We start from the raw sequence: 87,978 nt of genomic DNA on the forward strand, positions 1-87,978 counted from the left end.
TCCTCGGTGAACGGCGCAAGCTGATCGCGGTAAACGATCAGCGCGCCGATCGCTTTGCCCTCGCACCGCAACGGTGACCCGGACATCGAGCGCGTACCGGCCTCGCGAACATATGGCAATCCCGGCCAATCGGCGATTTCAGGGTCGACATTGTCGACATCGGGAACGTGAACCTGGCGGTTCTCGCCCACGATGGTTCCGGGCATATTGCGGCCGCCGATCTTGAGCTGCGTTTCCGGAACGCCGGCGCCGACGCGCTTCGAGCTTTCCCCGAATCGGATGATGTTGGCCCAGCCGTCGCCCTCGGCAATATGGATGGTGGCGCTGGGCGCATCGAACAGGCGGGCGCAGGTTTCGGCGATCTGGTGCAGCGCGTGTTCGGCATCGCCCGATACGCTGGCAATGGTTCGCAGGATATCGGCGCTGGCGTTCTGGCGCTCGCGGGCGATGCTCAGTTCATGGATCAGCCGGCCGTTTTCCGCGTCCGTCGCTGCCTGACGGGCGATATCAGCGTCGTGGGCGGCGAAGCTGGATTCGAGCCTCTGCTCGAGCTCGGCAACCAGTCTGTAGAGATCGGCCACGGCGTCCGGGGGGAGCGCGGTCATTCACTCAATCCATTTCACGGCAAGCCATTTCAGAGCAAGCCATTTCAGAGCAAGCCATTTCAGAGCAAGCCATTTCAGAGCAAGCCTTGCAGGCCGATGGCGCCAAGCCATCAGCGCTCGCACCAATGTGGCAGATAATTTCATTCCAGGCGTGGCCAGGCCAGCGCCATCCCGGCCTTTTCTTAAGGCCGGGGTGGCAAAATGTGAAGCAGGCTAATCGGTTATCGGCCGAGTCTGTGATCAGGTTCCGGGCCGGGAGACCTCGGTCTCCTTGCTGGTGATGAATTCCAGCAGCACCGGGGTGCCTTCCTTGGTCTTGGCGATGCCGCGCTGGATCGCGGGAATGATGTCTTCCGGCTTGGTCACCCGTTCGCCATAGCCCCCGAAGGCGCGCGCCATCGCGGCGTAGTCGCCGGAAATGTCAGTCGAGCGGTATTTCTCGGTCGAGATCGGCATCACCTTCAGCTCGATCGCCATGGAAAAATTGTTCAACAGGATCGACATGATCGGAATCCGCTCGCGCACGGCGGTCTCGAAATCCATGCCGGTGAAGCCGATCGCGGCATCGCCCCAGACATTGATGCAGAGCTTGTCGGGCTTTGCGAGTTTGGCGCCCATGGCGAGCCCAAGCCCGTAGCCGAGCTGGGTGGTCTTGCCCCAGCCGATATAGGACAACGGCTCCACCGATTTCCAGAACGGCGAGAGCTGGTCGCGCGGACTGCCGGCATCATGGGTGATGATGGTGTTCTTGATGTCGACGGTGTGCTGCAGGTCCCACAAGACGCGGTAGGGACTGAGCGGCGCCTCGTTGTGGGTGAGCTTTGGCATCCATTTCGCCAGCCATTCCTTGTGCGAGGCCGCGATCTCGGCGGCGACAGAGGATGCGTCACGATCGCTGGTGACACTCTTGCCGATTTCCTCCAGCAACGCATCGAGCACCAGGCCGGCATCGCCGACCAGGCCGATCCTGGCCTCGACATCCTTGTTGAGATGGTTGGGGTCCAGCGTCGAATGAATGATGGTCTTGCCCTTCGGCATCGCGATGCCGAACGAGGTTTCGGTGAACGAGCAGCCGATGCCGAAGATCACGTCGGCCTCGCCGAGGAATTTTGGCACCGCGCGGGGCACGGCAAGGCCGCCCGAGCCCAGCGACAGCGGATGCGTCTCCGGAAACGACGATTTTCCGCCAAGGCTCGTGGTGACGGGGATCGCGAGGCGCTCGGCCAGCCGCTTCAGTTGCGGCCAGGCCCTGGCGTAGTGCACGCCCTGGCCGGCGTAGATCACCGGCCGCTTGGCGCCGACCAATAGTGCGGCCGCTTCCTTGATGTGGACGGGGTCGGCGCCGTAACGCGTACGCAGCACCGGCGTGTAGTTCAGCGGCTCCGGCACGTCTTCGTTCCACATGTCGGCCGGGATTTCGACGATGACAGGCCCACCGCGGCCGTTCTTCAGCTTGGTAAAGGCGCGGCGAAAGATGTTGCAGACTTCAGCCGCGATATTGATCGGCTCGGAGGATTTTGAGAACGCCCGCATCGCCTGGCTGGAGTTGAAGTTTGGGTCGATATTGGCGAGCCGCCGCGCATAACCCATCGGCAGCACCAGCACCGGGACGGATTCGCCGTAACACTGCGCCACACCGCCCATGGCGTTTTCGGCGCCGGGGCCGTGCTGCATGCAGAACGCGCCGATCGAATGGCCCGAGGTGACCCGGGATATCGCATCCGCCATATGGACTCCGATGCGCTCCTGGCGCACCATCACGGGGCGGATATCGGCATTGGCGGCATATTCGATGAGATGATTGACGGGATAGCCGCAGAGGATCTCGATCCCCTCGCGCTTCATGATTTCTGCAATCGCGGCGCCGAGCTTCATGACGGTCTCCCCCTTGTGTGCAGGCCGGTTCGTTCGGCCGATTTCTCACAGTTGGAACAGGAATTTTCCTCACGGTAAAGCGCGGGCGGCGCCTGCTACGGGAAGTGCTGATATGCGTTTGCCGCCGGACCGCTTGCTACAGACCAATACCGGCGTCAAACCGATGAGTCCGAGGTCCAGCGGTTCCCACTCGATCAGAAACGTGTCGGGCGCTCTTCGCCGCGGCGGCCTCGAAGCCGGCCGCGCCTACGGGCGAGAGGAGGGCGACTATCTCGCCTCGTTGCGGCGATGGTTGAACATCGCCGCCATCAGGCCGAGGACATACGCGGTCAGACGGCGATCGTTGCCGGATCGCACCTCGGCGGTGCGCTGCTCTTCCAACTCATCGTTCAAGAGGCCGATGTAGTTTTTTCCTGGTTCACGCTTCTGCGTGGACATGTGCGCTCGCTCCGGAAGACGCCGATCCGCCGACCATGGCCGGCGCGGCACAATTCAGAGTAAATTTTTGGTACCGTAGGAATACCGGTGCAGTCAGGGCTCCGGCTTAATCAGTCGTTCATCCTGTTCGTCAAAACGCCGTCAATCATTCCAATCTAGGGTTCCATTTGGAGCGTGGCGCGGGAAGAATTCCGGCGGCGTCGACAGGAGTTTTTTATGCGTCGATTGTTGAAGAATTTTTTCCAGGATCAGTCCGGCGCGACCGCGATCGAGTATTGCCTCATTGCGATGGGCATCAGCATCGTGATCGTCGGTGCCGTCAACGGCGTCGGCACTGCGCTCAGCACCAAGTTCGGCACCGTCAGCACATCGCTCAAATAGAACGGGCCGGCAGCGCGCACCATGCAAGAGCTGCTGTTCGGGACCTGGGGTCCACCGATCGCCAGCTTCGGCTGGCAGGTCATCGCCTACAGTCTGCAACATCCGTGGCGCGTATTCGCCGCCATACTGGTTGTGCTCCTGCTCACGGATATCATGTTCCGGAGCAGGCCGTCCGGCGACGGCATTGACGGCTTTGATTTTGGCGGAGGAGATGGCGACGGCGGGGACTAGCGCCGTATGGCGGCGTTACCGGTCGTTTTCATCCGCATATAGCGCCCGCATCATGGCGATCCGCGCGAACATCAGCCAGCCCCCGCCGGTCTCTGCGGCATTGATCAAATGCTCGACCGCGGTTTGCCAGCGCACTTCCTGCTGTTCGGCTTTTGGCAGTTTCATGACGTAGTCGGCGGCGTGCTGCAGCGTCGTGAGCGTGCGGCCGCCGCGCAGCACGATCGGCTTATCGAACGGCGCCGACCACGGCATCGCGCGTTACCGGCCGAATGCCTGCGCGATCAACTGGCCTTCTTGGTGCGGGCGGAAGTGCGAACCGGCTTCTCGGCCTTCTTCGGCGCTTCCTTGACCGTCTCCTTGGCGGCGCGCTTGCCGCTGCCTGAGATCGGCAGCAGCATTTCGCGCTGGCCAGCGGCCGCCTTGCGCGGCTTCTTGCCTTTGGCTTTGCCGTTTTCCTTGCCGCTTTCCTTGGCTGCGGCAGGAGCGGCCTGTTTCTCGTTGGCGAGGCTGCGTTTCAGCGCGTCCATCAGATTGATGACGTTGCCGCCGGTCTTCGGTGCTGCCTTCGGCGATGTCTTCAGGCCGTTGCGCTTCTGGTTGATCAGGTCGATCAGCGCCTGCTCGTAGCGATCCTCGAACTGCTCGGGTTCGAACGATCCGGATTTTTGCTCGACGATGTGCTTGGCCAGATCCAGCATATCCTTGGTGATCTTCACGTCCTGGATGTCGTCGAAATATTCCTTCTCGCTGCGGACCTCATAGGGGTAGCGCAGCAGGGTTCCCATCAGGCCGTTGTCGAGCGGCTCCAGTGCGATGATGTGTTCACGGTTGGTCAGCACCACGCGGCCGATCGCGACTTTGTCCATGCTGCGGATGGTTTCGCGGATCACCGCGAACGCGTCGTGGCCGACCTTGCCGTCCGGCACGAGATAATAGGGACGGATCACGTAGCGGCTGTCGATATCCGCTCGCGGTACGAACTCATCAATCTCGATGGTGCGGGTCGATTCCAGCGCGAGATCGTCAAGCTCGTCCTTCGACACCTCGATATAGGTGTCGGTGTCGATCTTGTAGCCCTTCATGATGTCTTCGTTGGCGACTTCCTCGCCGGTGTCGGCATCGACCTTGGCATATTTGATGCGATGGCCGGTCTTGCGGTTGATCTGGTTGAACGAGACCTTCTCGGTATCCGAGGTCGCCGGATACAGGGCGACCGGGCAGGTCACGAGGGAAAGGCGCAAGAAGCCCTTCCAGTTGGCGCGGGGGGCCATGGGAAACTCCGAACAGACGCAACAGACGACCGTGAAGAATACCATCGGTAGACCCGGTTTCAAACACGGCGGGGGAGGGAATCTGCCAACGGCGTTAACCGAGACCGAGCGATATGTTCCGGCGTTCGACTGCGACCTGTTACGACCTGACTGCAAAATGCCCTCTGAGAAGCCCCGGAACATCATTTGTCATCATGCGTTGCTTTTGACAGGTGGTGTCGAAGCAATAGCTGGCATTACAGGCACTTAGGCAAATGAGGTCCCCCATGGCAACGCGTCGACATGGCCAGATTATCGAAACTCCGACCGAGGCACGTCAGGCCGAACCCGGCCCATCGGTGCTGGCGCTCCTGACCGTCTCGACTGGACTGGCGATCCTGATCCTGGGCGTGGTCTGGTTCGTGTTCTTCCGGACGTAAGGGACGGAGCAAAATACAGTCGCCGGCAGCCCGGCCGGACAATGCAAGCCGGTTGCCGGTGGCGTGCGGTTGGAATAGCACCGTGGAGTCCCCTAGCCGGAAATGCGTACGCGGATGAGCTTCACCTACGTCATTCCGGATATACATGGTCGCGATGATCTTCTGAGCCGCGCGCTTTTGGAGATCGACGCGCATGCGTCCGGCAAAGCCGGCGTCATCGTCACCATCGGCGACTACGTCAACAAGGGCCCGCAGAGCAGGCAGGTGATCGACCGGCTGCTGCCAGGTATCGGCGGCGGCTGGCGCTTTGTTGCGTTGAAGGGCAATCACGACGCGATGATGGTCGAAGGGCTGCGCGATCCGGCGAAACAGGCTTTTTGGCTGGAGCGGGGCGGCGATGCGGCGCTGGCGTCCTATGGCGGCGATCCCGCCGCGGTGCCGCAGGCCCATATCGCGTGGCTCGATCAATTGCGGCTGCTGTATGTCGATGCGCACCGCCTCTATGTGCACGCGGGCGTCGAGGCAGGGACGCCGCTGGAGAAGCAGAGCGAAAAGACCCTGTTATGGAAACGCTACCCGAAGGACGATTCGAGCGGGTTCGGCGAGCTCCACGTCGTGCACGGCCATGACAATGATCCCGACGGCCCGCTGTTGTACGAGGGCCGCACCAATCTCGATACCGCCGCCTGGAAAACCGGGCGGCTGACGGTTGGCGTGTTCGACGATGGCCGGCCGGGCGGCCCGGTCAATTTGATCGTGGTCCGCGGGGCAGACGGCCGTTAGCCGCGCTTTTTGGGCGCTTTGGGCCTCCGATTCGGCAGGCTAGAGCGTTTTCAAGCGAAGTGGACACCGGTTCGCGTGAAGAAGACGCGTCAAAACGAAGATCTAGAGCCCCGTTTCGATTCCATCGGAACGGGGTTTTAGGTGGTGCCTGCGACTGAGGGCCGCGCCGTTGCGGGCCGTCATGACGAAAAAGTAACATGGCGCCGAGTGCCTGTTCATTGGCCGTTCACGCCGATGAGCCTCATCTTGTGGCAGGTTTCGTGAAGCACACCATTGGAGGCCAGCGTGCGCCTGCTTGTCGTCGAGGATGACCCCGATCTCAACCGTCAGCTGACGACGGCGCTGACGGATGCCGGTTATGTGGTCGATCGCGCGTTCGACGGCGAGGAGGGGCACTACCTCGGTGACAGTGAACCCTATGACGCCGTCGTTCTCGACATCGGCCTGCCGAAGATGGACGGCATCTCGGTGCTGGAGTCCTGGCGCCGCAACGGACGGGCGATGCCGGTGTTGATCCTCACCGCCCGCGACCGCTGGAGCGACAAGGTGCAGGGCTTCGACGCCGGCGCCGACGACTATGTCGCAAAGCCGTTTCACCTCGAAGAAGTGCTGGCGCGGATCCGCGCACTGCTCCGCCGTTCGACCGGTCACGCCCAGTCGGAACTGACCTGCGGCCCGGTTTCGCTGGACACCCGCACCGGCCGGGTCAGCGTGTCAGGCAATCCGATCAAGATGACGTCGCACGAATACCGCCTGCTCGCCTATCTCATGCATCATACCGGACGCGTGGTGTCGCGCACCGAACTGGTCGAACATCTCTATGACCAGGATTTTGACCGCGATTCCAACACCATCGAAGTGTTCGTCGGCCGGATCCGCAAGAAGCTCGACGTCGATATCATCCAGACCGTGCGCGGGCTCGGCTATCTCCTGACGCCGCCGGCCCCGGGTACGTGACCAGAGCGTTTTCCAGCGAAGTGGCGCCCGGTTCGCATAGCAATCAAGTTTACGCAGATTGCGTAGACTTATCTGCGGTAGAAAACGCGTCAAAACAAGAATCTAGAGCCCCGTTCCGATGCAATCGGAACGGAAAGGTCTCTGCCGGTCCCTGATTAAAGGCGTTGACGAAGCAACTCGCTTACTTCTTTGTTTGAGCATGTTTTTGTCTGAAAACCGGCCGCCACTTTTCCGGATCGCGTCCTGATGCGCGGCTCGTCGCTCGCCACACGGTTGTTCCTGTCGGCGACCGCGTGGGTGGTGGTGATCCTTGTCATCACCGGGTTCGTGCTGTCGTCGGTCTATCGCGATGCCACCGAGCGCGCTTTCGATCGCCGCCTCAATCTTTATCTGCGCACCCTGATCGCCGAGGTCGCAACCCCGGACGAGCCGCCCGACCACCCGTTCCAGTCGCTTGGCGAGCCGTTGTTCGAGCTGCCGCTGTCGGGGTGGTACTGGCAGGTCGTGCGCACCGACGGCGACAAGCCCGAAGCGCGGGTGTCGCGTTCGCTGTGGGACAAGAAGCTGCCGAAACTCGAGGAGCACGGCGCTGAATTGACCGCGGCGGGCATCCGTCTCGGCTATGTCGACGGTCCCGAGGGGCAAACTTTGCGGATGGTGGAGCGGCCGGTCGACCTCGGCGCGGACGGCAAATTCCTGATCGGCGTCGCCGGCGATGCCGCCGAGATCTTCGACGAGACGCGCAGCTTCGACTATTACCTCGGCGGCACTTTTGCGGCGCTCGGCATCGTGCTGCTGCTGACCACGATCTTCCAGGTCCGCTTCGGACTTGCGCCGCTCAAGCGCATCTCGGAATCGATCGCCGATATCCGTTCCGGCCGTGCCGAACGGCTGGAGGGCGAGTTCCCGGTCGAGATCGCTCCGCTGGCGCGCGAGACCAATGCGCTGATCGACGCCAACCGAGAAATCGTCGAGCGCGCCCGCACCCATGTCGGCAATCTCGCCCACGCCATCAAGACGCCGCTCTCCGTGATCGTCAACGAGGCCGCCGCGCACCCCGTCGATGCCTTTGCCAGCAAGGTGCTGGAGCAGGCCGACGTGATGCGCGATCAGGTGGCCCACCACCTGGAGCGCGCGCGCATCGCCGCGCGCGTCACCGTGGTCGGCACCGTCACCGAGGTCGCGCCCGCGATGGAGGCATTGCGGCGGACCATGGAAAAGATCCACCGGGATCGGGCCATCGCGATCAATCTGAAAGCCGATCCTCGCGCGAAGTTTCGCGGCGAACGCCAGGACCTCGAGGAGATGGCGGGCAACCTGGTCGACAACGCCTGCAAATGGACCGCCACCCAGGTCCTGATCGAGGTGCTGGTCGAGCCGGCGGCGGAGTCAAGCGCCGGGCCGCGGCTGCGGATCATCGTCGATGATGACGGCCGCGGGCTGTCGGCCGACGAGCGCGCGCAGGTCTCGCGGCGCGGACAGCGGCTGGACGAATCCAAGCCGGGCTCTGGTCTCGGGCTCTCGATCGTGGTCGATCTTGCGGCCCTCTATGGCGGCAGCCTTGCGCTCGGTGATGCCCCGATCGGCGGGTTGCGGGCTGAGCTGGTGCTGCCGGGGGTTTGAGCGGAAAGCGATTGAATCCGGTCCGGGACCCGGCCATGCCGCCCTTGATTTCATCATTCCTAAACGACTTCTTAACGCGCGCACTTTTATGATGGCGGTTGGACGCGCTTTGCCGTCCGGACGACACACGCATATCCACACCGGGCGCATGAGCCAGACATCGACCGAGCGGCTGAGGGACTATCTCGCCCAGCTCCCGCCTCAGGCGCAGGCGCTGCTGATGCGCTCGTTCGAGCGCGCGATCGAGCGCGGCGAGGAAGTCGCGGTCGCCACCCTCGTGCTCGAACAATTGCGCAAGGTGGTGCGCGGAACCGAGGAAGACGACGAAGTGCGGCCGCGGACCGATGATCCGGCGCGCCTGCTGTTTCGCCCGATCGAGCCGTTTCTGGTCGAAAGCAATTTCCCGATGCGGCAGGGCCAGATCCGCCGCACCTCGCTGCTGCCGGTCTGGCAATGGCTGGCCCGGGACGGCGCGCCGGAGCAGGCGCGGGCCTTCGAAGCCGCGCTGGCCGAGATCAGGCAGAGCGGTTCGACCGCTGGCCTCGAATCCGAGACGCGCAAGTTCCAGCTCGCCGCCGCGGAAGCGATCGCCAAGGTCGCGGCGCCGGTGCAGGGCGACGACAGGCAGCGTTCGCTCGCGCGTATCGGCCCGCCCAACGTCGTCGAGGACTTCCTGTCGATCGGGTCGGTCTTGCGCGCGCGCGAGGCGATGGACACGCTGGGCAGCCGGCTTGCCAGCCAGTTGCGGGCGTTGTCGGAATCCCAGATCGCGTCGGTGACCTCGGCGCTCAATGTTCCCTCGCTGCAGACGCCGCAACTCCTGCCGTTCGCGCTGTCGCTGATCATGCAGCGGCTGGCGGCGCCGTGGCAGATCATCCGCCTCGCGATCAAGATGGCGGCTTCCGACGATGAAATTCGTGTCGCCGCGACGCCGTACGGCATCGCCGTCACGCTCGCGCTGCACGATCTGTCCTTTCTCGCGGCCTGCCTGCGCACCGACATCAGGCGCGGCCAGTTCGACAATGTCAGCGAGCAGCTGAAGACGCTGCATGACGGCGTGCGCGGCCTGCGCACGGAGCTCGACCTGCGCAACGATTCCACGTGGGGCAAGCAGCTGACCTCGATCCGCGCCGACATTTCCAATTCGCTGCAGTCGGAAATCGACAGCGTGCCCGGCCGGGTCCGGCGCATCCTGCGCCAGCGCGCCGACAAGGACATTTCGTCGGCTCCCAAAATCGACGCCACGGACGTCGAGGAAACCGCGGCCCTGATCGATTTCGTCGCGGTTTGCCGCACCTATGCCAGCGAACTTGCGATCAACGAGGTCACGTTGCGGACCTATTCCGACCTGCAGCATTATGTCGAGCACTCGACCGAGGCGCTGGTGCAGGCGCTGCGCGGCGGCGACACCAAGGCGCGCGCCTACCGGCAAATGCAGGCCAAGGCGGCGATCCGCTTCTGCGAAGTCCTGTTCGGCCATGATTATGCGTCGCTGATGAGCAGGGCGGCCGAAAATGCCGTCACGGGCGAGCGCAAATCCGCCGAGCGCAAGTCCACCCGCAACGGATAGGACGGCCGGGTCGCCGGTTTTTGAGCCCCAAAGCGGACATCCGCACCTCCTCAAATGCTATCGTCCGATTTCAGCGGATATTCACGATTGCTGGTCCTAGGTTTAGGAATGTTGCTCCGACAGCACGGTGGACTTAGTTGGTGTGATTAGAAGGAATGGATGAATGATGCTCCGAAGCGTCCTGATCGTTCTAGTCATCACTGTCGCGCACAGTGCCTGCACGGCGGCTGATGAGTATGACCCCCAACCCGATGGGCGCGAGCCAAAACCAGTCTATTCGGTCTCCAGTTGGCCGCAGGACCTGGCATCGGTGCCGTGTTCGGCCTGGAAGAAAGACAATCTGGGAGCTTGGGCGCTGAAAGGGACGTTAAATTGGGAAAGCGGTGACTTGCGCATTTGGAGCCCGACCTATCAATCGACCACTGCAGAAGGCGTAATCGTCGAACAGAAGTGCGCACCAACAAAGTAGCGCCAACAAAGTAAGCCCGCTTCTGCACCCTCACACCTTGCGGCGATCCTTGTTGGCGCGCAAGAATTCGGCGAACGCCTTCAGCGTCACATCCGACACGTGATGTTCGATGCCCTCGGCATCGCCCTCGGCCGCCTCCTGGGGAACGCCCAGCGCCAGCAGGACATCCACGACAAGGCGGTGACGCGTGCGGACGCGCTTGGCGAGCGTCTCGCCCTTCTCGGTCAGGAAAACCCCGCGATAGGGCCGGGCGGTAACGAGGTCTTCCCGCTTTAGTCGCGCGATGGTGTCGATGGCCGTCGGGTGCGACACGCCCAGCCGGCGCGCGATGTCGGTCGGGCGCGCCTCGCCGGTCGTGCCTAACAGGTCGGAGATCAGTTCGACATAATCTTCCAGGACCGCGGTCGAGCGCGCCGAGCGCGCTTTTACAAAGCGGCGCGCCTGCGTTTGCTCCGTGGGGAGCGGCTGCATCGATTTGGCCCGGTCTGTCGAGGGCTTGCGCAACACGGCACCTTTCCAGGCGAATCCATCGAGAGGAGGCCGACCATGGCGTGCTGCCGAGCACATTGCAAGTTGGCGGCATGTCGCGAATCCGCAACAGGCCGGCGCACGCTTGCGACGACCGGGCGCAGCGTCTTGACAGTTAATGGGGCAACATTAACATGTAGCCTTACCTACGTTTTAAGGTCGCAGCTTATCCGGACCGGTTCCTGTAGCGCGATGAAGGTTGGGGACGAGATGCGCGCGACACGAATGGCCCTTCTGGGCACGTCTGCATTTGCAATGGTATGTTTGAGCCAGGCTGCGGCGCTCTCGCAGACGGCCACGCCTGCGCCATCGGCGTCGCCGGCCGCACCTCAGGCGCCTGCCGAACCATCGGCGCCGGCAGCCCCGGCAACGGGGCAAGCCCCGGCGGATGCCGGTCAATCGCAGACGGCACCGCCGCAACCGGCAACTGCGGCCGGAGCACAAGACAAGCCCGCCGACCCGGCGGAAATCGACATGCCGCAGGTGACCGTGGAGGGCCGCCAGCCCAAGCCGGCCCGGCGGGCAGGGCGCTCCGAGCCCGGCCGGCCTTCACGGACCGTCGCGGCGCTGCCTGGTCCCGCCCCGGCGGCCGCGCCTGCCTCGCCCTTCAATCCGCCGTTTGCGCCGTTGTCGACGATCGGCAGCAATCAAATCCAGACCGGCAGCAGCAATGGCGGGTTCGGCAGCCTGTTCTCCAACATGCCCGGCGCGACTTCCGCGGGCCTCGCCACCGAATCCGCCCGCCCCATTCTGCGTGGCTTGTCGGACGCCAAGGTCCGGATTCAGGAGAACGGTGTCGGTGCGGTCGACGTGTCGGATATCGCGCAGGACCACGCCGTACCGATCGATCCTCTCGCGATCCAGCGGGTCGATGTGGTTCGCGGACCGGGTGCGCTCCGGATCGGCTCGCAGGCCGTCGGCGGCGTGGTCGACGTCAACAACAACCGGATTCCGACGGCCGCTCCAGTGGGTGGGGTGGCCGCGGAACTGAGATCGGGCGTGACGAGCGTCAACAAGGGATGGGAAAGCGGTCTGTTGCTGGATGCCGGCGGTCGCAACGCCGCCGTTCACGCCGACATCTACGGGCGCTCCTCCAGCGATTACAGCATCCCGAGTTATCCCTACCTCGTTCCGCCAAATCCCGCGCCGGTCGGCAACGGCAGACAACCGAATTCAGCCTCGCAAAGTGCGGGAGCGGCGGTCGGCGGTTCTTATTTGTTCGACGGCGGCTATGCCGGCATCGCCGTCTCTCGCTTCACCAGCGACTATTTTGTTCCGGGTATCGCGACCGCGGCCGCGCGCCAGCACAACGATCTCGAGCAGACCAAGATTACCAGCAAGGGCGAGTATCGGCCGGACGCGGCCGCGCTTGCCGCCGTCAGGTACTGGACCGGATATTCGGAGTACCGGCACGACGAGACGGTGCTCGCCGGTCCCGGATACGAGGGGATTGCAGCCACATTCAAGAACAGGCAGACCGAGGGCAAGATCGAGCTTGAATCTGCGGCATTCGCCACGCCCATAGGTGCGCTGACCAGCATTGTCGGTGCGCAGGGCGCCTACCAGCAACTGGATACGGAAGGCCAGGCGATCCTGCTTCCCGCCAAGACCAGAACCGCGGCGGCGTATTTCCTCAATGAAGTAAAACACACCGACACGCTGCGCACGCAATTGGCGGGGCGCATCGAGGGCGTCGATGTCGAGGGAACGGCGTTCACTTTTCCGCCGACATTTCTGCCGCCGCCCAATGAACCGAGCAGGGCCGCGGCCAGGCTCGACTTCATGCCGAAGAGCGTCAGTTTCGGCATCATCAAGGATCTTCCGTCCTACCTGGTCGCGAGCCTGACGCTGCAGCGGATCGAACGCGCGCCGCGCGCGCTCGAATTGTTCGCGCAAGGTCCTGACGGTTCGGAGAAGACCTTCAAGATCGGCAACCCGAACCTGGGAATCGAGACCGCGCAGACGGCGGAGATCGGCCTGAAGCGCATCGCCGGCGATTTCAGGTTCGCCGCCAATGCCTACTACACGTCGTACGACAAGTTCATCTTTTCGCGCGCCACCGGCATCCTTTGCCAGGAAACGTTTGCCACATGCGGCGCCGGCACCGATTACATCCAGGTCAATTACGATCAGCGCGACGCGACGTTTCGCGGCGGCGAACTGGCTTGGCAATGGGACGTCGCACCGCTCGCCAACGGCACATTTGGTGTGGACGGACAATTCGATGTCGTGCGCGCGACGTTCACCGACGGCAGCAATGTTCCGCGCATCCCGCCGATGCGGCTCGGCGGCGGCGCCTATTGGCGGAACGACAGCTGGTTCGCCCGTGTCGGCCTGCTGCACGCCTTCGCACAGAACGACGTTTCGCAGTTCGATACGACGACCGGCGGATACGATTTGCTCAAGGTGCAGCTGGAGAATCGGCAGTTCTGGAAGGATTCGCCGTGGGGAGCGGTCGAGGTCGCCACCGGCATCGTTGGCGACAATCTGCTCAACGCCAACATTCGCAACGCCGTTCAATTCCACAAGGACGAGATCCTGCAGCCCGGACGCGGTTTCAAGCTCTTCCTCAACGTCAAATACGGTGTCGACCGGCCGAGCGGAGCGCCGGGTTCGTCCTTCGGGATGGCGCGGGGGCCGGGCGGCGACATGCACTACAAATCGCCGCGAATGCTCGACGCGGCCTGGAACTGGGCGGGCATCTATGCTGGCGGCAATGTCGGGTATGTCGGCGGCAGGGCTGTTACCAGTGCGGTATTCAGCGAGGATGCGACCGGCCTGCCGTTTGACGGCGGCCGCCTGTTCTCCACGCGCGGCACTGCGAGTATTGGCGGGCAGGCCGGTTACAACTGGATATCCGGCCGATTGGTAGCCGGCATCGAAGGCGATTTCGAATACCGCAATCAGCGCGGACGCAACACCACGACATGTCCCGGCAATATCTGCAACGCGGCGCTGGCTCCGCTCGACGCACCCGTGACGGCAAGCCTGGATTACCATCTGGGATGGGTCGCCTCAGTTCGCGGGCGCGTCGGAATGCTCGTTACACCGGGCCTGATTGCCTACGCCACCGCAGGCGTTCCGTTCGGCAAGATAACGACCTCGACGTCTACCTCAGGCTTCGACAATGCCGGTGCCGCGACGACGGCAGCCTTGAATACCGACATCTACCGGTTTGGCTGGGCCGTCGGCGGCGGTCTGGAGACCCGCCTCGCGGGCAACTGGACCGGCAAGCTTGAATATCTTCACATGGATTTCGGTTCGGTGCGTTCCACGCCGGCCACCGCCGCCAACACAGCGGCCGCGTTCGACTCCAACACCAGGGTGACCAGTGATGGCGTCAGGGTCGGCGTGAACTACAAGTTCGGCGCCGGCGGCGCCATCGTTGCCGATTGATCCCGATATTATCGCGCAAGCCCGCGCGGAAATGGCGGTTGACAGAGGCTGCATGGTTGGCGGCCTCTGTCATAAGACCTTCAAATACGTCTGCTCATACTCTGTTCAGCTGGCTATGGCCTCTGCCGTGGGGCAGGACAATTGATATGGTCGGCGGGGCCGCCTGAATTTTAGAGCAAGGCAGGCGGCCCACTCGGCTTCACCGACGCCTGGTTCCTGACGCCGCCGTCGCGGACGTCTGGTATCTGCAACCCTGCAGCCCGTTCTTGTCCGCGCTATTTCACGGTGAAGCGGATCGGCAGCCTCACGACGACAGAATCGCCCGGAAAATTTGCGGGCGGCGCCGGAAAAGGCTCCGCGCGCTTGAGCAGCGCGACCGCTTCCTCGTCGAGCGCGCTGGAGCCCGAACTTTCGATCACGCGCGCGTTGGCCACCATTCCCTTGCGATCGAGCGCAAACGACACGCGTGCCGTCCCTTGCCGCGGCCGCGCGGCCTCCGGATAGCGCTTGTTCTTTTCGATCAAGGCGAGGACTTTGGTTCGCCATGTCACCGCGGCTTCCGAATCTTTCACATTCGGCGCGCCCTGGGTCGGCGCCACCGCGACCGGCGCGATGCGATCAGGGACCGCCGCGGGTGCCGATGTTGTGGCGGCCGCCGCCTGCTGCTGCGGCGTCACCTCCGGCTGCGGCTTACTTTGCAGCGCCACGGCTGCATCCGGATTGGGAGCGGGAGGCAGCTCGGGCGTTTCATCTGGTGGAGTGACCTCGGGCTTTGCCACCGGCTGCGCCTCCGACATCACCTGTTCCGGGCCGGGCGCGACATCGGATGGTGTGGTCGAAGGCGCTGCTGGCAACGGTGCAAGGTCGACCACAATCGCGCCGGAAGGCTCGGCCGCCGCGGTGTCGTCCGGATAGCGCCAGGTCGCCAGCGTGGCCGTCACACCGGCGTAGACGCACAACACCGCAAGGCCGCTCAACATCCAGCGTTGCAGGTCGGAACGATCTTCGGCCGCAAGCTGCATCATGGCGATGAGGCTTGCTCCAGGCCGACCAGGGCGACTTTCAGATAGCCGGCGGCACGCAGCATGTTCATCACCTGCATCACCTCGCCATATGGGACGAGCTTGTCGGCGCGCAGGAAAATTCGGCTGTCCTTATGACCGTTGGTGCTCGCATCGAGCACGCCAGGCAGGGCGGCCCGGCCGACGGTCTCGTTGCCGACGGACAAAGAGAGGTCCGGTTTGACCGTCAGATAGACCGGCTTGTCGGGCCGCGGCTGCGGCTGCGCATTCGAGGCCGGAAGGTCGACCGCGATATCGACGGTTGCGAGGGGGGCGGCGACCATGAAAATGATGAGCAGGACCAAAATGACATCGATGAACGGTGTCACGTTGATCTCATGGACTTCCGCAAGATCGCCATTGCTCTGATTAACGCTGACAGCCATCGCCGCTACTCCGCCGCTGCGAGATGCCGCCGGACGAGTATGGCGCCGCCGTCGAGGTCACGGCCAACGAGGCGGGTGATCTCCGATGACCCGTCCCCGAGCAGCGCCCGATATGAGCTGATCTGGCGGGCGAACAGATTGTAGATCATGACGGCGGGTATCGCCGCGACCAGCCCGAGCGCCGTCGCCAGCAGCGCCTCGGCGATCCCCGGCGCGACCACCGCGAGGTTGGTGGTTTGCGACTTCGAGATTCCGATAAAGCTGTTCATGATTCCCCACACCGTTCCGAACAGTCCGACGAAGGGGCCGGTCGATCCGATGGTTGCCAGCACGCCGGTGCCGAACCCGATGCGCCGGCTGGCCGCCGCCTCGATCTGCTGAAGCCGGGACGCAACCCTGGTCTTGATCCCTTCCTTGTCCATTCGATCGGTGCTCAGTTTCAATTCCGCCATGGCGCCCTCGAGCAATTGCGCAACCGCCCCCTCGGGCACCTGCCGCACGGCGTCTTCCACGTTCCTGGCGCTCGCGAGTTCGCGCAAGGCGTTCTTCGCGTTACGGCGCGCCTTGATCAGTTCGATCGTCTTCGAGAGCCATACCGTCCAGGTCACCAGCGTCGCAAAAGCCAGACCGATCATCACGGCTTTGACGACGATGTCGGCCTGCATGAACATGCCCCAGGGGCTGAGATCCCGCGGCAGCAGCGCGGCCGCGATCGCGGTTCTGTCCACTCCATCCTGTGCGGAGGCCGGAAGCGACAGGAACAAGAACGGGAGCGCAAGCAACGCGGCGCCGCGGCGAACCTTCGGGCCATCCAGAATTCCAACAAGGCCAAGGGGAAGGGCGTCGCGTCGAAGAGTTTTCCAGGATCGCATCGGTTTTGCCTCTAAGGGGCTGGGAATTAACGTATTCACCCCATTGTGTAGCATCGCCTACGTATTGGTGCAAATGCTATAGCTTGCTGCCGCAGCCTGCGGCGGCTGCGGAACGTTTTGACGGACCTGCCAGATTTTTCGTTCGCCAGGAACAAAAGGCAGGCACCTGCGTGGCCGGATGTGTTGTTATAGATATTCAATTTATGATTGAAATAATGCGACGAATCCGGCGCTCGGGGTGGGTGGCGTGACTCACGCGTCGCTCTTCGGGTTTTGCAGGAGCTGCGCGAAGTTTCTCGCTGGTTCGTGCGTCGCGCCGGCTAACCCGGCGGCGCCCACGCGATCGAGGCTGCGATCGGTCCGGTTTCCCCGGTTTTTCTGCCGCAATTGTCAATTGCCGGGCTTGCCGCCGGTGGTGTAAAGCGGCGCATCGGTGCCTGCTTCGTGGGCGCCGTTTCCGCCCGGGAACCGCTTGATGACGCTGTGGTTTGTGTTCGCGCTGATGACGGTCGCGGCGATCTTTGCCGTGCTCTGGCCGTTGAGCCGCGGTTCGGCGGCGCCTGCTGGTGGCAGCGAGGCTGCCGTCTACAGGGACCAGCTTGCCGAGATCGATCGCGATGTCGCCGCCGGCCTGATTGGGCCCTCGGAAGCCGAAGCCGCGCGCGTCGAGATCAGCCGCCGCCTGCTGGCGGCCGCGGATGGCAGGGATGACCTGCCGGCACAGGCGAACCTCAGACTGCGCCGGTCCTCGACCGTTCTGGCGCTGGTGGGGCTGCCGGTCGCGGCGGTCGCGTTCTACCTTTCCCTGGGATCGCCGCAGCTTGGTGATTTTCCGCTGGCTAGCCGCAGCCGTGTCCCCGACGCCAACCAGCCGATCGACAATCTGATCGCGCAGGTCGAGGCGCATCTGGAAAAAAATCCGACCGACGGCCGCGGCTGGAGCGTGCTGGCCCCGGCATTGGTGCGGCTCGGCCGCTACGACGATGCGATCCGCGCGCTGCGCAATTCGATCACTTACAATGGCGATAGCGCCGAGCGCCGGTCCGATCTCGGCGAAGCCCTGACCGGTTCGGCGGGCGGCGTCGTGACCTCGCAGGCCAAGGCCGAATTCGAACGCGCGGCGGCGCTGAACGCCGACGAGCCCAAAGCCGGCTATTTCCTCGGGCTTGCCGCCGAGCAGGATGGCCGTCGTACCGACGCCGCCGCGATCTGGCGCGCGATGCTGGCCAAGGCGCCGGCCGATGCGCCGTGGCGACCGCTGGTTCAGGCCGCACTGGTGCGGGTCGGCGGTCCGGCTGCTCCGACGCTGTCGAATGAAGCGATGGCGGCGGCCAAGGACATGAACGAGGCCGACCGCGGCGCGATGATCCGCGGCATGGTCGACCGCCTCGCCACCAGGCTGAAAGAGAACGGCGACGATGTCGAGGGGTGGTTGCGGCTGGTGCGGGCCTATATGGTGATGGGCGAGCGCGACAAGGCGGTGAGCGCGCTGGGCGATGCACGTCAGGCGGTTGCCAACGATGCCGAACGCTTGCGCCAGCTCAATGAAGGCCTGAAGACTCTCGGGCTTGACGGATGATGGAACCCATCATGCAGGGAACCAAAGGATTATCATGACGCGCAAGCAGCGGCGTTTGACCATGATCGGCGGTTCGCTCGCGGTGCTCGCGGTGGCGGCGGCGCTGGTGCTGAACGCGATGCGCGATTCCATCGTGTTCTTTTCCACCCCTTCGATGGCGGCCGAGAAACAGATTCCGGCCGGCAAGCGCTTCCGCCTCGGCGGCCTGGTGCAGCCGGGATCGCTGGTGCGCGGCGACAATCTGGCGGTGAATTTCAGCGTCGCCGACGGCAGTGCCGTGCTGCCGGTTGCTTATAAGGGAATCCTGCCCGACCTGTTCCGTGAAGGGCAGGGCGTCGTCGCCGAGGGCGCGATCGACGCATCGGGCGTGTTCAGGGCCGACACCGTGCTCGCCAAGCATGACGAGACCTACATGCCCAAGGATGTCGCCGACGCGCTGAAGAAGCAGGGGCACTGGAAGGACGATTATGGCGCCAAGCCGAGCGCTTCGGCGGCGCCGACGCAGGGGGCGCCTAAGTGATCGCGGAAGCCGGACATTACGCGCTGGTGCTGGCGCTGGCGCTGTCGCTGATCCAGTCGACGGTGCCGGTCGCCGGCGCGCGCTGGGGCGATGTCGCCTTGATGAACGTCGCGCGCTCCACGGCGCTGGCGCAGTTGCTGTTCGTGGCGGTGTCGTTCACGGCGCTGGTGATGCTCCATGTCTCATCGGATTTCTCCGTCGCCAACGTGTTCGAGAATTCGCACTCGACCAAACCGCTGCTCTACAAGATCACCGGCGTCTGGGGCAATCACGAAGGCTCGATGCTGCTGTGGGTGGCGATCCTGGCGCTGTTCGGCGGTCTCGTCGCGGCGTTCGGCAACAATCTTCCGCTGTCGCTGCGCGCCCATGTGCTGGCGGTGCAGGGCTGGGTCGCGGCCGCGTTCTATCTGTTCATCCTGATGACCTCGAACCCGTTCCTGCGCATCGCCACGCCGCCGATCGAGGGCCGCGATCTCAATCCGGTGCTGCAGGACATCGGCCTCGCCGTGCATCCGCCGATGCTCTATCTCGGCTATGTCGGCTTCTCGATTTCGTTCTCGTTTGCGGTCGCGGCCCTGATGGAGGGGCGGATCGATGCGGCCTGGGCGCGCTGGGTGCGGCCCTGGACGCTGGTGGCATGGATATTCCTGACGCTCGGCATCGCGATGGGCTCGTACTGGGCCTATTACGAACTCGGCTGGGGCGGCTGGTGGTTCTGGGATCCGGTCGAGAATGCCTCGCTGATGCCGTGGCTCGCCGGCACCGCGCTGCTGCATTCCGCTGTCGTGATGGAGAAGCGCAACGCGCTGAAGGTCTGGACCATACTTCTGTCGATCCTGACCTTCTCGCTGTCGCTGCTCGGCACCTTCCTGGTGCGATCGGGCGTGCTGACGTCGGTGCATGCGTTCGCGACCGATCCGACGCGCGGCGTTTTCATCCTGCTGATCCTCTGTTTTTTCATCGGCGGCAGCCTGACGCTGTATGCCTGGCGCGCATCGACGCTGAAGCAGGGCGGGTTGTTCGCGCCGATCTCGCGCGAAGGCGCGCTGGTGCTCAACAATCTGTTCCTGACCACGGCTTGCGCGACGGTGTTCGTCGGAACACTGTATCCGCTGGCGCTGGAGGTTCTGACCGGCGACAAGATTTCGGTCGGCGCGCCGTTCTTCAATCTGACCTTCGGGCCGCTGTTCGTGCCGCTGATGATGGCGATGTCGTTCGGGCCGCTGCTGGCGTGGAAGCGCGGCGACCTGCTCGGCGCGGCGCAGCGGCTGACGGCGGCGGGCATCGCGGCGCTGATCGCGATTGCGGTGGCGTATGCGTGGACCTATGGCGGCAGCACCTTCGCGCCGCTCGCGATCGGCCTTGCGGTCTTCGTCATCGCCGGTGCGATGTGCGATCTCGCCGAGCGCACGGCCTTGTTTCGCGCCCCCTTTGCGACCGCGATGCAACGCGCGCGCGGCCTGCCACGGGCGACCTGGGGCACCGCGTTCGCGCATGCCGGCGTCGGCGTGGCCCTGATCGGGATCGTCTGCGAGACCACCTGGAACAGCGAATATATCGGCACCTTGAAGCCGAACGAGGTCGCCCGGGTTGCCGGTTACGAATTGAAGCTCGACGGCGTCACGCAGCGGCAGGGACCGAATTATCGCGAGATGATCGCGCAGTTCACCATCAGCCTCGACGGCGAGAAGCTCAGTGTGATGTCGCCGTCGAAGCGCAATTTCACCACGCGGGGATCGTCGACTACCGAGGCCGCGCTGCTGACGCGCGGCGCCAGCCAGCTCTACATCTCGCTCGGCGAGAGCACGAACGAAGGCGCGGTCGCGGTTCGCATTTATCACAAGCCGCTGGTGCTCTTGATCTGGTGGGGCCCTATGCTGATGGCGTTTGGCGGCCTGCTGTCGCTGTCGGATCGGCGCTTGCGCGTCGGCGCGCCGAAGCCCGCGAAGGCTTCGCGAGCGTTGCAGGCCGCGGAGTGATCCATTGAAAGCGCTCCTGGCCTGCACATTTGCCGCGTTTCTCTTGATCGGATGCCCGGCGGCCTACGCGGTGCAGCCCGACGAGATCATGGCGGACCCGGGCAAGGAAGCCCGCGCGCGCGACCTGTCGCGCGAGCTGCGCTGCATGGTATGTCAGAATCAGTCGATCGACGATTCCGAAGCGCCGCTGGCGCGTGACCTGCGGCTGCTGGTACGCGAGCGGATTGCGGCCGGCGACAGCAATTCGCAGGTGATCGATTTCCTGGTAGCGCGCTACGGCGAATTCGTGCTGCTGCGGCCGCGGTTCAACCCGCATACGCTGGTGCTGTGGCTGTTGCCGCCGCTGGCGCTCGGGGGTGGCGGACTGGCGCTATGGATCTACAGCCGGCGCCGTTCGAGATTCCCGGGCAGGGAAGATCAAGGCTTGCTCAAGCTGACGGCCGAGGAAGAGGCCCGCCTGGAGCGGCTGATCGCTGCGAACTCCTCACCGGACAAGCCGATTTAGTTGCGGCGAGAGGTGCCTCTGCTGGTCTCGAGCCCGAACGCAGGGGACCTCGGCAACCATTCCCGGGTGTCCTCTGTCCGATAGCCGACACATCACACCAACATTTTCGTGGTGACCGGCCTGCGCGCCCGATGGGTGAGGCGGGAGGTCGCACTTCGACGGCAAAGAAGTCCGACTGGTAAAATTGCAATCCGACCATGTTCAATTAGTGGTAGAAATACCGTGTCGAGGTTCGAATGATTGTGCTATCCTGATACCTGTTAGAATAGTTGCAGAGGAATTTAAGATTGAGCCAGTTCGAGGGCGACCTCGGGGCGACTGACACTTTTCGGTTTCTTGAAGAGAAGCTTGGTGCGGGGATCTGGCGCTATGACGTTTTAACGAGGCAGATGCTTTGGTCGCGCGGCTTCCATGAATTGCTGGGACTGAATCCCGGCGTGATTAGTCCGTCGCTTGAGGAATTCAATCAGAGAATTCACCCCGACGATCGCTCCTTGAGGCGTGACGTCGGCGACATGCTGCTCGACGGTCTGCCGCTCGATCGCGACCTTCGTATCATCAGGCCGAATGGCCGGCTGCGCTGGGTTCACGACCAGGCCGAGATGTTGCTCAACGAGGCCGGTGAGCCCGCCAGGATAATCGGCGTTACGCTCGACATTACCAAGCACTACGAAACGTTGCAGCCACTCCGGGCGGGCATCGAACGCCACGATGCGTTGATCAAGGCGATAGAAGGTCTGGTGTGGACCGCGAGTTCCGACGGCCGCATCACCTCGCTGCCGAACTGGAAAGCAGCGGGGCAAGACGGGCCGCGGCTGGTTCACGGGAATGGCTGGGTCGACCTGTTGCATGAAGAAGAGCGCGATGCCGCGCTGAAAAGCTGGTCGGTCGCGGTCGAGACCGGGCGGCCTTACAAGGTTGAGCATCGTTTGCTGCAACCCGGCGGTTCTTACCGGTGGTTCAGATTCAGCGCCGTGCCGATCCTGAATCCGGAGGGCGGCATTCAGGAGTGGATGGGCGTGTCCACCGATGTGCATGACCAGAAAGTGTTGGGTCTCACCGCCCCGCCGTCCCGACTCACCGGCGCTCAAATGCGCGCAGCGAGGGGAATTCTGAACTGGTCCGTGAGGCGGCTTGCCGAGCAGGCGGGCGTGTCGCCCGGCGTGGTGCGGCGGCTGGAAGAATATGACGGCGCTTTGCCGGTATCCGACGAATCGCTGGAAGTGTTCCGCAAAGCACTATCGGATGCGGGGGTGGAACTGCTGTTTCCGCAAGTCGGCAAGCCCGGCGTCCGGCCGCGATAATTGCAGAAGGTCCGCATGTGCACGTTCGCATTGCGGCGCGCGCCGCCTGGCGCGCGGACGTTCGGAACCGCTGTTCCGATCCTGGGTTCGAGTGTTCAAGTTCGTCGCCGCACTGCGACGCCTTCTTCCTATATCGCCAGGGTGGAAAAAATTTGTAGTTGCATGGCGTAAATCACTCGCCAAACTGCAATTTTTGCATTTTGTTTCGCAGCGCGTGCGCATTTTTTGTAACGCGCCCACCGCATTGGTGAAATTTTGCTTAACGGCATTCCAATTATTTTCGTTAACGATACGCCTTGCGCTTCGATGCACCCGGGAAAGGACATGCAGAGGACGACGGAATTCGTCGCGAACGGGCAGGTCTGATTTCAAACCGCACGGCGTCGGATTTGAGCATAAATTTGGAGATATCCATTAATGCCATTCATTTCAGGACTTCGCATCCGCGGTCGCCTTATCGCTGGCTTTGCAGCCGTTTGCGCGATCATCGCCACGGCTGTTGGATACACGGTATTTGCCGTCGGCGGGGTCTCCACGATCGTCGATCGCATGGTGAACCTGCGCACCCCGGTGGCACTCGAAAGCACCGAGATGGTTGGCAATCTTTATTCCACATTGGCAACGTTGCGCGGCTACCTGTTGACGGGCAACCCGCAGGGCAAGCTCGATCGCATGGCGATGTGGAAGGAACTGGACAGCACCGTCGCCGCCTTCGACAACAAGGCTGTGCATTTCACCAACCCCGAGAACCAGCGCAAATGGTCCGAGGCCAAGGCATTGCTCGCGGAGTTTCGCGCGGCCCAGGACAAGGCCGAAGCGATCGCCTTCACCACCGACGCGCTGCCGGCGACCAAGGTCCTGCTGACCGAAGCGGGTCCTCGTGCCGAGACCATATTCTCGGAGATCACCAGGATGATCAACGAGGAGGACACCCTGGAGGCGACGCCCGAACGGAAGAAATTGCTCAAGGCGATGGCCGATACGCGCGGCAATTTCGCGGCCGCCACGGCCCAGCTTCGCACCTATCTGTTGTCGGGCGACAAAAGTGACAAGGAGAAATTCGTCAAGCCTTGGGAACTGTTCGAAAAGGGCTTTGCCGCCGTCAGTGCCCAGAAAGGCCTCTTGAGCGCCGGTCAGCTGGCTTCGTTCGACAAGATCAGCAAGGCGCGAGCGGAATTTGCACCGCTTTACGAGAAGATCTTCGGGATCCGGGAGTCCGCGCATTGGAACGTGCCCGTCGCAATTCTCGTCACGGAGGCGGCGCCTCGCGCGCTCAAGATTCTCGATTTGCTTGACGGACCCAAGGGGGCTGACGGTACCCGCTCAGGCGGCATCAAGACCAACCAGAAGAAGATGCTCGCCGAAGAGGCGTCCGCGGTACAGGCGAGCATAGCGTTCCTGACGGCGACGCTGTGGGGGCTGCTTGCAGTGGGCCTCGCGGCCGGCGCGATCATTGCGCTTTTCACGGCGCGCTCGATCGCCACGCCGATCCAGGTGATCACGGGAACGATGGGAAAGCTCGCAACCGGCGACACATCGGTGAGCGTGGCGGGGGTCGAACGCACCGACGAGATTGGCCAAATGGCGGGCGCGGTGCAGGTCTTCAAGGACAACATGATCGAGGCCGACCGGCTGCGCTCCGAGCAGGCGGACGCGGAGAGGCGAGCCGTCGAGCAGCGCAAGGCCGACATGTACAAGCTCGCCGACCAGTTCGAGAACGCAGTCGGCGAGATCATCGAGACGGTGTCGTCGTCGTCGACCGAACTGGAAGCTGCGGCCAATACGCTGACCAGGACCGCGGAGCATACCCAGGAGCTTTCGACCATGGTTGCGGCTGCTTCGGAGGAAGCATCGGCGAACGTTCAATCGGTGGCGTCCGCCAGCGAGGAAATGGCCTCTTCGGTCAATGAGATCAGCCGCCAGGTGCAGGAAGCCGCCAGGATTGCCGGCGACGCCGTGGAGCAGGCACAAACGACCAATGATCGCGTCCATGCGCTGTCCCAGGCCGCTACCCGGATCGGCGATGTCGTCGAACTGATCAATACCATTGCCGGACAGACCAATTTGCTGGCTCTGAACGCCACCATCGAAGCGGCGCGGGCCGGAGAGGCGGGACGCGGCTTTGCGGTGGTCGCATCCGAGGTCAAGGCGCTCGCCGAGCAAACGGCGAAAGCGACCGGCGAGATCAGTCACCAGATTGCCGGCATTCAGACCGCGACGCAGGACTCGGTGGCGGCGATCCAGGAGATCAGCGGAACGATTGGCCGGATCTCGGAGATATCGGCGACCATTGCGTCCGCTGTCGAAGAGCAGGGCGCGGCGACCCAGGAGATCTCCCGCAACGTTCAGCAGGCAGCGCAGGGCACCACGCAGGTGGCTTCGAACGTGACCGACGTGCAACGCGGCGCCCACGAAACCGGGTCTGCCTCGTCGCAGGTGCTTGCGTCGGCGCAATCGCTTTCCCTCGAAAGCAACCGCCTCAGGCTCGAGGTAGGTAATTTCCTCAGCACGGTGCGGGCGGCGTGATGACCCGTTCGACCCCGAGGGCGGACAATCAGAATATTGTCCGCTTGGAAATGAAGGCAAGGGTGGTGCCATCTGCAACTCAACCGTTGGATAACTCAGCCAACATTGCTGAGACATCTGCCGATGCCAATGGGGCCGACGCCGACCCTTTCAAGGAAGCAAAAGCTGAAATTGCCCGGACCGAGCGTACGTGCGAAACGCTGCGTCAGGGCATCGATACAATGCAGCGAGGACTGGAGACACTTGCGGGCGTCGTTGGAGGCCTCAAGGATTGCGAGGCGCGTGAGAGGCTTCAGCATCAGTTGGACTTGATGAACAAGTTGCTGTTGCTGCGACTGGACCAGCTCAGCAGCGTAGATCGTTTGCTGCAGGTCGCACTTGATCGCGCCCGCCGTCCAGGATAGCGCGGGAAGCCTCAGTCCCGTCTCGATGACATGGGTATCGACGGCACACGCTGACGTCCGATAAAGACGCCTGCCGGAGCGCCTGATTGCGGCGGAAACCTCGCCGGAAAGCCGGCCTTGGGCATCCTCGATTGCAAGCGGAGCAGTTTCCGCTAAAACCTCTGGGTAACAAAAAACGCCCCGGGGAAACGGACATGGTTCTTTCGCTCTACGACGCCAGCGTGGCGAACTATCTGCAAACCCTCGGCGCGGTCAGCGGCTTCCTCGACCGCGCGCTGAGCCATTTTGAAGAGAACAACATCGATCCGGAAGCGATCGTCGAGACGCGGCTGGCGGCGGACATGCTGCCGTTCCGCTTCCAGATCATTTCCGTGGTCCAGCATTCCCGCGGCGCCATCGAGGGCGTGCAGCAGGGCCTCTTCAATCCGCCGTCGTTCAAAACCCCGTTCAACTTCGCCGGATTGCAGGCGCATGTGACGCAGGCCCGCGACGCCTTGTCGGCGCTGACGCCGGAAGCGGTCAATGCGCTCGCTGGCCGCGACGTCATCTTCGCGCTCGCCGATCGCAAATTGCCGTTCACGGCCGAAGGCTTCCTGATGTCGTTCTCGTTGCCGAACTTCTATTTCCACGCCACCACGGCTTACGACATCCTGCGCACCAACGGCGTTCCGCTCGGCAAACGCGATTTCATGGGCCGCTTGAAGCTGAAGACCTGAGGGCCCAGCAGGAGCGAGAAACGCATTCATTTGTGCGGTGCGCAGGTAGCGATTTACTTAGAGTTCCGAGATGCGGAACGGGGTTCGGTTTTTTCCGGACCGGGCAGGGGCTGTCACCTTCCAAAAACGCCACATTCCGCCCCGCTAAGCCCTTGGATTGCTGCGCTAAACTGCCGCAGCCATAACCGCCTCCATTACAAAAGTTTAATTCCCTCGCCAGCGCGCGGTAAGGCGCCAGACCCCATCTTCCGTCCTGTCAGGTGCTCGCCCCCGCACCGTCGAATTCTGGATCTGGAGATTTCTGAAAATGACTGAACGTCCCGTCGATCTTTCCTCGCTTCCGTCCTACGGCGCTCCGCGCCGCTCCCTGTTCTCGGCGCGCAAATTCGCGCTGATGGCGTCCGTCGTCGCCGGCTTCGGCGCCGCGGTTTATGGTTTCAGCCCTTCGTCGGGCCCGGTCGATGTGTTCACCAGCGCGGCGCACGCGCAGGTCAACAACGAAGTCCGCAAGGTTGAGCGGCCGATCGGCTTTGCCGACATCGTCGAGCGCGTTAAGCCGTCGGTGATTTCGGTCAAGATCAACATCGCCGAGAAGGTTGCCAGCAAGGACAAGGACGACAGCGCCAACCGGGACGACGACACGCCGTTCCAGCCGGGCTCGCCGATGGAGCGCTTCTTCCGCCGCTTCGGTGGACCGGATGGTTTGCCGCCCGGCCTGCGTGGTAACCCGCGTGGCGGCCGTGGCCCGGTGACCGGCCAGGGCTCCGGCTTCTTCATCTCGCCTGACGGTTATGCCGTGACCAACAATCACGTCGTCGACGGTGCCGACAAGGTCGAAGTCACGATGGACGACGGCAAGAGCTACACCGCCAAGGTGATCGGCACCGATCCGCGCACCGACCTCGCGCTGATCAAGGTCGCCGGCCGCACCGACTTCCCGTTCGCTAAACTGTCCGACTCCAAGCCGCGGATCGGCGATTGGGTGCTCGCGGTCGGTAATCCGTTCGGCCTCGGCGGCACCGTGACCGCCGGCATCGTCTCGGCTTCCGGCCGCGACATCGGCAACGGTCCGTATGACGATTTCATCCAGATCGACGCGCCCGTGAACAAGGGCAACTCGGGTGGACCGGCATTCGATACCGCCGGCGAGGTAATGGGCGTCAACACCGCGATCTATTCGCCGTCCGGCGGCAGCGTCGGCATCGCGTTCTCGATTCCCGCCTCCACGGTAAAAAGCGTGGTCGCCCAGCTCAAGGACAAGGGCTCCGTCGCGCGCGGCTGGATCGGCGTCCAGATCCAGCCGGTGACCGCTGATATCGCCGACAGCCTCGGCCTGAAAAAGGCGGAAGGCGCGCTGGTGGCGGAACCGCAGGCCAACGGTCCGGCGGCCAAGGCCGGCATCGAATCCGGCGACGTCATCACCGCGGTCAACGGCGAGACGGTCAAGGATGCGCGCGAACTCGCCCGCACCATCGGCGGATTGGCGCCGGGTGCCGCGGTTAAGCTCAACGTGCTGCATAAGGGCCAGGACAAGGTCGTCAACCTCACGCTCGGCCAGTTGCCGAACACCGTTGAGGCCAAGGCCAGCATCGACGATGGCGACAAGGCCAAGCCTAACAAGGGAACTGACGTGCCGAAGCTCGGCATGACGGTTGCCCCCGCCAACAGCGTGGCAGGCGCCGGCAAGGAAGGCGTCGTGGTCACCGAGGTCGACCCGAAGAGTGCGGCGGCCGAGCGCGGCTTCAAGGAAGGCGATGTGATCCTCGAAGTGGCCGGCAAGAGCGTCGCTACCGCTGGCGAAGTGCGTGATGCGATCAACGCCGCGCGCACCGACAACAAGAGCAGCGTTCTCATGCGCGTGAAGAGCGGCGGTTCGTCGCGGTTCGTGGCAGTGCCCGTAGCGAAGGGTTAAATACGAGATGGAGGGTTTCGCCGGCAACAGTCGCCCCCGCCGACGGCTCCTTCCGGGGAGCGGGTGCAAAACTCGCTCCCTCCAGCTACCTTTCGATGGAATACGCCCCCCTCTGTCGGAAGGGAAAAGGGCGGCGGGGTCCCCCAGCCTCGCCGCCCGCTTTTTTGGCTTTCAAACACAAATAATTGCGCGGGTTCCCCGTTGCCTTGCATCGGCATGCGCCACGCGCCATGGTGAGAAAAGGCCCACAACGTGAGCACAACCGCTTCTCAGACCGCAACCGCCTCCCAAATGCGCCTGTTGATCATCGAAGACGACCGCGAGTCCGCCGACTATCTGGTGAAGGCGTTCCGTGAAGTCGGATATATCGCCGATCTCGCCAGTGACGGCGAGGAGGGGCTGTCGCTCGCCGACAGCGGCGATTACGACGTGCTGGTGGTCGACCGCATGCTGCCGAAGCGCGACGGCCTGTCGTTGATCGGCAGCTTGCGCGAAAAGGGCAACCGCACGCCGGTCCTGATCCTCTCCGCGCTCGGCCAGGTCGATGACCGCATCAAGGGCCTGCGCGCCGGCGGCGACGATTACCTGCCAAAACCCTATTCATTCGCCGAGCTGCTGGCGCGTGTCGAAGTGCTGTCGCGCCGCCATGGCGGTCCAGCGGAAGAGACCACCTACAAGGTCGGCGATCTCGAACTCGACCGCCTGTCGCACCGCGTCGCCCGCGGCAAGGACGAGCTGACGCTGCAGCCGCGCGAATTTCGCCTGCTCGAATATCTGATGAAGCATGCGGGGCAGGTGGTGACGCGCACCATGCTCCTGGAAAACGTCTGGGATTATCATTTCGATCCGCAGACCAACGTGATCGACGTGCATATCTCGCGGCTGCGCTCCAAGATCGACAAGGGTTTTGAGCGGCCCTTGCTGCACACGATCCGCGGCGCCGGATACATGATCCGTGACGGCATTCGGTAAACTGATCCGCACGACGGCGTTTCGCCTGACGCTGGTCTATCTGTTTCTGTTTGCGCTGTTTGCCGCCTCGCTCTTGGGCTACTTCGCCTGGAATACGCGGCGGATGATCAACGAGCAGATCACCGCGACCGTCAATGCCGAGATCGCCGAGATCGAGACCATCTACGAACGCCGCGGTCTGCAGGGCCTTGCCCTTACGCTCGGTCGCCGCACGCTGCGGCCGGGCGCCAACCTCTATCTCGTCACCACGCCGGCGGGAACGGCGTTCGGCGGCAATGTCGAATCGCTCTCTCCGGGCGTGATGGCTTCCTCAGGCTGGTCCGAGACGGCGTACCGCCGGCTCGACGAGCAGGACACCGCCCACCATCGCGCGCTGGTTCGCGTCACCCAACTCAACAACGGTTTTCGGCTGCTGGTCGGCCGCGATCTCGATGAGCGAAGGCGGCTGTTCGGCATCGTCGCCAAGGCCGCGCAATGGTCGCTGCTGGTCGTCATCGTGCTCGGCCTCGGCGGCGGCATCTTCGTGGCGCGGCGGGTGTTGCGCCGCATCGACGCCATGACCGGCACAACCCGGCGCATCATGGCCGGCGATCTTTCCGGCCGGCTGCCGGTCGGGCGCAGCGGCGACGAACTCGATCGTCTGGCGGAAAACCTCAACGCCATGCTGGAGCGGATCGAGGCCCTGATGATGGGCCTGAAGGAAGTCTCCGACAACATCGCTCATGACCTGAAGACGCCGCTGACGCGGCTTCGCAACCGCGCCGAGGAGGCGTTGGCGAGCTCCGGCAGCGAGGCCGAATACCGCGCCGCGCTGGAACGCACCATCGAGGAATCCGACGGCCTGATCCGCACCTTCAACGCGTTGTTGATGATCGCGCGCGCCGAGTCCGGGCAGGCGCGCGGCAACATGGACGATTTCGACGCCGCCGACGTCGCCAAAGGCATCCACGAACTCTATGAGCCCTTGGCCGAAGACGACGGCCTGACCCTGCGCGTCAAGGCGGCACCCTCAGCCCTGCACGGCAACCGCGAGCTGATCAGCCAGGCGCTGGCCAATCTCGTCGAGAACGCGATCAAATACGGCAAGCCGGACCCTGCGGTGCAGCCGCTGGACGCCGCCGTGGCGGCACGTTCCAAAGAAATCCTGATCGAGGCGCGGCGCGAGGGCGATTCCGTGCTGCTCAGCGTTACCGATCACGGCCCCGGCATTCTCGAGGGCGACCGCAAGCATGCGGTGGAGCGCTTCGTGCGGCTGGAAGCCAGCCGGACGCTGCCCGGTTCCGGCCTCGGCCTCAGCCTGGCCTCGGCGGTGGCAACCCTGCATGGCGGCGAACTCCGGCTCGGCGATGCGCATCCGGGCCTGGTCGCGACGCTGGCCATTCCGGCGCGCGCGGCCTCCGGTGACAGGCTTGCGGCTCAAACGCCGGATGTGCCACAGAAGGTGGCATGAACTCATCCGCGCCGGGCAACGCGGAAGGACAGGGCCTCGCCGCACGCTTCGTGGACGGGCCGCATGTCTCCGCTTCCAGCAATGCCGAACAGATCGTTTCAGCCTGGCTCTCCGAACTGGAGCCGGCGCAGTCGGCTGCGCTCGAGGCCGTGCTGACGCAGCCGTTCGCCCGGCGCATCCTGCTCGGGACTGCGGAATTCTCGCCCTATCTGTTCGACCTGATCCGCGCCGACGCCGCGCGGCTGATCCGCCTCTTGGCGTGCGACCCGGAGTCGCACCTTACCTCGCTGATCGCGAAAACCACCGACGACGTATTCAATGCGGCCAGCGAAGCCGACGTGATGCATCTGCTGCGCCGCATGAAGGCGGAAGCCGCACTGATGACCGCGCTGTGCGACATCGGCGGGGTCTGGCCGGTGATGCGGGTGACGGCTGCGCTGACCGATCTCGCGGTCGCTTCAGTGCAGGCGGCGTTGCGGTTCCTGCTCCGCCAGGAAGTCGTGCGCGGCCGGATGAATGCGGCCAACCCTGACAAGCCCGAGGAAGGCTGCGGCCTGATCGTGCTGGCGATGGGCAAGATGGGCGCAGGCGAATTGAACTATTCCAGCGACATCGACCTGATCGTGTTCTTCGATCCGGCAGCGACCTCGCTCGTCGGCGACATCGAACCGGCGCCGTTCTTCGTGCGCGTCACGCAGGCGCTCGCACGAATTCTGCAGCAGCGCAGCGGCGACGGCTATGTGTTCCGCGTCGATCTGCGGCTGCGGCCCGATCCCGCCTCGACGCAGGTCGCGATGTCGACCGACGCGGCGCTGCATTATTACGAGCGGGAAGGGCGCACCTGGGAACGCGCCGCGATGATCAAGGCGCGGCCCTGCGCCGGCGATCCCAAGGCCGGCGAGGCGCTGATTGCCGAACTGGCCCCGTTTGTCTGGCGCAAGCATCTCGACTTCGCCGCGCTTGCCGACGTCCACGACATGAAACGGCAGATGCAGACCTATCGCGGCCAGAGCGAGATCTCGGTCGAGGGCCATAACGTCAAGGTCGGCCGCGGCGGCATCCGCGAGATCGAATTTTTCGCCCAGACCCAGCAATTGATTGCCGGTGGCCGGCATCCGCATTTGCGGGTGCGGCCCACCCTGCAGGCGTTGCAGGTGCTGGCGACCAGCAACTGGATCACGTTTCAGGCGCTGGAAGAACTTACCATCGCCTACGAATATCTGCGCCGCGTCGAACACCGCTTGCAGATGATATCCGACGAGCAGACCCATGCGCTGCCGGACGATTCCGATGCCGTGGCGCGTTTTGCAAACTTCTTCGGCTATGAAAGCCGCGCCGCCTTCGCGAAAGATCTGCTCGGGCACCTCAACATCGTGCAGGGGCACTACAGCAAGCTGTTCGAGGGCGACCCGACCGGCACCGTGAAACTGCCCGACGTCAATTACGGCGCGGGTCCGGAAGACAAGCGGCTGCTCGACCATCTCGGCTCGCTCGGTTTCAAGAAGCCGGTCATGGTCGCCGGCACGCTGCAGCAATGGATAGCCGGCGATTATCGCGGGCTGCGTAACGAGGCCACCAAGAGCGCGTTCATCGAATTCATCCCCGGCCTGATCGACGGCCTCGCGCATGCCGAGGACCCCGACGATGCCGTGGCGGCATTCGACCGCTTCCTGGGCGCCTTGCAGCGCGGCGGGCGGTTCATCTCGCTCTTGAGCCAGAATCGCGATCTCGTTGCACTGGTGGCGCTGATCCTCGGCGCGGCGCCGCGGCTCGGCGACATGTTGGCGCGCCAGCCGCAGATCATGGACGGGCTGATCGACCCGCGCTTCTTCGGCGCGATGCCGGACCAGAAGGAATTGTCCGCACGCCTCGCGACGACATTGAAGGACGCGGATTCCTACGAGGACTTCCTCGACCGTCTCAGGTTGTTCGGCCAGGAAAGCCTGTTCCTGATCGGCACGCGCATTCTTTCAGGTACCGTGTCGGCGCAGCAGGCCAGCGTCGCCTTTGCTGATGTGGCCGAAGGCATCGTGCACACCGTGCATGGCCTCGTCACCGACCAGTTCGCGACCCAATATGGCAGGATCAAAGGGCAGGAGACCGCGATCCTCGCGATGGGCCGGCTCGGCAGCCGCGAGATGACGGCGTCCTCCGATCTCGATCTGATCCTGCTCTATGATTTCGACGAGGAGCATCCGGATTCCGACGGCGAACGGTCGCTGCACGGCGCGCAGTATTTTGCGCGGCTGACCCAGCGCCTGATCTCGGCCTTCACGACGCGGACCAATTACGGCGTGCTCTATGACGTCGACATGCGGCTGCGCCCCTCGGGCCGCGCCGGCCCGGTGGCGTCGCGGATCGATTCATTCGCCGACTATCAGGAACGCGAAGCCTGGACCTGGGAGCACATGGCGCTGACACGCGCGAGGGTGATCTCGGCATCGCCCGCGTTCCGCAAGAAGATCGAGGACATCATCCGCGGCGTCCTGGTCCGCTCCCGCGATCCCGCCAGCACGGCGACCGACGTCGCCGACATGCGCCGCGCGATCGCGCTGGAAAAGGGCGAGGACGACATCTGGGACCTGAAACTCGCCGCCGGCGGTCTCGTCGATATCGACTTCATCGCGCAATATCTGCAGCTGGCTTATGCGGCCGAGAAACCCGAAATCCTCAGCGTCTCGACGCTGCAGGTGCTCGACAACGCCGCGCGCTCAGGCGTGCTGCCGCAAGCCGAAGCCGAAGTGCTGCGCTCCGCGACGCGGCTCTATCACGACCTGACCCAGATTTTGCGGCTCTGCGTGAACGGCAAGTTCAACCCGGAAACCGCAGGTGAAAACCTGCAGCGCGTGATGGCGCGCGCCGGCGACACCCCGGATTTCTCGACGCTGCAGGCGAGGGTAAGGGAGACGGAGGCCGAGGTGAGGCGGGTGTTTCTGGCGCTGGTGGGCGGGGGGTAGGGGGCGGCGAGGGCGTATTCCTACACGAACTCGAGGGTTACTTACGGGGTGAGTGCTTATTCTGTATCGGCTACTTCAGCGGCTCTGGCCCAATGATGGGACGGGTTTGAGGGTAGACCGTCGGAGCTTTGCCGTAGCTTTCCGACCAGATTCTTTGCCCACGCAAAAAAAACAGACTACCGTTGAAAAACTTGAAGCTCGATCCGCCCGCAACCGAGGTAAAGCATCGGTCGCTTTAGCAAAAGTAACGCCCGTGCTTGCATTTCAACATACTTTCTTGCGAAGATTGTCGCTAAGCATTAGCTTACAGCGTGACGGAAAGAGCAGAAACAAGAATGACGATCAGCGTACTATTGCTCAAATGCTACCGCCAACATTACGGCGACGTTGATGTGAAGGACGTGCCGCTAGCCGCAGAGCCACTTGTTGAAGCAAAGCAAATTGCTCGGCGTTCGTTGCTCGGTTGGTTTAAGGCCAGCCGTTTCCGCTCGGGCCAGCAACCTCATACAGCGGACTTGGTTGCTAGCGATGGGAGAGTAGTTGCCACTTTTCATGTTCGCCCTGGCGCTAACGGCGATGAGTGCGTCGAAATTCCCCATGCTAGGCGGCCCTAAAGCCGAAAAGCGGCAGGCCTGACGCGATCCGCGATGCCGCGATGGTGCCAAGATCACCGCCGGGCAACCCGCCACCGATGACGGCGAAACTCCCCGTTGTGGGAATGTAAGTGCGGATGACCGGCCAGTTCGAAGGGCGGAATAGCGCCTTTGCAATCTGGCAATGGGACCGGAATAGCGGACCGTATTCCGCCGCTTTTGCTAAGCTTTATCAAATACTTGGATGGGGCACAGGATGGCTGTCCGGGCTCCTTGTGTCTCTAGGCACGCCGGGGCTGCAGACTTGTGGATCTTGTATCGAATCGACCAACAATAGCTAATATGAGTTGTCGATCCTGTTTCTCGCAACCGGGGCTTAAGTTGGCAAGGCAGCTTCGATCAACGACGTTTCGTACCCTTTCTCTTTCTGATCCATTCTTCGACAGCCTGAAGGCCGGTTATAAGGGTTTCGAAGCTTGGTTCAAAAGTAAGGCGCACGAGGAACTTTACGTAGTCGATGACAAACATCGACTAAGTGGAATGATTTATCTAAAGCAGGAAGACGGCTCGGTTTCGGATGTTGAGCCTGCTCTTCCCCCAAGACGTTGGCTAAAGGTTGGTACCCTAAAAATTGAGGGACGTGGAACGAAGTTGGGGGAGCGCGTCCTCAAGAAGATATTGGACACGGCAATTGAGGAGGATCGGAACGGGGTCTATATCACAGTCTTCGAACTTCACTCTGACCTCATTCGTCTTTTCGAGCGCTATGGCTTCAAGCGTTACGCAGTAAAACGCACAGCGGATGGCACAGAGCTAGTGCTGGCGAGAGAGTTGACCGCCTTAAGCGGCGACATAGTCCAAGATTATCCGTTTTTCAGAACACGCGGTCGAAAAGTATGGCTGCTTGCCGTCTATCCTGAGTATCATTCGCAGCTACTCCCAGACTCAATTTTGAACAATGAGCCGCGCGAAATTGTTCGGGATGTATCTCATACAAACACAATTCATAAGATGTACATCGGTCGGCTTTCACTTACTCGAATGACGAGGGGTGACATCGTTGTGATATATCGGACGACTGATGGCATTGGTCCCGCATTTTATCGATCAGTGGCGACGTCGATATGTATTGTTGAAGAAACAAAGACTAAGAAAGATTTCGCTGACGAGGAGGCATTCCTCAAATATGCGAGTCCACACAGTGTTTTCTCGAGGGACGAACTGAGAGAAAAATACTCTACTGAGAATAGGCTCTACGTAGCTAAGATGACATACAACTCGGCGTTCAATAAGCGCATTACCCGGGGGCGTCTTTTAGAAGAAGCAGGAATCAGTGAGCATCCGCGATGGGACCTTCGTGAATTATCTAGCGCACAGTTGGAGCGCATATTGGAGATGGGAAGCGTAAATGCTCGTCTTGTTGTCGATTAGACCGCCTCACGTGGAGAATATTTTCGCGGGCCTGAAGACCTTTGAATATCGAAGAAGGGTATTTTCGCGAACTGATGTTCGAACAGTTTTGGTCTATTGCACGAAACCGATCGGAAAAATCGTCGGCGAATTCGATATCGATGGTGTACTCCAAGACAACCCGGAGCGCTTATGGCGGAAGACCCGTGAAGGGTCCGGCATTTCGAAGCGGTACTTTTTGGACTATTTCGCTGGCCGTGACCTTGGTTTTGCGCTCAAGATCGGAAAGGTGCGCCTTTTTTCGGAGCAGCTGGATCCCAACGATCTAATTGCCAATTTCTTCCCGCCGCAGTCTTATATGTATATGGCAGAAAATCGCTACGTCCAAAATCTTCCGATTCGAAAGATGACAACCTGAAGAGTGTGATCGGTGACGAGTGCAATTCTCGTTTTTGGTGTTCCGGGCGTCGGTAAGACGACGGCATGTAAGTCCTATGTTCGGCGTCATCCGTCGTTTGCCTACATCAGCGCTAGCGAGGTGCTTCGGGAGGAGAGTGATTCTTCAATCGAAGCTCTGAGGAAATCAGGCGTTCAGGATATCTTGCGGAATCAAGGTATTCTCGCTCACGCGCTGGCCAGTCGAATGAGATACAGCCAGAAAAACTACTTCTTGATCGATTCGCAGAACGTAATTGACAACGATGTCGAGCTTATCGACGTTCCGATCGACGTTGTTCGTTCGCTAAGCCCGAGCGGCATAATTCTTTTAGAGTCAAGCGCTGCGGATATCTATCTCAGACGATCAAACGATATCCGGAGTCGACCAGTCCGAAAAATTGACCAAATAGATCTGCATATTCAAAGAACTCGAAGAGTTACGGTTGACTATGCAACAAACCTTGGCGTGCCAATGTTGATTGGATTAGTTACGAATGGCTTTGAAATTGACGAGCTTGTGGACAAATTACTTGCGGGGGATTGAGCTAACAAACTTGCCTCATTGTAGGAAATTTCAGTCTTACCGGGAATGTACCTTCCGACAAGAGATGAGCTGTATCGAAATCGATACCGCTCAAAAATGCGATCGAAGGCCGGAAGTTTCGCTTGGCTTACAGTGAGGTGTGGCTGGTCTGTGCCTACCCAGTGGAGTAGAGCGTCGAACAAGCGCAAGCCAATACCTCGACCGAAATATGACGGGCAAACGCGGACGGTGCAGATCTTTTTCTCGCTGAGGTCGTTCTTGCCGATTCCGACTCCAACGATTCCACCATTCCGCTCGACGCATATCAACGTTCGCGTGCCCTCTCTTAAGCCAGGAACAACCGTCTGCTCGAACCAATTTTCAATATTGGGATAGTCGTCCGATAGCGGTAGAAGAAATTTCAGAGCTTGGCTTTCGACTGGTCTGAGCGGCAATCTGTTGGATATGCTGGCGCGAAGGAGTGAGTGATTGATCATCTGCGTTTCTCTCCAGAAGGAGCGGATGTCTTCGCATCTTGAGGGCCGTTCGAGCTGCTCGCAATACCCGCATCAATTCGCGATGCGGTGAGATTGCCAAGTACACCAAAAGCGAATGCGATAAGTAAGTATGTTAACAAGATGCGCAGGCTGCTACGCCGAATTCGTAACTTCACGAAGGCGAAAAAATCTTCCACGGGCGTTTTTTCGCTGCGCCAATGATAGACCATCATCCCGGCAGGTAGGCCGTCGGCAACATATGAATTCCAGATATTGTGTTCCAGAACGCGATTCTTGTGTGTCGCAATACTCGTGCCTGTGAGTTCTGCTGTCACGGGAATCGCAGTCAGAAACGCAACTTTTTTCAGTTCCGCTGGCTGTAGGGCAGCGTCGGTACGCATCAGAGTTTCGATTTTGGGCGGTAAGGTCCGAGCCTCATTTAGCCGGAAGTCGACACATTCGATTTCTTCAAATCCGCTCTGAAACCATCGGTCGTGTGGGGATGTCACTGAAATGAAAGGGTTGGGGTCACCACTTGGAAGGAGCGTGCGAATCCGAAAATAGGCCGGGTATATGTTCGTCATTCCGTAGCCAACTTCGTCGAGGGCGTGCCGAGTGATCGTTACGAGTGTCCCGCCGTCTTCGTCGCTTAACGTAAGTTGGCCTTCGTCTAAATGCTCACCGGACAGTGCAAATTGGTGGACTCTGCAGAACGAAATACCGTTCTTCATAAGGTCTACTCGAGAAGGTCCCGGGGGCCCACTCAAATGGCTAGTCAATGGTTCGTTAAAAATACCTTGGGCAATCTCGACTGACCTAAAATATGGACCGCAATCTTTGATCTCCTTTGCCGAAATGCGGTACGGAACAAAAATCCGTATTCTTTCGATCTTTTTCGGATCGGCGATCAGAACTCCAATCTCGGCAAAATCGTTTTCTGGCTTTCTCTTTCTGAAAAAACCTGGTTTTTGAGCCACCCGCCAATAGTTAAAGTGTACGTCCGCGGATGCACCGCTTTCTCCTAGCCTATGGGCGCACCATACGGCCATACTTCCGACCGAACCCATAGCTGGAAAGTCCCCCTAACCGAATCAAATTTGAGCGTAGTCTCCTAATTTGTACCCCAACTTGTCGATGACAACCAGCGGTGGAAAGCCAAGCCGGATGGCACGGGAGGTCCGTAAGGCGGATTAGCGTAGCGTAATCCGCCGCTTTTGCTGGTCGGGGGTTGCGCCTTCGGCTTAAGTCCGCCCTGTACGGGCTGTAAAGATAACGTGGACACAGAACCTTTGCACGTTTGGCGGCGCCCGAATACGAAGGAATGCGTATGCCTCCACCGGGAGGGCGAAAAGTTCGAATTAGAGCCATGGCTAAGCGCTTGGAGGAGGCATGGCAAATTGGACTGCACGTATCATAGCAATCTTGCTGGCGGGCGTTTCTGGCGTTGCGAACGCACAGGCGAACTGCGAAGCGATGCCGCGCGGACCGGCGCGCACGGATTGTTACCTTAGCCTGAGTGAGTTCTACCGTAGACAATCGGATTTTGCCGCCGCCAAAGCGCACGCGCAGTCAGACGCCGCGTGGTATCGGGCAATGACCGGAACAGACCTTCCGAAACACAAGCACCGTCGGCGACGATAGGAAGAAAGCCGCTAGCGGGTTTCTTACGAGAGTTCGTAGGGCGGAATAGCGTAGCGTATTCTGCCGCCTTTGCCCTTTTGCTCTTCGACGGATTGCGCCTTCGGCTTAAATCTGCCCTCCGTGTTACGCGCTGACGGCTCCAAACGCTACAACGCCCGCGCCGCATTGCCCTTGAACAGGATCGGCCCCGTCGGCCGGCCGATCGGAGAGCCGCCTTCCGGCTCCAGCGTGATCTCGAACAGCTGGTCCGGCACGGTTTCCGGCAGCGATCCCAGGTCGAGCTGCAGCGTGCGCGATTGACCGGTGAGGCCGATCGATTTCGGGCCGATCGTACGATCCCACAAGGTCCAGACCTGCAGCGTGCGGCCGGCGGGAACATCGATCGGGCGGAGCGGAATGAGCTCGACGCGGCCATTGGCAAAAGTGTTGACGATAGCGCCGGCTTCCTTCGTCGCGTCATTCACCAGCACGGCGACGTAGATCGGCTTGCGCTGCGCCAGCGCGATCATGTCGTTGCGGAGCTGGCGCGACGTGATCAATGCGCCGACCATGATCGCGGCGAACAGCAGTGCGGCGAAGACGCCGCCGATGCCGGCCCCGCGCCAGAACCGGATGTTGTTCCAGAGCGTGGCGCCGCGCAGTGCCGCGCGCGCGGAGGGCGGTGAGTAGATCGGTTCGGCCTTTGTCGCGTCCGCGATCCGCTGCCACAGGGCGGGGCTCGGCGGAGTTTCGTCGGCGGTGGCATCGAGATCGGCCAGCCGTTCGCGCCACGCGCTGACGGCCCGGGCAAAGGCGTCGTCGGTTGCGATGCGCCGCTCGGCCGCGGCGTGCTCCGCGCCCTCCAGCAGGCCCATCACATAATCGGCGGCCATTGCGTCATCGGCATTGGGCTCGGTCATCCCATGCACTCCTGCAACGCGAACAGGCTGCGCCGCACCCAGCTTTTGACCGTCCCGAGCGGAACCCGCAGCTTTCCCGCCAACTCGCCGTGACTCATGCCGTGGACATAGGCCAGAACCACCACGTCGCGCCGCGGGCGGTCGATCCGCTCGAGGCAGCGGCGCAGTGCGCTGGTCTCCGGCATGCGCGACAGGGTTGCTTCGCAGTCGATCTTCTCAGCGCTTTCATCCGAGGTTTCATAGCGGTGCTCATCGCGATGGATGCTCAGGGCACGGTTGCGCACGACCGCATAGAGCCAGCCGCGGGCGCTGCCGCGATGCGGGTCGAACCCGGCGGCGCCGCGCCAGATCCGGATAAAGGCATCGTGCACCGCTTCTTCCGCCAGATCCTGCCGGAACAGGATGCGGCGGGCGACGCCGATCATGCGCGGCGCTTCGCTGTCGTAGATCATCCGCAACGCCGCGCGGTCGCCGGCGGCACAGCGCGCCAATGCCGCGGCAAGCTGCAGCTCGCGCTCCTGATCTGATGGGGCAGGGTGGCGCGAATCTGCGGTGATGGTGCCATTTCCGGTCATGTCTATGCCCTTGCATAGTTGTTGTACCGGCGCGTGCGGCATTTGGATGCACGGCCAGAAATTTATTTTCAGGCCCCTGCATCCGTTTCGCCGGCGCCGCCGGTATCCGCTGTGTTGGTCCCGAGAGGGCCGTCAAGAACACAGGGAGTTTTCGATGATTATTCGCTCGATTTTCGCCGCTTCAGCCGCGATCCTGCTGTCGTCCGCCGCCGCCAATGCAGCTCAGGTTGCCGCGCTGATCGGCGGTGACACCATTGCCATGGTCGATACCGCGCAGAAGAAAGCCACCGGTTCCGTCAAGGTGTCCGGCATTTCCGGCGCGCTGGTCGGCATCGACGTGCGCCCGGCCGATGGCCTGCTCTATGGGCTGGTCGACGATGGAACCGTGGTGACCATTGCGGCGGACGGCAAGGCCACGACGAAGTCCAAGCTCGACACCACGCTTGCCAAGGGCGTGGCCGCGACGGTGGATTTCAACCCGGTGGCGGATCGCCTGCGCGTGATGGGTGCTGATGGCATGAACCTGCGCGCCAATGTCGATGACGGCAAGGTGACCAAGGACGGCGATCACAAATATGCCGACGCCGACATGCACAAGGGCGAGAAGCCGAACATCGTCGCCGGCGCTTACACCAATTCGGTGAAGGGCGCCAAGGAAACGGCATTGTTCAATATCGATGCCACCATCGGCGGATTGATCAAGCAGGCGCCTCCGAACGATGGCGTGCTCGGCGCCATCGGAAAGCTCGGCATCAAGCCGAGCAACGTTGCGTTCGACATCTGGTCCGACGGTTCGGGCAAGAACGAAGCCTGGCTGATGGCCGACGGCACGCTCTACAGCGTCGACCTCGCCACCGGCAAGGCGACCGAGGCCACCAAGATCGCCGGTGTCAGCGGCACAGTGAAGGATATCGCGATCATGGGCATGTAGCAGGCAGCTACTGCCCCGTCATTCCGGGGCGGGCGCAAGCGCGAACCCGGAATGACGGCGTGATGTTGTACGCCGCTCTCATTGCGAGCGGAGCGAAGCAATCCATATCGCTCCGAGCCGAGGTATGGATTGCTTCGCGGAGCCTGTCATCGCGCGCGCATTCGCGCGACCCGTTGGCTCGCAATGACGGTGGAGAGAGCGGCGACCAATCAATCGCCGGCCGTGCCCGGTGTAGCCTCAGGCGAAGTCCAAACGACTTCTGATTGGCAGAAATCGTGTCAAGCGGAAAATTTCCGAAAGTCAAAAATATTTCTCTTCCCTCCAACCCCAAATCACCTGCACATCAATAGCCATCCCGTCCCAATCAGAGGGGCGTTGGCCATCGTCACAACGAGGGGCGGGTCGCGGTGGACGCTGATGTTGCGATTGACGGTCGTGACTGAGGCGTACGGTGAAAGCGTGTGGTCCTGGCGCCCGTAACGGCGTCAAGCTCTGAAGAAGCCAACGCTTCCGAGGGGTGACGGTGGCAATAGAGACCGTCTCACCGGGGAGAGCGCGCCATAAGCCGTAAAGCCATTGCGCAGGGAATGTCGGATGTTCTCCGCTGCCCTGTATGCTCGTGTGCAGCTTTCTTTGCACAATTCGCACACGAGACCGCGGGTGCAGCGCGCATCCGGCATTCCCTGCGCCCTCTGAATTTTCGAGGGCAAGGAATTTCTAGGTAAACCTCGGGCGCAATGCGTCGCGAGAATGCGAAACTATATCCTCGTCGTCCCGGCCTTGAGCTCAGATGCGCAATTGCGCATCTGAGCTCAAGGCCGGGACGACGAGTTGAGAGAGCTGAGAAACGCAATGACGTGGCGGGCTATTTGAAATTCAAATCAGACTCGCAGGGGCAAGCGAAGCGACCTGGCGCAGCCATCGCTTAGATTGCCGCTTTTCAACGACGTGACGACAGTCACGGAAGAGGTTTGCTTAGCCGGCATAGGTTGCGCTCATGACGAGCGGTGATCGCTTGCGCCAACGGATGGAGACTTGCCATGACCAAGGTCAATCATGAACTGAGCATCGACGAATTGGGTGTGATCAGCGGAGGCGGCTTGAAATCGGCGTTTGACAAAGTGCCTGCGTCCACCGCCACAAGCGGCACCGGCACCGGTGCGCCGGATTGGTGGAAACCGTTTCCCGGCTATTTGACCATGGATTCAGTCAGGGCGCTCGGCCCCATTGGATTCTGATAGTTTGCAATTCTGATAGTTTGAATGGCTCGCAGGCGGAATGGCACTTGTAACGCCGTAGCCCAACGGGCGAGGGCGGAAGCCATTCCGCCGCTTTTTCCTACGCCCGCACCGGCACCGCAATCAGCTGCGAGCCGACCGCACCGAGCAAGAGCTGGTGCGCGCGATCGACGATTTCGTCGAGCGAGCGGGTGCGCGCAAACATCGCCTGCGCCTGCGCCAGCAATTCGTCGCGCGTTGGAATCCTCGGATGGAAGGATGCCAATATCTCGGCCGTTTGCGATCGGGCCTGGCTCAGCGTCTCCTGCAACGCCACCAATTCGGACGAATGCAGCGCCGACGAAACGGCGAGCGCAATCCGCTCCGGATTGAACCAGGCGACGAGTTCATCGGCGGCGCGATTGATGACGCGCGAACCCAGCCGCTGCTCGTTGCGCAGCACTTCCGCGGGCGGCGTCTTCAGGTCCCGGACGACGCGAACGAAGGACAGCGCCTTCAGCATGTAAAAGGTGACGTCGATTTCCCACCAGCGAAAACCCTGGCGGGCGCTGCTCTGGTAGGCGTGGTGGTTGTTGTGCCAGCCTTCGCCCATGGTGAAGAACGCCAGCAGCCAGTTGTTGCGGGAATCATCGCCGGTGACGTAGCGCTTGCGGCCGTGAACATGCGCCAGCGAATTGATGCAGAAGGTCGCGTGATAGAGCAGCACGGTGCTCCAGACGAAACCGACCACGAGGCCGGACCATCCGCCGATCAGGAAACAGATGATCGCGAGGATCACGCTCGGCAGCTGCTCGAACCGGTGCAGGAACCTCAATTCCGGAAAGGCCGCAAAATCGGCGACCTTGACCAGATCGGTCAGGTCGTGTTGCCGGTAAAAAATCCATCCGACATGGCTGTAGAAGAAACCCTTGTGGCGGGGCGAATGTACGTCATGTTGCGTATCGGAATGCAGATGGTGGTGGCGATGCTTGGCGGCCCACCACAGCACGCTCTTCTGGGTGGTGCTCTGGGCCAGGAACGCCAGCACGAATTGAAACAGGCGGCTGGTCGCATAGGACCGGTGCGAGAAGTAGCGGTGATATCCCGCCGTGATCGCGAACATGCGCAGCCAGTACAGCGTCACGCAGATCGCGACGGCCTGCCAGGTGATGCCGGTCCAGAACGCGGCAAAGCAGCTGAGGTGCAGCACGATGAACGGCAGCGCGGACGGGTACATGATGTCGTCATGCGCATCGGCGGTTTGGGCGTCGGCATTGTCTGGCTTGTCGATCATGAAGTGCGTACTTGGCTCCCTGGCGCATGCCGGCCGTTGCCGGGCATGACTCACGGTTGATGGACGAGGCGATGATCGCATCCACCGGTTAAGACCCGCTAAGGGGCCCGACGATGTTTGTTCGAGAGTGGGCAGAGGCTCGTCAGTCACGCGCGCAACGCGGCGAGGCCAAGTCGGTCGGCCGAAGTTCAATGACCATAAATAGTTGCGGCCTGCCGGGGGCGCAAGGCAATGTCCGGTACCGGACCTGAGGCCGTGGGTCGCACTCCGGCTGAAAGGGGCGAGGGCAGGCGAAAGACGGCCAGCCCGCGTCCTGATCGTAATTGGAATTGTTCCAAATTTCTGGGAACCCGTTCCATGCCGTTCGCCTAATAAGCCCTGAAAATCGGGCGATATCAGTCTCCAATGAGCGCCGAAACCGCGTGATTGGAGTTCGGCTTTTGACGTATGGGTCCAGCGGCGGCCATGGTATTTGTCACCGCCGGACCATGGGGTTAACCGACCAGATTCACTGAGGCCTTCTTGCTCGATAAGCTTGAACTATTGCTGGCGCTCGCAAAGGAGCGGCATTTCGGACGCGCCGCCGAGGCGTGTGGCGTCACCCAGCCGACCATGTCGACGAGCCTCAAGCAGCTCGAGGAAATCCTCGGCGTCATGCTGGTGCAGCGCGGCTCGCGCTTTCAGGGTTTCACGCCCGAGGGCGAACGCACGCTCGACTGGGCGCGGCGGATCGTCGGCGATACCCGCGCCATGCGGCAGGAGATCAACAGCCTCAAGGACAAGCTCTCCGGCGAGATCAGGCTGGCTGCCATCCCCACCGTGCTCGGCATGGTGGCGCAGCTCACCACGCCGTTCCGCGCGCGCCATCCCGATGTGCGTTTCCAGATCCGCTCATGCACCTCGGCCGAGGTGCTGGGGCTGCTCGAAAATCTCGAGGTCGACGCCGGGCTGACCTATATCGAGAACGAGCCGATCGGCAAGGTTCGCACCATCCCGCTCTACAACGAGAGCTACCGCCTGCTGACGGCGCCGGATGCGATGTTCGGCGATCGCAAGCAGGTCACCTGGAAGGAAGTCGGCCAGGTGCCGCTGTGCCTGTTGACGCCGGACATGCAGAACCGCCGCATCATCGACCGCGCGCTGACGTCGGTCGGCGCCGAGGCGATGCCGACGCTGACGTCGAACTCGCTCTTGGTGCTCTATACCCACGTCAAGACCGGACGCTGGGCCAGCGTGATGCCGGCGAAGCTGGCGGAGACGTTGGGGCTCGCGGATACCGTCCGCAGCATTCCGATCGTCGATCCCGTGGTCGATTACAGCATCGGCATGGTGATCCCGCAGCGCGATCCGATGACGCCGCTGATCGCAGCGCTGGTGCAGATCGCCCGCGAAGTCGCGCCGACGCTGGAATCGGCTTGAGGGCCGGCTAGCCCGCGACCGACAGCTTCGCTTTCGGCGCATGCGGCTCGCGCGGCAGCGTGATCCGCACCACCGTTCCGGTGCCGAGCTTGGAGCGCAGCCGCATCGTTCCGCCGTGCAGGCTGGTCAGCGATCTCGCGATGGCAAGCCCGAGGCCCGATCCCTGATAGGTTTTTGTCAGCTGGCTCTCGACCTGCTCGAACGGCTTGCCGAGCCGGCGCAGCGAGTCCGGGGCGATGCCGATGCCGGTGTCGGCGATCATCAGCACGATGGAGTCGTTCAGCACCTGGCCGCGCACCGTGACCTTGCCGTCGTCGGGGGTGAATTTGACGGCGTTCGACAGCAGGTTGACGAAGATCTGCTTGACTGCGCGGCGATCGGCCATGACCGAGATGGTGCTTTCGATGTCGGCGTCCAGTGTCAGATGCTTGTCTTCGGCGCGTCCCGAGACCACGCGCATTGACTCCGCCAGGATGTTCGACAGATCGAGCGGCTCCAGGTCGAGCTTCATGCGGCCGGCCTCGATCTTCGACATGTCGAGGATGTCGTTGATGACCTCGAGCAGATATTTTCCCGATGTCAGGATGTCGTGGCAGTACTCCTGATATTTGTCGGAGCCGAGCACGCCGAACATGCCGCTGCCCATGATCTCGGAGAACCCGATGATGGCGTTCAGCGGGGTGCGCAGCTCGTGGCTCATATTGGCGAGGAACTTTGATTTGGCCTGGTTGGCTTCCTGCGCGCGGGTTTTTTCCTGCGAGTACTTTTCGGCGAGGTCGGCGAGTTCGGATTGCGAGCGCTTCAGATCGAGCACGTTGGCGCGCATCCGGGCGTCGTTCTCGACCAGCTTCTGCTCGTGTTCCTTGATGCGGGTAATGTCGGTGCCGACGGAGACGTAGCCGCCGTCCTTGGTGCGGCGTTCGCTGATGTGCAGCCAGCTGCCGTCGTCGAGCTGGGCTTCGAAGGTACGTGCTCCCGGCGCTTGGGCGCCGGTCTCCTGCAGTCTGGTGCGGACCTCCGGCATGCTGCCGACTTCGATCACGGTTTCATAGGAGGTGCCTGATGTCACCGCCGAGTCCGGCAGTTTGTGCAGGCGCTGGAAATGCGAGTTGCAGAGCACCAGGCGGTCTTCCGCATCCCACAGCACGAAGGCTTCCGGAATCGTCTCGATCGCGTCGCGCAGCCGCAAATCCGCCTCGACGGTCTTCTCGGCGAGGCTCTTCTGCTCGGTGATATCGACCGCGATGCCGATCAGATGCAGGCCTGAGTCGGCGGCGGACTGGCTGAGTTCGCAGCGCACCCGCAGCCAGATCCAGTGGCCGCCGGTGTGCTGCATGCGGAAGGTCTGGTCGATATGGTCGAGCTTGCCGGAGATCAATTGATCGGCGATCGCGAACAGATCGATGTCGTCGGATTTCACCAGCGCGTTGACTTCGCCGAACGTGAGCAGGTCGTTGCGGGAGTCGAGCCCGAGCATCGTGAACATCGACTGCGACCAGAAAATCCTGCCGCGCGACAGGTCCCAGTCCCACAGGCCGCACCGGCCGCGGTTGAGCGCGGTGTCGATCCGGCCGCGCACCGCGTCATTGATCAGGTCGCCTTCGCGGGCGCGGGTCGATTGCCAGTGGAAGGCAAAGCCGAGGATCAGCACGACGAAGCCGGTGGTGGCGGACAGCGTCATCGACAGCGCCGCGTCCGATCCCCACAAGGGATCGTTCTTCTCCTGGATCACGATGACCTGGCCGGGCAGCGCCTTGACCAGCCGCGAAATCGCCAGCGCGCCGTTGCCGCTCGGCAGCGTCATGTCGTTGATGACGCCCTGATGAGCCGGCGCGGCGAGCAGTTGCGCGGTGGAGATCACGTCGAGCACGCGGTCGCTTCCGCTGAGGCCCTCGACCGGAATCCGCGCCAGCACGCGATGCTCCACGCCGGTGATGATGAAATGGCGGCCGGCCGCGTTGCCCCAGGAGGGAATGAGTTCGGGCAGCAGGCTCTGCAGCCGGTCGATGGTGAGCGCGCGATCCTGCCGGACCGAGGCGAGGCGATCGATGCGTTCGGCCATGAGGTCGGTGACGGCGGCGAGGTCGCGCTTCATGGCGGCGCGCTTCTGCCGGGTCTGGTCGATCACCTGCACGACCGCGCCGAGGCAGATCGTGATCAGAAAGGCGATGATCAGGGTCGGCACGGCGCGTCGTAGCGCCGGTTCGGCGATCAGCAGCCTGTGGTAAGCCGGTTTAGCGATCGATTGCGCCAATCCCTTGATCGAATCGGATTGGACACACGCGTTCGCCGCATGCGCGCGCGCCATGCTAATAGACCCCCACCGAAAATTCATTTTTGCACATCGTTTCGGAAGAGCCCTCGACTTCCGAATCACAGCGATTTGAATCCGTTTTTCCCTGGCTGTCGAGAGTCAACGATTCGTTAATATCAAATAAATCTTGTCCAACGGGGAATCGGGGACTCCAAAAAGAGTCCGAAACAGGAACGCGTCCGTATTAGTACGCCCAACTCACTCATAAGGCGGTTCGGCGTGGCTGATCACGCGCTTGATGGTCGGGAAGGCGCGGCGCAGCGCGCGCTCGATCTCGTCGACGTTCTCATGCACCTTGATGACGCTCATCGAGGGCGCGGCGCGGCAATGGAAGTTGACGATTTCGCCGGCGTCGGTGTCGCGCACCCGCACATTATGAATGTCGTGGATGGCGCCATTGGCCGCGAAACCCGTCAGCGCCGCCTTGATGACTTCCACCCGTTCGGGTGAGGCGTCGGTACCGTGGGGCAGTTCCGGTTCCAACGGCTCGATATGGGTATCGACCTCGACATCCTCGCCAAAATCCTCGCGGATGCTGCGCTCCAGTTCATGGGCGATGTCGTGCGCCGCTGATAGCACCATGTCGCCGTCGACCTCGAGGTCGATGCTGACGGTCAGCCGGCCGCCGAGATCGTGCACCGTGACGTGGTGGACCGCGAGGCCGGAATTGCGCGCGATCACCATGATGCGCTCGCGCACGCTCTCATTGTCGCGCGCCACCGGCACCGCGGTGAACGTCAAATCGGCGTCGCCGAGCGCCTGGCTCACCGCCGCCTGCGCGATCCGCTTGATGGCCTCGACGCGGTCGATCGGGTAGGTGCGGGGCACGTTGACGATGGCGTCGATGAAATGGGTCGGCCCGACCATGCGCACGCGCAGCCGTTCGACACCGACCACGCCGGGTACGGCGCGGATCGCCGCGGAGGCTTTCTCCGCCGCGCCTTCCGGGGCGCGGTCGAGCAGCGTTTCGATGGTCGATCGTCCCAGCCGCAAGCCCAGCAGCGATATCATCACGGCGACCGCGATCGCCGCCGCCGTGTCGCCCCAGGCATAGCCGAAGCCGGTCAGCACCAGGCCGATGATGACGGCGGTCGAACCCAGCACATCGGAGGCAAAATGCAGCGCGTCGGCGGCCAGCGCCTGGCTCTTGGTTTCGCGCGCGGTGCGATGCAGCGCCCGCGCCCGCCAGAAATTGACGCCGATGTCGATCACCAGCACCACGAAGGGCACTGCCGAGAGCGTCGGCGGCGGCGCGCCGTCGCGCAGGCGGCTCCAGGATTCCACCAAAATGCCGCCGGCCAGCACATAGAGCAGCGCGATGACGAACAGCGCCGACAGGCTTTCGAACTTGCCGTGGCCGTAATGATGTTCCGCATCGGCCGGCTGGTCGGAGACGCGCACCACCAGCCAGGTGATGATGGTCGCGATCACGTCGACCGAGGAGTGCAGGGCCTCCGAGATCAGCGCCAGACTGCCGATCGCAATTCCGACCGCGAATTTCGCCGCGGCCATGCCGGCGCTGGCGAATATCGAGATCGCGGCGACGTTGGTCTTGAGGTTGGAAACGCGGGCGTGGGTCAGTGTCATGACCGGCGGTTTAGCAGGGCGCCCGTCAACATCAAGCGCCCATCCACAGCGCTAGTCGCAACTGGTTTGCAGAAGCAGGTTTGTTGCGAATTGTTCTGAATTGAAGGAGCTGACATGCGAAGGCTTATCCGTTCTGTCGTCCCGGCTTAGTGCGCAATTGCGCACGGGGGCCGGGACCCATACCGCGTGATCTCTCGGCGAAGCCTCGGTAGCAGAGATTTTTCGCAAAACTTCTCCCTGTGGTTATGGGTCCCGGCCTTCGCCGGGACGACGACAACATATGGCTCCGCGATCTCGCGACGCATTGCGCCCGAGTCTTGCTTGAATTCTTCCCGCCCTCTCAAGAGAGGGCGCAGGGAATGCCGGATGCACGCTGCACCCGCGGTCTCGTGTGCGGTTAGCACAAAGGAAAGTGCACACGAGCATACAGGGCAGCGGAGGCGATCCGACATTCCCTGCGCAATGGCTTTACGGCTTATGCCGTGCTCTCCCCGGCGACGAGTTCGTTTTTGTCACCGTCGTCTGCGAATTGACGGCGCATCGAGACCCGGTCGGGTTCGACTTGCCTTTCGCAAACTTGACACCAGCAACGGGTGCCAGGACCACACGGTTTTGCCGTACGCAGCATTCCCGTCTTCGCCTTTGGCTTCGCCGGGCACGGCCCGTCTTCGCTTTCAGGTCCATTCGGGCGTTGGCATCGCTCGTCTTGCGCGCCGTGAGCCGCTCATGAGGTTCATCTCACCCTGCAGTCACCTGTCGCGCACGACGCTGCCGCGTCCACCGCACCCCGTCCCACGTTCGTGACGATCGCGAGCGCCCCTCTCATTGGGACGGGATGGATGAGCTGTGCAGGTGATTTGGGGGTGGCGTCAAGGGGTATTTCTGGAAAACGGAAAATTGTTGCTGCGGGGCTGCCGAGGCTTCGCATAACAGTATTGGAGTGGCCTGTAACCCGGATGAGCAACGCGAGATATCCGGGTATTGTGTCGCGCTGATTCCGCATGCGCGCATGCGCGCATGCGGGCTACTCGCTTTTCTAGCGCGCACCGAAGGGCAGGGATGCCCGCGCGCGATAGGTCCAGAGCCCGAAACTGCCACCGAGGCCGCTGCGCTCGCCGCCGATGGCGAGTTGCGCGCCGTTGTCGAACCGCGCCGTCACGCCGCCAACAGCGCGCGCCGACCAGCCGTCGAGCACGACAAACGGCAGCGCGCCCGGCGCGACCAGCGCGACGCTGTCACTCTTGAAATAGTAGTCGCCGTAGAGGCCGACGTAAGGCGTCAGGACCGTCGCACCCGACCACGCGACCGGATAGGCCAGCTTGGTGCCGGCGCTGGCGCGGCCGGTCGAGAAGTCGCGCGCGGCTTGCAGGGTGCCGAGCGTGTCGGTGTAGGCGTTTTCATGTTCCCACAACGCGTAGACGCGCGCCGATGGTTCGATCTGGAAACCGTAACTGCTGTAAGTGCCGGTGAGCCCGCTCGTGACCAGCCAGCGCTGGCCGGTGAAGGATCCGGCGGCGGTGCCCGCCGTGCCGTCGAAGCCGATTCCCGAATAGGCGACGCCGGCGTCGAAGCGGATGCCTTGCGTTATCTTCCAGCCGAGATAGGAGCCCACGGTCCAGCCGTCGCCCTTCAGCCGGCCCGAGAGCGCATCGGAACGATAGTCGAAGGTCTCGTAGCCGCCGAGTACGCCGGCGACGAAGTTGGGTGTGAACCTGCGGGTCAGACCTGCCAGCAGGTTGATCTGGTTGCCGTAGACGACGGTGGCGCCGGGCACGGCTGACGAACTGCCCCAGCGATCGAGCGTCGCGCCGCGCACTTCGGCCCAGCCCAGCCATTCCTTCGGCTCGGCGACACGGAGCGGCGGCGCCTTGGTGGACGGCGCATAGCCGATCGCATTGAACGCGTCCTCGATGCGCGCAGGCTGGCCCGGCTGGGAGCTTCGTCCATTGTTGGCCAATGTCCCGCCGGCGCCGGTAAAGGGATCGGTGGAACGGATGGATCCATTCGCCGGCTGCGCGTCGGGATCGGCGGCGAAATTGAAACGCACACCGCTGGCGCTCGGTGAGATGAAGGCGCCGCCGCCGCTAAAGGCCTCGCCGATCGCGCTGTCGATGGCGCCGGAGATCGCCTGCCCGGAAACCTGGGCCACGATCGGCGTCACCAAAACCTGCAACGCGCGCAGCTTCACGCTGTCCGCGGGCGTGCTGACGGTCTGGCTCAGTGCCGGTGACGTCGCGGGACCGAAAGTCGCGGCCCCGCCATAACTCGCCGTGATGGTGTGCGAACCGACCGTGAGCGTCGAGGTCGTCAGGGACGCAATGCCGGCCGCCAGCGTGGCGGTGCCGATCGCGACGCCACCGTCGCTGAAAATCACCGTGCCGGCCGGCGTTCCCGCGCTGCTGGTGACCGTGGCGGTGAACGTCACCGGTTTGCCGAATTCGCTCGGGTTGAGCGAGGACACCAGCGCCGCCGCCGTGGCCGCCGTGCCGACCGTCTGCGTCAGCACGGGCGATGTGCTGGCGAGGAAATTCACATCGCCATTATAGGTCGCGGTGATCGCATGCACGCCGACGGCTAGCGACGAGGTGGTGAAGGTTGCCGTCGCCGCTCCGCCGAGCGCCACGGTGGCCAGCACCGTCGCGCCATCCCTGAACGTGACATTGCCTGTCGCGCCGCCTGCCGAAACCGTGGCAGTGAACGTCACGGCTTGAGCGAACGCGACCGGATTGAGCGAAGACGTCAATGCCGTCGTCGTCGCTGCGGAGGTGGTCACCGTCGTCGACACGCTCGCGCTGTTGTTGCCGGCGTTCAGATCGGGCGTGGCGCTCGCCACGGTGGCGACGTTGGTCAGGACGGTGCCGACAGCCAGCGCCCCGTTGACCGTCGCCGTGAGCGATAGCGTTTGCGGAGTGCCGGTGACGACCGTTCCCACCGTCCACACACCGGCGGCGAAGGTGCCCTGGCTCGGCGTGGCGCTCACGAAGGTTAGGCCCGCGGGCAGTGTGTCGTTCACCGTAACGGTGGCGGCCGGCTCGGGCCCGGCATTGCTCACCGTGATCGTGTAGGTGATGTTCTGCCCCGGCTGGATGGTCGCCGGGGCGGACTTGGTGACCGACAGGTCGGCGTTGACGTTGTGCGCCGTGACCGTTGCGCCCGCGGCATTGTTGCCGGTCGCGGGATCGAACTGATCGCTTTGCGAGATCGTCGCCGTGTTCGTGGTCGGATTGGTGGTGGTGACGGTGGCCTGCAACGCCAGTGTTTGTGGTGCGCCGGGCGTGACCGTTCCCACTGTCCAGATACCTGTAAGGTCGCTGTAGGTTCCTTGGCTCGGAGTGGCACTCACGAAGGTCAGGCCGGCCGGAAGCAGGTCCTGCACACTGACGTTGGTGGCAACATTCGGTCCCGCATTGCCCAGGGTGACCGTGAACGTCACCACATCCCCGACGATCGGGCTCGGATTGGACACCGTGTGGGTGAGCGACAGATCGGCGGTCTGCGGTGTGACCGTCGCGGACGCGGAATTATTCCCGCCGTTGGGGTCGGACTGATCGGAGGCTGCGATCGACGCCGTGTTGGTTTGCGCAGCGGCGCCGGCAACGGTGGCCACCAATTGCAGTGTTGCCGGCGCGCCGGCCGCGACCGAACCCACGTCCCAGATACCGCTACCCGATGCATAGGTTCCCTGGCTCGGAGCGGCGCTCACGAAGGTCAGGCCGGCGGGAAGCAGATCCTGCACACTGACGTTGGTGGCAGCGTCCGGTCCCGCATTGCTCAGGGTGACCGTGAAGCTCACCACATCCCCGACGTTCGGGGTCGGATCGGACACCGTCTTCGTCATGGCAAGATCGGCGACCTGCGCCAGTGCGGCCTGCGAGCCGAAGACGGTAAGCAAGAGGGCCAGCAGCAGCCCGACGATGCTGACGCGTCCAAAGCCCGGTCGTGTCGCGCGCGCCCTGAAGCGCCGTGCCCAATGCGGCCGGTCGGCATCGGCACAAAGCGTAACACGCGTTTCAACGATTTCCGACATGGCCGCCCTTGTCGGAAGCTGTGATAAGCTTACGGTATCCCGACCTTAAGCAGACGCGGCGCATCCGACGAATGGATTCGGACAACTGGAGCGACCAACGGGCGTCATGAAGGGCGTTTCCCAGGGCGTGTTGCTATTGCGCCACATGGCTTGAGCGGAAGTCCCGTCGACGCTCAGGGATTACCCGCACCCGGCACCTCCACCTCAACCACATCGATTCGTGACGACGACTTCCGCCGTGATTCTTCGTGCGACGTCGCGGCGCTCAGGCAAAATAGGGTTTTGCGCTCGGGGCCGCCGAGCACACAGGTGAGCGTGGAGGGCGGATTATCCGAAGGCGAAATCCGCCGGTGCATTTTCAAGCAAGAACGCGGATCACGCCAAGCTAATTCGCCATCCGCGCACTCACTGCCTCTCCCCCTGATAAAACCGCACCCGATAATCCTGCGGCAACACGTTCAGCCTCCGCCGAAACGCCCGCCGCAAATGCTCTTCGCTTTGAAATCCGGCGCGCGCGGCGATTTCCTTGATGGGGGCTGCGGATTCTTCCAGTGCCCTGCGGGCCGCCTCGACGCGAAGCTCTTCCACGGCCTTGCCGGGTGTGCGGCCGGTCTTTTGCCGAAACACGCGTGCGAAGGTGCGGGGACTCATGCCGACGCGTTCGGCCAGACTCTCGACGCGCAAATCGCGCCGGAGATTGTCCTGCATCCAGGTCGAGATGTTTTCGAACGCCGTGTCCTCGGACGATTGCAGTGACAGCGGCACGCTGAACTGCGCCTGCCCGCCGGGCCGCTTCAGGAACACGACCAGGCGGCGTGCGATACGCATGGCTTCGCGGTGGCCGAGATCATCCTCCAGCAAGGTGAGCGCCAGATCGATGCCTGCCGTCACACCCGCGGATGTCCAAACTCCGCGGTCGTGAACAAAGACCGGATCGACCAACACCGAAACGTCGGGGTACTGGGCTTTGAGCATGTCGCAGGAGCCCCAATGGGTGACCGCGCGCCGCCCGTGAAGCAGGCCGGCCGCAGCCAGAACAAAGGTACCGGTACAGACGGAGCAGACACGCCTCGCGTTCGGCGCTGCGGTGCGAAACCAGTCGACCAGTGCGGCATTCGCCGCGGCACGATGGACGCCGGGGCCGCCACCGACGATGAGGGTGTCGATATCAGTGCGGTCGCAGTCGGAGAGGGCGGATGTCATCACCTCCAGGCCGGACGAGGTTTTGACCGGACCACCCTTTAACGAGCAGATCTGCCAGACATAGGGCGTGCGGCCGGCTTCGGATGTTTCGCAGGCAAGCTCAAAGGCTTGCAGCGGCCCGGCAAAGTCGAGCAGCAGGCAATCCTCGAACAGGACGAAGACCAGACGGCGGGCGGTCGAAGCCATGAGCGGGCCTTGTCAGGCAATCTCTTCGTGAGTTTGGCAGGAAATGCGTGTATTATGACATTTCGGCAAACGGCCTCGCCTGTCAACATCCTCTTGTTCAACAGAGGGGTGCACGATGTCTGGCAAGCCGATCGAGATCGGACTTCTTTTCTTTCCCGGGATGACCCAGCTGGATGTCACCGGACCTTTCGAAGTCTTTGCCCGCCTTCCGAACGTTCGCATGCATCTGCTCTGGAAACGCATCGAGCCTGTGATCAGCGACGTCGGCCTGCCGCTGCTGCCGACCACGACTTTTGCCGACTGTCCGGATCTGGATGTGTTCTGCATCGGTGGCGGCCCGGGGCTGGTTGATTTTCTGGGCGATGATGAGGTCATTGCGTTCGTTCGCGACAAGGGTGGATCGGCGCGCTACGTCACGTCGGTTTGCGCGGGCTGCCTGATCCTCGGCGCCGCCGGCCTGCTCGACGGATACAAGTCGGCCTGCCATTGGCTGATGAGTGAGCAGCTTGCCGCCTTTGGCGCCATCGCGGTCGACGAACGCGTCGTGATCGACCGTAACCGGATTTCCGGCGGTGGTGTAACCGCCGGAATTGATTTCGGCTTCCAGGTAGCATCGGAGCTCTGCGGCGAAGAAGTCGCGAAGAAACTCCAGCTCATGCTGGAATACCAACCGCAGCCGCCGTTCGATATCACCGTGCAGAATGCGCCGCCCGAGATGCTTTCCCAAATGCGCCTTGAGGCCGAACCCTGGCTTCGCAAGCGCGCGGCGGCGGTCCAGAAGGCTGCCTTGAAGCTCAAATCGAAAGCAATGACGGCTGCATGAGCGGTTAGACGGCCGGAAACTTGGCGCCATTTTTGGGAAAGATACTCGCATGATTTGCAACGGCCGCGTGAACCCGGGAAGAATGATGTTCAAGGCCGCTGCTGCTTTGCTCTGCGGGGCAATGATCGGATCCGTGGCCCTCGCTCGCGCGGCCGAACTCTCCGGTGGCGTCGTCCGGATCGGTATCATCAATGACCAGACCGGGCCCTTGTCTGACTTGAGCGGACCAGGTTCGATCGCTGCCGCCAAAATGGCGGCGGAAGATTTTGGGAAATTGGTGCCGTCGATCAAGGTTGAGATCATAGCCGCCGACCACCAGAACAAGCCTGATATCGGCGTCGGCATCGTCCGGAAATGGTTCGACGTCGATGGCGTCGACATGGTCGCCGACGTGTCCAACTCGGCCGTTGGCCTCGCCATCCAGTCACTGGCCCGCGACAAGAACAAGATTGCGGTCTATTCGGCCGTGGCGACCACCGAACTCAACGGCAAGCAATGTTCGCGAAACGGCCTGGCCTGGCTGCACGATTCCTACAATCTGGTGTCGGGGCCGATCCGTACGCTGGTCGCCCAAGGCTACGATACGTGGTTCTTCATTGCGGCCGACTACGCGTTCGGCAAGAACATGGTGATGGAGTCGCAGCGCGTGCTCGCGGCAACAGGCGGCAAGTCGCTCGGCGCCGTGTATCACCCGATCGGCACCGCGGATTACGGCTCCTTCATCCTGCAGGCCCAGGCATCCGGAGCCAAGGCCATCGCCTTCGCCAATGCCGGTGAGCAGCTGGTGACGTTGATGAAACAATGGAACGAGTTCGGCATGAACACCGGCAAGCAAAAGCCCGTGGCCGAGCTGATGTTCCTCACCGACGTTCATGCGATGGGCCCGAAGATCGCAAAAGGCCTGACGACCCTCACGGCGTGGTATTGGGCGCTCAACGACGAGACCAGAGCCTTCGGCCAACGCTTCTTCAAGCTGCGCGGCACAATGCCCACGGCACCGCAAGCGGCGGTTTACTCAGGCGTTAGTCATTATCTGAAAGCCGTCGCGGCGGTTGGCGGCGATGCAACGGATCCGGTGCTGGAGAAAATGCGTTCAATGCCGGTTGACGACTTCTACGCAAGGGGAGCGAAGGTGCGCGAGGACGGCAAGCTCGTGCACGACTTCTATCTGGTCCAGGTGAAGGATCCGTCGGAGGTCAGGGCGCCCTGGGAATACTACAACGTGCTTGAAAAGATTCCGAGTGGCGAGGTCTACTCCGACCCGGCGAATAGCGAATGCCCGTTGGTAAAGCGGGTCAATTGAGATGCCTAGCTCGCCAGTTTGAGCGCGCTGGAGATTTCGGCAAGCGTCGCCTTCTCGGTATCGCTGACCACGACACCGCCAATACCGAGAAATCCACCCTCGGTGGATGCCTCGGCGACATTTTGGCTGATCTCGCGCAACCAGTTCTTGAACGCAGCCGCGTCGCCGGGCGCCTTGGCGCTCAGGACGCCGTCGACTTTTTGCAGGATTTCGATGCAGGCGGTCTTGACCTCGGAGGGCTTTTTGCCGCTGAGGCTTTCCTTTAAGCCGTCGCGCGCCACGGCTCGCCCCTCGCTTGTGGCGAAATCATCGACCACGGCCTTGATCAGCGGGTTGGAGCCCGTGTCCATCTTCGTCTTCGCCAGCATTTTTCCGCTTGCGAAACTCTCCTGGAGCAGGCCCCAAAGCCCGCTTGGCTCGGCGGCCGTTACGGCAAGGCCGGGCGCCATCACGCTCTCTAAAAGCGTTTTCCATTCGTCGGCGGTAAAGGTCGATTTGTCGGCCATGGCCTTCTCCTCACCGTCGCCGGGCTACCGCGACGCCGAGCAAGAAGGCGACCAGGAGAGATCCGAGCGGAGCTTCACGTGCAATGTTGCTAAGGATGCTTAGCGGCATGCCGGGTTTTCGGCCGGACTCGATCGCGTCGCCGACCCGGCTGGCCGCGCCTTTGACGGCGTCAGAGACCTCCTCGATTGTGGATTTGGGATCAGGGATCGGATCCAGGCCTTCGTAAATGAACGGCTGGGTGGGGGCGTCATCGGTCATGTCTTGAACTCCGGATCATTCTCAGCCAATCGATCCGCCGGCAATTGGTTCCTTATCGCCGCGCGCAAGCCTGAGGATCGGAGTCAATCAGGCCCGGGCACATCACGGCGTATCCGGCCTGTGAGTGGGATGCGATTTCCGAACGGCTCGCTCTTTGGGCGTGCGAGGCAGGTCCGCGAACTCGGACGAGTGGTAATCGCGTCCTTCGGGCGTGGTGATGCAGATGTCATAACAGCCGGCACGCGACATTTCCCGCGCTTTCTTGAGCGCAGCTTCTGCGGTCTTCCTGTGATGGATCAGTCCGCCGTGCTGGCACTTGGCCTTGATGGAAAAGCTCATTTCTTCTTCTTTTTCTTCTGCTTCCTCTTGATGATCTCGGCCTGGGCTCGAAAGGCGTGCGCCAGCGATTTCATCTGGTCGGCGACATAGGCGTCAACGGCGTACGCTGCGACGCGCTCCGCGGTGGCTGCCTGCTGCCGGATTGCCTTGGCCATTTTCATGGAAGGTCAATGTCTTGCCCGTGGTGTGGTTCCCTGCGGCAGCGTCGGGCGCGGTTTTGCCGCCGGTCGGCGGTGTCCGGCAACCGGGAAGCGCGTGCCGCCGAGGTCACGCCCTGCGTGCAAGGCATCCGCGGCGAGCGCAGGCGCTTCTGCAAATCCAGTCCCGCCGAAACCCAAGTTGAGCAACGTAGTGGCAATTCAGGAGTAGGAACGTTTAGTGAACAAAAGACATCCGTTGCAGTAGAACTGCCTGAATTTTGGCGATAATCTCTTCGCCCTCAAGCAAGAGCGCGGGCGCACAGCGCCCAAAGAGGTGGAGTCTGATTAAACTCGATTACGAAGACTCACTTTTGGACAAAGGGAGTAGTAGTGATGGTACAGTCTATAGTTGAGAGGGTCTCCAGCGTCATTGACCTGGAGGGCGAAATCGAAGCGGAGTTTCGAAGAAGTCCGCCGGTCCACGAGCGGCGGCCTGTCACTTTCACGCCGCCAAGGGTGCATGAGCCGACCGTGTCGATGGCGGACAACGCGTCGATGCCTCATTATGTCGAGCACCGCGAGGGAGCCACGGAAATCGGCAAGCTGACGGCGGAAGCCATTGTCCGCGAATACGAAGCTGCCGCGAAAGACATCGAGGCGATGGGCGCGGAACTGATCGAGCGCGTCAAGCAATGCGAGGCGATGACCCGCGATGCGCTCGCCGTGACCCAGGAGATGAGGGAAACCGCAGCCCGCTACCGCGAGGAGGCCAAGCGCATCTTCGTTCAGATCGAGGACTGTTCGCTGATGACGGCGGAGGTCCGCAAGACCTGCACCGAACTGAAGGAAAGGATCGCCACTCCGGCGATTTGATTCGGGCGCTTTAGTCTAGCAAGCCACCCTCATCCTGAGGGGTGATTGCCTGCGTTCCCCGGACGCTGCGCAGCACCACCAGCGCGTTTACACGCGTCTTCGACGCGCTATGGTGATGCGCTGCAGAGCCGGGGTCCATTGGTGCGTGGGTCCCGGCTCTGCGGAGCAGCACTGCGTGCTGCACTGCGTCCGGGACACGAGACTACAGCGTCACCACGATCTTCCCAAGGTGCTTGTTGGCTTCCATGTGCGCGAACGCCGCGCCGATCTCGGCGAATGGAAAAACCTTGTCGATCGGCAGCTGCAGTTTTCGCGATTCCACCGCCGGCCAGATGTCTTTGCGGACCTCGTCAAAGATCTCGCGAACTTCCTCGATGGTGCGGGTGCGGAAGGTGACCCCGATATAGTTGATGCGGCGCGCGGCGTGGAGGTCAAAATTGAAATCGGCATGGGTGCCGCCGAGCCGGCCGACATTGACGATGCGGCCCTTGACCTTGGTGGCCTTGAGATTCTGGTTCGCGACCGAGCCCGAGACCTGATCGACGATCAGGTCGACGCCTTCGCCGCCGGTCGCTTTGAGCACTTCATCGACCCAGCCAGGATCTGAGGAATCCACCGCGAGGTCGGCGCCGAATTCCTTCAACCGGCCGCGGCGCATCGCATCCGTGGAGGAGCCGATCACGAGTTTGGCGCCCTTGTATTTTGCGATCTGCATCGCCATCAGCCCGACGCCGGAGGAGGCGCCCTGGATCAGCACGGTCTGACCCGCCTGCAGCGCGCCTGACGTCACGACAGCGTTGTGCATGGTGGCGAGCGCGACGGGAAGCGTAGCGGCCTCCTCGAAATTCATGTTGGAGGGCGCGCGGAACAGCCGGCGGTGATCGGCCAGCGTGTATTCGGCGAACGCCGCGCCGCCCGAGCCCATGATCTTGTCGCCCACCTTGACGCCTTTCGCGTCAGGCCCGAGCTCGGCGACTTCGCCGGCCCATTCCATGCCCAGCACCGTGCCGACGCCGCCGGCCGCGCCATGCACATGGCCCTTGGTCATGCCGAGATCGGCGCGGTTGAGGCCGCAGGCGCTGACCTTGACCAGCACCTGCGTGCCCTTCGGCGAGGGTTTTGCGACGTCGGTGATTTCAGCGCCGTTGGCGCCGTAGACATAGGCTTTCATGGGCTCTTCTTTCTTCTCCCTCTCCCGCGCTTGCGGGGGAGGCGTAGGCGGCCTATGGCCGCCGTCCTTGGTCCCCCGCAAGCGGGAGAGGTGACCGAGTTCGCCGCGAGCAGCCGCGCTATTCCGCGGCCTGACGCGACGCGCCCGACATCATGCCTTCGAGGCGGCTGCGGATGATGGCTTCCGCATCGCGCATGATGCGCGACACCAGTTCGGCGCAGGTCGGGATATCGTGGATCAGGCCCTGGACCTGGCCGGCCGACCAGATGCCCTCATCGGCATCGCCGCTGGCGTAGACCATCTTGCCGCGCGCGCCGGCGACGAGTTCGCGCACGTCCTCGAATTTTGCGCCTTCCCTTTCCATCTGCACCACCTTGGTCGAGATCACGTTCTTGGCGACGCGCGAGGTGTTGCGCATGGTGCGGAAGATCAGCTCGGTCTCGCGCTCGTCATTGGCGACGATGCGCTCCTTCACCAGCTGGTGGATCGGGCTTTCCTTGGTGCACATGAAGCGCGTGCCCATGTTGATGCCCTCGGCGCCGAGCGCGAGCGCTGCGACCAGGCCGCGGCCGTCGCCGAAGCCGCCGGAGGCGATCATCGGAATCTTAATCTTGTCGGCGGCCGCCGGAATCAGGATGAGGCCCGGGGTATCGTCCTCGCCGGGATGGCCGGCGCATTCGAAGCCGTCGATCGAAAGCGCGTCGACGCCCATCCGCTCCGCCGACAGCCCGTGGCGGACGCTGGTGCATTTATGGACGATCTTGATGCCATGCTTCTTGAATTCGGTGACGTGCTCCTGCGGCTTGTTGCCGGCGGTTTCCACGATCTTGATGCCGGCCTCGATGATGGCCTGGCGGTATTCCGCGTAAGGCGGCGGCTTGATCGCGGGCAGGATGGTGAGGTTGACGCCGAACGGCTTGTCAGTGAGGTCGCGGCAGCGCGCGATTTCTTTGGTCAGGTCTTCCGGGGTGGGCTGCGTCAGCGCGGTGATCAGGCCGAGTGCGCCGGCATTGGCGACGGCCGCGACGAGTTCGGCCCGTCCGACCCATTGCATCCCGCCCTGGACGATCGGGTGCTCGACGCCAAACATTTCGGTGAACCGCGTCTTGATCATGTCCTGCCCTTTGTTTTCCGGGCGCGGGCGGAGCCACGCGCGGTTTTGTTGGATTTCGAGCGGCAGGATGCCGTCAGCAGGTGTAAAAGTCTACCGGCGGCGGGCGCGGGTCAGGGCATCGCCAGCATGCAAAAGCGCGCTGTTGTTTCCGCAGAGCGGAACATTCGGACATCCTTTCGCTGCGACGATTGGGGCGCGGGCGTTGCCAATTTCTGGGTGATCAAAATCACGGCACGTCCGGGAGCGCTGGAGCAAGTTGCGATCACGGGCCGCTTATGCCCGGAACATCAACCACTCTAGCGAACGGATAGGATGATCATGAGCAATTCCCTGAATCAGAACACGGGCGCTGACTGCGAAACCCTCAGCCTCACGCAACTCGAAGCCGTCAGCGGCGGCCGCATCGGCGGCGGCATTTTCGGCGACAAGGTCGTCATCATCGGCTGCACGACGCAGCCCCCGTTCGGCGGCTATCCCCCGGGAACGGTCACCTGGAATCCCTGGATCGGCCAGCCGTACCCGACGCCGATCTTTTAAGGGCGTGACCCACTTTTCGTCATGGCCGGGCATAGCCGTCTGAAGGACGGCGTCGCTTCCGCTCGCCTATGCCGGCCATCCACGTTTTTCTTGATCGCGTGAAGCGAAAACGTGGATGCCCGGCAGCGCAGACAAGTTTACGCGGTCTGCGCAAGGCAGACCGCTGAGGCCGGGCATGACGAGTTTCGCTGACGATCTTTCCGCGCCTGGCTGACGAAACTTAGCTGCCGGCTTGCACCTTAGATGCCGCGCGCCGCAACTGGTCGATCCGTTGGATGATCACCGCCGAGCTAACGGCCAAGGCCGCGAAAACTGCGGTGCCGACTCCCAACATTCTCAGGCCAGAAACCTCGATCAGGGCACCCCCGGTCACGGCGCCGACAGCGATCCCAAGATTGCAGGCCGCGATGTTGAGCGACATCGCAAAGGCCGGGGCCTCGTCGGCGGCCGACATCACGCGGACCTGGCAGAGGACGAAGCCGGCGGCGTGGCCCGCGCCCCAGAGCGCCAGCAGCGGAAGGAACAACCAGCTGTGGCCGCCAGTCACCGAAATGGCGCACACGGCGAAGGTCACGACCAGGAGCGCCGCCACCGTGCCCTCGATCGGTCGCCTGTCCGCCACGCGGCCGCCGATGGCATTGCCGATCAGACCTATGGCGCTGAATCCCATCAACAGCATCGCAACCTGCACGCCGCGGTAGCCGGCTTCAATCTCCAGGATCGCAGCCAGATAGGCATAGGATGCGAACATGGCAGCGAACACCGTCGCGGAGAGAACGAGGTGACCGAGGACGAGCGGCGATCGCAGGATCGTCGCCTGCTTTCCGACGTTGGGCCGGCATGAGGTGGAGACGGTCGGAAGGCCGATCGCCAGGGCGACGGCGCCGGCCAGCGCCAGGACACCCAGGCCTGCGAAAACAGTTCGCCAATCCGCCGATGTCCCCAGCGCCACCCCGGCCGGAACCGCGAAGACGAGGCCGGCGATAGTGCCGATGTTCACCTGTGCGATGGCGCGACCTTGGCGCTCCGGGCTGGCGAGGATTGCGATCACGCCGGCGCCGACGCTCACGAAAACCGGCAGGATTGCTCCTTCGACAATCCGGACTGCCAGCAGGAGCCCGTGACTCGGAACCGCGGCGGCCAAGAGATTGCCAACCCCGAAAATCGTCGCGACCGCGGCCAGACTGCGACGCGGCTGAAGACGCGTGGCGGCCAGGGTGAGCAGCGGTCCCAGCAGCGCAGCCGAAAGCGCGAAGGCCGACACCAGTCCGCCCGCGGCGGCCAGACTGATCCTGAGATCACGAGCCATCGACGGCAGAAGACCGACCACGACGAACTCGATGGCCACGACAATCGCGGTGACCAACGCCAGCAAGGGAACGGTGCGGCGGAGCGCCTTGTGATCGCTCGCCGCCCGGCTCACGCGTTGGCTCCGCCGTCGACGGTAAACCCGGCGCCGTTGGCGAACCGGCCTTCCTCGCTGGCGAGCCACGCGACAATACCAGCGATGTCCTGCGGCTTGCCGTATTCCGGGATGGGCATCCGGCCTCGCTGGAAATCAGCGCCTTCGCCCGTCGCAGGATTCATGTCGGTATCGGTCGAGCCGGGATGAACCAGGTTCACGGTAATGCCGCGCGGGCCCAAATCGTGGGCGAGGCCACGGGTGAAGCTGAGCAGGGCCGACTTCGACGCCGCATAAAGGGTGATGCCCGGCTGAGGCACCCGCTCCGCGAGATTGCTGCCGATGGTGATGACACGGCCGCCCTTGGACAGATGGGCCGCGGCCGCCTGGGTGGCGAGGATGACCCCGCGGACATTCACCGCCAAGGTGCGGTCGATATCCTCGAGCGTCCAGGTCTCGATCGGGCCATATCCTCGGACGATGCCCGCGCTGTTGACCAGGATGTCGAGCCCGCCCAGTTCGGCGGCGGCGCCGTCGACGGCGGACTTCGCCGCCACCGGATCGGCGCTGTCCGCGGCGATGGCGAGGCCCTTTCGGCCGCGCGCCTCGATCTTGGCGACCACGGCCTCGGCGCGATCGCGGGACTTCTCGTAGGTGAGGGCGACATCCGCCCCTTCATCGGCCAGGCGCAGGGCGATCGCAGCGCCAATTCCGCGACTGCCGCCTGTGACAAGCGCGCGCTTTCCTTCAAGACGTGACATGCGTTATCCATTCTGTGTTGATCGTTACAGAAATGGAGCCTGTCTCACTGGACGGGCGCTGTCAAATGAAATATATAGCGATCGATACAGAAAAGGATCGCATCCATGGCCGATCGTGGCCGGCCTCGGGGTTTTGATCGCCAGAAAGCGCTGGCGCGCGCGATGGAAGTGTTTTGGGCGCGAGGCTACGAAGGGAGTTCGATCTCCGATCTGACCGGCGCGATGGGCATTGCGTCACCCAGCCTCTATGCGGCGTTCGGCTCCAAGGAAGCGCTCTTCCAGGAAGCGGTGACACACTACAAGGCCACCGAGGGTCCGGAAATCCTCGCAGCGATGGACGCCGCCCCCGTAATCCGGGATGCGGTGGAGGCCTATCTCACCACCAGTGCCACGACCTTCACCCGGCGCGGGAAACCGCGCGGATGCATGGTCGTGCTGTCGGGCCTCACGCCGGCTGCGGCCAATGAAGGGCTCTGTGAGGGGCTGCGCAACGACCGCGCCGCCAACATCGATGATCTGGAATCCCGTTTGAAGCTGGCCGTATCGGCGGGGCAACTGCCGGCCGAGATGGACACCCGCGCAGTGGCGACTTTCTACGTGACGGTGCAGCAAGGCATGGCTATTCAAGCCCGGGACGGCGCGACCCGCGCAACGCTCATGCGGATCGCCCACGACGCCATGAAGGCATGGCCGGCGCTGATCGGTGTCGCCTAAGCCGACCGAGCGAAGTCGCTTCTTGAATCACAAGGGCGACCCCGACATGATGGCGGTTGCCGCACCGATAGGAAACAACGGCGCTATTCTCGAACCGTGATGGCGCCGATCAGGCCGAGCCGGATCCGCTCCCTACGATCTTCTCGCTCAGCTTCTGATCGACCACCTGCACCGTGTTGTCGATCTCGGCGTTGGGCGCGCCGAGCTGATGCGAAATCAGCTTCACCAGCAAGTCGACCCGCTCGATGAACGGCGCGCCAGCGGCGACGGCGCGGGCCGCCGATGACGGCTTGAGCAGGCTTTCCGCCGCCTTGGCATATTTCTCGAACGGCACCTGATCGATCGGGTCGGCGCCGAGACGCCGCGCGATGCCGTCGACATGGTCATAGATCGATCGCGACAGTTTCAGATCACCATGCACCGCGTCGCGGATCGACTGCGGCTCGTTCGGCGTGATGCAGCGGTAATTGCCGGTCAGCAGCATCGACCATTTGGCCAGCGGCACGAACAGCGAGTCGAACACCTTGAGCTTGACCGGAACGTCCTGGCCATCCAGTTTCACCGCATCGATGTCGGCTTCCAGTTCGCGCAGCAGCTGATTGTGTTTCTCGTCTTCGAATGCCGCTGCCTTGAAGTTTGTCGGCAGGCCGACATGAAGGATGTTCGCCGCCTCGTCCGGCGGGCGGAAGGCCTGCGGATCGGGCGAGCACAGCGACACCAGTCCCGGCTTGAAGCGCTCCCAGACCAGCGCGTTGGTGTAGGCTTCTTCGAGGTCCATGTCCGCCAGTGCGGGGATCCGCTTGAGATAGGGCAGCGGCGGCATGTTCATGATCGACAGACAAGGCAGCTTCGTCTCGGCGATCTTGATCATCAGAACCCGGATGGTGTGGTTGGTGTATTGCGGCTCCTGCATCGCAAGGCCAACCAGGTCGTAACGGGTCAGGTCGACTTCGCCAGGCGTGACTGCGTCCAGCTTGCCCGGCAGGTCGCGCGAAAAGATCGCCCGGTGCGCCTTCTCGTCACGCAGCTTGATGCGAACTTCAGTGCCCTCGCGATTGATGAGTTCGGCCGTCTTCTTCCGGCAAACCAGGGTCACGTTGTGACCGGCCATCAATAGTTTTGTTCCCAGCAACGAGCCGTAGGAAGCTCCAAGGATCAGAATGTTGCGCGCCATACTCTCTCTCTTCCACCGGTTATGCTGGGTTTTGCTTTGATGTTTCGCCCCACGCCTGGCCTCAAGAATTTCCGTCGCGCCTGGCGGCGGGGAAACGTAGGAGGCCTTAAATCGTCAAGCCTTGGGGGCAGCTCCTTCGGACGAGGAGCGGCTGTGCTTATCGCAAGTCCATCGGCATTACAATCACACAGCGGCTTCACCCGTTCCGTCATGCGAAGGCCGGAGCATTGGTTTCGGCCGGGCGGACATTGCCGTCATAGAGCCCGGCGATATTGGCGCGCTGGCCGACCAGCGCCAGCACGGCGTCGAGCGCCGGCGTCGGGATCCTGGTAAGCCGTCCCATTTCCTGCACCACCGTGACCAGCGGATCGATCTCCATCGGGCGGCCGCGCTCGAGATCCTGCAGCATCGAGGTCTTGTGCGCGCCGACCTTGCGGGCGCCTTCGATGCGGCGTTCGACGTCGACGCGGAAATTGACGCCGAAACTTTCCGCAATGGTCTGTGCCTCGATCATGATCGCCTTCGACAGCGCGCGCGTCGCCGGATCGGAGCAGATCACGTCGAGCGTGGCGTGGGTGAGGGCGCTGATCGGGTTGAGGCAGACATTGCCCCACAGCTTGAGCCAGATCTCGTCGCGGATCCGATCCAGCACCGGCGCCTGCATCCCGGCCTTGACGAACGCGTCGGAAAGCCGCTGCACGTCGGAGGTCGCCTCGCCGGAGGGCTCGCCGAGCGGGAAGCGGTCGCCATAGACGTGGCGGATCACGCCGGGCGCCTCGATCTCGGTCGCGGGGTAGACGATGCAGCCGATCGCGCGCTGCGGCGTCAGCTCGCGCCACTGCCGGCCGCCGGGATCGATGCTCTCCAGCGTCGAACCCTCATGGACGCCGCCATGCTTGTGGAAATACCAGTAGGGAATGCCGTTGACCGCGGTGACGACGCGCGTATGCGGTCCGAGCAGCGGCTGCATCGCTTGCAGCACGCCGGTGATCGAATGCGCTTTCAGGCAGATGATGACGTAATCCTGCGGCCCGAGATCGGCGGGATTGTCGGTGCAGCGCGGATGCACCACGCGCTCCTCGTCGCCGATCAGAAGCTTGAGCCCATTGGCGCGCATCGCGGCAAGGTGGGCGCCGCGCGCCACCAGGCTGACATCGACGCCCGCGCGCGCAAGCTGCACACCGAGATAGCCGCCGATCGCACCGGCGCCGTAGATACAGATTTTCATGGGGTCTTTCGCAAAAGCCAAATGGTTGACAATTCCGGCGTCAAGCGGGCGCCGGTGCAAAGTCGTCTCGGACCCGCGCGTTGCCGCGAAGGCCCAGGGCGAATGTCAGGCCGAAATGGCCAGCTGAGCGTTGGCTTCCTCGTCAAACGCGGTCGAGATGTCGCGGATGCTGACGACGCCGATCAGGCTGTAATTCTCGAGCACCGGCACATGGCGGATGTGGTGCTTGTTCATGAGATGGCGAACGTGCTCGAGCGAATCCTGCGAACTGCACGACACCAGCTGCTGCACCGAGATGAATTGCGAAACCTTGAGATTGGCTCCGGCGGCACCGTACTCGGCGATCGCGCGAACCACGTCGCGTTCGGTGAACATGCCGACCGCCGTATTGCCCTCGGTGCGAACGACATCCTTGACCACCAGCGCGCTGATATTGCTGGAGCGCATCAGTTGCGCGGCGATGGCAACCGTCTCGTTCATGCGAACCGTCGCGACACGGGCGGTTTTCTTGCGCAGGATATCTCCGACTTGCATGGCAACCTCCTTGGGGTGGATTATGCGCAATTCTGGTATACATAATACCATAAGTCAACACGGAATAGGGCAGGTCGCTGGCAAGACATGTCCATAGAAATAGGCAGTATTGTTGACGTTTTAGAGCGCAGGGTGCGGCGCCGGACAGCCGGCACGGGTTGGCTCGGTGGACTGAAATAGTCTCAGGTATACCAGGCCGGATGTCCTCAATAACAAAAGCGCGCCCATCCCGGGGGATGAGCGCGCTTGTCGTCGGGTCGGGTAGGGCAGGTTAGGTGGACGCCTTTGCGTTCGCGACCACCACCTTGCGCCACGGCTTGAGCACGAAGATCGCCAGCAGCGAGGCGAGGATGTTGGCGCCCGCCGCGATGATGAACACGCTGTCCCAGGTGCCGGAAGACTGCTGCATGTAGTTTGCGATCGGCACCAGCAGGGCTGCCGTGCCCTTCGCCGTATAGAGCAGGCCGGCATTGGTGGTCGCGAACTTCGCACCGAACGTGTCCGTGCAGGTCGAGGGGAACAGCGAGTAGATCTCGCCCCAGGCAAAGAACACGAAGCCCGACAGCAGCACGAACCAGATCGGATCGTGGCCCCACATGTACAGCGCCCAGATGCCGACGCCTTCCATGCCGAAGGCGATGAACATGGTGTTCTCGCGGCCGATCATGTCGGAGATCCAGCCGAAGAACGGCCGGGTCAGACCGTTGAGGACACGGTCGATGGTCGCGGCGAACGTCACCGCGGTCATCGTTACCGCCATCAGCGTCACCGGTACGCTGTCGACCTTCCAGTCGACGGCGATCGGCTTGAGGTTGGCGGTGACCATCAATCCGCCGGCGCCCACGATCACGAACATGAAATACATCAGCCAGAAGATCGGCTGGCGGATCACCTCGGTCGGCGCATAGTTGCGGCGGCTCTGGATCACGTTGGCGTTCTGGATCACGGCCGGGACTTGCCCTGCTTTCGGCGCGAACATCAGGAAGGCGAGCAGCACGATGATGATGCCTTGTCCGAGACCGAAATAGAGGAAGGTGGTCTGGAAGCCGGAATCCTTGATCATCGCCTGGATCGGGGCGACCGTCAGCGCGGAGCCGGCGCCGAAGCCGGCCGCGGTGATGCCGGCGGCGAGGCCGCGCTTGTCGGGAAACCATTTCAGCGCGTTGCCGACGCAGGTGCCGTAGACGCCACCGGCGCCGATGCCCGCGATGATCATGCCGAGATAGAAGCCGTTGAGTGTTTCTGCCTGCGCGTTGATCGCCCAGCCGACGGCGCAGAGGACGCCGCCGACGAGAACCACGATGCGCGGGCCGTATTTATCGACGAACCAGCCCTCGACCGGCACCAGCCAGGTTTCGAACAAAACAAAGAGGGTGAACGCCCATTGGATCGACGCGCGATCCCAACCGAACTTTTGCTGGATGTCGGGGACGAAGAACGTCCAGCCGTATTGGTAGTTCGCGATCATCACCATGGCGGCGACGCCGATCGCCAATTGCGACCAGCGGTAGGCATCGCTGACGCGGGTTACCCCGGGGGCCGCTTCGTGAACCGTGTCCGTCATCATTCCTCCTATGTGCGCTGTTCTATCGCCCGACAGCTCTGAGGAGGAGATTGGTATACGATATGCCAGTAGGCAAGAGAAATGTTGACGAGATGTCGCAGGCTAGTCGATTTTTTCGTGGATGTCTCTTTCCTCAATCCTTTTAGAAAATGCAGCATATAAAAAGACTTAGCCGCCGGATCGCGTGGCGATCCGACGGCTTTGAAGAGTCAGAAAATTTTTGTGTCTGGTATTTTTAGCCGTCAGGCGACCGAATGGGGACGCAAGCGGCTATAGCCTTCCTGGATCGCGGACCAGAACAGCGCGATCAGTCCAAGCACCATGATCGTGCCGACCAGCGAGTTCGAGAAGAACACGCCGAGCGAACCTTGCGAGCCCAGCAGCGATTGCCGGAAGGCTTCCTCCGCCTTGTCGCCGAGCACGATGGCAAGCACGAGCGGGGCGAGGGGATAGTTGCACTTCTTCAGGAGATAGCCGACCACGCCGAACACCAGCATCAGCACGACGTCGAAGGTCGAGCTGTGGACCGAATAGGCGCCGATCGCGCACAGCACCAGAATGAGCGGCGCAATGATGCTGAATGGCACGCGCAGGATGGCGGCGAAGATCGGCACGCAGGTCAGCACGACGATCAGGCCGACGAGATTGCCGAGATACATCGAGGCGATCAGACCCCAGACGAACTCCTTCTGCTCGACGAACAGCATCGGGCCGGGCTGCAGGCCCCAGATCAGGAGGCCGCCGAGCAGCACGGCCGCGGTCGGCGATCCCGGCACGCCGAGCGAAAGCATCGGCAGCAATGCCGCGGTACCGGCCGCATGCGCCGCGGTCTCCGGCGCGACCACGCCCTCGATCTCGCCCTTGCCGAAATTCTTGCCGTTCTTGGAGACCCGCTTGGCGATGCCGTAACTCATGAACGACGCCGGCGTGGCACCTGCGGGCGTCACGCCCATCCAGCAGCCGATCAGGCAGGAGCGCAGCGACGTCACCCAGTACTTCGGCATTTCCTTCCAGGTCTGCAGGACGACGCGCAGGTCGATCTTCGCCTTGCCGCCGCGGAAGGCCAAACCCTCTTCCATGGTCAGCAGGATCTCGCCGATGCCGAACAGGCCGATGACGGCGATCAGGAAGTCGAAGCCGTTGAGCAGCTCGGTCGAACCAAATGTCAGCCGCAATTGTCCGGTGATGGAATCGAGGCCGACGGCCGCCAGCGCAAAGCCGATCATCATCGCGGCGATGGTCTTGAATGGCGGCTCTTTACTCAAGCCGACGAAACTGCAGAACGCCAGGAAGTAGACCGCGAATTTTTCCGCTGGACCGAAGCGTAACGCAAAACTTGCGACCAGCGGCGCGACCAGCGTGATCATGACGACGGCGAACAGCGCGCCGACGAACGAGGAGGTGAAGGCGGCGGTCAGCGCTTCGCCGGCCTTGCCCTTCTGCGCCATCGGATAGCCGTCGAACGTGGTCGCCACCGACCAGGGTTCACCGGGTATGTTGAACAGGATGGATGTGATGGCGCCGCCGAACAACGCGCCCCAGTAGATGCAGGACAGCATGATGATCGCCGATGTCGGCGGCATGCTGAAGGTCAGCGGCAGCAGGATCGCGACGCCGTTGGCGCCGCCCAATCCCGGCAGCACGCCGATGATGACGCCGAGCACGATGCCGAGGATCATCACCATGATGTTGAATGGCTGCAGGGCGACCGCAAAGCCGTGAAAAAGATTGACGAGTTCTTCCATGCTTCAAGTCCTGCTAGCGTGAGCTAATGAAATGACAATTCCAACGACACGGGATTTCTGCTTTTATTTGAGCATGATCTTTTCGGAAAACCGGTATCCACTTTTCCGGATCATGCTCTAGAGACCAAGCCATTCCTCGATCGGTCCCTTGGGCAGCGGAACCAGAAACCAGCGTTCGAAAATCAGGTAGGTAGCGATCGGCATGCCGAGCGCCACGGCAGCGACAATGGGCCAGCTGTACTTGCCGAGCCATCGCATGAACCAGCCGATGAAGATGATGGAAGCGAGATAGAGGCCGCTGAACGGCATCACGCCGACATAGATCGCGGTCGGTATGACGACGCTCAGGACCTGGCGCAGCTGTCCCCATTCCGCAAACAGCGCGTCGTCTCCGTCACGCAGCCCGTTCCAGAGATTGATCGCACTGGAGGCGATAATGAAGATCCCGATGTAGAACGGGAAGAAACCGGCGCGCGGTCCCTCCGCGCCCCAATTGATTCCGGCCTTCAGGCTGCCGTAGACGACGATCGCGCCGAACAACGCGATCAGCAGCGTAACGCCGGCTTCCACGGCCTTGTGGGTCGGGCCGGCGTGCGGGCTATTCGTGGTCATTCAAACTCCATCCGGAATCACGGTTCTGGGTTCGCAGCGCTTTATGCGCTGCGCATTGGCCGGCGTACGCGACGTGACTAAGCTCGGTTTCAGGGAGCAGCGAGGAAACCGGCTTCTTTCATCAAGGCTTCGTGGCGCTTCTCTTCCGTCTCGACCCATTTGGCGTATTCAGCCCCGGTCAGGAAGGTGGTGTTGAAGGCGCCGCTCTTCATGAAGTCCTGCCACTCCGGCGTAGCCCGCACCTTCTTGAACAACTCGACGTAATATTCGACCTGGTCCTTGGTGGCTTTGGGCGACATGAAGATGCCGCGCAGCATCAGGTATTCGATGTCGAGGCCCTGCGACTTGCAGGTCGGAATATCCTTCCAGCCTTTGCCGTCCGCGACGACTTCGTCATAGGTCATCTGCTTGGCGTCGAACACGCAGAGCGGACGAAGTTTGCCGCCCCGCCATTGCGCCACTGCCTCGATCGGATTGTTGACCGTGGAATCGACGTGGTTGCCGACCAGTTGGACCGCGACCTCTCCGCCGCCCTTGTAGGGAATGTAGGTGAACTTGGTGCCGATAGCCTTCTCGAGCGCGACCGTGATGATCTGGTCTTCCTGCTTCGATCCGGTGCCGCCCATCTTCATGCCGCCGGCAGGCGCCTGCTTCACGGCAGCGACGTAGTCCTTGACGGTGGTATAGGGCTTCTCGGCGTTGACCCACAGCACGAACTCGTCGAGCGCCAGCATCGCGACCGGCGTCATGTCCTTCCAGTTGAAGGGGATGCCTGTCGCAAGCGGTGTCGTGAACAGGTTGGACAGGGTGATGATGATCTTGTGGGGATTGTTTCCCGAACCCTTGACGTCGAGAAAGCCTTCGCCGCCGGCGCCACCTGACTTGTTGATGACGACCATCGGCTGCTTCATCAGGCTGTGTTTTGTCACGATGCCCTGGATGGTGCGGGCCATCTGGTCGGCGCCGCCGCCGGTGCCGGCGGGTACGATAAACTCGACCGGGCGAACCGGCTCCCATGCGGCGGAGGCGGACATATTGCCCGCGCCGAAGATGGCAATCGCGGCTAACGCGGTATGCAAGACAGAATGCTTCATTTGGCGTACTCCCCGTAAAATTTAAAAGCGCCGTTCTTTGCCGGCTTTGTCTTTAACTCAACTCTTAACTCAACTCTTAACTCAACACTTCTGATCCAGCCCGGATTTCCCCACTTGTTCGGTTATCTCACGAGGTTTGGTCAGATGGCATTGCAGGTCAGGGTTGCAGGCGAAACTGAATTGTAGGCCTGACCTCTCGGCGCAGCATCCGCGTCTTTCGGATAAGTGTGAACTGCGAACCGCGGCACCGCCTGCGTATGTCGCCGCCTTGGCGCCGTAGCGCCTGCCGCCATCCTCCTGTCGCCTCCGTTCGTTGTTGGGCCGGAACGCTTGGGAGACATATTGGTATGCGATATGCCAATACTGCAAACGAATAGTGACGCCAAAGCATAGCTCGGGCGATTTGTCGCAGTTGGAGCCTTGACCTGGAATGCTTACGGGGGCGCCAGATAAGGCGTCAAAAAAGAGGCCCCGGAAAACCGGGGCCTTTAGTCTGGGAGGAAACTTGAAGTGGTCGAACCTGAAAACGCAGTCAATACTGCGCCTTAGCGGCTCAGAGACCGAAACGGGGGAGGTCGCCGTTGCGAATGGCGATGCGGGAGCTCGCGGTCAGCAGGCGGTCGATGGAGGCCATCAGGCGGCCGAAGAATGTGCTGGAGGGCATGAGGCCGATGGAGGCGGTCTTGGACATTTGGTCCCCTTTTCTCTTTCGCGGAGTGGCTCCGCTTCGTGATCTCCACCGAATTTATGTATACCAGATGCCAGAAACAACGCATTTGTTTGCATAGCAGCAAAGAGGCTTCTGCATTGCAACATTAATGACGTATCGAGGTTCCGAATAACGAAAAGGCCGCCGGAAACCGGCGGCCTTGGTTTTTTCGGAAGGAAAGAGCGGCTTATTCGGCCGCCTGCTTGCGCGGCGGATCGAGCGCGCCGGAGTCGTGGATCTCGGCCACTTGGTGATCGCTGAAGCCGAGCACCTGGCGCAGGATCTCGTCGGTGTGCTCGCCGAGCAGCGGCGAGCGCGTCACCTCGCTCGGGCTGTCGGACATCTTGATCGGATTGCCGACCGAAAAATACTTGCCGCGGGTCGGGTGATCGACCTCGACCACGGTGCCGGTCGCGCGCAGCGACTGGTCCTCGATGATCTCCTTCATCGACAGGATCGGGCCGCAGGGGATGTCGTCCTTGTTCAGGATTTCCATCGCCTCGAATTTTGTCTTCGTCATCGTCCACTGCTCGATGCGGGCGAAGATCTCATTCAACCGCGACAGCCGGGCAGGCGGCTTGGCGTAATCGGCGTGGGTCTTCCAACTCGGCTCGCCGATCACGTCGCAAATCTTCTCCCACACCGGCGCCTGGGTGATGAAATAGATGTAGGCGTTGGGATCGCTCTCCCAGCCCTTGCACTTGAGGATACGGCCGGGCTGGCCGCCGCCGGAGTCGTTGCCGGCGCGCGGCACCGCGTCGCCGAACGGAATGCCTTCGCCGAACTGGCTGTATTCCTTCAGCGGGCCATGGGCGAGGCGCTGCTGGTCGCGCAGTTTTACGCGCGCGAGGTTGAGCACGCCGTCCTGCATCGCGGCGGTGACCTTCTGGCCCTGGCCGGTGACGGTGCGCTGATAGAGCGCGGTGACGATGCCGAGTGCGAGATGCAGGCCGGTGCCGCTGTCGCCGATCTGCGCGCCGGTGACCAGCGGCAAGCCGTCGCGGAAGCCGGTGGTCGACGCCGCACCGCCGGTGCACTGCGCGACGTTCTCATACACCTTGCAATCTTCGTAAGGGCCGGGGCCAAAGCCCTTGATCGATGCAACGATCATCTTCGGGTTGATTGCGTGGATCTTCTCCCAGGGGAAGCCCATGCGATCGAGCACGCCGGGGCCGAAATTCTCCACCAGCACGTCGCAGCTCTTGATCAGCGCGGTCAGGACTTCCTTGCCCTTCGGGTTCTTGGTGTCGAGCGTGATCGAGCGCTTGTTGTGGTTCAGCATGGTGAAATACAGGCTGTCCACATTGGGAATGTCCTGCAGCTGGCCGCGCGTGATGTCGCCGACGCCGGGACGCTCGACCTTGATCACGTCGGCGCCGAACCAGGCCAGCAACTGCGTGCAGGTCGGACCCGACTGAACGTGGGTGAAATCGAGAATGCGAACGCCCTCGAGCGCCTTTGTCATATTGCTTGCTCCGTACTCTGTATGCCCTGCAACGCGCAGGATGGATTGGTGGAAATCGGATTATTTCTTCTTCAGCACGCTTTGCGGATTGAGGTTGCCGATGCGGCCGCTCTCGGAGCCGGCCGCGGGATCGATCACCGCGTTGATCAGCGTCGGCTTGCCGGAATCCATCGCGGCGTTGACCGCGCGCTTCAGTTCATCCGGCGAGGTGGCGTGGACGCCGACACCGCCGAACGCTTCCATCATCTTGTCGTAGCGCGAGCCCTTGACGAACACCGTGGGCGCCGGATCGGAGCCGACCGAGTTCACGTCGGTGCCGCGATAGATGCCGTCATTGTTGAAGATCACGATGCAGACCGGCAGGTTATAGCGACAGATGGTCTCGACCTCCATGCCGGAGAAACCGAACGCCGAGTCGCCCTCGACCGCGAGCACCGGCTTGCCGGTTTCGATCGCGGCGGCGATGCAATAGCCCATGCCGATGCCCATCACCCCCCAGGTGCCGACGTCGATGCGCTTGCGCGGCTGGTACATGTCGATGACGCCGCGGGCGAGATCGAGCGTGTTGGCGCCTTCATTGACGAGGATGGCGTCGGGCCGTTCCTTGATGATGGTTCGGAGCACGCCGAGCGCGCCGTGATAATCCATCGGCGAGTTGTTGTTCATCAGCCGCGGCGCCATCTTGGCGACGTTCTCTTCGCGCTTCTTGGTCACCGCGCCGGTCCAGTCGGAAGGCGCCGCCGCCCAGTTCGCGCCCATGCCTTCGAGCAGCGCCGAGACACAGGAGCCGATGTCGCCGACTACGGGGGCGACGATCTCGACGTTGGAGTCCATTTCCTTCGGCTCGATGTCGATCTGGATGAACTTCTTCGGCGCTTCGCCCCAGGACTTGCCCTTGCCGTGCGACAACAGCCAGTTGAGACGCGCACCGATCAGCATCACGACGTCGGCGTCTTTCAGAACGGTCGAGCGCGCCGCACCCGCGCACTGCGGATGGGTGTCGGGCAGCAGTCCCTTGGCCATGCTCATGGGCAGGAACGGAATGCCGCTCTTCTCGACGAAGCTCTTGATCTCATCATCGGCTTGCGCGTAGGCCGCACCCTTGCCGAGGATGATCAGCGGACGCTTTGCGCCCTTGAGCACGTCGAGCGCGCGTTTCACCGCTGACGGGGCGGGGATCTGCGCCGGAGCGGCGTCGATCACCTTCACCAGCGACTTCTGTCCGGCCTCGGCATCCATCACCTGACCGAACAATTTCGCGGGCAGATCGAGATAGACACCGCCCGGACGGCCCGAGACCGCGGCGCGGATCGCGCGTGCCAGGCCAATGCCGATGTCCTGGGCATGCAACACGCGGAACGCCGCCTTGCACAGCGGCTTTGCGATCGCGAGCTGATCCATCTCTTCATAGTCGCCCTGCTGCAGGTCGACGATCTCGCGCTCGGACGAACCGGAGATCAGGATCATCGGGAAGCAGTTGGTGGTGGCGTGGGCGAGGGCGGTGAGGCCGTTGAGGAAGCCGGGCGCCGAAACCGTGAGGCAGACGCCGGGCTTCTTGGTCAGGTAGCCGGCGATAGAGGCGGCATTGCCGGCATTCTGTTCGTGGCGGAACGAGATCACGCGAATGCCCGCGGCCTGCGCCATGCGGCCGAAATCCGTGATCGGAATGCCGGGCACGCCGTAGATCGTGGTAAGGCCGTTGAGCTTCAGCGCATCGATCATGAGATTAAAGCCGTCGGTAAGCTCACGTTCGGCTTGATTGGTATCGATGCTCTTGGCTGCGGTTACGGACATTCCACTTTCTCCCTGATCGTGTGTGATTCGGACGAGTTGATCGTCTTCTGCTGTGAAGTTGGTCTAACTGGACAATTCTCTAACTAAACAGTTCCTGACCGTGCGCTTCGACATAGGCGGCGAGGCCCAGCGTGTGATCGCGTGCGCGCTTTTCGGCGAGCTCGGTGTCGCGCGCTTCCAGCGCTTCGATGATGGCCAGATGCTCGGGCAGCGAGGTCGCGGTGCGATCGGTGCGGCCGATCGTCAATTGCCGGTAGCCGCGCACATGCAACAGGATGTCGTTGGTCATATCGACCAGCACCGGCGATTCCGACAGCGAGATCAGCGCCTGGTGGAAGGCGATATTGGCCTTGGAATATTCCTCGACATGGTCCTGCGGCAGGCGGTCCTTGCCGAAGTCCTTGAAGAAATCGCGCAGCGCCGTGATGTCTTTCTTGCGCGCGGTGGTGGTGATCAAGCGCGCGGCCATGCTCTCGAGCGCCGCCCAGGCGCGGATCATGTCGACGATCTCGGTCTTGGTGCGGCGGACCACGACGATGCCGCGGCGTGGCACGGTTTTGACGAAACCGTCCTGCTCCAGCATCGCGATGGCTTCGCGAATTGGGGTGCGGCTGACGCCGAGGCGTTCGGACAACGCGCGTTCGTCGAGCATCACCTGCTCGGGCGTCGCATAGATATCCATCTTGAGAATAGCTTCCTTCAAGGCCTCATAGGCCTTGTTCTTGAAGCTCGTCTCAGGTGCAATCCGGACGATTGCGATATCTGCTTCAGCCATTGCAGGCGTCGCCTTGGGTTGTTTGCGTGCGGGCACGATTCGTCTCCTCCAGTGGGAGACGTGTTGTAGCAGGGAATTGCCATAATATTTTTGGCATACCAAATACCAGGATGTCAAGTTGCCCGTGTTTTCAGCGTTTCCAGGTCACCGGACCGCTTGACAATCTCGTCGCTGGCATACCAAATGCCATAAAATATGCCCCAGGAGGAAGTCCATGTCGAATTCCAAAGATGCGGTCCGCAAAGTTCTCGATGCGGTGAAGGCCGATAAGCGCACCAGCCTGACGGCCCCGGAGGGCAAACTGGTCTGCGATGCCTACGGAATTCCGGTTCCGAAGGAGGGCGTGGCCAAATCCGCGGCCGAGGCTGCCAAGCTCGCGTCCGACATGGGTTTTCCGGTCGTGATGAAGATCGTCTCGCCGGACATTCTCCACAAGACCGAGGCCGGCGGCGTCATGGTCGGCGTCAAGTCGGCTGCCGACGCGGAAAAGAACTACGAGACCATTCTGGCCAACGCCAAGAAGTACAAGGCGGACGCCAAGATCGAGGGCATCCAGGTTCAGCAGATGCTGGCCGGCGGCACCGAGGTCATCGTCGGCTCCATCACCGATGGATCGTTCGGCAAGCTGGTGGCCTTCGGCCTCGGCGGCGTACTGGTCGAAGTTTTGAAAGACATCACCTTCCGCCTGGCGCCCGCCACCAAGGACGACGCGCTGTCGATGCTCGACGGCATCCAGGCCAATGAGATGCTGAAGGGCGTGCGCGGCGGCGATCCGGTCAACCGCGAGGCGCTGGCCGCAGTCATCGTCAAAGTGTCGCAGCTCGTCAGCGACTTCCCCGAAATCGTCGAACTCGATCTCAACCCGGTATTCGCCACCAAGAACGACGCGATCGCCGCCGACGTGCGCATCGTCGTCGACTTCGACTACCAGCCGCGTCCGGCGCCGCGCCCGACCGAAGAAATCGTCACCGCGATGAACCGCATCATGCAGCCGAAGGCGGTCGCCGTGATCGGCGCTTCCGCCGAGGACGGCAAGATCGGCAACTCGGTGATGAAGAACCTGATCAACGGCGGATATAAGGGCGATATCTACCCGATCCATCCGAAGGCCGCCGAGATCCTGGGTTACAAGGCCTACAAGAGCGTCAAGGACGTTCCCGGCGTGATCGACACCGCGGTGTTCGCGATCCCGGCAAAGTTCGTCGCCGGCGCATTGGTCGAATGCGGCGAGAAGAAAATTCCGGGCGCGGTGCTGATCCCGTCGGGCTTTGCCGAAGCGGGCGCACCCGAGTTGCAGGCTGAAATCGTCGAGGTCGGCAAGAAGTACAACGTCCGCCTGATGGGGCCGAACATCTACGGCTTCTACTATACCTGGTCGAACCTCTGCGCCACGTTCTGCACCGCTTACGACGTCAAGGGCCATGCGGCGCTGTCGTCGCAGTCCGGCGGCATCGGCATGGCGATCATCGGCTTTTCGCGCTCGGCGAAAATGGGCGTCTCGGCGATCGTCGGTCTCGGCAACAAGTCCGACATCGACGAGGATGATCTGCTCGCCTTCTTCGAGCAGGACCCCAACACCAATTTGATCGCCCAGCACTGCGAAGACCTGAAGGACGGCCGCGCCTTTGCGGATGCTGCCAAGCGCGTCTCCAAGAAGAAGCCGGTCGTGGTGCTCAAGGCCGGCCGCACCTCGGCCGGCGCCAAGGCCGCGTCGTCGCACACCGGCGCGCTTGCCGGCAACGACAAGATCTATGAGGACGTCTTCAAGCAATCCGGCGTGATCCGCGCGCGCAGTCTGCGCCAACTGCTCGAATTCGCGCGCGGCATGCCTGTCTTGCCGACGCCGAAGGGCGAGAACGTACTCATCATCACCGGCGCCGGCGGCTCCGGCGTGCTGCTGTCGGACTCCTGTGTGGATAACGGTCTGTCGCTGATGGCGATGCCGCCGGATCTCGACGCGGCGTTCCGCAAATTCATCCCGCCCTTCGGCGCGGCAGGAAATCCTGTGGATATCACCGGCGGCGAACCGCCGATCACCTACATCAACACGGTGAAGCTCGGCCTGTCGGATGAGCGCATCCACTCGCTGATCCTCGGCTACTGGCACACCATCGTCACGCCGCCGATGGTGTTCGCCCGCAACATGGTCGAGGTGAAGAAGGAGATGGAGGCCAAGGGCTTTGTGAAGCCGATCGTCGCCTCGCTCGCCGGCGATGTCGAAGTCGAGGAGGCCGCCGAATATCTCTACCAGAACGGCATCCCGGCCTATGCGTACTCGACCGAACTGCCGGTCGAAGTGCTGGGCGCCAAGTACAAGTGGGCGCGCGGCGCGAGCCTGCTCTGAGAGCAACGATCCATGCCGCTTCGGTTCGCCGAAGCGGCATTTCTATTTGACGAACGAAGCCTACGGAACTTGCCGACCGACGCGCTAGCAGTCTGACGTTACGGATGGATGCAGGTCGCGATGAAGCGAAACGTGATCCGGCGCAAACCACTCGAGCCGAAATCAGGCCCGGACAGTGAGGCCGAACAGAGGGACGGCGGCGTGCAGTCCGTCGATCGCGCGCTCTCGATCATCGAAACGCTTGCCGAAGACGACGAGGGCTATCGCCTGAGCGATCTTGCGATCCGCACCGGGCTGTCGACCTCGACCGTGCACCGGCTGCTGTCGACGCTGGAAAGCCGGCGCTTCGTGCAGTTCGACCGTACCGAATCGAAATGGCATGTCGGCGCGCGCGCCTTTACGGTCGGCGCGACCTTTGCCCGGCGCCGCAATTTTTCCGCGCAGGCCGTGCCTTACTTGCGCAGATTGCGCGACCTGACGCGCGAGACCGCCAATCTGGCCGTCGTCGATGACGAGTTCATCGTCGTGCTGACGCGGATGGAAAGCCGCGAGATCATGCGGTCACTCACACAAGTCGGCGGCCGCGTCGCGATGGTAGCGTCCGGCGTCGGCAAGGCCGTGCTCGCGACTTGGTCCGACGAGGACGTCAACGCGATCATCCGCCATCACGGCATGCCGCGCCTGACCGAAAAGTCTATCGTGCGGCCGAGCGATCTGTTCAAGGAGCTCGAAAAAGTCCGCCGCCAGGGTTTTGCCATCGACGACGAGGAAGCCTGCATGGGCCTGCGCTGCATCGCCGCCGTGGTCTACAACGATTGCAGCGAGCCGCTGGCCGCAATCTCGGTGTCCGGCATGACCAGCCGGCTCACCGACGATCGCCTGCCGTCGCTGGGCCAGACCGTCCGCGAGGTGGCGGCCGAACTGACGCTGGCGCTCGGGGGCGTGATGCCGGTGGCGAAACCGGCCTGAGCAGCGGAAGTTTTGGCGAAAACGCCGCCGGATGTCTTGGCCGGTCGGCAGACAATACCGCCCCGACGTTTTCGCTGCGGAACATCACGACGGCGAACAGTCCGTCTGGACAGCGGCGGCTTTTCCGGCTGATATGCGACGAAATGACACGATGCGGCAAATGCGTAGCCATCCGCATCAGCCTGGAGGAACTCCCATGATCCCGTTTTATACGCGCCTCATCGGCGCGGCGGTCGCGCTGACGCTCGCGGCAGCCAGCCCGGCGCTGTCGCAGCAGCTCGAACTCAAGGTGATGGCGCCCGCAGCGCCCGGCGGCGGGTGGGATCAGACCGCCCGGGCGATGCAGCAGGCGCTTGTCGCGGCCGGTATCGCGGGCAGCGTCCAGGTCACCAATGTTGCCGGTGCGGGCGGCAGCGTCGGCATCGCGCAGTTCGTCAACGGCGCCAAGGGCGACGGTAACCAGATGATGGTGAACGGCTTCGTCATGGTCGGCGCGCTCGCCATGAACAAATCGCCGGTCACGCTCGAGCAGGTGACGCCGATTGCGCGCCTCACCGAGGAGATCCAGGTCATCGTCGTGCCGGCGAGTTCGCCGATCAAGACGGCACAGGATCTGGCTGCCGCGCTCAAGGCCGATATCGCCAAGGTCACCTTCGCCGGCGGCTCGGCCGGCGGCGTCGACCATGTGATGGCGGCATTGTTCGCGGGCGCCGTCGGCGCCGACGCCAAGAAGGTCAACTACATTCCGTTTTCCGGAGGTGGCGAGTCGCTGGCGGCCATCCTTGGCGGGAAGGTCACCGCGGGCATTTCGGGAATGAGCGAATATGACGGTCAGATCAAGTCCGGCAAACTGCGCGCGATCGGCGTGACCTCGGAAAAGCGGATCCCCGGCAGCGATATTCCGACCTTCAAGGAGCAGGGCATTGACCTCGTGCTGGCCAATTGGCGCGCGGTGATGGCGCCTCCCGGCATCACGGCGGAACAGAAGAAGACGCTGAGCGATGCGGTGGAGAAGATGGTCAAGTCCGACGCCTGGAAAGAGGTTCTCAAGCAGAAGGGCTGGGATAACGCCTATCTTTCCGGCGACGCGTTCGCGGATTTCCTGAAGAAGGAAACGGTGCGCGTCACCGACGTGCTGAAGTCGGTCGGCCTCGTCAAATCATGAGCGACCTTCCGCAGGGGGCGGCGGAGCGGCGCATCGACTCCGCGGGCGTTGTCATTGCGCTCGCGCTCGCGGCGTTGGCCGCGGTGCTGGTGTGGGACGCGAGCCAGCTGCAATCCAACAATCCCTACGGCATGGGGCCTCACGTGATGCCTGTTGTCATCGCCGTGGGGCTCGGCATTCTCGCGATCGGCAATCTGGTGGAGGCGCTGCGCGGCAATCTGCCGGCACGCGAGAGTGCCGATGCCAAAGCGGTGTGGCTGATTCTCGGCGGGTTGGCGCTGTTGATCGCCATCATCGGTCTTGGCGGCGGCTTTATCCCGGCGACCACGGCATTGTTCGTCGCCACGGCGACGGCCTTCGGGCGACGCGCCATTCTCGCCGATCTCGCCATCGGCTTCGTAATGACCACCCTGATCTATGTCGCCTTCAGTCGCCTGCTGACGTTGAGCCTTCCCGCCGGCCCGCTGGAAAGGCTGTTTTGATGGACGCCTTCGTCGCACTCGCTAACGGCATGGCTGTCGCTATGCAGCCCATGAACATGCTCTATGCGTTGATCGGCGTGCTGCTCGGCACCGCGGTTGGCGTGTTGCCCGGCATAGGGCCTGCGCTCACCGTCGCCTTGCTGCTGCCGGTGACCTACAAGCTCGATCCCGGCGGTTCGCTGATCATGTTCGCCGGCATCTATTATGGCGGCATGTATGGCGGATCCACCACCGCCATCCTCATCAACACGCCCGGCGAGAGCGCATCGATGGCGACCGCGCTGGAGGGCAACAAGATGGCCAAGGCCGGCCGCGGCGGGCCTGCACTGGCGACCGCCGCAATCGGCTCGTTTGTCGCCGGCACCATCGCCACCATTGGTCTCGCCTTTCTGGCGCCTTGGCTGGTCGACTTTGCGGTGCACTTCGGGCCGGAAGATTATTTTGCGTTGATGTGCGTGGCTTTCGTCACAGTGTCGGCAACCTTCGGAAGTTCGCCGATCCGCGGACTGACCAGCCTGTTCATCGGGCTGACGCTCGGGCTCGTCGGCATCGACAAGCTCACCGGCCAGCCCCGGCTCGCCTTCGGCATCCCCGAACTGCTCGACGGCGTCGAAGTGACGACGCTGGCGGTCGGCCTGTTCGCGGTGGGGGAGGCGCTCTACGTCGTCTCGCGCCGTCATCACTCCGAAGAAAAGCTCGAGCCGGTGCGCGGCTCGCTATGGATGACCAAAGAGGACTGGCAACGGTCGTGGAAACCGTGGCTGCGCGGCACCATGTTCGGTTTTCCGATCGGCGCGCTGCCCGCCGGCGGCGCGGAGATTCCAACCTTTCTGTCTTATTCAACTGAAAAGAGGCTGTCGAAACACCCCGAGGAATTCGGCAAGGGCGCAATCGAAGGCGTCGCGGGGCCGGAAGCCGCCAACAACGCATCCGCCGCCGGCACCCTCGTGCCGCTCTTGACGCTGGGGCTTCCGACCTCGGCTACCGCCGCGATGATGCTGGCGGGCTTTCAGCAATACGGCCTGAACCCGGGACCGCTGCTGTTCGCGGAGCGGCCCGATCTGGTGTGGGGTCTGATCGCCAGCCTGTTCATCGCTAACGTCATGCTGCTGGTGCTCAACCTGCCGCTGGTCGGCCTGTGGGTGAAACTGCTCGCGATCCCGCAGCCGTGGCTGTACGCCGGCATTCTGGTGTTTGCGACCACCGGCACCATTGCGGCAAAACCGTCGGTGGTCGAACTATCGATGCTGGCGGGTTTCGGCGTGATGGGCTTCCTGATGCGCCGGTTCGATTTTCCGATCGCGCCAGTCGTGGTCGGTCTCATCTTGGGGCCGATCGCCGAAAGCCAGTTGCGCCGCGCGATGTCGATCAGCCTCGGCGATCCCATGGCGCTGCTGCAAAGCCCGATGTCGGCGACGCTGCTCGGCATCGCGCTGATCGCGCTGGTGGCGCCGTTCGTGATGCAGGGGCTGGGCCGGTTCAAGGCGAACGAGGATTAGGGGCGCGCCTGTCTTGAACGGCCCCGTACCGGCCAATATTATAAGAGCTAGTTGGCAGGCCATCTTTCGGAGCGCGCCGCTATGGCGTTGAATTTACTTCAATCCGGATTCGCAACGCTCCAATACGAGATCGCCGAGGAGAGGGCGTCAGCGCTCGGACGGCTTGGACGGCGGCTCGAGGCCGCGCTGACGGAACTCGCCGCATGTCCGCGGACTGCCGACACCGATCGAAAAATCCGCGATGGTCTCGTCGAACAGGCGGGATATGCGCTCTGGCTCTTCGTCGTGCAGCGCGAGGCCTGCGGTCTCAACAAGATCGACCACGTGATCAAGCTCTACGGGGTGCCGAACGAGGTGCTTGCCCGCATGGGGCCGTTGCCGAAAGCCCGCCCTCCGGCGTGATCCTGGCGCCGCTCCAATCCGCTCGACGCGCTACACCGGCAGCTTCCGCTTCTGGTGAGCCCGGCCCCTGATGGCGGCGGCCTCGCTATGCCCCGCGATCACGCGCACGCCCTCGTCAATCCGTGTCGTGATATTGTCCGCCGTGCAGCCTTGCAGGAACGCGACGCCGTTGGTGCGGCAGGCCGCCAGAATGCGGTCGCGCGCGGCCTGCATTTCCCGCGGAAAGGGTTCGCGAGGAATTTTGCGATAGCCGAGCGAAAGACTGAGGTCGCCCGGGCCGATCTCGGCAAATCCCAGTCCGGGCACGCCAAGGATCTCCTCGCAATTGGCGACGCCTTCGGGGCTTTCCAGCTTCACGCCCAGCAACAGTTCACCTTTCGGATTGAGCGGCCAGGGATCGCAGCGTTCCATATATTCTTCGGTCGACAGGCCCCACACCGGTGCCGCCGTGGTTTCCGATCCGCGCCCGCGCGTGCCGATGCCGAGCAACTTGCGTCCGGCGGTGTCGGTGCCGCCGTCCTTGGCACGTATCGCTCCCGCCATCCGTGCCAGCGGCGAGGGGATCTCGGGATCGACACCGTCAGTGTTGTGCGGATAGCGGCAGGATTCCACGAAGGCCCGCACCGCGTCGGCGGTTTCCGCCTGGCACAGCAGGATGCCATGCACGCCGCGGCCGAGGATCTGGCGGAACTGCCAGGCGTTGTAACGCACATGCGCGGCGTCGATGCCGTTCACCGGCGCCTCGACGATGACAGTCGGTGTGCGGTGCCCCGACCGTGTCGGCCCGGCATCGACCATGCCGCGCATGTACTCGGCAAGGCCGGCCATATCGAAGGCGCCGTGCTCCATGCCGACATTCATGTAGTCGGCCCAGGTCCCGGCATCGATGCGGCCCTGCGCATGGGTCAGCACATGGCCGCTGTGCGGGCCGTCATAATAGATCGCCTGATCCTGCTCGAGCAGTTCGATGCAGCGACTGATCCGCTTGCCCATCAAGGGTTTCCTCCGACAGTTTCCGGCGGTGCCGGAGCAACGCTAGCACGCTGCCGCGCCACCGTGGGCAGGGGCGGTGATCACGTTCGCGCTGAATGTGCAAAAGCGTTGTGGGGGAAACCAGGAAATGGGCCGCCGCAACCGGCAGCCCAACCAGCGATCGACGGGATGACGCCGTGAAGCCCGGCCGAGGGCCACAGAGCGGACTGTTGCTTCAGTCCGCTCCGCGGGACCGTTGTCATTTGAACATGCCGAGAATCCACTTGATGAGCTGATCCACCGGCGAAGGTTTTGGATAGGGCAGCGAGCCGTCCCTGGACGTAGCCATGCCTCCGTACACCGCGGACAACTCGTCGATGTTCAACTCGTGATCGTTTTGCATCCGTTGATCTCCTCTCAACCGATGGACGCCTCATCCACCGTGCCGGGGAGGGTAGAACGGGCGCTCAGCCGAGGGTGTGATCCACGTCACGAACTGTGCGGGGTGTACGCGGATCCGTTGAACCAATCCGCACTGTGGGCTCAGCGCCGCGCCCGCAGCATTGGCGTCAATGCGGGAGAAGCGCCGCTTTGTATCCTGCCGATAATCTTGAAGCCGTGGCGTTCGTACAGGGAAATGTTGCGCGGGTTCGAGCTTTCGAGGTAGGCGGCGGTGCCCTGCTCGTCGCAGCGTCGAAGCGCGTGTTTCATCAATAGCGCGCCGAGCCCTTGCCCGATCCATTTCGGATCGGCGGCGATCACGGGCAGGTACCAATGCGGCTCGTGCGGATGATGCTCGGCCATGGCCTTCATCACAGCGCCAACATCCTCGGCGATCTCCGGACGCAGCGCCCCTTCCATGGCCGCGTCCATCGCCGTTTCGTCGGGCTCGACGCCCGGCGGCAGCCATAAAGCGGCGGCGCGAGCGTGTTCCGTGATGTCGGCTGTGCCGTGGTCGAACGCGCGGCCGCCAAAGGCTTTGACGAATCGCGGCATCACCCTGAGATATTCGGACGCGTCGGGCCAAACCCACCGCGTCATCGGGTCGGCCGCAAAGCCGAGCACGATGGTGCTGATCACGGTTTTCTCGATGCTTGGGTCCGCGGATTTCACTTCCGGCATCGCCGACATCGGGTCATCCTTCATTTCGATCTGGCCACCGCCAATGTAGGTGTGCGAATGCCTTCTTTCCAGCCGTGAATGCTCGGCATGGTCGGCGAAGCCGATTCCGGCCGCAGCGGCTGGATCCGCAAATCGTCGAAGGCGCGCCCGCTCAGTTGACGGGTCCGCCGCGACCCAGATTTACCGCATCCGGGTCCGCTCGCCTCACCCCGGTTGCCCGATTGACCATGATGGTGACGAACCAGAGCACGACGCCGATTGCGAGCAGGACGCCGGCGACGCGGTACTGCACGGGGTCACGGCCGGTCCAGGGACCGGTCAGGAAAGCACAGAACACCGCCCCCAGGATCGGGAGAATGGTCGGCGTGCGGAAATGCTGATGATCGACACGGTCGCGCCGAAGCACCAGCACCGCAACATTGACCACCGTGAACACGCACAACAAAAGCAGCGCCGTGGTGCCTCCGAGTGCCGGCACCCCGCCGACAAAGGTGATCAGTCCGAAGGCCAGCAGCGTCGTGAAGCCGATCGCGACATAGGGCGTGCGCCGCGTCGCGTGCACCTTGCCGAGGGTGGGCGGCAGCACATGCTCGCGGCTCATGCCGTACACAAGTCGGCTGGCCATCAGCATGTTGATGAGCGCGCTGTTCGCCACCGCGAACATGGTGATGAAGCCGAAGATCCAGAGCGGGAAATTGGGCGCGCCTTTTTGAACCACTTGCAGAAGGGGAGTCTCGCCTTCGCCCAATTGCTCGGGAGCCACCAGCGTGATCGCGGAAATCGAGACCAGCACATAGATGGCACCGGTAATCGCCAGGCCCGCGAGCAGCACCTTTGGGAAGTGACGCGTTGGATCCTTGCATTCCTCGGCCATGTTGACCGAATCTTCAAAGCCCACCATGGCGAAGAAGGCGAGCGTGGTCGCCGCGATCACCGGCCAGAACATGCCGCCATCAGGGGTCGTGCGAAACTGCATCACGCGCGAAACGTCGCCCTGGCCGAGGCCGATGGCCCAAAGGCCGATAACGATAATGATCAAGAGGCCGGTCAGCTCGACGCAGGTGAGCACCACGTTGGCTTTCACGCTTTCGCCGACGCCGCGGAAATTGACCGCGGCAACCACCGCCATGAAAGCAAGACCCGTGACGGTGATGCCAAAACCCGTCAGGCCGAGCCCCATCGCGTGCGACATGTTCGCGGCGAACGCCCGGGAAGCCGTCGATGCCGAGGTGATCCCCGAGCACATCACCGCAAACGCAACGATGAACGTGATGAAATGGATGCCGAAAGCCTTGTGGGTATAGAGGGCGGCGCCCGCCGCTTTCGGATATTTCGTGACCAGCTCGAGATAGCTGAAGGCGGTCACCAGCGCGACCACGAATGCCACCACGAAGGGCAGCCAGACCACCCCGCCTACCTGCTTGGCGACCTGGCCCGTCAGCGCGTAGATCCCGGTTCCGAGAATGTCGCCGACGATAAACAGGAGGAGCAGCCAGGGACCCATGACCCTGTGAAGGCTTGGTTCGACACTGCTTGACTTGGTACCGGCGTTGATGGGGACATCGGTCATCGTACGTCCTTTCCACTCCAGGTAGCGCCGGGGCAGTGTATCGGCAGTTGGCGGCTTGTGGAAGGTGGCTGCGTCGCTGCGCCTGCCAATTTCGACAACCGCTGAAGCGTACGGCAAGGAGGCGCAGGGCACCGAGAAATGCTCACCTTTTGCCCGACGGCTGCGCCCGGCGTAGCCTTGGCGCAGCCGGGGCAAATCAGTTCCGATTGTCAGAAATGATGTCAAGCCCTGAAATAAAAAATATTTCTGTTTACCAGAATGAAAATCAAGTGCATATGTTTGGCCATCCCGTCCTACTCAGAAGGGCGTCGGCCGTCGTCACGGACGTTGGGCGGGTTGCAGTGGACGCTGGTTCACGTCTGACGACGGCGTGG

The 87,978-nt window shown here is 62.6% G+C and carries 80 protein-coding genes (1 of these 80 running past the window's edge); 39 read left to right on the top strand and 41 right to left on the bottom strand.

Annotation, left to right across the window (positions count from 1 at the left end; all coding sequences use genetic code 11):
- From JQ609_RS03300 to JQ609_RS03310, 3 genes are all read right to left on the bottom strand, one after another.
- Nucleotides 1-605 carry the start of a GAF domain-containing protein gene (locus tag JQ609_RS03300; RefSeq protein WP_212271993.1) on the bottom strand. The gene continues 4,612 nt to the left of window position 1, outside the view, so 605 of the gene's 5,217 nt are visible here — the first part of the coding sequence; it begins with the start codon at nt 603-605; its stop codon lies beyond the left edge, outside the window.
- Nucleotides 606-845: 240 nt separating this feature from the next.
- Nucleotides 846-2,480 carry a thiamine pyrophosphate-requiring protein gene (locus tag JQ609_RS03305; protein ID WP_212271994.1) on the bottom strand — a complete coding sequence of 545 codons (1,635 nt, stop codon included), beginning with the start codon at nt 2,478-2,480 and terminating at the stop codon, nt 846-848.
- A gap of 267 nt (nt 2,481-2,747) precedes the next feature.
- A complete protein-coding gene (locus tag JQ609_RS03310) occupies nt 2,748-2,918 on the bottom strand; it encodes a hypothetical protein (RefSeq protein ID WP_211995622.1) in 171 nt (56 codons plus the stop codon).
- A 216-nt stretch (nt 2,919-3,134) separates the two neighbouring features.
- Between JQ609_RS03310 and JQ609_RS03315 the strand changes: the two genes are divergently transcribed.
- A complete protein-coding gene (locus JQ609_RS03315; RefSeq protein ID WP_212205443.1) occupies nt 3,135-3,299 on the top strand; it encodes a Flp family type IVb pilin in 165 nt (54 codons plus the stop codon).
- A gap of 21 nt (nt 3,300-3,320) precedes the next feature.
- Nucleotides 3,321-3,530, top strand: a complete 210-nt coding sequence (locus JQ609_RS03320) for a hypothetical protein (RefSeq protein ID WP_212271995.1) — start codon at nt 3,321-3,323, stop codon at nt 3,528-3,530.
- Between the two features lie 15 nt (nt 3,531-3,545).
- Here the strand turns inward: JQ609_RS03320 and JQ609_RS03325 are convergent, their stop codons facing one another.
- Complete coding sequence (locus JQ609_RS03325; protein ID WP_212271996.1) at nt 3,546-3,782, bottom strand: hypothetical protein; 237 nt, start codon at nt 3,780-3,782, stop codon at nt 3,546-3,548.
- 29 nt (nt 3,783-3,811) lie between these two features.
- A complete protein-coding gene (locus JQ609_RS03330) occupies nt 3,812-4,801 on the bottom strand; it encodes a Ku protein (RefSeq protein WP_212271997.1) in 990 nt (329 codons plus the stop codon).
- Between the two features lie 266 nt (nt 4,802-5,067).
- Here JQ609_RS03330 and JQ609_RS03335 point away from each other — a divergent pair, with 266 nt between their 5' ends.
- The 6 genes from JQ609_RS03335 to JQ609_RS03360 all read left to right on the top strand — a co-directional run bounded on the left by JQ609_RS03335 (nt 5,068) and on the right by JQ609_RS03360 (nt 10,622).
- Nucleotides 5,068-5,220: a hypothetical protein gene (locus JQ609_RS03335; protein ID WP_192734298.1), complete on the top strand. Its 153-nt coding sequence runs from the start codon at nt 5,068-5,070 to the stop codon at nt 5,218-5,220.
- 114 nt (nt 5,221-5,334) lie between these two features.
- On the top strand, nt 5,335-6,003 hold the full coding sequence (locus JQ609_RS03340) for a metallophosphoesterase (RefSeq protein WP_212205451.1): 669 nt from the start codon (nt 5,335-5,337) through the stop codon (nt 6,001-6,003).
- A gap of 285 nt (nt 6,004-6,288) precedes the next feature.
- On the top strand, nt 6,289-6,960 hold the full coding sequence (locus JQ609_RS03345; protein WP_212205458.1) for a response regulator transcription factor: 672 nt from the start codon (nt 6,289-6,291) through the stop codon (nt 6,958-6,960).
- A 246-nt stretch (nt 6,961-7,206) separates the two neighbouring features.
- Nucleotides 7,207-8,583, top strand: coding sequence for a sensor histidine kinase (locus tag JQ609_RS03350; RefSeq protein ID WP_212271998.1), 1,377 nt, complete (start codon nt 7,207-7,209; stop codon nt 8,581-8,583).
- Nucleotides 8,584-8,731: 148 nt separating this feature from the next.
- Nucleotides 8,732-10,153, top strand: a complete 1,422-nt coding sequence (locus tag JQ609_RS03355) for a hypothetical protein (RefSeq protein ID WP_212205462.1) — start codon at nt 8,732-8,734, stop codon at nt 10,151-10,153.
- A gap of 163 nt (nt 10,154-10,316) precedes the next feature.
- A complete protein-coding gene (locus JQ609_RS03360; protein ID WP_212205464.1) occupies nt 10,317-10,622 on the top strand; it encodes a hypothetical protein in 306 nt (101 codons plus the stop codon).
- A gap of 30 nt (nt 10,623-10,652) precedes the next feature.
- On the opposite strand, the gene mntR is transcribed toward JQ609_RS03360, so the two are convergent.
- Nucleotides 10,653-11,129 (bottom strand): manganese-binding transcriptional regulator MntR, encoded by a 477-nt coding sequence (gene mntR, locus JQ609_RS03365; protein WP_312014637.1) that lies wholly within the window; start codon nt 11,127-11,129, stop codon nt 10,653-10,655.
- Between the two features lie 495 nt (nt 11,130-11,624).
- Between mntR and JQ609_RS03370 the strand changes: the two genes are divergently transcribed.
- Nucleotides 11,625-14,546, top strand: a complete 2,922-nt coding sequence (locus JQ609_RS03370) for a TonB-dependent receptor domain-containing protein (protein WP_212271999.1) — start codon at nt 11,625-11,627, stop codon at nt 14,544-14,546.
- 275 nt (nt 14,547-14,821) lie between these two features.
- Here JQ609_RS03370 and JQ609_RS03375 read toward each other — a convergent pair whose 3' ends face one another.
- Genes JQ609_RS03375 through exbB form a run of 3 tightly spaced genes read right to left on the bottom strand, consistent with a single transcriptional unit; the run spans nt 14,822 to nt 16,721 of the window.
- Nucleotides 14,822-15,571: a TonB family protein gene (locus JQ609_RS03375; protein ID WP_212205470.1), complete on the bottom strand. Its 750-nt coding sequence runs from the start codon at nt 15,569-15,571 to the stop codon at nt 14,822-14,824.
- On the bottom strand, nt 15,568-15,993 hold the full coding sequence (exbD, locus tag JQ609_RS03380) for a TonB system transport protein ExbD (RefSeq protein ID WP_192734306.1): 426 nt from the start codon (nt 15,991-15,993) through the stop codon (nt 15,568-15,570). The genes JQ609_RS03375 and exbD overlap by 4 nt, the downstream gene beginning before the upstream one ends.
- 5 nt (nt 15,994-15,998) lie before the next feature.
- The gene (exbB, locus tag JQ609_RS03385) at nt 15,999-16,721 is read right to left on the bottom strand and encodes a tonB-system energizer ExbB (RefSeq protein WP_312014794.1); all 723 of its coding nucleotides are present in this window, start codon (nt 16,719-16,721) and stop codon (nt 15,999-16,001) included.
- Between the two features lie 619 nt (nt 16,722-17,340).
- On the opposite strand from exbB, the gene ccmI reads away from it, so the two are divergent.
- The 15 genes from ccmI to JQ609_RS03460 all read left to right on the top strand — a co-directional run bounded on the left by ccmI (nt 17,341) and on the right by JQ609_RS03460 (nt 36,674).
- Nucleotides 17,341-18,444, top strand: a complete 1,104-nt coding sequence (gene ccmI, locus JQ609_RS03390; protein WP_212272001.1) for a c-type cytochrome biogenesis protein CcmI — start codon at nt 17,341-17,343, stop codon at nt 18,442-18,444.
- A 34-nt stretch (nt 18,445-18,478) separates the two neighbouring features.
- Entirely contained in the window at nt 18,479-18,964 is a 486-nt protein-coding gene (gene ccmE, locus JQ609_RS03395) for a cytochrome c maturation protein CcmE (RefSeq protein ID WP_192734309.1), read from the top strand.
- A complete protein-coding gene (locus tag JQ609_RS03400) occupies nt 18,961-20,943 on the top strand; it encodes a heme lyase CcmF/NrfE family subunit (protein ID WP_212272002.1) in 1,983 nt (660 codons plus the stop codon). Before ccmE ends, JQ609_RS03400 begins: the two co-directional genes overlap by 4 nt.
- 4 nt (nt 20,944-20,947) lie before the next feature.
- The gene (locus JQ609_RS03405; protein ID WP_212272003.1) at nt 20,948-21,448 is read left to right on the top strand and encodes a cytochrome c-type biogenesis protein; all 501 of its coding nucleotides are present in this window, start codon (nt 20,948-20,950) and stop codon (nt 21,446-21,448) included.
- Between the two features lie 287 nt (nt 21,449-21,735).
- Complete coding sequence (locus tag JQ609_RS03410) at nt 21,736-22,752, top strand: PAS domain-containing protein (protein WP_249127578.1); 1,017 nt, start codon at nt 21,736-21,738, stop codon at nt 22,750-22,752.
- Nucleotides 22,753-23,169: 417 nt separating this feature from the next.
- Complete coding sequence (locus JQ609_RS03415) at nt 23,170-25,278, top strand: methyl-accepting chemotaxis protein (RefSeq protein WP_212272004.1); 2,109 nt, start codon at nt 23,170-23,172, stop codon at nt 25,276-25,278.
- Nucleotides 25,278-25,682, top strand: a complete 405-nt coding sequence (locus JQ609_RS03420) for a hypothetical protein (RefSeq protein ID WP_212205502.1) — start codon at nt 25,278-25,280, stop codon at nt 25,680-25,682. Before JQ609_RS03415 ends, JQ609_RS03420 begins: the two co-directional genes overlap by 1 nt.
- 194 nt (nt 25,683-25,876) lie before the next feature.
- Entirely contained in the window at nt 25,877-26,398 is a 522-nt protein-coding gene (locus tag JQ609_RS03425) for a DUF1993 family protein (RefSeq protein ID WP_212272005.1), read from the top strand.
- A gap of 307 nt (nt 26,399-26,705) precedes the next feature.
- Nucleotides 26,706-28,310, top strand: a complete 1,605-nt coding sequence (locus JQ609_RS03430) for a Do family serine endopeptidase (protein ID WP_212272006.1) — start codon at nt 26,706-26,708, stop codon at nt 28,308-28,310.
- 291 nt (nt 28,311-28,601) lie between these two features.
- The gene (locus JQ609_RS03435; protein ID WP_192734724.1) at nt 28,602-29,282 is read left to right on the top strand and encodes a response regulator transcription factor; all 681 of its coding nucleotides are present in this window, start codon (nt 28,602-28,604) and stop codon (nt 29,280-29,282) included.
- Nucleotides 29,266-30,732: a HAMP domain-containing sensor histidine kinase gene (locus JQ609_RS03440; protein ID WP_212272007.1), complete on the top strand. Its 1,467-nt coding sequence runs from the start codon at nt 29,266-29,268 to the stop codon at nt 30,730-30,732. Before JQ609_RS03435 ends, JQ609_RS03440 begins: the two co-directional genes overlap by 17 nt.
- Nucleotides 30,729-33,689, top strand: coding sequence for a bifunctional [glutamine synthetase] adenylyltransferase/[glutamine synthetase]-adenylyl-L-tyrosine phosphorylase (locus JQ609_RS03445; RefSeq protein ID WP_212272008.1), 2,961 nt, complete (start codon nt 30,729-30,731; stop codon nt 33,687-33,689). Before JQ609_RS03440 ends, JQ609_RS03445 begins: the two co-directional genes overlap by 4 nt.
- A 974-nt stretch (nt 33,690-34,663) precedes the next feature.
- Complete coding sequence (locus JQ609_RS03450; RefSeq protein ID WP_212272009.1) at nt 34,664-35,713, top strand: GNAT family N-acetyltransferase; 1,050 nt, start codon at nt 34,664-34,666, stop codon at nt 35,711-35,713.
- Complete coding sequence (locus JQ609_RS03455; protein ID WP_212272010.1) at nt 35,691-36,110, top strand: ASCH domain-containing protein; 420 nt, start codon at nt 35,691-35,693, stop codon at nt 36,108-36,110. The genes JQ609_RS03450 and JQ609_RS03455 overlap by 23 nt, the downstream gene beginning before the upstream one ends.
- A gap of 12 nt (nt 36,111-36,122) precedes the next feature.
- Nucleotides 36,123-36,674, top strand: coding sequence for an ATP-binding protein (locus JQ609_RS03460; RefSeq protein WP_212272011.1), 552 nt, complete (start codon nt 36,123-36,125; stop codon nt 36,672-36,674).
- Here the strand turns inward: JQ609_RS03460 and JQ609_RS35860 are convergent.
- The 4 genes from JQ609_RS35860 to JQ609_RS03475 all read right to left on the bottom strand — a co-directional run bounded on the left by JQ609_RS35860 (nt 36,578) and on the right by JQ609_RS03475 (nt 40,265).
- Nucleotides 36,578-37,150, bottom strand: a complete 573-nt coding sequence (locus JQ609_RS35860) for a GNAT family N-acetyltransferase (RefSeq protein ID WP_409411159.1) — start codon at nt 37,148-37,150, stop codon at nt 36,578-36,580. The genes JQ609_RS03460 and JQ609_RS35860 overlap by 97 nt on opposite strands.
- Nucleotides 37,147-38,217: a hypothetical protein gene (locus JQ609_RS03465; protein ID WP_212272012.1), complete on the bottom strand. Its 1,071-nt coding sequence runs from the start codon at nt 38,215-38,217 to the stop codon at nt 37,147-37,149. The genes JQ609_RS35860 and JQ609_RS03465 overlap by 4 nt, the downstream gene beginning before the upstream one ends.
- Nucleotides 38,218-38,937: 720 nt before the next feature.
- Nucleotides 38,938-39,690 carry an anti-sigma factor domain-containing protein gene (locus tag JQ609_RS03470; protein WP_212272013.1) on the bottom strand — a complete coding sequence of 251 codons (753 nt, stop codon included), beginning with the start codon at nt 39,688-39,690 and terminating at the stop codon, nt 38,938-38,940.
- Nucleotides 39,687-40,265 carry a sigma-70 family RNA polymerase sigma factor gene (locus JQ609_RS03475; protein ID WP_212272056.1) on the bottom strand — a complete coding sequence of 193 codons (579 nt, stop codon included), beginning with the start codon at nt 40,263-40,265 and terminating at the stop codon, nt 39,687-39,689. Before JQ609_RS03475 ends, JQ609_RS03470 begins: the two co-directional genes overlap by 4 nt.
- 154 nt (nt 40,266-40,419) lie before the next feature.
- Between JQ609_RS03475 and JQ609_RS03480 the strand changes: the two genes are divergently transcribed.
- Together JQ609_RS03480 and JQ609_RS03485 are read left to right on the top strand one after the other, a co-directional pair.
- Complete coding sequence (locus JQ609_RS03480; RefSeq protein ID WP_212272014.1) at nt 40,420-41,196, top strand: DUF4394 domain-containing protein; 777 nt, start codon at nt 40,420-40,422, stop codon at nt 41,194-41,196.
- A gap of 1,040 nt (nt 41,197-42,236) precedes the next feature.
- Complete coding sequence (locus JQ609_RS03485; protein ID WP_212205528.1) at nt 42,237-42,434, top strand: hypothetical protein; 198 nt, start codon at nt 42,237-42,239, stop codon at nt 42,432-42,434.
- Between the two features lie 100 nt (nt 42,435-42,534).
- On the opposite strand, the gene JQ609_RS03490 is transcribed toward JQ609_RS03485, so the two are convergent.
- Complete coding sequence (locus JQ609_RS03490; protein ID WP_249127581.1) at nt 42,535-43,707, bottom strand: fatty acid desaturase; 1,173 nt, start codon at nt 43,705-43,707, stop codon at nt 42,535-42,537.
- 522 nt (nt 43,708-44,229) lie between these two features.
- Here JQ609_RS03490 and JQ609_RS03495 point away from each other — a divergent pair.
- Nucleotides 44,230-45,126: a LysR family transcriptional regulator gene (locus JQ609_RS03495; protein WP_212205530.1), complete on the top strand. Its 897-nt coding sequence runs from the start codon at nt 44,230-44,232 to the stop codon at nt 45,124-45,126.
- A gap of 7 nt (nt 45,127-45,133) precedes the next feature.
- Here JQ609_RS03495 and JQ609_RS03500 read toward each other — a convergent pair whose 3' ends face one another.
- From JQ609_RS03500 to JQ609_RS03515, 4 genes are all read right to left on the bottom strand, one after another.
- A complete protein-coding gene (locus JQ609_RS03500; RefSeq protein WP_212272015.1) occupies nt 45,134-47,434 on the bottom strand; it encodes a PAS domain-containing sensor histidine kinase in 2,301 nt (766 codons plus the stop codon).
- 204 nt (nt 47,435-47,638) lie between these two features.
- A complete protein-coding gene (locus JQ609_RS03505) occupies nt 47,639-49,027 on the bottom strand; it encodes a cation diffusion facilitator family transporter (RefSeq protein ID WP_212272016.1) in 1,389 nt (462 codons plus the stop codon).
- Between the two features lie 1,036 nt (nt 49,028-50,063).
- A complete protein-coding gene (locus JQ609_RS03510) occupies nt 50,064-53,054 on the bottom strand; it encodes an Ig-like domain repeat protein (RefSeq protein ID WP_212272017.1) in 2,991 nt (996 codons plus the stop codon).
- Between the two features lie 405 nt (nt 53,055-53,459).
- On the bottom strand, nt 53,460-54,443 hold the full coding sequence (locus JQ609_RS03515) for a GlxA family transcriptional regulator (protein ID WP_212272018.1): 984 nt from the start codon (nt 54,441-54,443) through the stop codon (nt 53,460-53,462).
- Nucleotides 54,444-54,558: 115 nt separating this feature from the next.
- Here JQ609_RS03515 and JQ609_RS03520 point away from each other — a divergent pair, with 115 nt between their 5' ends.
- Together JQ609_RS03520 and JQ609_RS03525 are read left to right on the top strand one after the other, a co-directional pair.
- Complete coding sequence (locus JQ609_RS03520) at nt 54,559-55,266, top strand: DJ-1/PfpI family protein (protein ID WP_212272019.1); 708 nt, start codon at nt 54,559-54,561, stop codon at nt 55,264-55,266.
- 133 nt (nt 55,267-55,399) lie between these two features.
- Entirely contained in the window at nt 55,400-56,569 is a 1,170-nt protein-coding gene (locus JQ609_RS03525; RefSeq protein ID WP_312014796.1) for an ABC transporter substrate-binding protein, read from the top strand.
- 5 nt (nt 56,570-56,574) lie between these two features.
- Here the strand turns inward: JQ609_RS03525 and JQ609_RS03530 are convergent, their stop codons facing one another.
- The 4 genes from JQ609_RS03530 to JQ609_RS03545 form a co-directional block, all read right to left on the bottom strand.
- On the bottom strand, nt 56,575-57,075 hold the full coding sequence (locus JQ609_RS03530) for a hypothetical protein (RefSeq protein WP_212205542.1): 501 nt from the start codon (nt 57,073-57,075) through the stop codon (nt 56,575-56,577).
- A gap of 10 nt (nt 57,076-57,085) precedes the next feature.
- Nucleotides 57,086-57,334, bottom strand: a complete 249-nt coding sequence (locus JQ609_RS03535) for a hypothetical protein (protein ID WP_212205544.1) — start codon at nt 57,332-57,334, stop codon at nt 57,086-57,088.
- Nucleotides 57,335-57,436: 102 nt separating this feature from the next.
- On the bottom strand, nt 57,437-57,673 hold the full coding sequence (locus JQ609_RS03540) for a hypothetical protein (RefSeq protein WP_212205546.1): 237 nt from the start codon (nt 57,671-57,673) through the stop codon (nt 57,437-57,439).
- On the bottom strand, nt 57,670-57,834 hold the full coding sequence (locus tag JQ609_RS03545) for a hypothetical protein (protein WP_212272059.1): 165 nt from the start codon (nt 57,832-57,834) through the stop codon (nt 57,670-57,672). The genes JQ609_RS03540 and JQ609_RS03545 overlap by 4 nt, the downstream gene beginning before the upstream one ends.
- Nucleotides 57,835-58,206: 372 nt before the next feature.
- On the opposite strand from JQ609_RS03545, the gene JQ609_RS03550 reads away from it, so the two are divergent.
- Complete coding sequence (locus JQ609_RS03550) at nt 58,207-58,686, top strand: hypothetical protein (RefSeq protein WP_212205548.1); 480 nt, start codon at nt 58,207-58,209, stop codon at nt 58,684-58,686.
- A gap of 202 nt (nt 58,687-58,888) precedes the next feature.
- On the opposite strand, the gene JQ609_RS03555 is transcribed toward JQ609_RS03550, so the two are convergent.
- A complete protein-coding gene (locus JQ609_RS03555) occupies nt 58,889-59,857 on the bottom strand; it encodes a zinc-binding dehydrogenase (RefSeq protein WP_212205550.1) in 969 nt (322 codons plus the stop codon).
- 118 nt (nt 59,858-59,975) lie between these two features.
- Complete coding sequence (locus tag JQ609_RS03560; RefSeq protein WP_212205552.1) at nt 59,976-60,971, bottom strand: nitronate monooxygenase family protein; 996 nt, start codon at nt 60,969-60,971, stop codon at nt 59,976-59,978.
- Between JQ609_RS03560 and JQ609_RS03565 the strand changes: the two genes are divergently transcribed.
- Complete coding sequence (locus tag JQ609_RS03565; RefSeq protein ID WP_212272021.1) at nt 60,930-61,271, top strand: hypothetical protein; 342 nt, start codon at nt 60,930-60,932, stop codon at nt 61,269-61,271. The two genes, JQ609_RS03560 and JQ609_RS03565, sit on opposite strands and share 42 nt — an antisense overlap.
- Nucleotides 61,272-61,289: 18 nt before the next feature.
- Entirely contained in the window at nt 61,290-61,508 is a 219-nt protein-coding gene (locus JQ609_RS03570; protein ID WP_212272022.1) for a hypothetical protein, read from the top strand.
- A 220-nt stretch (nt 61,509-61,728) separates the two neighbouring features.
- On the opposite strand, the gene JQ609_RS03575 is transcribed toward JQ609_RS03570, so the two are convergent.
- Nucleotides 61,729-62,931 carry an MFS transporter gene (locus JQ609_RS03575; RefSeq protein WP_212272023.1) on the bottom strand — a complete coding sequence of 401 codons (1,203 nt, stop codon included), beginning with the start codon at nt 62,929-62,931 and terminating at the stop codon, nt 61,729-61,731.
- A complete protein-coding gene (locus tag JQ609_RS03580) occupies nt 62,928-63,671 on the bottom strand; it encodes a 3-oxoacyl-ACP reductase family protein (RefSeq protein WP_212272024.1) in 744 nt (247 codons plus the stop codon). The genes JQ609_RS03575 and JQ609_RS03580 overlap by 4 nt, the downstream gene beginning before the upstream one ends.
- A gap of 105 nt (nt 63,672-63,776) precedes the next feature.
- Here JQ609_RS03580 and JQ609_RS03585 point away from each other — a divergent pair, with 105 nt between their 5' ends.
- On the top strand, nt 63,777-64,385 hold the full coding sequence (locus tag JQ609_RS03585; RefSeq protein ID WP_212205558.1) for a TetR/AcrR family transcriptional regulator: 609 nt from the start codon (nt 63,777-63,779) through the stop codon (nt 64,383-64,385).
- A gap of 109 nt (nt 64,386-64,494) precedes the next feature.
- Here JQ609_RS03585 and JQ609_RS03590 read toward each other — a convergent pair whose 3' ends face one another.
- The 11 genes from JQ609_RS03590 to JQ609_RS03640 all read right to left on the bottom strand — a co-directional run bounded on the left by JQ609_RS03590 (nt 64,495) and on the right by JQ609_RS03640 (nt 77,079).
- On the bottom strand, nt 64,495-65,559 hold the full coding sequence (locus JQ609_RS03590) for a ketopantoate reductase family protein (RefSeq protein ID WP_212272025.1): 1,065 nt from the start codon (nt 65,557-65,559) through the stop codon (nt 64,495-64,497).
- Between the two features lie 208 nt (nt 65,560-65,767).
- Nucleotides 65,768-66,787: a 2-dehydropantoate 2-reductase gene (locus JQ609_RS03595; protein ID WP_212205562.1), complete on the bottom strand. Its 1,020-nt coding sequence runs from the start codon at nt 66,785-66,787 to the stop codon at nt 65,768-65,770.
- Between the two features lie 105 nt (nt 66,788-66,892).
- Complete coding sequence (locus tag JQ609_RS03600) at nt 66,893-67,321, bottom strand: CBS domain-containing protein (RefSeq protein ID WP_212205564.1); 429 nt, start codon at nt 67,319-67,321, stop codon at nt 66,893-66,895.
- 271 nt (nt 67,322-67,592) lie between these two features.
- A complete protein-coding gene (gene oxlT / locus JQ609_RS03605) occupies nt 67,593-68,885 on the bottom strand; it encodes an oxalate/formate MFS antiporter (RefSeq protein WP_212272026.1) in 1,293 nt (430 codons plus the stop codon).
- Nucleotides 68,886-69,127: 242 nt separating this feature from the next.
- A complete protein-coding gene (locus JQ609_RS03610; RefSeq protein ID WP_212002217.1) occupies nt 69,128-70,630 on the bottom strand; it encodes a tripartite tricarboxylate transporter permease in 1,503 nt (500 codons plus the stop codon).
- Nucleotides 70,631-70,747: 117 nt separating this feature from the next.
- Nucleotides 70,748-71,242, bottom strand: a complete 495-nt coding sequence (locus JQ609_RS03615) for a tripartite tricarboxylate transporter TctB family protein (RefSeq protein WP_212205568.1) — start codon at nt 71,240-71,242, stop codon at nt 70,748-70,750.
- 89 nt (nt 71,243-71,331) lie between these two features.
- The gene (locus JQ609_RS03620; RefSeq protein WP_212272027.1) at nt 71,332-72,336 is read right to left on the bottom strand and encodes a tripartite tricarboxylate transporter substrate binding protein; all 1,005 of its coding nucleotides are present in this window, start codon (nt 72,334-72,336) and stop codon (nt 71,332-71,334) included.
- Nucleotides 72,337-72,889: 553 nt separating this feature from the next.
- Nucleotides 72,890-73,027, bottom strand: a complete 138-nt coding sequence (locus tag JQ609_RS03625; protein WP_212272028.1) for a hypothetical protein — start codon at nt 73,025-73,027, stop codon at nt 72,890-72,892.
- 205 nt (nt 73,028-73,232) lie between these two features.
- Nucleotides 73,233-74,510, bottom strand: coding sequence for a formyl-CoA transferase (gene frc, locus JQ609_RS03630; RefSeq protein ID WP_212272029.1), 1,278 nt, complete (start codon nt 74,508-74,510; stop codon nt 73,233-73,235).
- 60 nt (nt 74,511-74,570) lie between these two features.
- Nucleotides 74,571-76,304, bottom strand: coding sequence for an oxalyl-CoA decarboxylase (oxc, locus tag JQ609_RS03635; RefSeq protein WP_212205590.1), 1,734 nt, complete (start codon nt 76,302-76,304; stop codon nt 74,571-74,573).
- A 79-nt stretch (nt 76,305-76,383) separates the two neighbouring features.
- The gene (locus JQ609_RS03640; protein ID WP_212205936.1) at nt 76,384-77,079 is read right to left on the bottom strand and encodes a GntR family transcriptional regulator; all 696 of its coding nucleotides are present in this window, start codon (nt 77,077-77,079) and stop codon (nt 76,384-76,386) included.
- Between the two features lie 214 nt (nt 77,080-77,293).
- Here JQ609_RS03640 and JQ609_RS03645 point away from each other — a divergent pair, with 214 nt between their 5' ends.
- From JQ609_RS03645 to JQ609_RS03670, 6 genes are all read left to right on the top strand, one after another.
- Nucleotides 77,294-79,423, top strand: a complete 2,130-nt coding sequence (locus JQ609_RS03645) for an acetate--CoA ligase family protein (RefSeq protein ID WP_212272030.1) — start codon at nt 77,294-77,296, stop codon at nt 79,421-79,423.
- 120 nt (nt 79,424-79,543) lie between these two features.
- On the top strand, nt 79,544-80,392 hold the full coding sequence (locus tag JQ609_RS03650; RefSeq protein WP_212272031.1) for an IclR family transcriptional regulator: 849 nt from the start codon (nt 79,544-79,546) through the stop codon (nt 80,390-80,392).
- A 196-nt stretch (nt 80,393-80,588) separates the two neighbouring features.
- Nucleotides 80,589-81,557 carry a tripartite tricarboxylate transporter substrate binding protein gene (locus JQ609_RS03655; RefSeq protein WP_212272032.1) on the top strand — a complete coding sequence of 323 codons (969 nt, stop codon included), beginning with the start codon at nt 80,589-80,591 and terminating at the stop codon, nt 81,555-81,557.
- The gene (locus JQ609_RS03660) at nt 81,554-82,039 is read left to right on the top strand and encodes a tripartite tricarboxylate transporter TctB family protein (RefSeq protein ID WP_212272033.1); all 486 of its coding nucleotides are present in this window, start codon (nt 81,554-81,556) and stop codon (nt 82,037-82,039) included. Before JQ609_RS03655 ends, JQ609_RS03660 begins: the two co-directional genes overlap by 4 nt.
- Nucleotides 82,039-83,538, top strand: coding sequence for a tripartite tricarboxylate transporter permease (locus tag JQ609_RS03665; RefSeq protein ID WP_212272034.1), 1,500 nt, complete (start codon nt 82,039-82,041; stop codon nt 83,536-83,538). The genes JQ609_RS03660 and JQ609_RS03665 overlap by 1 nt, the downstream gene beginning before the upstream one ends.
- Before the next feature lie 81 nt (nt 83,539-83,619).
- Nucleotides 83,620-83,940, top strand: a complete 321-nt coding sequence (locus JQ609_RS03670) for a DUF6665 family protein (RefSeq protein ID WP_212272035.1) — start codon at nt 83,620-83,622, stop codon at nt 83,938-83,940.
- Nucleotides 83,941-83,970: 30 nt separating this feature from the next.
- Here the strand turns inward: JQ609_RS03670 and JQ609_RS03675 are convergent, their stop codons facing one another.
- The 4 genes from JQ609_RS03675 to JQ609_RS03690 all read right to left on the bottom strand — a co-directional run bounded on the left by JQ609_RS03675 (nt 83,971) and on the right by JQ609_RS03690 (nt 87,604).
- Nucleotides 83,971-84,933: an aldolase/citrate lyase family protein gene (locus JQ609_RS03675; protein ID WP_212272036.1), complete on the bottom strand. Its 963-nt coding sequence runs from the start codon at nt 84,931-84,933 to the stop codon at nt 83,971-83,973.
- Between the two features lie 238 nt (nt 84,934-85,171).
- Nucleotides 85,172-85,315: a bacteriocin gene (locus tag JQ609_RS03680; RefSeq protein ID WP_212205604.1), complete on the bottom strand. Its 144-nt coding sequence runs from the start codon at nt 85,313-85,315 to the stop codon at nt 85,172-85,174.
- Nucleotides 85,316-85,455: 140 nt separating this feature from the next.
- Nucleotides 85,456-86,043 carry an N-acetyltransferase gene (locus JQ609_RS03685; protein WP_212272037.1) on the bottom strand — a complete coding sequence of 196 codons (588 nt, stop codon included), beginning with the start codon at nt 86,041-86,043 and terminating at the stop codon, nt 85,456-85,458.
- A 142-nt stretch (nt 86,044-86,185) separates the two neighbouring features.
- Entirely contained in the window at nt 86,186-87,604 is a 1,419-nt protein-coding gene (locus JQ609_RS03690; protein ID WP_249127583.1) for an APC family permease, read from the bottom strand.
- Between the last annotated feature and the right edge of the window lie 374 nt (nt 87,605-87,978).

Origin of the sequence: Bradyrhizobium sp. AUGA SZCCT0169 (assembly GCF_018130085.1) — a bacterium.
Lineage (GTDB): Bacteria > Pseudomonadota > Alphaproteobacteria > Rhizobiales > Xanthobacteraceae > Bradyrhizobium.

What these genes read in the sequence shown, in the direction of transcription:
- JQ609_RS03610 (WP_212002217.1), bottom strand. Translation starts at nt 70,630, where the DNA reads ATGGAAGAACTCGTCAATCTTTTTCACGGCTTTGCGGTCGCCCTGCAG.
- JQ609_RS03530 (WP_212205542.1), bottom strand. Translation starts at nt 57,075, where the DNA reads ATGGCCGACAAATCGACCTTTACCGCCGACGAATGGAAAACGCTTTTA.
- JQ609_RS03620 (WP_212272027.1), bottom strand. Translation starts at nt 72,336, where the DNA reads ATGAAGCATTCTGTCTTGCATACCGCGTTAGCCGCGATTGCCATCTTC.
- JQ609_RS03580 (WP_212272024.1), bottom strand. Translation starts at nt 63,671, where the DNA reads ATGTCACGTCTTGAAGGAAAGCGCGCGCTTGTCACAGGCGGCAGTCGC.
- JQ609_RS03455 (WP_212272010.1), top strand. Translation starts at nt 35,691, where the DNA reads ATGCTCGTCTTGTTGTCGATTAGACCGCCTCACGTGGAGAATATTTTC.
- JQ609_RS03435 (WP_192734724.1), top strand. Translation starts at nt 28,602, where the DNA reads ATGCGCCTGTTGATCATCGAAGACGACCGCGAGTCCGCCGACTATCTG.
- JQ609_RS03690 (WP_249127583.1), bottom strand. Translation starts at nt 87,604, where the DNA reads ATGACCGATGTCCCCATCAACGCCGGTACCAAGTCAAGCAGTGTCGAA.
- JQ609_RS03315 (WP_212205443.1), top strand. Translation starts at nt 3,135, where the DNA reads ATGCGTCGATTGTTGAAGAATTTTTTCCAGGATCAGTCCGGCGCGACC.
- ccmE (WP_192734309.1), top strand. Translation starts at nt 18,479, where the DNA reads ATGACGCGCAAGCAGCGGCGTTTGACCATGATCGGCGGTTCGCTCGCG.
- JQ609_RS03650 (WP_212272031.1), top strand. Translation starts at nt 79,544, where the DNA reads ATGAAGCGAAACGTGATCCGGCGCAAACCACTCGAGCCGAAATCAGGC.
- JQ609_RS03340 (WP_212205451.1), top strand. Translation starts at nt 5,335, where the DNA reads ATGAGCTTCACCTACGTCATTCCGGATATACATGGTCGCGATGATCTT.
- JQ609_RS03595 (WP_212205562.1), bottom strand. Translation starts at nt 66,787, where the DNA reads ATGAAAATCTGTATCTACGGCGCCGGTGCGATCGGCGGCTATCTCGGT.
- oxc (WP_212205590.1), bottom strand. Translation starts at nt 76,304, where the DNA reads ATGTCCGTAACCGCAGCCAAGAGCATCGATACCAATCAAGCCGAACGT.
- JQ609_RS03685 (WP_212272037.1), bottom strand. Translation starts at nt 86,043, where the DNA reads ATGTCGGCGATGCCGGAAGTGAAATCCGCGGACCCAAGCATCGAGAAA.
- JQ609_RS03540 (WP_212205546.1), bottom strand. Translation starts at nt 57,673, where the DNA reads ATGAGCTTTTCCATCAAGGCCAAGTGCCAGCACGGCGGACTGATCCAT.
- JQ609_RS03330 (WP_212271997.1), bottom strand. Translation starts at nt 4,801, where the DNA reads ATGGCCCCCCGCGCCAACTGGAAGGGCTTCTTGCGCCTTTCCCTCGTG.
- JQ609_RS03615 (WP_212205568.1), bottom strand. Translation starts at nt 71,242, where the DNA reads ATGACCACGAATAGCCCGCACGCCGGCCCGACCCACAAGGCCGTGGAA.
- JQ609_RS03490 (WP_249127581.1), bottom strand. Translation starts at nt 43,707, where the DNA reads ATGATCGACAAGCCAGACAATGCCGACGCCCAAACCGCCGATGCGCAT.
- JQ609_RS03625 (WP_212272028.1), bottom strand. Translation starts at nt 73,027, where the DNA reads ATGTCCAAGACCGCCTCCATCGGCCTCATGCCCTCCAGCACATTCTTC.
- JQ609_RS03660 (WP_212272033.1), top strand. Translation starts at nt 81,554, where the DNA reads ATGAGCGACCTTCCGCAGGGGGCGGCGGAGCGGCGCATCGACTCCGCG.
- JQ609_RS03550 (WP_212205548.1), top strand. Translation starts at nt 58,207, where the DNA reads ATGGTACAGTCTATAGTTGAGAGGGTCTCCAGCGTCATTGACCTGGAG.
- JQ609_RS03445 (WP_212272008.1), top strand. Translation starts at nt 30,729, where the DNA reads ATGAACTCATCCGCGCCGGGCAACGCGGAAGGACAGGGCCTCGCCGCA.
- JQ609_RS03350 (WP_212271998.1), top strand. Translation starts at nt 7,207, where the DNA reads ATGCGCGGCTCGTCGCTCGCCACACGGTTGTTCCTGTCGGCGACCGCG.
- JQ609_RS03465 (WP_212272012.1), bottom strand. Translation starts at nt 38,217, where the DNA reads ATGGGTTCGGTCGGAAGTATGGCCGTATGGTGCGCCCATAGGCTAGGA.
- JQ609_RS03485 (WP_212205528.1), top strand. Translation starts at nt 42,237, where the DNA reads ATGACCAAGGTCAATCATGAACTGAGCATCGACGAATTGGGTGTGATC.
- JQ609_RS03560 (WP_212205552.1), bottom strand. Translation starts at nt 60,971, where the DNA reads ATGATCAAGACGCGGTTCACCGAAATGTTTGGCGTCGAGCACCCGATC.
- JQ609_RS03675 (WP_212272036.1), bottom strand. Translation starts at nt 84,933, where the DNA reads ATGGGCAAGCGGATCAGTCGCTGCATCGAACTGCTCGAGCAGGATCAG.
- JQ609_RS03555 (WP_212205550.1), bottom strand. Translation starts at nt 59,857, where the DNA reads ATGAAAGCCTATGTCTACGGCGCCAACGGCGCTGAAATCACCGACGTC.
- JQ609_RS03470 (WP_212272013.1), bottom strand. Translation starts at nt 39,690, where the DNA reads ATGACCGAGCCCAATGCCGATGACGCAATGGCCGCCGATTATGTGATG.
- JQ609_RS03305 (WP_212271994.1), bottom strand. Translation starts at nt 2,480, where the DNA reads ATGAAGCTCGGCGCCGCGATTGCAGAAATCATGAAGCGCGAGGGGATC.
- JQ609_RS03505 (WP_212272016.1), bottom strand. Translation starts at nt 49,027, where the DNA reads ATGACACTGACCCACGCCCGCGTTTCCAACCTCAAGACCAACGTCGCC.
- JQ609_RS03585 (WP_212205558.1), top strand. Translation starts at nt 63,777, where the DNA reads ATGGCCGATCGTGGCCGGCCTCGGGGTTTTGATCGCCAGAAAGCGCTG.
- JQ609_RS03475 (WP_212272056.1), bottom strand. Translation starts at nt 40,265, where the DNA reads ATGACCGGAAATGGCACCATCACCGCAGATTCGCGCCACCCTGCCCCA.
- JQ609_RS03370 (WP_212271999.1), top strand. Translation starts at nt 11,625, where the DNA reads ATGCCGCAGGTGACCGTGGAGGGCCGCCAGCCCAAGCCGGCCCGGCGG.
- JQ609_RS03425 (WP_212272005.1), top strand. Translation starts at nt 25,877, where the DNA reads ATGGTTCTTTCGCTCTACGACGCCAGCGTGGCGAACTATCTGCAAACC.
- ccmI (WP_212272001.1), top strand. Translation starts at nt 17,341, where the DNA reads ATGACGCTGTGGTTTGTGTTCGCGCTGATGACGGTCGCGGCGATCTTT.
- oxlT (WP_212272026.1), bottom strand. Translation starts at nt 68,885, where the DNA reads ATGACGGACACGGTTCACGAAGCGGCCCCCGGGGTAACCCGCGTCAGC.
- JQ609_RS03360 (WP_212205464.1), top strand. Translation starts at nt 10,317, where the DNA reads ATGATGCTCCGAAGCGTCCTGATCGTTCTAGTCATCACTGTCGCGCAC.
- JQ609_RS03375 (WP_212205470.1), bottom strand. Translation starts at nt 15,571, where the DNA reads ATGATGCAGCTTGCGGCCGAAGATCGTTCCGACCTGCAACGCTGGATG.
- JQ609_RS03510 (WP_212272017.1), bottom strand. Translation starts at nt 53,054, where the DNA reads ATGTCGGAAATCGTTGAAACGCGTGTTACGCTTTGTGCCGATGCCGAC.
- frc (WP_212272029.1), bottom strand. Translation starts at nt 74,510, where the DNA reads ATGACAAAGGCGCTCGAGGGCGTTCGCATTCTCGATTTCACCCACGTT.
- JQ609_RS03500 (WP_212272015.1), bottom strand. Translation starts at nt 47,434, where the DNA reads ATGGCGCGCGCGCATGCGGCGAACGCGTGTGTCCAATCCGATTCGATC.
- JQ609_RS03355 (WP_212205462.1), top strand. Translation starts at nt 8,732, where the DNA reads ATGAGCCAGACATCGACCGAGCGGCTGAGGGACTATCTCGCCCAGCTC.
- JQ609_RS03515 (WP_212272018.1), bottom strand. Translation starts at nt 54,443, where the DNA reads ATGGCTTCGACCGCCCGCCGTCTGGTCTTCGTCCTGTTCGAGGATTGC.
- JQ609_RS03600 (WP_212205564.1), bottom strand. Translation starts at nt 67,321, where the DNA reads ATGCAAGTCGGAGATATCCTGCGCAAGAAAACCGCCCGTGTCGCGACG.
- JQ609_RS03310 (WP_211995622.1), bottom strand. Translation starts at nt 2,918, where the DNA reads ATGTCCACGCAGAAGCGTGAACCAGGAAAAAACTACATCGGCCTCTTG.
- JQ609_RS03415 (WP_212272004.1), top strand. Translation starts at nt 23,170, where the DNA reads ATGCCATTCATTTCAGGACTTCGCATCCGCGGTCGCCTTATCGCTGGC.
- exbD (WP_192734306.1), bottom strand. Translation starts at nt 15,993, where the DNA reads ATGGCTGTCAGCGTTAATCAGAGCAATGGCGATCTTGCGGAAGTCCAT.
- JQ609_RS03545 (WP_212272059.1), bottom strand. Translation starts at nt 57,834, where the DNA reads ATGAAAATGGCCAAGGCAATCCGGCAGCAGGCAGCCACCGCGGAGCGC.
- JQ609_RS03665 (WP_212272034.1), top strand. Translation starts at nt 82,039, where the DNA reads ATGGACGCCTTCGTCGCACTCGCTAACGGCATGGCTGTCGCTATGCAG.
- JQ609_RS03480 (WP_212272014.1), top strand. Translation starts at nt 40,420, where the DNA reads ATGATTATTCGCTCGATTTTCGCCGCTTCAGCCGCGATCCTGCTGTCG.
- JQ609_RS03670 (WP_212272035.1), top strand. Translation starts at nt 83,620, where the DNA reads ATGGCGTTGAATTTACTTCAATCCGGATTCGCAACGCTCCAATACGAG.
- JQ609_RS03570 (WP_212272022.1), top strand. Translation starts at nt 61,290, where the DNA reads ATGAGCAATTCCCTGAATCAGAACACGGGCGCTGACTGCGAAACCCTC.
- JQ609_RS03645 (WP_212272030.1), top strand. Translation starts at nt 77,294, where the DNA reads ATGTCGAATTCCAAAGATGCGGTCCGCAAAGTTCTCGATGCGGTGAAG.
- JQ609_RS35860 (WP_409411159.1), bottom strand. Translation starts at nt 37,150, where the DNA reads ATGATCAATCACTCACTCCTTCGCGCCAGCATATCCAACAGATTGCCG.
- JQ609_RS03335 (WP_192734298.1), top strand. Translation starts at nt 5,068, where the DNA reads ATGGCAACGCGTCGACATGGCCAGATTATCGAAACTCCGACCGAGGCA.
- JQ609_RS03680 (WP_212205604.1), bottom strand. Translation starts at nt 85,315, where the DNA reads ATGCAAAACGATCACGAGTTGAACATCGACGAGTTGTCCGCGGTGTAC.
- JQ609_RS03640 (WP_212205936.1), bottom strand. Translation starts at nt 77,079, where the DNA reads ATGGCTGAAGCAGATATCGCAATCGTCCGGATTGCACCTGAGACGAGC.
- JQ609_RS03320 (WP_212271995.1), top strand. Translation starts at nt 3,321, where the DNA reads ATGCAAGAGCTGCTGTTCGGGACCTGGGGTCCACCGATCGCCAGCTTC.
- JQ609_RS03420 (WP_212205502.1), top strand. Translation starts at nt 25,278, where the DNA reads ATGACCCGTTCGACCCCGAGGGCGGACAATCAGAATATTGTCCGCTTG.
- JQ609_RS03430 (WP_212272006.1), top strand. Translation starts at nt 26,706, where the DNA reads ATGACTGAACGTCCCGTCGATCTTTCCTCGCTTCCGTCCTACGGCGCT.
- JQ609_RS03520 (WP_212272019.1), top strand. Translation starts at nt 54,559, where the DNA reads ATGTCTGGCAAGCCGATCGAGATCGGACTTCTTTTCTTTCCCGGGATG.
- JQ609_RS03325 (WP_212271996.1), bottom strand. Translation starts at nt 3,782, where the DNA reads ATGCCGTGGTCGGCGCCGTTCGATAAGCCGATCGTGCTGCGCGGCGGC.
- JQ609_RS03590 (WP_212272025.1), bottom strand. Translation starts at nt 65,559, where the DNA reads ATGGCGCGCAACATTCTGATCCTTGGAGCTTCCTACGGCTCGTTGCTG.
- JQ609_RS03535 (WP_212205544.1), bottom strand. Translation starts at nt 57,334, where the DNA reads ATGACCGATGACGCCCCCACCCAGCCGTTCATTTACGAAGGCCTGGAT.
- JQ609_RS03655 (WP_212272032.1), top strand. Translation starts at nt 80,589, where the DNA reads ATGATCCCGTTTTATACGCGCCTCATCGGCGCGGCGGTCGCGCTGACG.